Source organism: Pseudomonas sp. MWU16-30317 (assembly GCF_020515695.1).
Taxonomy (GTDB): domain Bacteria; phylum Pseudomonadota; class Gammaproteobacteria; order Pseudomonadales; family Pseudomonadaceae; genus Aquipseudomonas.
In genome coordinates this window covers 975000-1084245 of record NZ_JAIWJA010000001.1, presented here as the reverse complement: position 1 = coordinate 1084245, position 109246 = coordinate 975000, and the positions used below count along the sequence as shown (strand labels likewise).

Genomic DNA, 109246 nt, shown 5'->3' with positions numbered 1-109246 from the left:
CGAGAATAACGAAGAGGGGAAACAGGAATACGCCAAGTCAGGCAACGATGGTATGAATGGCTCGGCGGAAGTGATCGGCGCAAAATTTTTGATATCAGGCGCCATTGCTGCGGTCGCTGGTATGGCCACAGCAGGGATTGGTGCGCTTTGGGCGAAGAGCGGAGCGGGGAAAACCGTGACGATTTCGCCCGAGATGAAGGCAGACCCTTATCATCCGGGTTGGAAGGAGTATAATGGCTCCGATCGTGGGGTAGGGGCGGATGTTGTTGGTGCAAAAGAAATTGGAACGATTACTACCAGAACAACAAAGAACACCACTCGACTGGGTGGTGAGGCTGGTGAGCCGGGAGTAAAAATAACCTATAAAGATGGTACGGAATTCGATATGACCAGTACTCGAGTTAAAGAAACAGAAGCCAATCCTTATGTGCCTGGAGCAACACGTCCGATTAGATATGAAGACGCTCTAGATAATAAAGGCATCAAACGAGCTCCTACTCAGCAGGAGCTGGACTGGTTTAACAGCATTAAGTGGTAAGGTGGCTATGATTGATTCGAAAACCGGAGAGAGGGTGATGGTGTTTATTCACTCGGAGTATGGGCCCTTCATTAGAATTTCAACATATGATGATGCGGGCGCACTAGAGGATTTGTTGGACGAAAAATATTTCGTACTGTATTGGAAGTCGACACCTCCTGAACTAGTCGGTGATGGAGGGAATGAATATTATTTTGGGAATGCTGCGAACCCTGTGAAACTACAGTTTATTTTGGACTCAATTATTTTTTGATTGAACTGTTGGTGCAAAAGCCGCAGGTGAAGCTTCAATACCTGTGCCCGGTCGAGTGCAATCTCGTATAAATATTGCCAATGGGCGCACGGAAACTACCCCGCTCCGTGATACTGGAAAACCTGTATCTGCGGGCTTTGATCACGTTGTGAAAGGTCATTTCGACGTAGAAGTCTCCAATTCCCGCTCTGTGTTTACTATTAGCCCAAATGAATTGAAGGGGGTTCTTCAGAGTAGCCCAGTCGTAAAGTCACCTGTTACTGCGCTACCAGATGGTCAATTTGTAAGGACCGTTGATACGGGCAGAGTCATCGGAACTACTACGCTGAAAGATGGAGGTGTTCCTACCTCTGTGATAAAAGTATTTACCGATAAGGCGGGTAACTTGATAACGGCTTTCCCAGCTAAGGCAGTGAACTAATGCGAACTCTCCCTGTGTATGTGTGGCGTGAACTTCAATTGGCTATGACACTGCTGGATGAGAATTCATCTTTAAGGGAGGCTCTTGGGGTGATTCTTTTGTGGATTAGAGATAACTACAAATACTTCACGGTTGAGCCGTTTTCGACCTATGGGATTGATGAGTTTTCGCATATTGATGAGAATTTGATGCCGGTTGAATTTTCGTCATTTCTACCTGGCGATATAGCTCATTTAAAGAAAGTGATTTTTGGGTATCAAGCTAATGAAGCAGAGCTTATTGCCAGATTTTTACGTGACACAATGGAAGCGTTGGTGACTGTCGAGACCGATAGGCAATGCCCTAGGTGTCAATCCGACGGGATGCGTATTTTTGTCGGTAAATATAACGGGTTGCTTGCTTATCAGTGTAACGTCTGTGGTCACTCCACTTATTCAGATGGTTCTAAGGTGGGTGGTGGAGAGTTGGAGTTTGTGAGTGAGAAAAGATTGCGAGAGCTCAACATGATCTAATGGGGGAAAAGGCGCAGGTACTGCGCTGGAAAGGTAAACCATTGGATGGGAAGCAAGGGAGTGATGAGTGGATTTTGGGAAGCGGTAGACTTGAGAGATCCGTCGGACGTGATGCGGCAGGCGCGGTTGCGGAGTCAATACGTCTAAATCGTACAGAAACATGGGTTGTCGCAGTACGACCCGACGGTTCAACGGAGCTTCAAGTTCTTGACTCAAAGGGGAACACAAAGAATGTTGATACCTCCAAAATTCTTTCTGCGAAGGGGAACATATCAGGTGCACAGATATGACTAGGGATATGATCGGTGATTCGAGTTACTGGGACGGCAGAGTATTCGCGGAAATTAAATCGATAGCAAATAGCCTCGAACGACTTAAGGTCCCTGCTGAAAATTCTCAATATGAGCCCCAATACCTTTTTAATTTAACAGAAAAATATTTTCGTATAATGCTTTTGAAGTATTCAAGGGGTGACGAGGTCGATAGTTTGATGGAGTATTTTTCAGGATTGCTTGAGTCATGGGAACGCTCAAACGAAGAGTCTGTTAAATTCTGTAGGGAAAATGGTGTTGAGCGCTGCCGGGACTGGATTTTCGAGCTTTGCAATCTGAATCACTATAATTGGTGCTTTAGGTTGGTCGGTTTGGCGTTGGCCTTAAATATAAATGATAAGGATTGGAAGCGTTTGTTGAATCTGATATCTGGCGAAGGCGAAGATGTCTTGCTTGATAGGATCATCGCTAGCCGCGAACATCAAAGGCCGATTGGGATGAATTTGCTGCACGAAAAACCGTATTCTAGATTGCTTAAGTGTATTGATTCATCATCTGAACTTCAGCCACACTTGCTTAAAAATTTTGTAGAGAATTGGTATAGAGAGCTTAAGCGGCCGAGTCCTAATAATAGGAAGTCACCCCCAGATGAGCCGTACTGGTACGTTTTTGGCGATCCGGAAAAAAATCCTCTGTCAATGGGCAGTTATTTTGGACGTTGGTGCATTGAAGCGGTTGCCGCCGTCAAGGCCTTCGATCTAGACGATTACCTTTGTCTTGGACACGAGCATTATCCAGGAGATCTCCTCCGTCCGTTAGGGCCATCGACACATCCTAAGCGCGAGGATCCTAAAAAAAACTGGTTTGCTAAGTTTTTTTCGCAGAGGTAAAGGGAATCGTTTTCGATATTTTAGGGGGATGTTATGTGCTATAGAATGATTTTTAAATGCATAGTTTTTGCCGGTATGTTATCAGGATGTGCTACAAGTTTGGATAAGGCGACTATTTATTATGATCGCCCAGAGTTTGCTGATCAAATGGTCAAGCAAATGCCTGAAATTCTAGGCCCTATCTCTCAGCATGGTCGCTGCAATGTGATTCTAGCTACGCCGGGATCGAATACCGGATCTATGCATTTTTGTATCTTTGCGGTAACACAGGATGCATTGCTAGTGCTCGACTGGAACGCTATGAGCTTAGAATACACACCTATCGCGAAGCTGAAATGGTCAAACATTAATGCGGTAAGTCTTAAAACGTTTGGTCTCACCAAACAATTGCAGTTTATCGAAAAACAACGTCAGATGGGGTTTAGCGCTATCATCGATGATGGTGGGTATGTCGATAGGGAGGCTACGGTGAAGGTGTTCAATTTTGCAGAAAGCAAAGGGGTAAAAGTTATAGAAAGCGATGGCTTGATCAAGGCTCCTCAGGGAGGGGCGGTGTTCGTTCCAATTATAATAAATAGATAATTTAGAGGTTTGCAGTTTTGCTCTTTAATAATCAGCTTTAGTCTTCAGTTTCTTGCGGAAATATTTCGGATGTACGTTTTTTTGGTAAGCACAGTACCGATAATCTGGGGTTCACGACATTAATTAAAGGGGAGGGCGTTCTTTCGCCCAGTTGATCGAAACCAACCCCGCGCTCACCGACCTCGAAGCAATTCGTGAGGTCGGACTACCTGCCCGCAGCCCTCGGCTATGACCCCGACACCAGCGCCAAACGCCTGGGCGATGGCCTCTACGAGCAACGCCTGATCCAACAAGCCGTCACCGCCCGCACCGGCCAGGCCTTTATCGACGGCCAGAACCTCGATAACGCTGGCACCCTGAAAGCCACCGGCAACCTCAGCGCCACCGCTGGCCAGGACCTGGTCAACAGCGGCCTGATCGACGCTGGCGACCGGCTGGATGCCCTGGCGATCAACAACGTCACCAACAAGTCCGGCGGCATCATCGCTGGGCGCGACGTGGCGGTCACCGCCGTCACCGGTGATGTGGTCAACGAACGCACCGTGGTCTCGCTGGACAGCACCGCCCGCGGCCAACTGCACAAGGACTATGTCGACAGCGCCTCGCGTATCGAGGCGGCCAATGATCTGAGCATTTCCGCTGGGCGAGACATCAACAACGTCGGCAGCGCCCTGCAAAGCGGCCGTGATCTGACCCTGACCGCCGGGCGCGATGTGAATATCGCCGCCACGCAGGTCACCAACAGCCAGGTGTTGAACAGCAAGCACACCAGCAGTGATATCACGCAGCTCGGCTCGACCGTAGACGCGGGCCGCGATGTGGCTGTGCAGGGTGGCCGGGATATCAATGTGGTCGCCAGTCAGGTGGCCGCGAAGGGTGCCGTGGCCATGACGGCCACCGAGAACCTGACGGTCAGTTCGGCGGCGGATGAGGCGCATAAATACGACAAGAACAAGCATACGAAGACGCAGAAGGATGATGTGACTCAGGTCATGAGTGGCATCACTGCGGGTGGGGCGATTGATCTGACGGCTGGCGAAGATATGACGCTGGTCTCCAGCCGCGTTACTGCTGGTCAGGATGCTTCTTTGGTGGCCGGTGGGACCCTAAATGTACTGGCCGCGCAGGATAGTCATTATTCGCTGTATGACTATAAGAAGAAGGGCTCTTTCGGCCAAAAGAAGACCAAGCATGACGAGTCAACACGGGTCACGAATATCGGCAGCGAAATAAGTGCCGATGGGGATGTATCGTTGCTCAGCGGAGGTGATCAGCGTTATCAGGTCGCGAAGCTTGATAGCGGCAAAGATCTGCTGATTACCAGCGGCGGTAGTTTGGCATTTGAAGGCGTGAAGGATCAGCGCCAGGAAACTCACACCAAGAGTAATTCCAGTCTTGCGTGGAATAGCTCTAAGGGTAAAGGCAGCACTGACGAAACATTGCGGCAAAGTGAGCTGACGGCTAAGGGCACCGTCGCGATCAATGCCGTCAACGGCCTCAAGATCGATATAACAAAGGTCAACAAGGCGACTGTCAGCCAAGCAATCGACTCGATGGTCGCAGCCGATCCGAAGCTGGCATGGCTCAAAGATGCTGAGAAACGGGGAGATATCGATTGGCGTCAGGTCGCCGAAATCCATCAACGATTTAAATACGAAAATTCCAGCCTAGGGGCTGCCGCACAGTTGGTGATCGCGATTGCCCTCGCTGCGGTCACTGGTGGCGCAGCTGCAGGTCTGGTGGGTGCAACCAGCGGCACATTCGCTGCTGGGTTTGCAAACGCAGTAGCGCTGGCCGTCGAAACCAAGGCTGCGACCAGCTTCATCGGCAACGAAGGAAGACGCTTAAGGACACAACCAGTAGCGCAAGCCTAAAAGGTTATTTGGTCTCTGGGCTTACAGGAGGTATCGGTAACACGCTCGGATTTGATCCAACCCAGCTTGGCTTTAACCTCGATAGCGCGGGTCAGGTGATGCTGAAGGTGGGAGCCGATAGTCTTGTTCAGACTGCGATTAATGGTGGCAGCCTTGGCCAGAACTTTGGCAATAACCTCCTGGGCGCGATCATCGACATCGCCGGAGCTGTGGCAGCGAAGAAACTTGGCGATACTCAACTGGTCGATGGCAGCCCTAGTAAGGTGGCAGCGCACGCGTTACTTGGTGGGCTGAAGTCCATGGCCATGGGCGGGGACTTTAAGACCGGAGCGTTGGCAGGTGGTGCCAACGAGGCGGTCGTGCAGTATTTGGCGAGCGTAGTGCTACCGCCCAACTACGACCCAAATATGCCTGGCGTGCAGCAAGCCCAAGCGAATTTGTTGGCGATGTCTCAGCTGGTCGGTGTGCTCTCCGCAGTAATTACAGGAGGAGACCCAACGATCGCGGCAAGCGTAGCTGCGAACGCCACGCAATATAATACCTTGAGCCATTCAGATCTCGATCGTGCGGGTCATGAATTGGTTTCTTGCGGTGCAGACATCGCGTGCTCGAAATCCATTTATACTGAATTTCATGAGCTAAGTGAAAAGCAGCTGAACGATAGCCTCGCCGCCTGCCAAGCGGATATAAAACAATGCGGACAAGTCGCTAACGTGGTAGCGCAAGCCGAGGCAGATAGAGCGTATTTCAGAAGCTTGACAGATGAGGCACCCACCGAAACTCGTGAGATGATGAACCAGCTGATCGCCGAGAACGACGGCTTTCAAAATCTCATGGCGGGAGTGACGGCGGGGCATACAGCTGACGCGATTGCGGATATTCTGGTTACTGAACTGGGGTTGAGCCCAGACCGGGCTGCTCTGGTGGCGGGATCGCTGAAAATCTTGGCGGCGGGGATTGGGCCGGGGAAGGTGATTGCGAAGGGTGGGGCCGGTGGTGCAAAAGCGGCAGGGGTTGCGGACGAAACTGCCGGTTCAATAAGGAACGTCAATCCAGGTTACCCAGACGCTGGGCGAACTCATAACTGCGTTAATTGTTCAATTGCTACTGATGCAACACTGGCAGGTAATCCAGAATCTGCATTGCCGATAAACTCAACCAAGGGTGTTCCGTTGACCGTGCTGGAGAAGCAATATGGAGCTAAGTTTAGCGGTGTGTCTTCACCCGAAACCATCACCCAGCACATGATTAGTGGTGGGGACGGCGCACGTGGGATTGTGTTTGGCTCCTATGGTCCAGGTCAGCCAGGCCATGTATTCAACGTAGTTAATCAGAATGGGGCTATTCGTTATCTCGATGGGCAGACTGGAAAGCCGGCAAATATGAGTAATTTTAAGACATTGCAGTTATTGAGAACTAACTAATGATTACCTACGAATACGCTTTGGAAAGAGCTAAGGAATATTTGAAAGACTCTGAGATTCCTTTGCAGCTAACGCATGAGGGCACGTTCTCTGAGGGATGGTTTTTTTGCTATCAATCTAAAGAGTATTTGGAGACAGGGAACCTGTCGGCTCAACTGGCTGGAAACGGACCATTCCTGATTGATAAGGAAACTGGAGAGATTCATGTTTTAGGGACCGCCAAGCCGCTGAAAGAATATCTTGATCACTATGTGATCAGTAAGTCAAAAAAATAAGATTGGTTTTTCGGTGCAAAAGGCATTCTTACACCTAGAGACTTTCCAGCGGTGGCTGGCAAAATCAGCCAGAAACAGCTTCGGCATATCGCTGGAAGGCCTGAGCTTGAAGCTCGAGGAGGCGGTGGGTTCTTGAACAGCGTTGATGATGCTCAAAAAGTACTAGATGCTTACCGCATAGGGCAGGTTAAGATTTTAGGTAAGAATGCTCAAGGGTTTCCGGTGGTCAAGTTTGAAGGCGTAACCGGCACCAACGTTAACGCTGGCGTTGGTATAACCGCTCAGCCAACTAATGTCTTTATCATCAAAGGTACAAAAAGCCCAAGTATTGTCCCTGCTAACCCTAATTGGACTCAGAAATGAATGCAGAAGCCGAATTGAAAACTTGGAATTTCCAAGTCTTAATGCTTGTTCAAGCGATGCTGGGGGCAGTTACTCCAAACTTCAGGATGGTGGTATTGTCTTGTGAAGATGATGTTTGGCTAATTAGATTTTATCTTGAAGAAAATATAGAGGATGATATTGATGAAGTCGAAGATATCATATGTCAATATACTGCTTATCAGGACTCAAATTTAAAATGCAAGTCGGAAATTTTGGTCGGCAACGAAGACCTACCTAGCTTGTCGGAAGCTGAGAGGGTCGTTTATCGTCGAAAAGAGTAATTTTTACTTGGTGCAAAAGAGGCGGGCTTCATCAGTGCTGGCCCAAAAATCCCTCCAAAATTGCAACCTCTATCGAATCCTCCTCAGGGGCCAGTTATTCCTCCGGGCTGGGTAAGTCGTCCAGGTAAAACGCAAGGTAGTACAATCTACTATCCATCCGGTTCCGACCCAAGTGCTCCAGGTAGCACATATATTCGGTTGATGCCTTCAGGTTCTACGCCTGTTCCCGGTTTGGAAAATGGATACTGGATATCCGTGAAAAATGGGCAACCTATAAATCCGGCCACGGGTGGAACTGGTGCAAGGGGAGATACGCATGTGCCACTGCCACCCAACACCGTGCCGCCTAAGCGTTAAGAGGAAGATATGATTGATGAATCAGATTTGGCGGAGTTGAGGTCAGCAGTGCTGACAGGTGTCACTATTGGTATAGGTTCGCAGGTTCTGATTTTCGAAAATGGAGTAACCGTGTTAATTCAGTGTCCTTTTAAAAGCATTAATAACGACTGCGAGCGATGGGGGCACGGCGAGGAGGTTGCTACTAGCTTGCTAGTTATTGATTTTTTGAACCACAAAGTTGAGAGTGCGCGCCTTGAGGCAGAGGGGATATTGGCGCTTGATTTTGGAAGTGCAGGGTCTTTGATGATTGTCCCAGATTCAAATGGTTTGGAGTCTTATGTTCTTACGACAAGGTTTGGTGTGTCTCCAGTGTTAGTAATTTGATGGTGCAAAAGCGACAGGAAGCGGAGCGAAGTTTGCCGACCAAGCCAAGCTTGATGACCATTTTGCACGTCATGGCAGTGACTTTGGCGCGAAAAATAAGCTTGAGTACCAAGCACAAGCTGATAAGTTCTTAACAGCCCCGAAGCTTGCGGGCGTGCTTGAAAAAGCAAGACCTAATGGAGATATCGTACGCTACAACCCTGGCACCGATGAATTTGGGGTCGTATCAAGTGGGGGAAGTATTCGCACGTACTACAAACCTGACCCAGCAGTGCATGGTAAGGGTTCAAACTTGGACTATTTTAATGCTCAATAGTAATCAAAAATATGTATGTCCGGTATGCCAATATCCTGATCTCAATGAGCCGGCGTATGACAGTTTTGGCTGTGCCTCGTACAATATTTGCCCATGCTGCGGGACAGAATTTGGGTATGATGACTCGACAGCCGCTCATTCCGATTTACGTGGAAAGTGGGTTTCTGAGGGGATGCAGTGGTGGAGCAAGCATCAACTCAAACCTAATGATTGGGATCCGATCAGGCAGCTAAAAAATAATTAACTGCTTTATTTGTTGGTGCAAAAGGAATTTCAATTACGATTGAACCAAAGATTGCCGACCAATGGGTAAACGGGGTGGACGGAAAGCTCTATACAGCCTGTAATCGATAAACCAGTCAAAACGGTTGTGACGAAAGATACTCGCTTTGATACTGTGTCGGGGAGCCGCCTTAACGATCCAGCTACTGGGTATATCGCTAAGGATGGTTCTTATGTGGTAAGGAATGATCGCACGGGAGCGATTGTCCAAGTCTCCAATAAAAAAGATCCTGAGTGGGTGCACCATGGGACTGATTACAGTTGAAGTGTCCGTTGAGGATTTAACTATTACACCTACATTGATGTGGAGTGGCATTCCTTTGTTTGATGTTGGCGATGGAATTAGGCTAGTCGAGTACTGCAAAAATAACAATATTGCAATTCTTGGTATTGAGGGTTTTAAAGTCAAGGGAAACAAGAGGATTCCAGACATGGATTGTGTTGTTGACTTTTCCTCGTCATTAAATGAAATGAATTTCGCTTTGAAGTCGATAGGCGCGAGTCGAGCAATCATTGAAAGTATGAGTGGTAGTGATATTTTGATGGAGTTTGTGCTCGTTAGAGTTTAGATGTTGCAAAGGGCGCAATCGATCTAAATGCACAAGTCTCTCTATCCGTAAGTAAGATTGCTGCTGGCAATGGTGATGCTGCGAAAGCATATAGAGAACAACAAAAAGCGTTGCTTCAACAAAGAAAGTTGCAAGAGGCAGTTGATATGGATGCTAATTATATAAGAAGGAAATTTGGGACTAAGTACGACGAGGCTATAGAACAAGTGCAGGATTATGTAAAAACTCTCAATCCCAACGACTTCATGCCAAAATAGGAGCTATTATGGATTTCGTTTTCAAAATTGGTTACGGCTTAGAGATATTCCAAAAAAAATACGATAGAGACTACGTAAGGAAAGCTATAGGAGGTCAATGGAAAACCTATCCCAAAAGTGAGTTTACGGAAAACTCAACAGATACCTTTGGTGAGATCGTCGCGAGAGCTTTTTATGATGCAGGTGATATTCTGATCGGTATAGAATTTAGTGCTTTAAAGGCAAAGTTCTGGATTGACAATTATCAGTTTCTAGGGAAAACAATTGGGCAAGTAAAGTCTAGATTGTCCATTATGAAAATAGATTTTGAAGAGGAGGAGGACGAAACAGGAATTAACATATTAAACAATTCGGTCAGATTTTATGCCCCAGAAATGGATGATTTGGTGGATTTAGCTAAAATAGTTTCCATCTATGTATGCATTGAGACTATCAACGGAGAATAGAGTATGCACGGGCCTCACGTAAAATTAGTGCAACATCTCGATCTCCGGTAAGGTGCCGCGATGCCTTATACAGGACTCAGCATTACAACCTAAGGAAGATCCTGATGATCACGCTGTTCTGCAAATCCGCTGCATTCGTTCTTAATCGCCCTCATTTACGGCGGTGCATCACCGCCCACAGACAAGATGCAGACCGAGCTCGCGAACTACCCCCTTCCTAAGCCAGCTGTCGCTGACAAAGGACTGGTCTATGTCATACGACCCAGCAACGTCGGGATGGCGGTGCGCTTCAACGTGTTCCTCGATAACAAGGAACCGGCTTCGCAAATGGGCTACAACCGTCGCAACCAATACATCTATCTTTACGTCGCCCCGGGCCAGCACGTTATCAGTTCTAAAGCCGAGAACTGGTCGGACCTGACTGTTTCGGTCAAGGCGGGGCAAATCGTTTATCTCAAGCAGGAAGTCGACATGGGCTCCGTGATGTCTCGCAATACCCTGAAGATGTCGAGGGCCGGTATTTGATCAAGGATGCGGCGCTGGCGACAATTGCCAAAGAAGACAACTAAACCGCTTTATTGATGAACGCCTTTTAGCAGCGAGTCAGGAGCCTGTACCCCCAGCCACGCTCCTTGCCACCTACAGATGGCCGGCAAACCCCCAGTCTGCATGGCCGCACTTGGATCGCCAATACGATCTTTGTGCTCGGCAGCCAATGTGTTGGGATGGGCCGGCAGAACGCTCCTGATTTACGCCTAAAAAAGCCGGCATCGATGTCGGTTTATCAATCTAGGGAGCTGTTGAATCTGTCCCTTGATCCCTCGGAGCAGCGACCACATTACGTGCGTTAGCAAACCACCCCAACGCCGCCGCTCCAATCATTGTCATCACCACCGCCAGCAGCAAAATCACCCACTGGACCCCCAACGGTGCAGCAAGCACCGCCACCAGCAACCCGGCCAGCGGTTGCGACAGATTATTCAGCAACGTGATCACTCCCACCGTCTTGCCGAAATCCCGGGTTGGAATCACTTGCTGTCGAATGGTGCGTATATACACGTTGAACATCTTGTCGAACCCGACGATCAGCACAAACCCCACCACATAGCCCCCCAAGCTCGGGCTCAGTGCGGTGATGAATGCGCCTGCGGCAATCATCGAATAGGCGACCGCACCCATTACTCGCTGGGGCAACGCGACTCGGGCGAGGAGGAACAGAATCACGATGGTCGTCACCGCACCTGCCGCTTGCAGCACCGCGTAATCACCTTGCGCGGCGTCGTAGTGCCCGACCACCATCGCCGCTGAAGTGGCCAGGGTGACGCCGACGATCAAGTTGACCCCTACGGCCAGGGTGATGATCTTCTGCAGTTCAGCCAACGAGCGAATATGCCCGAAGGCAATACGCAGGGGCTGCACCCAGATGTCCCGATGCTGCTCGAATACCTCCAGGCGGATGCGGCTGAGGCGTTGCCATAACCACATGCTCGCGTCGGCCAGCAGAAACAGCCCCGCCACCCACAGCACCACCCAGTGCCAGGCCCATACCTCGAGCAGCAGCGCTGCCAAGAGCGGTCCGAGCACCAGGCCTGTCTGGTCGGCGATCTGCGAGTAGGAGAGTGTTTTGGTATAGCTGTAGTGCTGGAAAATATGCGGCATCAGCACTTCACGGGCCATGATGCCTTGGGTGGTCAGTACCCCGCATAGTGCCGACAGCGCGACCAGCCAGGCGATGCCGCCCAAGCATGCAAAAAGGATCAGCGTGAGCACGCAGAGCAACGCGCGGTAGACCTGGCTGATGTGGAGGAGCCTGATCGGTGAGAACTTGTCGCACAGCGCTCCGCACAAGGGAAACGCGAGGAAGCGTGGCAGCGATTCGGCGAAAAACGCCAGCCCTGCCCAGGCCGCGCTTTGGGTGCTCTGGAACACTACGAGCGGCACGATGAACAGCAGGATCTGATCGGCCAGCCGCGAGAGAAACAGCGAGGTGAAAAAAGCGAGGTAATCCTTGCGCATGGCTGCTTCCTGTCAGCGTGGAGAGCATTTGTTCATCGTAAGCAAACGCTGCCTGGCTGTGCAGCTTAGCCATGATTGGGCCGACAGGGGCACAGTGCGAGCCTTCAGGCTCGAGCGTACGGTGTGGCAAGGGCCGGTTTCATCTTCCCGGCCGGGGGTTATACCCGGTTTTCCATCGCTGCGAGCAAGTCGCAGGCTTCTTCGAGCAGCAGGTCGAACACTTCGCAGGTGCGGGAGAGGTCGGCGGGGTCGGCGCTGGTGAACGTGCCGGTGGTCAGCAGGCGCGCGAGGTGGTGAGCAGCCTGGACGCGGCGGGTGGCGTCTTCGTACAGTTCGACGACGGGAAGGGCGGTGTTGGAAGCGATGTGCGGGTTGTATGCGGCCATGGTCACTCCATACGGGTAAAACATGCCACACCTGGGAAGGGTGGCCGATGTGCATGAAACGTGTTCGGACCGCGACGTCCGTTCGCTGATTTGGCAGCGAGCGGCGACTATAGAGGCCCAAGTCACATCGGCAAAGAACGCAATCGCTACAAAATATTAGCAATATTTACCACTCGGTCCAGAATCCCGCGCCTTACTCGGCCACCATCAAATCCGGCCGACTGGTCTCCAGCGCCGCCTCGCTGATCTTGCCCTGCATCGAACACGTCAACATGCCCTGGCGGGCAGCCTGCATCTCATTGAGCGCCGGCTCTACAGCAACACTCGCTCGGAGGTATCCAGCACCCGCTTGCCGGCGGCCGCATCGCTGCTTTCCGGCTGCCAGACAGCGTGTTGCGCGTTCCAATAGCTGCGGCCGGACGTAGATGCCGTTGGCGTGCTCCAGTTTGATCGCAGGGTCCCGCTGCAACGTCTGCGCCAGTTGCTGCGGTGTCTGATGCAGGCTCTATGGCGCTAATGCGCCGTAGGGAGCTCGGCGGCCTGGGCAATAACTTCACGCCGATAGTGACTGAAAATAATCCATGCAAAGGTGGCTGTTTAGTGGCACTTGGGCGACAATTGCCGTCCGCTTCAACCCCCCGACACTCACGTTACTGGTCGGATCGCCATCAAGCCCCGCCTGCCTTGGCCGATACATCTTTTTGAGTGGAACCTGCGATTCCGCGTCGGCGCGTGTCCGCCGTTTTACCCGAGACTGCCTTCATGACTAGCCTTTCCGACGACGACCGCGCCCAGGTGCTTTATGAGGCCACGGTGCAGTATTGGCAGCACATCCTCACGATTGTCCGGTTCGCCTTCTCGATCCATGTGGTGCTGTTGGTGCTGTTCCTGTTCATACAGGTGCCCGTGATGTTCCTGGGCAATGCCGTGAGTGTGCTGGTGTACGTGTGGTGTTTTCGGGAGATCAAGCGCAAGCGTTTTCAGCTGGCGGGCTTGTTGATGGGCATCGAGATCGTTGGCCACGCCATGCTGGCGACCTGGGTGCTGGGCTGGGAGAGCAATTTTTTTCTGTTCGTGTTCTGTGTGGTGCCGGTGGTCGCCTTCAGCTTCCAGCGGGCCAGGGCGCGGCGGGTGTGTTTGAACCTGGCGATCATGCTGGTGGTGGTCGGCGGCTTTGCCGGGCGTCGGCATATGGGCGGCGGCGCGCAGATCAGCCCGCAGCTCATGGACACCTTCGGGGTGCTCAATGCCTTGGCGGCCACGGCGTTGTTACTGCGCTCGGCGGCGCTGTCGGTGAGTTTCAGTTTGCAGATGCAGATGAGCCTGTTCCAGACCGCGCACTGCGACAGCCTGACCAACCTCTATACCCGTCGGCGGATCATGCAGCGCGTGCGGCAGTTGGGCGCGCAGCGGCATCAGCAGGAGGTGTCGGTGCTGATGCTCGATATCGACCACTTCAAGCTGATCAACGATGCTCATGGCCACGACGTCGGCGACGTGGTGCTGCAGCGCGTGGCACAGGCGATCACCGCCAGTGTGCGCACCACTGACATGGCGGCGCGCTGGGGCGGCGAGGAGTTTCTGGTGTTGATGCCGGGCACTTCGACTGCGGACGCGCAAGGGGTGGCCGAACGCGTGCTGGCCTGCATCCGAGCCGACGCCGGCGAGGTCACGGAGATGGGCGAGGGGCTGGCGCAGCCGTTGCAGGTGACGGCCACCTTGGCGGTGGCGACCATGCAGCCCGGCGAGACGTTTCGCGAGGCGTTGAGTCGGGTCGATCACTTGTTGTATGAAGGCAAGCGGGCGGGCAGGGACCGGGTGATGGTGGCGGCGTGAGCAAGGAATGTGCAGACAATAAGGAGATTGCCCCCGCAGGGTGTTCAGCCCCATCCGCATCAGGCTAAATACCGGTTTGCCCGGCATCGCTCGGGCCCACCTGTCAGAGGCGTGTGTGTCGCTCCCAGAAAACCCTGCTGTCGTTTCCTCTGCCATCTCCTCCCCGGCGCCCAGTCGTCTGTGGCTGATGCTGTCGTTGATGGTGGCGATGGTGCTCGCCGCATTGGACCAGAGCATCGTGGCCACTGCGCTGCCGCGTATCGCGCGGGAGATGGACGGCCTCGAGGCGATGAGCTGGGTGGTGACGATCTTCCTGCTCACCTCGACCATCAGTACGCCGTTGTACGGAAAGCTGTCGGACCTCTATGGCCAGCGCCGGTTGTTCTTGATCAGCATCGGTGTGTTCATCGGCGCCTCGGCCCTGTGCGGGCTGGCCAGCAGCATGGGCCAGTTGATTGCGTTTCGCGGTTTGCAGGGGCTGGGCGCCGGCGGGTTGATGACGTTGTCACAGATCGTCCTCGGGCGGGCTGTGGAGCCGTCTCAGCGCGGACGCTATCAGGGGCTGTTTTCGGCGGCGTTCGCCATCAGCAGTGCGGCGGGGCCGTTGCTGGGCGGGTTTATCACTGCGCATTTCACTTGGCGCTGGGTGTTCTATATCAATGTGCCGCTGGGCGCGCTGGCCATGCTCGGGTTGATGCTCAATGTGCCGGCGTTGGCGCGCCAGCCCCGCGCGGCCATCGACTACAAGGGTGCCGTGGTGCTGTGCGTGGCGACTTCGGCGCTGTTGCTGCTGACCCACGCCTCGTCGCTGGCCCAGCAATTGGGCAACGCGGTGATGGTGTTGCTGGGGGTGATCGCCTTTGTCGGCTTCGGCCTGCTGTATCGCATCGAGCGCCGCGCTGAAGAACCGATCATCGACCCCGCGCTGTTCGCCAATCGCCGTTACAGCGTGGCGGTGGCGGCCATGGCGGGGATGTCGTTCGCGATGATGGGCTCGCTGGTGTTCATGCCGCTGTACTTCCAGGCGGTGCTGCACCAAACGCCGATCGAATCCGGTTTCATGACCTTGCCCCAAGTGGCGATGCTGCTGATCAGTTCGTTGATCGGCGGCTGGCTGTCGTCCAAACGGCAGAATTTCGTGCAGTTGCTGGTGGCGGGCGTTGCCCTCGAGTGCCTGGGCCTGACCTTGCTGCTGGTGTGGGCGCATCTGCAGATGGGCGCGGCGTATTTTTTCGTGACCATGGGGGTGCTCGGCATCGGCATGGGCATCGGCATGCCCAACGCCACGGTAATCGTGCAGAACTCGGTGCCCACGGCGGTGATGGGCGCGGCAACGGCGGGCATGTCGTTTTGCCGGTCGCTGGGCGGCGCGTTGGGCGTGGCGGCTGCCGGCGGCATCATGAGCTTTACCCTCAATCGCGAACTGGCGTTGCTGCCGGAGCAGTTTCAGCACATCAACCTGCTGGAAGGGCTGGGCGAAGTCAGTGGCTCGCCGACGCAGATGGCGCAGTTGACCGAGCTCTACCGGGGCGCGATCGAGGCGAGTCTGGGGACGGGTGGTGTGGTGATGTTCGTGGCACTGTTGTTGACGATCGGTTTGCTGCGAGCCAAACCGGCGAGTACAACTGCTCACCGGTAGCGCAGCCCGCACGCTATAGAAGATGTGTACGCTTGAAATAGGCGCCTTGATCGGTAATGGTAGCGGGCACTGATCGCCTAGGGCCGCGCTGCCATGCTTATCGAACCTGTCACTCTGGATTTCCCCCAAGCCGATCTGGATGACCTGCGCGAGCGTCTGGCGCGCACGCGTTTGCCGGGGACCTTGCCGGGGCAGGGCTGGAGCGAGGGCATGGACCTCGATGTGCTGAGCGACCTGCTCGGCTATTGGGCGACCACATTCGATTGGCCGGCGCAACAGGCGCGGCTCAATGAGTTGCCGCACTATCAGGCGACTATCGGCGAGCAGCGCATTCATTTTATCCATCAGCCAGGTACCGGACCGGCACCCTTGCCGCTGGTGCTCAGCCATGGCTGGCCGGGTTCGTTCCTGGAGATGCAGCGCATCATCCCATTGCTGGCCGACCCCGGCAGCCATGGCGGCGACCCGGCCGATGCCTTCCATGTGGTAGTGCCGTCGTTGCCGGGGTACACCCTGTCGCCAGCCCCCGCGAGCAAGGGCACCGGCCCCTATGAAATCGCCGGGCTGTGGCGCGAGTTGATGGCAGGGCTCGGCTATCAGCGTTTCGGCGCCCAGGGCGGAGATATCGGCGCGGCCGTATCGACCTGGCTGGGGGTGCGCTTTGCCGAGGCGTTGGCGGGTATTCATCTCAACTATGTGCCGGGGGCCTATCGCCCGCCGCTGGGAGAAGGCGAGCTACCGCTGACGGTCGACGAGCAGGCGTTTCTCGAGCGCGGCGCGGCGTTCGCGGCCAGTGAAGGCGCTTATGCGCAGTTGCATCGCACCAAGCCACAGACGCTGGCGGTCGGACTTAGCGATTCACCGGCCGGGCTGGCAGCGTGGGTGGCCGAGAAGTTCTATGCCTGGAGCGACAGTGCTGGCCTGCTGGAGCCGGTGATCAGTCGCGACACCCTGCTCAGCAATATCACCCTGTACTGGCTGACCGGCTGCATCGGCTCGTCGTTGCGCCAGTACGTGGAGGGCAGTCAGCGGCCATTGCAGTTCGCATTGGGGCAGCGGGTCGAGGTACCGCTGGGCGTGGCGCTGTTCCCCGGTGAGCTGCCGATGCCGCCGCGCAGCTGGTTGCAGCGCTGTTTCGATGTGCGCCACTGGAGCCCGCAGACCAAGGGCGGGCACTTCGCCGCGTTGGAGCAGCCGCAGTTGCTGGCGGAGGATATCCGCGCATTTTTCCGCCCGCTGCGCTAAGCGCGGAATTTGTTCTGCTGATCGTTGAAGTGGTGGCGTATTGCCTGCAAGCGTGCGATGGTTCAGGCCCCTAAATTTGCCATCAAGAGCAGGTTCAACCATGGGCTACCCCGCCAGCGTGCTGTGTTTCGTCGTTTTATCGATCGCTTCATCCTTCGCCGTTGCTACCGACCCCACCGCCGATCCGGGCAAGGCCTTGCAGAAGGCCGAGACCCTGGAGCAAAACGCTGCTTCACCCGAGCCCGCAGCGCCAGTGCCGAAGGCGCAAAGCCTGACCAAGGCCGAGGTGCAGGCGGTGGACCCCAAGGGCAAGGAATCGGTGGACGATGCCATTACCTGCCTGTCGCGCACCCTTTATTGGGAGGCCAAGGGCGGTAGCCCAGCGGATATGGAAGCCGTGGCCGAGGTGGTGCTCAATCGCCTGGGCCATGAAGGGTTCGCCGACACCGTGTGCGGTGTGGTCAAGCAGGATGCGCACAAGAAGAACTGCCAGTTCTCGTGGTGGTGCGATGGCCGCCCTGATCAGGTCGTGGAGGAGGATCAGTACGTGGATGCCAAGGAGGTGGCGCGCAGGGCGTTGAATCAGCAGTTGAAGGACCGCACCAACGGCGCGCTGTATTTTCACGACAAGCGCCTGTCGCCCGAGAGCTTCAAGCGCTATGTGCGCACGGCACAGACCGACAAGTTCGTGTTTTACAAGCCGCGCAAGGACGATGGGAAGTAAGTGACGCGACAATGAGCGCTTGCGGTGGTAGTGCCAGGTGCCGCGGGTGCTCCTAGGGTTTTGGGCCGGTGCAGCCAACCCAACAGGCAGCGGCTGATCACAACCCAGCGAGCGCATCCTTGAGATTGATCTCAGGCGCGAGGGTGTCTTGCAGGGTGAGTTGCGCTTCGAGTTCATCGAGATGTTCGAGCATTACCCCGATGGCCTGGGCCTGATCGCCGGCTTCCAGCGCCGTGATGATGTGCTGATGCTCGTCCGAGGCACAGGACGGCACGTCGTTGCGCTGATACAAGGCGACGATCAGCGAGCTGCGGACCATCAGGTTGGCGAGGATTTCACTGAGCACGCTGTTGCCGCAGATGTCCCCGAGCAGCAGGTGGAATTCGCTGAGCACGCGCACGATCGCCCGACGATCGGTGGCGCTGGTGGCCTTGCGCTCATCTCTCATGTGCCGTGCGACGCGCTCGCGCTGCGCATGCATGATCGCCGGGGTGATGCACTCGACGATCGCCCGCTCGATGGCCCGACGCGCCGCGAAGACTTCTCGCGCCTCTCGGGCGCTGGGCTGCGACACCATCGCGCCGCGGTTGGGCTCGATGGTGACGATGCGTTGCATGGCCAGGCGCTGCAAGGCGACCTGAACGTGATTGCGGTTGGCGTGCAGCGTTTCGACGATCTGCGCCTCCACCAGTCGGGTGCCTGGGCGCAGTCGGTGCTGGGCGATGGCCTTGGACAGGACATCGACGATGCGCTGGACTTCGAGCTGCTTGGCGGTAACGATCGGGGAACTCATGTTTTCCTCTGGGACGGCCTTCACAACGAGCCGGCGGCGTGCAATCGCGCATTATCCGTCAGGCGTAGCTGGAGGCTCAAGTTCCACGCCCATGGCGCTGGCCACAAGCATGGGATCAATGGCGGTACCAGCGTCTTCGCCCCCATTCAGTGCGCCACTGCTCAGCCAAGGCTTTGCATCTGCACCGGATGAGGGCACAATCGCGGCCCTTATTTTCTTGCCGGGATCTATTTCCCTGCCCAGGCACACTTGCCGTCTCGCGATTGGAGTTGTACCGGATGCATGAACAGGCCCCCAGCGTTGAGCAACGCTACGAATCGACCCCGACCACACTGAGTCGCTGGGACCGTCAGGACACGACCTGGATGCTCGGCCTGTTCGGCACTGCCATCGGCGCGGGGACCTTGTTCCTGCCGATCAACGCCGGCCTGGGGGGCTTCTGGCCGTTGCTGATCCTGACGGTGCTGGCATTGCCGATGACCTTCTACGCGCACCGCGGGTTGACGCGCTTCGTGTTGTCCGGGCGCGAAGGCGGGGATATCACCGCAGTGGTCGAAGAGCACTTCGGGCTCAAGGCCGGCGCCTTGATCACGCTGCTGTATTTTTGCGCGATCTTCCCGATCCTGCTGATCTATAGCGTGGCCCTGACCAATACCGTAGGCAGCTTTCTGGAGCACCAGTTGCATATCGCGCCGCCGCCACGCGCGGTGCTGGCGTTGGTGCTGATCCTCGGTCTGCTGGCCATCGTGCGGTGCGGCGAGCAGGCCACGGTCAAGGTCATGAGCCTGTTGGTTTACCCATTTATCGTGGCCTTGGCGCTGCTGGCGCTGTTTTTGGTGCCGCACTGGACCGGCGGCATTCTCGCCACTGCCGGCGAACTGCCCTCAGGCTCCGCCTTTTTGCACACCTTGTGGCTGGCGATTCCGGTGATGGTGTTCTCGTTCAACCATTCACCGATCATCTCCTCGTTTGCCGTCGACCAGAAGCGCCGTCACGGCCAGCATGCCGATGAGCGCAGCGGCCAGATCCTCGGCCGCGCGCACGTATTGATGGTGGCGATGGTGATGTTCTTCGTGTTCAGCTGCGTGCTGACCCTGAACCCGGCGCAGCTGGCCGAAGCCAAGGCGCAGAACCTGTCGATCCTGTCGTACCTGGCCAATCACTTCAACAACCCGACCATTGAGTTCGCGGCGCCGCTGATTGCCTTCGTGGCCATCGCCAAGTCGTTCCTGGGGCACTACATTGGCGCCAGTGAAGGCTTCAAGGGCTTGATCCACAAGAGCGGCCGCCGCCCAGGCGCCAAGGCGCTGGACCGCATGACGGCGGCGTTCATGCTGGTGGTGTGCTGGATCGTGGCCACGCTGAACCCGAGCATCCTCGGCATGATCGAGACCTTGGGCGGCCCGGTGATTGCGGCGATCCTGTTCCTGATGCCGATGTACGCGATCCGCAAGGTGCCGGCGATGCGGCAGTACAGCGGGGCGATGTCCAATGTGTTTGTAGTCGCGGTCGGGTTGGTGGCGATTTCGGCTTTGGTGTATTCGTTGTTGTCTTGATAGCGCCTGGCTCGAGATCGCTTTCGCGGGCAAGCCTTGCTCCCATAGGTGCAGGCCTCCGATCTACTGTGGGAGACTCGCTGGCCTCTTCGCGGGCGAGTTCACCTCAATCCTGAGGATGCGGCGCATGCAGATGCATCGCCGCCGCCTTGAGCAACTCCTTGGTATACGGATGCTGCGGCGCGTCGAACAGGTCATGGCTGGCGCCTTGCTCCACCACCTTGCCGTCCTTGATCACGATCACGTCGTGGGCCAGGGCGCGGACCACCGCCAGGTCGTGGCTGATGAACAGATAGGTCAGGCCGTGGCGTTCCTGCAACTGGCGCAGCAGCGCGACCACTTGTTTCTGCACCGTGCGATCCAGCGCTGAAGTCGGCTCGTCGAGCAATATCAGCGCTGGCTTTAGCACCAGTGCCCGGGCGATCGCGATGCGCTGGCGTTGCCCACCGGAGAATTCATGGGGGTAGCGGTGGCGGGTTTCGGGATCGAGCCCGACCTCGCGCAGCACCTGCACCACTTGCGCGTCGCAGGCACCGGCCTTCATGTCACTGTGCACTTCGAGGCCCTCGCTGATGATCTGCGCCACCGACATGCGTGGGCTGAGGCTGCCGAACGGGTCTTGAAACACCACCTGCATCTTTTTGCGCCAGGGCCGCATCTGCTTCTGATCAAGGCTGTGCAGGGCCTGGCCCTGGAAGTAGATCTCGCCCTCGGCATCCAGCAGTCGCAGGATCGCCTGACCCAGGGTCGATTTGCCCGAACCGGACTCGCCGACGATGCCCAGCGTCTTGCCGCGCTGCACGCTGAGGCTGATGCCGTCGACCGCCTTGACGTGTTGCCAGGGCTTGCGAAACAGCCCGCCGCCGAGCGCGTACCAGACCTTTAGATGATTGACCTGCAGCACCACCTCGCGCTCATCGCGCGGTAGCGCTTCGCCAGCAGGCTCGGCATCGATGAGCATGCGGCTGTAAGGGTGCTGGGGATGCTCGAACAAGGTGTGGCACTCGGCCTGCTCGACGATCTCGCCGGCCTTCATCACGCACACCCGCTGGGCGATGCTGCGCACCAGATTGAGATCGTGGCTGATCAGCAGCAGGGACATGCCCAGGCGCCGCTGCAGGGCCTTGAGCAGGTGCAGGATCTTGCGCTGCACGGTCACGTCGAGGGCGGTGGTGGGCTCGTCGGCGATCAGCAGGTCCGGCTCGCAGGCCAGTGCCATGGCGATCATGACCCGTTGCCGCTGGCCTCCGGACAGTTCGTGGGGATAGGCCTTGAGGCGCTGCTCGGGGTTGTGAATGCCTACCAGTTCCAATAGCTCGAGGATCCGTGCGCGAGCGGCTTTGCCGGCCAGGCCGCGGTGCACCAGCAGCGTTTCGCCGATCTGCTTTTGCACGCTGTGCAAGGGGTTGAGCGAGGTCATGGGCTCCTGAAAGATCATCGCCACGCGGTTGCCGCGGATCTCCTGCAGAGTACGGGCGCTGGCGCCGAGCAGCTCCTGCCCGCGGTAACGGATGCTGCCGGTGCTGTGCTGGCCATTTTCGGCCAACAGCTGGAGGATCGAGTTAGCCGTTACCGACTTGCCCGAACCCGATTCGCCCACCAGCGCCAGGCACTCGCCGGCGTGGATATCCAGGCACAGATTGCGCACCACAGTGTGGCCATTGAAGGCCACGCACAGGTCGCGGATCTCGATGAGATTGGCGCTCGGGTCGGTGTTGGCGTGCTGTTTCACGAGGGCGATATCCTGATCTAGGCGCGGGGGTCGAAGGCGTCGCGCAACGCCTCGCCGATAAATACCAATAGCGACAACAGCACCGCCAGGGTAAAGAACGCAGTGAAGCCCAGCCACGGCGCCTGCAGGTTGTTCTTGCCTTGGGCGATCAACTCGCCGAGCGAAGCGCTGCCGGCGGGCATGCCGAAGCCGAGAAAATCCAGCGCGGTGAGGGTCGAGATCGCACCGGTCAGAATGAACGGCAGGTAGCTCAGCGTGGCGTTCATGGCGTTGGGCAAGATATGCCGCACGATGATCTTGCGATTGCTCAGCCCCAGCGCGCGCGCCGCCTTGACGTACTCCAGGTTGCGCCCGCGCAGGAACTCGGCGCGCACCACGTCCACCAGGGTCAACCAGCTGAACAGTGCCATGATCCCCAGCAACCACCAGAAGTCCGGCTCCACGAAACCGGACAGGATGATGAGCAGATACAGCACCGGCAGCCCCGACCAGACTTCCAGCACGCGCTGGCCGAACAGGTCGACCCAACCGCCATAGAAGCCTTGCAGAGCACCGGCGGCAATGCCGATCAGCGAGCTGATCACGGTCAGGGCGATGGCGAACAGAATCGACACCCGCGCGCCATAGATCACCCGGGCCAGCACATCACGGGCCTGATCGTCGGTGCCCAGCCAGTTCACCGCAGTGGGCGGGCTCGGGGAGGGGCGGCTCAGCTCGTAGTTGGGCGTGTCGGCACTGAACGGAATCGGCGGGAATACCATCCAGCCGCCGCCCTGGGTGACCAGTTGGCGCACGTAGTCGCTGCGGTAATCGGGTTGAAACGGCAACAGGCCACCGATCTCCTGCTCGGTGTAGCGTTTGAAGACAGGAAAGTAATAGGTGTCGTGGAGCTTCACCACCAGCGGCTTGTCGTTGGCGACGAGCTCGCCGCCCAGGCTCACGCCGAACAGGAGGACGAACAGCCACAGCGACCACCAACCACGACGGTTGTGCTTGAAACGCTCGAGGCGCCGGCGCGCCAGCGGGGAGAGCTGGAACAAAGAGGGGCGCGACATCAGGCGTTCCTCGCGGCGAAGTCGATACGCGGATCGACCAGGGTGTAGCAGATGTCGCCCACCAGTTTGATCAGCAGCCCGAACAGGGTAAAGATGAACAACGTGCCGAACACCACGGGGTAATCCCGGGCGACGGCCGCCTCGTAGCTCAGGCGCCCGAGGCCGTCGAGGGAAAAGATCACCTCGATCAGCAAGGAGCCGGCGAAGAACACGCTGATGAACGCCTGGGGCAGGCCGGCGACCACCAGCAGCATGGCGTTGCGCAAGACGTGGCCATACAGCACGCGCTGTTCGCTCACGCCCTTGGCGCGGGCAGTGACCACGTACTGGCGGGTGATCTCGTTGAGGAAGGAGTTCTTGGTCAGAATGGTCAAGGCCGCGAAGCCGCCGATCACCAGCGAGGTCACCGGCAACACCAGGTGCCAGAAATAATCGGCGATTTTGCCCAGCAGGGTCAGTTGCTCGAAGTTGTCCGAGACCAGCCCACGCACCGGGAACCAATCGACTCCGGTGCCACCGCAGAACACCACGATCAACAGCATGGCGAACAGAAACGCCGGCATGGCGTAGCCGATGATGATCGCCGAACTGGTCCACACGTCGAAGTGGCTGCCGTGGCGCACCGCCTTGCGAATCCCCAGGGGGATCGACACCAGATAGGTGATCAGCGTGGCCCAGAACCCCAGCGACAGGGTCACCGGCATCTTGTCGAGGATCAATTGGGTGACCGTGGCGCCGCGGAAGAAACTCTTGCCGAAATCCAGCACCGCGTAGTGCTTGAGCATCAGCCACAGGCGCTCGGGTGCGGGCTTGTCGAAGCCGTATTGACGTTCGATATCGGCGATCAGTTTCGGGTCGAGGCCGCGACTGGCCCGTGACGTTTGCGCGCTATCACCGCCGCTGCTGCCGACGCTCGTGCCGCCCAGGCCCTGCAAGCGGGCGATGGCCTGTTCGACGGGGCCGCCGGGTGCCGCCTGAATGATGACGAAATTGACCAGCAGGATGATCAGCAACGTCGGGATGATGAGCAGCAGCCGACGCAAGATGTAGTTCAGCATCAGCGTGCTCCTTTGGTGCGTTCGGCCATCTGTGCATTGCTCAGCGGCGTGGGGCTGACCTCCCACCAGGTTTCTGGCGCGGCATCGTTACTGGCCGGGATTTTTGGAATACCGAAGCGGTTCCACCACACCGTCGAGGTGCCTGGCGGGTAATAGTTGGGGATCCAGTAGTAATTCCATTGCAGCACCCGATCGAGCGCGTGGGCGTAGGTGGCCATGACCGGTTGAGTGGTGGCGCTGACCAGGCCCTTGAGCAATTGATCGACCGCTGGGTCCTGCAGTGCCATGTAGTTGCTCGAACCGGGATCGTTGGCGCCCTGCGAGCCGTAGTAGTTGAGCAGCTCCATGCCCGGCGAGGACGACACCGGATAGCCGGTGACGATCATGTCGTAGTCGCGCGCCATCAGGCGGTTGAGGTATTGCGACGGGTCGATCCGGCGGATCTCGAACGTGATGCCGATCTGCGCGAGGATGCGCTTGTACGGCAGCAGCAGGCGCTCCATGCCGCCTTGGGCATTGAGAAAGGTAAAGCTCAATGGTTCGCCCTGGGCGTTGACCAGCTTGTCGCCCTTGGGCTGCCAGCCGGCGTCTTCGAGCAGCTTGAGGGCTTGTAGCTGCTTGTCGCGGATAAATCCGGTGCCATCGGTTTTTGGCGCCTGGAACACCTGGCTGAAGACCTCATCGGGGACCTTGCCGCGCAGCGGTTCGAGAATTTTCAACTCGTCGGCGCTCGGCGGCGCGCTGGCGGCCAGCGCGCTGTTGGAGAAGAAACTCTGCTGGCGCAGGTACATGTTGCGCATCATCTGGCGGTTGCTCCACTCGAAATCCCAGAGCATGGCCAGCGCCTGGCGCACCCGGCGGTCCTTGAACAGCGGGCGGTTGAGGTTGAACACGTAGCCTTGGGCCGATTGCAGGCCCTTGGTTGCCAGATGCGCGCGTTGCAGGCGACCGTCGTCGAGCGCGTCGCTGTTGTAGCCGATGGTGTAGCCGGTGGCGGAAAACTCGCGGTTGTAGTCATAGCCGCCGCCACGCAGTACTTGGCGAGCGACGTCGATATCGCCGAAGAACTCCACGCTGAAATGGTCGAAGTTGTACAGGCCGCGACTCACGGGCAGGTCCTTGCCCCACCAGTCCGGGTTGCGCTCGAACGTGATGCTGCGGCCGTTGTCGACCTTGCCGACCCGATACGGGCCGCTGCCCAGCGGCGCCTCGAAGCCGCCGCCACCGGCGAAGTCGCGGTCTTTCCACCAATGCTCGGGGAGCACCGGCAGGGTCGCGAGGTCCAGGGGCAGGGTGCGGCTGTCGTTGTTCTTGAGGTCGAAACGCACTTGCCGATCGCTCTCGACCACCACGGCTTTGACGTCGGCGAACTGCGTGCGGTAGCGCAGGCTGCCTTGGGTGATCAACAGATTGAAGGTGTAGCGCACGTCTTCGGCGGTGATCGGCGTGCCGTCGGCAAATGTTGCCCGTGGGTCGAGGATGAAGCGCAGCCACAGGCCGTCCTTGTCACGTTCTATGCCCTGGGCCACCAGGCCATAGACGGTATAGGGCTCGTCGAGGGAGCGCACCGCGAGGGGGGAATAGACCAGGCCGTCGATTTCGCTGACGCCGATGCCTTTGTCCAGATAGGGCAGCAGATGGTCGAACTGGCCGATCTCCATGGCCGAACGGCGCAGGCTGCCGCCCTTGGGCGCATTGGGATTGGTGTAGTCGAAATGATCGAAGCCTGCGGGGTATTTGGCCGGCTCGCCGTAGACGGTCAAGGCGTGCAGGGGAGCGGCGATGGCAGGCGTCAGGGCCAGCAGGAGGACGGTGAACAGTGTGTGGGTAAAAACCGATCGCATTGTCTGCCTTGATTGGACGTTGACGGTGGCTGCCGGACACATCCGGACACAGAAGCTGCGACACCCATCATGCACGTCTAAGGCGACAAACGAAACGGCCCGCATCGAGGCGGGCCGTTTTTATTGCCAGTGCAGGATCAGTCCTGACGGCTGGTCACTTCCAGCAGGTGGTAACCGAACTGGGTCTTGACCGGGCCTTGCACGACGTTGATCGGCGCGCTGAAGACCACGGTGTCGAATTCCTTGACCATCTGGCCTGGGCCGAACGAACCCAGGTCACCGCCTTGGCGGCTGGATGGGCAGGAGGAATTGGCTTTGGCGATTTCGGCGAAATCGGCACCGCCTTCGATCTGGCTTTTCAGCTCGTTGCATTTGTCTTCGGTGGAAACCAGGATGTGGCGGGCAGTGGCTTTGGCCATGGGGAGTTACTCCTTTCAGTTAAGGGGACAAGCCTACCGGATCGGGCGGCTGAATTACAGCCGCGAGAGAGCATGGTGTCTGTGCGAGATGGGTTGCTGCGCATGGCGCAATTGCGGACAAGCCTTGCTCCCACCGTGCACATAGCGCCACCGCCGTACATTTGTGGGAGCGAGCCTTGCCCGTGAAGAGGCCGGCCCGTCCAGCAAAGATCCCGCAGGCATCACGCCATCCGGATCACTGCCTGATCAACCAGCGATAGCCGTTCAGCGGCCTGGCGCAAAAGCACTTCAGTCGCCTCCCAGCCCAGGCAGCCGTCGGTGATCGAGACGCCGTAGCGCAGATTTGCACTGAGCGGCTGGCATCCTTCAAACAGATTGCTTTCGAGCATCGTGCCGACCAGCGAACGATCGCCTTGCAGGCGTTGCGCCAGTACTTCGTTGAACACCTGCGGTTGGCGCAGCGGGTCTTTACCACTGTTGGCGTGGCTGCAGTCGACCACCATGCGGACCGGCAGTTTGGCCTTGATCAGCGCTTCGCGCACTGTGCCTACGCTGTGGGCATCGTAGTTGGGGCCGCGATGGCCGCCGCGCAATACCACGTGGCCATCGCCATTGCCGTGGGTTTCGATGATCGCCGGATGGCCGCTGGCATCGACGCCAAAATGGCGGTGCGCATGAGCGGCGCTGCGAATCGCATCACAGGCAACCGCAATGCCGCCGTCGGTGCCGTTCTTGAAGCCTACCGGCATGCTCAGGCCGCTGGCCATTTCCCGGTGGATTTGCGATTCGGTGGTGCGGGCGCCGATGGCGACCCAGCTCAGCAGATCTTCGAAATAGGCCGCCGCCATGGGTTGCAGCAGCTCGGTGGCGATCGGCAGACCGAGGCGCAGCATGTCGAGCATCAGTTCGCGCGACAGGCTGAGGCCGCCGACCATGTCGTCACTGCCGTCCAGGCGCGGGTCGTAGGCCAGGCCTTTCCAGCCGACAGTGGTGCGCGGCTTTTCGACGTAGGCGCGCATCACCAGCAACAGTTGATCGTCGACCTCGCGGGCCAGCTTCGCCAGATGGCGGGCGTATTCGCGGGTGGCTTCAGGGTCGTGCAGGGAGCAGGGGCCGACGATCACCAGCAGGCGCGAGTCGCGGCCTTCAAGTATCGCGCGTACCGCGTCGCGATGGCGGGTGACCTGGCTGGACAGGTGCGAGTCCAGTGGTAGTTGCTGCTTGAGGCTCTGCGCAGTGGGCAGACGCTGGCTCAGGCTGGTGTTGGCGGCCACGGCAGGGGCCTGGGGGTGCAGCTGGGTAGTGAGGGTATGCATGTTCGGTCCTTCGGCTGGCGGCAGGCGGGTGGGCCTGCGGGCAGCGCTTATCGGGTTGTTCGACACATCTGTGCCATATGTTCCGGGTTGCCGCCCGATGAGGTGCGTTCGCTGGCGGCGAGTTGGGCCGAACGCAGGGTGCTAAATCGCCAGGCGGTCGAGGTGCAGTAACGGTGGCAGGTGGTGTAGTTCATGGTGAATCTCCGTAATCCATAGGTATGAAAGGCTGTAAAAAACAAAACCCCCAGTCGGGTGGCCGACTGGGGGTTGAGGGGGTCTCAATGTCCGGCGGCCCTGGGGAGGTGCGCGCCGATGGGTATCAGTCGCGCAAGTGGCTAAACCAATACCCATAATAATAAGAAGCGCAGCCGACTTGAGCGCCCACAGCCACGCCCGTCACCACGCCTGCGGCGTTGCGTACGGTGTGCATGGAATGTGCGTGGGGAGTCGTCATTGGGGCTGCATCTCGTTGATTGCAGCCGAGCTTACTGCAGTGCGGGGCGTAGAAGCAATAGTGGCTTGCAACGGCCCGCGCGGCGACAAACAATGATTGCCAAGCGGGCTCGGCCTGCTGCCTTGAATAAAACTGCCATCATGGGCTAAAGAGGTGCCATGAGCCTGCAATTGATCCCGGCCACATCGCTGGCCGACCTGGCATTCGCGCGAGCGCTGGCGCGGCGCAACATGCTGCCGTATTACGGCGAGTTCGGCCTGTTGTGGGTCGACGATGCCTTCGATGAATGTTGGCAATGGCGGGACAATCGCCTGATCGAGGACGACACCGGGCTGCTGGGTTTCATCAGCCTCAGCGTCGATCAGCGTGCGCTGTTCATCCGCGAATTGCAGATGGTCGAGTCGGCGCGCGGGCGCGGGGTGGGCGGGCTGGTGCTCGAATGGGTGCATGCATTGGCCGTGCAGCGAGGTTTGCCATTGGTGCGCTTGACGGTGTTCAAGAGCAATCCGGCGCAACGGCTCTATCGTCGGCATGGTTTCGAGCAGGTCGGCGAAGATGAGTGTTTCCTGCGCATGGAGCGCCAGGTCGCCGCCAAGGCCGGTGCGCGTCGACCGTGACGGCTGTCCCGTGGCGCGGTGCGGCGCGTCACGGGACAGCCGTTGCCTTCACCCCTCAGGGCGGTAGGGCGATTCAGGGGGGATGACGCCATGCTTCATCCCCAGCAGCACGGCGACCTTGTGCGCTTCACCACGCCTGCCTTTCTTGCGTCCGGCCAATACCTGATAGGTCGTAGCCGGGTCGACCCCGTGTTCCCTGGCAAATGCCTGTACCGATTTACCCTGGTACTCCAGCCAAGCCTTTGCTTGTGCAGCAGTCCGTATACCGTGCATAGTTCAAATCCGTTTATATCGATTTATTTGTGTTTAGATTTTCACCCTTTTGGGGTGGTCGATAAGGGATTATACATTCAAATGATTGGAATTGGTTCCCGTCTCAGGGAAGAACGCGAGAGGCTCAAGTTGACCCAGCGTGCGTTCGGCGACATCGGTGGCGTGGAGCCGAACGCTCAGGGCAAGTATGAAAGTGGCGAGCGAGCCCCCAAGGCCGACTATTTGGCGGCCGTTGCGGCTCAGGGGGTCGATGTGCTGTACGTCCTCACAGGCCGCCGCGAGCCGCTCGCCGCCGACCGCCACGACCCCAGCGAAAGCCAGTTACTGACAGCCTATCGACTGATGCCCAACCAGGCCCGCAGCGGTCTGGTGCTGTTGGCGGGCAGCGTGATGGAACTCGCGACAGCGGACAGGCACAAAGCCTGAATGCATGTCCGACATGCATTTTTCTGGCTGGGCAGCAGGGCGCCATTAGCGACTTTCGTGACGCTTTCAGCTAGGTCTAACGACAGATGTTTGTTAATGTAGCGGTCTGATTGCGAAAGCGTAACGAGGAGTGTCTGCTTGATTAGGGTCTTGGTGGTCGACGATCACGATCTGGTTCGCACAGGCATCACTCGGATGCTGGCGGACATAGACGGATTGCAGGTAGTGGGGCAGGCCGAATCCGGTGAGGAAGCCCTGCGCCATGCGCGCGAGCTCAAGCCCGACGTGGTGCTGATGGACGTCAAGATGCCTGGCATCGGCGGCCTCGAAGCCACCCGCAAGCTGCAGCGTAGCTACCCTGACATCAAAGTGGTTGCGGTGACCGTCTGCGAGGAAGATCCATTCCCCACGCGGCTGCTGCAAGCGGGTGCTGCCGGCTATCTGACCAAAGGCGCCGGGCTCGACGAGATGATCCAGGCCATTCGTCTGGTGTTCGCCGGCCAGCGCTATATCAGCCCACAGATCGCCCAGCAATTGGCGCTCAAGTCATTCCAGCCGCAGACCACGGCGTCGCCCTTCGACCTGCTGTCGGAGCGCGAGATCCAGATCGCGCTGATGATCGTCGGCTGCCAGAAGGTGCAGATCATCTCGGACAAGCTCAACCTGTCGCCCAAGACCGTGAATACCTACCGTTATCGGATTTTCGAAAAGCTCTCGGTGACCAGTGACGTGGAGCTGACCCTGCTGGCCGTGCGACACGGCATGGTCGACGCCAGCGCCTGACTCTATGACAACGCCATTCGATCCCAGCGCCTTTCTGGCCACTTGCAGCGGGCGCCCGGGCGTCTACCAGATGTTCGATGCCGACGCGCGTCTGCTCTACGTCGGCAAGGCCAAGAACCTCAAGAAGCGCCTCTCCAGCTATTTTCGCAAGGCTGGCCTGGCGCCCAAGACGGCAGCCCTGGTCGGGCATATCGCTCAGGTCGACACGACCATCGTCGCCAACGAGACCGAGGCGCTGCTGCTCGAACAGACACTCATCAAGGAGTGGCGACCGCCCTATAACATCCTGCTGCGTGACGATAAGTCCTATCCCTATGTGTTTCTCTCGGATGGGGCCTTCCCGCGGCTGAGCATCCATCGTGGCGCGAAGAAGGCCAAGGGTCGCTATTTCGGGCCTTACCCTAGCGCGGGCGCGATCCGTGAAAGCCTCAGCCTGTTGCAAAAGACCTTTTTCGTCCGGCAGTGCGAAGACAGCTACTACAAGAACCGCACGCGGCCTTGTCTGCAATACCAGATCAAACGCTGCAAGGCGCCTTGCGTAGGCCTGGCCGAACCTGCCGATTACGCCGAAGATGTGCGTCACTCGGTGATGTTCCTCGAAGGTCGCAGCCATCAGTTGACCAATGAACTGGTGGTCGACATGGAAAAGGCTTCCATGGCTCTGGATTTCGAGAAGGCCGCCGAGTTGCGCGATCAGGTCGCCCAGTTGCGGCGCATCCAGGATCAGCAGACCATGGAGGGCGGCACCGGCGATATCGACGTGGTCGCCGCCTTCGTCAACCCGGGCGGCGCTTGTGTGCATTTGATCAGCGTGCGCGGCGGGCGCGTATTGGGCAGCAAGAACTTCTTCCCTCAGGTGGGCATCGAGGAGGAGGTGGCCGAGGTCATGTCCGCCTTTTTGGCCCAGTATTATCTGGGCAATGCCGAGCGCGAGCTGCCCAGCGAATTGATCGTCAACGTGGTGCACGAAGACTTCGAGGCGCTGGTGACAGCCATCGACACCCTGCGCGGACGCGAGCTGAGCATCAGTCATCGGGTGCGCGGCACTCGGGCGCGCTGGCAGCAACTGGCAGTGACCAACGCCGAACAGGCGCTGGGCGCACGCCTTGCCAACCGGCAGCACGTTGCCGCGCGCTTCGAGGCCTTGGCTGAAGTGCTCGATCTGGATGAGCCGCCACAGCGGCTTGAATGCTATGACATCAGTCATTCCAGTGGGGAGGCGACAGTGGCGTCTTGCGTGGTATTTGGTCCCGAAGGGCCGATCAAGGCCGATTATCGCCGCTACAATATCGAAGGTGTCACGCCCGGCGATGACTACGCAGCGATGCACCAGGCGCTCACGCGCCGCTTCAAGCGCGCCAAGGAAGGCGAGGGCAAGCTGCCCGATGTACTGCTGGTTGACGGTGGCAAAGGCCAGCTCAACATGGCGCGTGATGTACTTCGAGAACTCGACGTGCCAGACCTGATCCTGCTGGGCGTGGCCAAGGGCACCACTCGCAAGGCCGGCTTCGAAACCCTGTACCTCAATGATGTGGCGCACGAATTCACCTTGAAGGGAGATTCGCCCGCCTTGCACCTGATCCAACAGATTCGCGATGAAGCACACCGATTTGCCATCACTGGCCACCGTGCCCGGCGCGGCAAGACCCGCCGTACCTCCACCCTGGAAGGAGTGGCTGGGGTAGGGCCAAAGCGCCGCCGCGATCTGCTCAAGCATTTCGGCGGATTGCAGGAGCTGAGCCGTGCCAGTATCGAGGAAATCGCTAAAGCGCCAGGAATCAGTAAAAAGCTCGCAGAGTCGATTTATGCAAACCTGCACAGCGAGTAGAATGCCCTCTCACCTTGTAGCCAATTGTGCCAATGAATATCCCCAACCTGATTACCGTGCTGCGCGTCGTCCTGATCCCGATCTTCATTCTGTTGTTCTACATGCCTTACCACTGGAGCTACGCTGCCGCGAGTTCGGTGTTCGCCTTCGCTGCCGCCACCGACTGGCTGGATGGCTATCTGGCCCGCCGGCTGGAGCAAAGCACGCCGTTCGGTGCCTTTCTCGACCCGGTGGCAGACAAGCTCATGGTTGCCGTGGCCCTGGTATTGCTGGTGCAGGCCCATGCCAACGTATGGCTGACGCTGCCAGCGGCGGTGATCATCGGTCGCGAGATCGTGGTCTCGGCATTGCGTGAGTGGATGGCAGAAATCGGGGCGCGGGCGCACGTCGCCGTGTCCAACCTGGGCAAGTGGAAGACTGCGGCGCAGATGGGCGCTCTAGTGATCCTGCTGGCCAATCCGCCCGCGTTCAGCTTCTGGGTGGTGGCCGGTTATGCGCTGTTGCTCGTCGCGGCAGGGCTGACGATCTGGTCCATGCTCAAGTACTTGCGAGCGGCCTGGCCGCATCTGCGCACCACCACGGAAAATAATTAAAACTATTTTGAATCAAGGGGTTGACGCGCTCCTCCGATTCGATAGAATGGCGCCCGTCAACACGACGCGGGAATAGCTCAGTTGGTAGAGCACGACCTTGCCAAGGTCGGGGTCGCGAGTTCGAGTCTCGTTTCCCGCTCCAAATTATGATCTGCAGAGCTCCATTGAAGTCTGTAAGTCATTGAAATCAGGACCTTCGGGTCCTTTTTTCGTTCCAGCGAAATCTGCTGAAAACCACCGCCAGCAAGTCTTTTCAAGTCCATTTTTGAGTCCAGCGTAAAAACGGCGGGGTTCGGATCGGTTTCTTGCCGGAGGAGCGCGCGCGGCGAGTGAAACATCAAGTCCTGACCTTTCGTTCAGGAGTTCGATCATGGCGCTCTCAGATCTCACCATCCGGCAAGCCAAAGCCAAAGCCAAAGCCAAAGCCAAAGCCACTGGCAGCCACTTCACCATCAACGATATCGACGGCCTGTCCCTCGCGGTTTCCGGTGTGGGCGGTAAGTCCTGGCACTTTCGCTACTACTCGGCCGACAAGCAAAAGCGGATGTCTCTCGGAAGCTATCCCGAGGTGAGCCTGCGGGTGGCTCGCGCGCTACACGACGGTGCACCATTGCGAGAAACTCAACCATCGCACTTGCCAATACCTCCTAGCGCCGGATGTGATTGGTGCGCTGAGGTCAAGGAGCGCTAAGGTCTACTGTCTTTCCAGAAAATACCTGGCATCGACCCGCCCTTATAAATACAAGAACGAGGAATGTGCGAATGAGTGAGTTCATAGGTGCAATGGAGAGCGGCGTCGCCATTATCGGCGCCGGCCCCGGTTGTATCGCGGTGCAAGCATCATGACTGTATCCATCGTGAGTGACCGCGGCCAATCGCCTGTCGCACCCACGCTCGCGGCTTTCCCGGTCAATCAATGGTATGTAGCTGCATTGGCCTGGGAACTGAAAGATAAACCACTGGCGCGAACATTACTGGGCAACCCCATCGTTCTGTTTCGCTGCGCTGACGGCTCGGTGGCGGCCTTGCAGGACCGTTGCTGTCACCGTGCGCTGCCGCTCTCCAATGGCACATTGGAGCAAGGCGGGCTACGGTGTGGTTACCACGGCCTGTTGTTCAATGCTCAGGGCAAGTGCATCGAGGTTCCAGGTCAGGAGCGGGTTCCGGGCAAGGCACTGGTACCGGCTTATGTGCTGCGAGAACAGGATCAGATCGTATGGATCTGGCACGGCAGTGAAGCCAATCCGCAACCCACCTGTGAACCGCCCTCTTATGCGGTGCACAACGATGAGCAGTACCTCTTTGAGGGTGATGTTTACCACTACGATGCCCCCTACCAACTGATCCACGACAATCTGCTGGACCTGAGCCATCTGGGTTACGTGCACCTGCGCACGATTGGTGGCAATGCGCGTATCCACATGCACGCCGAGATGAAAGTCGACAGTGATGAAACCAGCGTCACTGTAGTGCGGCATATGCTCGACTCTGTACCGCCTCCCACCTATACCGCAGCGTATCCCTTCACAGGCAACGTCGACCGATGGCAGGAAATCGAATTTCACATCAGTCATCTGCTCATCTGGACGGGCGCAGTGGACGCAGGCTCCGAGCCGATCGACGCACCCGAGCGAGGCGGTTTTCACATGCGCGGTTTTCACGGGGTGACACCGGAAACCGAGACGACCAGCCACTATTTCTGGACCATGGCTACCAATCCCCCGACCAACGCGCAGGACGTAAAGGCCAAGGTCATCGAACAGACTGTGCTGACGTTCGATGAAGACAAAGTCGTGATCGAGGCGCAGTACCGCAACATGCGCCAGTTTGGTCAGGCCCCGACTGTTGACATACATGTAGACGTTGGCGCGAACCGTGCGCGCCGAATCATCGAGCGGCTCCGGTCAGTCGACCAAGTGGTATCACCCGAATAAGCGAGGATTAAAACAACATGGCTTATCTGCGAAACACTTGGTACGTCGCCGCCTGGGACGAAGAGATCAAGGGGCAAGAGCTGTTCAGCCGGCGCTTGCTGGATGAACCGCTGGTGTTCTTCAGAGAACAGTCTGGCCAGGTAAAAGCACTGGCTGATCGCTGCCCTCATCGTTTCGCGCCTTTGTCCAAAGGCATTCTGTGCGATGACGCGGTGCGCTGCCCCTATCACGGGCTGGAGTTTGACGGGGACGGCCAATGCACTCGCAATCCCCACGGTAACGGCGCCATACCCAAGGCTGCCCAGGTCCGCGCGTATCCCGTCGTGGAAAAGTACAGCGTGATCTGGATCTGGATGGGCGAGGCGTCCAAGGCAGACGAATCGCTGATTCCTGATTTTTCTTGCATGGACCCACAGCGCTTCCATGTAGCCAAGCGTTACCTCCATGCCCGTGCTAACTACGTGCTTGAGTCTGACAACATCCTTGATCTGTCTCACATCCAGTACCTGCATCCCTCAACGCTGGGCAGCGCCGACGTCAGCAGTGCTATCACCAAGGTCGAGCAGGAGGGCGCTACGGTGTGGTCCTATCGCCAGACGGTGAACGAGATCATGCCGGCGTTTCTCTACGATGCGATGGGCATAGCACCCGACACACCCGTGGACCGCTGGACGGACGTGCGCTGGAACGCGCCCGCGAGCATGCTTCTCTTGGCCGGCGCGGTGCCCACGGGGCGACCTCGCAATGAAGGTCGGGAGACAGCCTTGCCCCATCTGTTTACCCCCGAAACTCAAACGACTACCCACTACTGGTTTTCGTTTCCAATGCCTGTAGAGATGGGCGAAATGGGCAAGCAGATTGCCGAAGGGCAAGCATCTGCATTGGCGGTGCCTTTTACCGAAGAGGACCTGCCAATGCTTGAAGCGCAGCAACTGGCCATGGGCGACAGCGATTTCTGGTCGCTCAAGCCTGTCCTGTTACCGGGCGACGCCGGTGCGGTTCGCGCACGGCGGGTACTCGATGGCTTGATTGCACAGGAACTCGAAGTGACACAGCAATAAAACCGCAATGCTGCAAACGAGAGGGCCGCTGTAATCACAGCGGTCCTCTGCGTTTTGGGGGTATTGGAGGTTATTCCGGCTTGCCCCCTGGCATCCACTTCTCCCGATGCTGGAACAGGAAGTACTGGGAGGTATCGGCACTTGAGGGTTCGACACGTGGCGCCCAACTGTCGTCGTGCAAGTCCATGTCGGCGTCGTACTCCACGTGGCAGCCCAGTGGGCTGTTGAAGTACCAGAACCAGTTCGAGCCGAGTTGGTGCCGCCCCGGGCCCCAGAACGACTCGTAGCCTTTTTCCACGAAGCGGGTGCCGGCCAACATCACTTCGGTCGGCCCGGCCATGTGGAAGGTGAAGTGCTCGATGCCCTTCATGAACGGCGGGGTCTGAATGAAAAACAAGGTGTGGTGGTCCAGCGTGCCCGCAGGGCGCAGGAACGGCCCGGTGCCGATGAAACGGTCGGTGCAGATGAAGCCCAGGCGCGCGTAGAAGGCCTCGGCCTTGTCGGCGTCGGGTACGAAGTACACCACGTGCGACAGGCTGCGGGGCAGGGCGGGCATGTCGTTGCTGGCGCCCAGGCTGTTGATCTCGCGCAGGGTGGCCGAGCCCGGGGCGTTGCTGATTTCGCCCGGCAAGGCCAGTTCGCGGCGCTGGGTCATGCGAAAGCCGAGAGCGAAGCCCATGTCGTCCACCGCGTGCAGCACACCGTCGTCGCTGCGACTGACTTCGCGGTCCTTGCGCAACTCCACTTCGATGGCCTGCAGCGTAGCTTCGTCGGCCACGCCGTACACGGTTTCACGCAGGCTGCTGGCGGTGCCCATGGCGGCGGGAAGGCTGGCGTGGTCGCGCGGGCGAATGATCACGCCCGTGCCATCCAGCGCCTCCAGGTAGCCGCCTTGGGCGTCGACGTCGAGCGGCTTGAGGCCATAGTCGATCAGGTATTGCACGCAGGCGGCGACGTCGTCGACGCCGAATACCAGGTATTCCGGTCCGATAATATTCATCAGCTCTCTCTCTTGTTATGGCTCATGCTGTGCGGCCGCCCAACGTTTCAGCGACCCAGTCAGCGATGTACTGGCCGGCGTTGATGCTGTTGTCGAAGCTGGAGTGCTGCACGCCACCTTCGCGTTCGGTGAAGATCTTCAACTCCCGTTGCGCGCTGTTGACCAGTTGCTCATAGGTGCGCTGCGCCCACTTCAGCGGGATCTGGCTGTCTTTCTCACCGTGGGTCACCAGGAACGGCACTTTGATGCGGTCCAGCACGCCGTCCAGGTGAACGTTTTCGGCGATGGTCATGAACTCGTCGGTGTCCTTGGCGCCCCACACCCAGCACACGTGTTTCCAGTAGTGCGGCACCGGCAGATTGCCTTCGTTGGCCAGGCGGCGCTTCTGCACGTCACGCCAATCATGGTTGGCGCCCCACACCACGCCGCAGGCGAAACGCGGTTCGAAAGCCACGGCGCGCGGGCAGTAGTAGCCGCCCAGGGACACGCCTTCCATACCGATGCGTTTTGGATCGATGTCCTCTCGGGTTTCCAGCCAGTCGACAATGCGGCTGGCCCAATGCTCGCTGTCGTAGCGGGCGGTCAGGCCTTGCAGGCGCAGGGCTTCGCCGGTGCCGGGCTGGTCGACCACCAGCGATGCGATGCCGCGCTTGGCCAGCCAGGCCGGCAGCCCCACGCGGTATTTCATCTCTTTGGTGGAGTCCAGGCCGTTGACTTGCACCAGTATCGGTGCGGGGCCATCGACACCTTCAGCGCGGGTATACAGGGCTGAGAGATGCGTGCCCTCATAGGGGATTTCGACCCGTTCGCAGTTCTCGGCCGACAGCGCCAGGCCGCGCGCGAAGGTATCGAGAAAACGCTGGTACAGGGCCTCGCGGGCGGGGGCGCCGTGGGCCTGGAGACGCTCGCAGGTGATGTAATAGGTGGCCGCCCGGTTGTATTTCTCGCCGGCCGAGAACAGCCGACCGCGGGCTTCGTCTTCCTCGGCCAGGCTGCAGAGTTTGTCGGCCATTTTCGACCAGGTTTCGCGAAAGGCCTGAGTGCCGGTGGCGTCAGGGTGCTTGGCGCTTTCTTGCAACGGCGCGCACATCTCCTCGATTTCGCCGATGCGGGCGCCCATCTCGATGGCCAGGTCTACGGATAGATTCCAGACGTAATTGGTAGGGAAATAGCGAAACATATTTTTATTGTCCTTTTGACTGTCCCAAGGCGCGGCCGCATCGCATGGTGCAAAACGGCACGCGCACAATTGTTGAGGCCGCTGGGCGAAACTCGCACGCCAGCAGGTAATCGACAAATTGCGAGTGCGGATGCTAGCCATCACAAATCGCGATGGGTGGCGGTTGGCCGCAAGGGGATGGCGTTATCAGGACTGCATCGGGGTCATTGCAGGGCAGGGGTTTCGAACGTACGGACCGTCTCCATGAGCTTGCCACGCAGCCACACCAGCATGGCGTCGCCCTCGAGGCTGCGATGCCATGCCATGTACTCGCGCATGACCGGGATCTTCACCGGTGGCGGCAACAGCCGCAACGGCAGCAACTGCGCATAGAGCGATGCCAGGCGACTGTGCATCGTGGCGATGCGCTGCGAGCCGATCAGCAGGTGCGGAATGGTGTTGAAGTCGTGCGTGATGACTTCGACTCGGCGCTTGCAAGCGTACTGGTGCATGAACCATTCCTCGATCGCTGGCGTGCGACTGCGCCCGAAGGCGGCGGCGACATGCCCGAGTTCCAGGTAGTTTTCGAGGGTGAAGGGCTCTCTGATGCTGGTATTGCCCTCCCAGACCACGCACACGTGTTGCTCCTCGAACAGTAGCTGCGAAGGATGCTCGGCATTGATGTGCTGCTCGGGCGCGATCATCAGATCGATTTCCCCGCGCATCAGCATTTCGACGGCGGTTTCTCCGGGGCTCATGAGTTCGAACGTCACAGAGGGGGCTTCAGCGTTGATGCGGTGGATCACTTCGGCGAAGAGCACGTTGATGAGGTAGTCGGAGGCCATGATGCGAAAGTGTCGCTTGCTTTGGCCAACGTCAAACACGGGCTTGGCGGCGATGGAGGTCTGGATCTTCAACAAGACCTCGCGCACCGGGATCTGCAGGTCCTTGCCCAGCAATGTGGGGGTCATGGTCCGTCCGACTTGCACCAGCAACTCATCCTCGAAATACGCCCGCAGCCTGCGCAGAATGCCGCTCAACGCCGATTGCGTCATGTGCAGGCGCCCTGCTGCACGGGTGATGTTCTGCTCTTCGAGCAAGACATCGAGCGCCACGAGCAAGTTGAGGTCCAGATGGTTGAATCGCATGGTATCAGGCTCATTGTTGTATTTATTTTTAAAATACTTTCCATGCCAACTCCCGATTAGTCAACGCTTCTTTTCCTGCTTATTGTCTGCCTCGTAGCCAGCGAGGTTCGCTCGCCAGTGTCAGTTTTGCAATTGGCTCAGTGCGTCGATTTCTTGTTGCTGAATGCCGAATAAAACAAAAACAAAAGGAACGCCTAATGAGCGAAATCAATAAGGTTCTGGTCGTGGGAGGGGGTATCGGCGGCCTGTGTGCCGCCATCGCTCTGCGCCGCGAAGGGGTACTCGTGGATCTGGTCGAGATCAAATCGGACTGGACGGTCTATGGGGTCGGCATCATCCAGCAAAGCAACGTGGTGCGGGAAATGGCGCGCCTGGGCGTGCTGGACCGCTATCTCGAAGCGGCCTACAGCTTCGAAGACGTCGGCATCTACGACCTGGAGGGCAAGCCGCTGGCGCGCATTCCCGGGCAGCGTCTGGCAGGTCCTCAATACCCTGCCAATGTCGGCATTTCTCGTCTTGCCCTGCATAAGGTGCTGAGCAGCACAGCGATAGAGCTGGGGGCCAACGTTCGCTTAGGCATGAGTGTCGAGTCCATCGAGCAGGACGCTGCAGGTGTAGACGTTACCCTCACCGACGGTACCCGCGAGCGTTACGCCCTGGTGGTCGGCGCCGATGGCGTGTACTCGAAAATCCGCGGGATGCTGTTCGGTGACAAATACAAACCGCGCTTCACAGGCCAGGCCGTATGGCGCTACAACTTTCCCCGCGACCCCTCGATCGACCATCTGGCGAGTTATATGGGGCCGGGCGGCAATGCCGGGCTGGTGCCGCTTTCAAATGACCTGATGTACATGTTCTCCACCTCCCATGAGCCTGAGAATCCCTGGTTTGCGCCTGAGCAGCTGGCGCAGCTCATGCGCGACCGTATTGCCAACATTGGCGGGCTGGTCGGCAGCTTGCGCGAGCAGATCACCGATAGTAGCCAGGTGGTGTACAAGCCGATGGAAGTGGTGTTCGTCGATGAACCCTGGTTCAAGGGCCGGGTACTGCTGATCGGTGATGCCGCGCATGCCACCACGCCGCACCTGGGGCAGGGCGCTGGCATGGCCATCGAGGATGCGCTGGTGCTGAGCATGGAACTGGCCGGGGGCGGCAGCATGGCAGACAAGCTGCAACGCTTCATGGCGCGGCGGTTCGAACGCTGCAAGTTCATCAGCGAAAAATCGGTGCTGGCGGGGGATCGGGAAATGGCCCGGGATCAGACCTTCGACCGCATCGGCCTGACCAAGCAAATGCTCAAGCTCACCGCCGAGCCCATCTGAGCGCGGCGGGCCGGCGTCTCTGTTGCCGGACTGAGCGACCCCCTGAGCAAAACAGCAAGGTAGCGGCAATGATCGACGTTATTGTGACCCGTAAAATCCGTGAAGCCGAAGGTATCGTCAGCTTCGAACTCGCTCGCGCCGACGGCTCGGCACTGGTGCCTTTCAGCGCCGGCTCGCACATTGACGTGCATCTGGGTTCAGGCCTGATCCGCCAGTACTCGTTGTGCAACCACCCTGACGAGCAGCATCGGTATCAGATCGGTGTATTGCTGGACCCCGCCACACGTGGCGGCTCCGAGGCCATGCATGCGCTTGAAGAGGGCAGCGCGCTACAGATCAGTGAACCTCGCAACCTGTTCGCCCTGGCTCACGGAGCGAGCCGGTCGCTGCTGTTCGCCGGCGGCATCGGTGTTACACCGATTCTGTGCATGGCTGAGCGCCTGGCCCAAATAAACGCGTCCTTCGAGCTGCACTATTGCGGTCGTTCAGCGTCAAGTGTCGCCTTCGCCGAGCGAATCCGCACTTCGAGCTTTGCCGGGCAGGCTCAGCTGCACTTCGATGATCAACCGGCGACCCGTCTGGATGCAGCCGCCGCCTTGGCGGGCTACAACACTGGCGACCATTTGTACGTGTGTGGGCCGGGCGGTTTCATGGCGTTCGTGCTCGAGCAAGCCCGGCACGCGGGATGGCCCGAAGAGAGCCTGCACCGTGAGTATTTCGCCGCGCAGCCACCCAGCGCGAACCAAATGGAGGCCGGCAGTTTCGAGGTGGTGCTGGCCAGCAGCGGTCGGTCGCTGTGGGTGCCTGCCGACCGCACGGTGGCCGAGGTACTGCTCGAAGGTGGCGTCGATCTACCGCTGTCGTGCGAGGCGGGCATCTGCGGTACTTGCCTGACCCGTGTGCTGGAAGGCGAACCGGATCACCGCGACATGTTCATGACCGCCGCCGAGCAGGCGTTGAACGACCAGTTCACGCCTTGCTGTTCGCGATCCAAAAGCCTGCGTCTGGTGTTGGACCTTTAGCTCATGAAGGCGTCGATGCTTTCGCCGAATCAGGCTGCTGACAAGGTCTACCTGTGCCCGCAGGATTCGATTGTGGAAGGCGGTGCGCGCGGGTTCGATCCGCACCTCAAAGGGCGCGACACCCTGTTGGTGGTCCGCTGGAAGGGTGCGCTCAGCGCGTGGCGCAATCTTTGTCCGCACCTGGACGTCGCCATGCAATACCGCAAGGACCGTTTCATGTCCGCAGACGGTCAGCACATCGTCTGCTATGCCCACGGCGCATTGTTTCGGCCAGACAGTGGGGTGTGCGTGCTGGGGCCGTGCCTGGGCCAATCCCTGCAACGCCAGACAATCACCGTGGATGAGCAGGGCGATGTCTGGCTATGCACTCCCTCTTCCCGCGACCTCATGCCCTAACAACAAGAGAACCCCGCCATGCCCCGTATCCACGTTAACTGCAAGACCCTGTTCACCGGCCTCGAGGACACCGCGCGGCAACAGCAGCGCCTGGTGATCGAGAACGGCGTGTTTACCTACGTCGGTGCGCAGACCTCGGCGCCCGCTCCCGTGCCCGGTGAGGAGATCATCGATGCCGGCGAGCACTTCGTCATGCCGGGCTTGGTCGACGTTCACACCCATCTGGTCTTCGGCAACGCCAAGAGCGAGGAAGACGTCGACCTGCATGTCTCGCCCGAATTTCGGGCGTTGCGCGGGTTGTTCTTCACCCAGCATGTGCTGGCTGCCGGCTACACCTCGGTGGTGGTCCCAGGTGATGCCGGCCAGTGCAGCATCTCGGTGCGCAACGCGATCAACGCCGGGATGTTTACCGGGCCACGCATCGCCGCCAGCAGCAATGTGATCTCCAACCGCCAGAGCCTTAACGACTGGTTCCCCAGTTGGGTCGGCACCCCCGACTATTTCAGCGGCCGGCTGTGCGAAACCCGCGACCAGCAGTTGGCCGAGATCCGGCGGCAAGCCAAGGATGGCGTCGACTTGATGAAGATCGCCATGGATGGCCCGCATTTTCGTCCCAATGGTGAGCACATCGCGGCGTTCACCGAAGACGAGACGCGCTTCATGGTCGACGAGATCCACCGCCTCGGCAAAAAGGTCGCGGTGCACGCCTATGGCCGCGAGGCGGTGCTCTATGCCGCGAAGGCGGGCGTCGATGTGATTTTCCATGGGTTTTTCATGGACGACGCCTGCATCGAGGCGATCCTGCAATCGGGCAGCCACGTGGCGCCCACCCTGACCATGCTGGCCAACAACACCGAGTTCGCCGAACCGTACGAGGCGTCGACCAAGTCGGGTTATGCCGCCATGCAGCGGCGGGTGATCGAGGCGGGCTGCCGCAACCTTCGTCGCGCCTTTGAAGCGGGCGTGCCGTTCATGACCGGCAGCGACAGCGGCTTCGCCATCACGCCCTACGGCGAATGGCATGCCCGGGAAATCGAGATTCTGGTCGACTGGATAGGCCTCACTCCGGCGCAGGCACTCCGGGCAGCGACCTCGGTGTCGGCCAGGATGATGCCGGCCACCCAGCAGGTCGGTGCGCTGGAGGTGGGCCGTCGCGCGGATTTCATTCGGGTCGATGGCTCGCCGCTCGATGACGTCGGCATCCTCCAGGACCGTCAGCATATCTGTGGCGTCTATTTGGGCGGCAAACGCATCGAAGCCCAGGTACCAGGATACGACCCCAATCGGGTGACTGACTTCAATACCGTGAAGTGGTCGGAGCTGCATACCCGTCAACGCGCCGTCGACATGGGCAAACGCTCGCTCTCCAAGCTCAACCAGCAATGAGGTCGCACACATGACTCGACTGACCCTGGCCATTGCCGATCGCATGGCCGACGAAGCGTTGCGCGAAGGCGGCCGCCAAGGCTTTGCGCCACTGTGCGTGGCGGTGCTGGACGCCGGCGGGCACCTGCTGGTGCTCAAGCGCAATGAGCGCGCCAGCCTCCTGCGCCCGCAAATTGCCAACGGCAAGGCCAGTTCCGTGCTGAACCTGGGCTTTGGCGGTCGCGAACTGGCCCGCCGCGCCGAGCGCATGCCGGCTTTCTTCGGGGCACTGAGCGATCTGGCGGGTGGCAACATGGTGCCGGTGCCGGGCGGCGTGCTCATCCGTGACGAAAGTGGAGAGATCCTCGGCGCGATCGGTATTACCGGCGACACCTCTGACAACGACGAATGTTGCGCCCTGGCCGCCATCGCGGCGGTTGGGCTGAGCGCCGATACCGGCGACTGCTGATTCACCCTGATCGAACGCGTAACTGCTCCACTTTTGAGGTATGTAGCTTTGTGATACATCGCATCTCAAGAGTCGATTAGTCAAACGTCCCGATAAGCCTGAAGCTGTAGCCATCACCCTGCGCCCCCCGTCGGCATCGGGTTACAAAAATAAGAAAATATTGAGGTACACCATGATCTCGAACACACCGTCTCCCGTCGTTGCACCCCGTTGCAGGACCCCTCATCGGCAGTCAGTCGCCGGTATTTCCATGATTACGCGGCTCGCGTTCGGCGGGCATCCAGGCACCCTGTCGCGATAATACGCGTGCCACCAAAAGTGCTGTTCGTTACTACCAGACAGAACTTCGGTCCTACGGATAAAAACAAAAAAGAGGGATAGTCGATGGCCACTTCCGATTGGGCAGCGGTAAACCTGCGCCCGCAGTTTGTTCGTCACCCGCTGGTCTTTGCACTGGCGGCAATGTGCTCAGGCGTCTCGACCGTGCAGGCGTTCGATTTCGATACCGGCAACCCGGACATCCGCACGCGCTGGGACAACACCCTCAAGTACAGCTCGGCGTGGCGCACCAAAAGCCCGTCCAGCCAGCTCACCACTACCGGTGGCGGCGCGCTGAACGGTGATGACGGCGACCGCAATTTTGGCAAGGGCCTGATTTCGAGCCGACTGGACTTGCTCTCCGAGTTCGACATCAGCTACCAGAACTTCGGCGCGCGGCTCAGCGGCGCCGCCTGGTACGACGACGTCTACAACAAGAAGAACGACAACACCTCGCCGGGCACGGTCAACAGCACCTCCGTGGACTATGACCACTTCACCGACGCCACCCGCAAGCTGCACGGGCGCCAGGGCGAACTGCTCGATGCCTTCGTGTACGGCAAGGGCGAGCTGGGCGACATGCCGGTGTCCGGGCGCCTGGGCCAGTATGCGATGCAATGGGGCGAAAGCCTGTTCTACGGCATGAACGGTATCGCTGGTGGCATGGCGCCGATCGATGTAGTCAAAGGTATTTCGGTACCCAACACCCAGTTCAAGGAGTTGATCCGACCCGTCAATCAGATGTCGGGACAGCTGCAGCTCACCCCGGATGTGTCCGTAGGCGCCTATTACCAGTTCGAATGGGAAGCTAATCGCCTGCCAGGCTCCGGCAGCTACTTTTCTTCCTTCGATCCGATCGGCGCGGGCAATGAACGCTTGTTGGTAGGCGCGCCCTTGTTCCCCGGTGCCGGGCCGCTGGCGTTCTATCACGGTGCTGACAAGCAAGCCAAGGATTCGGGGCAGGGTGGCGTACAGATCAAATGGCGCACCGAGAATTACGACTTCGGTGTCTACGCGATTCGCTTTCACGACAAGAGCCCGCAGCTGGTCGTGACGCCCAACTTCGCCAACCTCAACCCGTTGACCGGTGAAGCCGGCTCCTACAGCTGGGCTTACCCAGAGGGCATCAAGGCACTGGGGGCCAGTTTCTCGACCACGGTGGATTCGTTCAACATCGCCGGCGAACTCTCGACTCGCTGGGACCAGCCTTTGGCGTCCACCAACGGGCGCACCTTGCTGCCCGGTGAGGCCGTGTCCAACAACGCCAGTGATGCCATCTATGCAACGGGGCGCACGTTGCACGCCAACCTGTCGTGGCTCGCCACCTTGAGCCCGAATTTCTTGGCGCAGGAAACCAGCTTTCTCGGTGAGTTCGCCTGGAACCGCACCCTGAGCGTCACCAACAATCCCGATGCCGTGGACCACAACGCTGACCGCGACGCCTGGAGCGTTCGCACGGTGTACGAACCGATGTACCGCCAGGCGTTCTCCGGCATGGATATCAGCGTGCCGTTTGGCGTGAGCTACACCCACGGCGCCTCGGAATCGCTGGGCACGGCGTTCGGCAGCAATCGCGGTGGCGACATCAACATCGGTCTCAAGGGCAACTACCTCAACACCTGGAACCTGGGCCTCACCTACACCCACTACTACGGCCCGGCCAACACCTTCCTCGACGCCAGCAGCAACTACACCTTCGAACAAACGATGAAGGACCGCGATTTCGTCGCCTTCAGCGTAAGCCGAACCTTTTGAGCCTGGGATCAACTGCCATGAACGAGCGTAAAACCATGACCTTTCGCAAGCACATGACCGTCCTGCTGACCTCACTGGGGGCTGCACTGCTGGTTGCACACGGTGCGATGGCCGCCGATGCCGCGGATCTGAAAACAACGCTGACGCCGCTGGGGGCCGAGCGTGCCGGGAACGCCGATGGCAGCATCCCCGCCTGGACCGGTGGCTTGACCAAGGTCGATCCCGGCTACAAGGACGGCGGCAAGCGCACCGACCCCTTCGCCAGCGAGAAACCGCTGTTCAGCATTACCGCCAAAAACATTGGCCAATACGCCGACAAGGTCACGCCGGGTATCCAGGCGATGCTGAAAAAGTACCCTGATACTTACCGGTTGGACGTCTACCCCACCCACCGGACCGCGGCTGCGCCGCAAGCGGTGTACGACGCCACCTATGCCAACGCGGGCGGCAAGGCCAAGCTGGTCGACAGCTCGGCCGGCCTGATCCCGCAGGACGGCGAGGGCGGTATTCCGTTTCCGCTGGCCAAGGACGGCGTGCAGGCCATCTGGAACCACCTGATGCGCTGGCGCGGGGCGTCGTGGCATACCGACTTTACCCAGTACCTGACCACCAGCGATGGCAAGCATGTGCTGACCAACAACTCCCGCGCCGACTACCAGATGCCCTGGTATGAGCCGGATGCCGGCAAGAAGGACGGTACCTTCTGGAGCATCCGCATGATCAACGACGGCCCGCCACTGCGTGCCGGCGAAGCCATCACCGGGCGTGAAAACGTCAACGCCGACAACACCGGTGCCTGGACCTACCTGCCGGGCCAACGGCGTGTGCGTCGCCTGCCCAATGCCTGCTGCGATACGCCGACGCCGGCGACCGCAGGGGTCATGAGCTTTGACGAGCTCTACGTATTCAACGGGCGGGTCGATCGCTTCGACTGGAAGCTGGTCGGCAAGAAGGAAATGTACATTCCCTATAACTCCAACAAAGTGTTCACGGCCGCCAGCCCGACCGATCTGCTGGCCGACCACCACCTCAATCCCGACGTCCTGCGCTGGGAGTTACACCGCGTGTGGGTGGTCGAGGCGACACTCAAAGCCGGCAAGCGCCATGTCATGCCACGCAGCACCTACTACCTGGACGAGGACACTTGGGCCGCTGTACTGGGCGAGCGCTATGACGCGCAAAACCAATTGGCCAAGGTGCTTTGGACCACCCCGGTAGTGCTGCCAGACCTGCCGGGCGTTGTCACCGTGACCAACGGCTTCTATGACTTGCTCTCCAGTACGTGGTTTACCGGTGACATGTTTGCCGGCAAAACCGAGCAGTACCGCCTGGTGCCTGCCTACAAGGATTCGGTGTTCACCCCGGACGCCTTGGCTGGCGAAGGTGTGCGCTGACATGAACCGGACAACCTGGTTAGCGCTGGGCCTCGCCGCCCTGGCGCCCTCACTGATGGCTGCCCCAGCGGTCGACGTGCTCAATACGCCGGCCGTGCTGGCGCCACAGGCTTTGCACGGCGTGATGCAGGCGATCACAGGCTCCGGCGACCGCCTGGTCGCAGTGGGCGAGCGGGGCACCGTGGTGCTCTCCGATGACAATGGCGCCCATTGGCGCCAGGCCGCGACGCCCGTCAGCACCACCTTGACGGCAGTGCAATTCATCGATCGGCAAGGGTGGGCAGTGGGGCATGGCGGGGTGGTACTGCACAGCACTGACGGCGGTGAACATTGGCAGCGCCAGCTCGACGGTCGCCAGTTGGCCGCCATGGAACTCAGCGCCGCCCAGGCCGCTGGCGATGAGCACCGCCTCGCGGCGGCCCGCCAAGGAGTCACCGATGGCGCCGACAAACCCTTGCTGGCGCTGAGTTTCAGCGACGCCAACAACGGCGTCGTGGTGGGGGCCTACGGCTTGGCGATCATCACCCGCGACGGTGGCCAGACCTGGTCATCACTGATGGGGCGGATACCCAACCCGCAAGGCCTGCATCTTTACGCCGTGGCACAGGCAGGCGCCCACCTTTACATCGCGGGCGAGCAGGGGCTGTTCCTGCGCTCGCTCGACCATGGCGAGCACTTCGAAGCCATCAGCACGCCCTACGAGGGCAGCTATTTCAGCGTGGTCGCGCAGGCAGACGGGACGGTGCTGATCGCTGGCTTGAGAGGCAAGGTGTTGCGTTCCAGCGATGAGGGGCAAACCTTCGCTGCGGTCGACAACCCCATGCCCGTCTCGATCAACGACATGCGCATCGTCGGCCGGCAACTGCTGCTGGTCAATCAGGCCGGCGGTTTGCTGCAAGCGTCGGCGGATCGCTCCCGCCTGGTCCCCATCGAGATCCCGCCTGGCGCCCCGCTGACGGCGGTCACTCAGGCGGCCGACGGCGCCTTGGTGGGCGTCGGTTTTGCCGGGCCGGTGCGCCTCACTACGTCCTTGAACGCTGCGGAGTAAGCCCATGCATGTCGTGAACGAACCCGGGGCAGCGCCCCTCAGTGGCAAGCTCGAGGATTTTGACCAGCGTTCGGGCTCACTGCTCGAGCGCGCGCTGTTCAACCATCGGCGTATCGTCTTGCTGCTGTGCCTGTTGATGACGGCCCTGCTGGGCTGGCAAGCCACGCGCGTGCAACTCAACGCCAGTTTCGAAAAGATGATCCCCACGGATCATCCCTTCATTGCCAATTACCTCTTGCACCGCCAGGAGTTGTCCGGCCTTGGCAACGCCGTGCGTATCGCGGTGATCAACAAGCGCGGCAGTCTCTACGACCCGCATTACCTGGACACCCTGCAAAAGCTCAACGATGCGGTGTATCTGCTGCCGGGAGTTGATCGGGCATACATGAAGTCGCTATGGACGCCGGCCACGCGCTGGGTCGGGGTAACCGAGGAGGGCCTGGAAGGCGGCCCGGTCATTCCCGATGGTTATGACGGTTCGCCCGCGAGCCTGGAGGCGCTCAAGCGCAATATCGAGCGCTCCAACGAGATCGGCCAGTTGGTCGCCTTCGACCAGCAATCGAGCATCCTCTATGTGCCTCTGCTCGCCACCACGCCCGATGGCAAGCCGTTGGATTACAGCGCGCTGTCCACGCAACTTGAAGTGCTGCGGGCCCAGTATCAAGACCCTGCCATCGAGATTCGCATCACGGGCTTCGCCAAGGTGGTGGGCGACCTGATCCAGGGCCTGAGGCAGATCCTGCTGTTCTTCGGCGCCGCCATCGCCATCACGGCGGCGGTGCTGTATTGGTATACCCGCTGTGTACGCAGCACGGTGCTGGTGATGAGCTGTTCGCTGGTCGCGGTGGTCTGGCAGCTAGGGCTGTTGCCAGTGCTGGGCTTCGAGCTGGACCCCTATTCGGTGCTGGTGCCGTTCCTCATCTTCGCCATCGGCATGAGCCACGGCGCGCAAAAGATGAACGGCATCATGCAGGACATCGGCCGCGGCATGCACCGGCTGGTGGCGGCGCGCTTTACCTTCCGCCGGCTGTTCCTGGCCGGCCTCACGGCGCTGCTCTGCGATGCGGTGGGCTTTGCGGTGCTGATGATCATCAAGATCCAGGTCATTCAGGACCTGGCCGTGATCGCCAGTATCGGCGTGGCCGTGCTGATCTTCACTAACCTGATTCTGCTGCCGGTACTGCTGTCTTATCTGGGCGTCAGCGCCAGGGCGGCCAAGCGTAGCCTGCGTAGTGAAGAAGCAGAGGCGGCAGGGGAGATCAGGCATCCGGCCTGGCGTTTGCTCGATCTGTTCACCCAGCGCCGCTGGGCCACGGCGTGCGTCGTGATCGCCGGGCTGTTGGCGGTTGGCGGCTATCTGGTGAGCCTGCATTTGAAGGTCGGCGACCTGGACGCCGGCGCCCCTGAGCTGCGCGCCGATTCACGCTACAACCAGGACAACGCCTACCTGACCCGGCACTATGGCGCCAGCAGCGACGTATTCGCCGTCATGGTCAAGACCCCGCCGGGCGGCTGCTCCAGCTACGACACGCTGCAGCGCGTCGACAACCTCGATTGGCAACTGCGCGGCCTGCCCGGCGTGGATTCGACCAACTCCCTGGCGCTGCTCAACCGCCGCGTACTGGTGGGCTTGTCTGAAGGCAACCCCAAGTGGTACGAGCTGCTGAACAATCAGGCGACGCTCAACATGGTCACCGCAGGGGCTCCACGGGGCCTGTACAACGAAGATTGCAGCCTGCTGACCTTGTACGCCTTCCTGACCGACCACAAGGCCGACACCCTCGATCAGGTGGTCGCCAGCGTGCAGGCCTTCTCCCGTGACAACGACAGCGATCAGGCACAGTTCCTGTTGGCGGCCGGCAGTGCGGGCATCGAGGCCGCCACCAACATCGTGGTCAAGCAGGCCAGCCACGAGATGCTCTGGTGGGTCTATGCAGCGGTGTGCCTGCTGTGCCTGGTGACCTTCCGCAGCTGGCGTGCGGTGCTGTGTGCGGTGCTGCCGCTGATGCTGACGTCGATTCTGTGTGAAGCCTTGATGGTCTGGCTGGGGATTGGCGTGAAGGTCGCGACCTTGCCCGTGATCGCCCTGGGCGTGGGGATCGGCGTTGACTACGCGCTGTATGTGATGAGCATCGTGTTGGCCGAAATGCGCCGCGGCGCGACGCTGTCTCACGCCTATTACCGAGCGCTGCAGTTCACCGGCAAGGTGGTGATGCTCACCGGTGTGACCCTGGCCATTGGTGTCGGCACCTGGATGTTCTCGCCTATCAAGTTCCAGGCCGATATGGGCGTGCTGCTGGCCTTCATGTTTGTCTGGAACATGGTGGGGGCCCTGGTGTTGCTGCCAGCGCTGGCGTACTTCCTGTTGCCGCAACGCCGCTTGATGACGGACAGACCGCCGGTTCCGGCGCTCGAGCCGCAATCGCGCGCGCGGCAAAAAAAGATGGCACGCCACCTGGAGGTGCGCCATGAGGGTTGAACAACGTACGGCCGGGGCACCGCAGGCCCTGCTGTTGCTGCTCGGCAGTTGCCTGCCGGTGCTGGGTGCGGTGCTGCTGGCGCCCGTGCTGCCGCGCATGCAGCAGCATTTCGCCGAGACCCCGGGCGCCGCCGTACTGGTGCCCGTGGCGTTGACCTTGCCCGCTTTGGTCGTCGCGATCCTGGCGCCGTTCGCGGGCATCATTGCTGATCGCGTCGGGCGCAAGCCGCTGCTGTTGCTGACGATGTTGTTGTACACGGTGTGCGGAACGCTGCCGCTGTGGCTCGAGTCCCTGCAAGCCATCGTATTGAGCCGAGCAGGCATCGGGCTGGCCGAAGCCGGGATCATGACCTGCTGCACCACCCTGATGGGCGATTACTACAGCGGTGGCCGGCGAGAGCGGCTGTTTGCCCTGCAAATGGTCGTGACTTCGTTGTCGGCGGCGGTGTTCATGGGCGTTGGCGGCTACCTCGGCCAGGACAGCTGGCGTACGCCGTTCACCCTGTACGCGGTGGGCTTGCTGTTCTTGCCGCTGATGGCCGGCCTGCTCTGGGAGCCCGCCGCGCCGCCGGCAAAGGCTGCAACGCGCAGTTCCATGCCGTGGCGGGGGTTGTCACCCTTGCTGGGCCTGGCGCTGCTGGCTGGCTTGGGCCTGTTCATCGTGCCGGTACAGGCCGGCTACCTGCTCAACCTGCTGGGCGTCGACGGCCCCCAGCAAATCGGCATGACCATGGGGGGCAACCAGCTGGGTGTGGTCCTCGGCGCGCTGAGTTTCCGCCTGATCGGCCGCGCCCGGCCGGCCTGGCTGTTGCTGCTGGCGTTCGCCATGGCCGGCAGCGGCGGGCTGTTGATGGCCGTGGCTAAATCCCATGGCGCAGTATCGCTGGCGGTGTTCATCAACGGCCTGGGCATAGGCCTGATGCTGCCCACGCTGATCACCCGCATCATGGCTTTGGTCGATTTCAGCCAACGCGGTCGGGCCAGCGGCCTGTTCACCGCGGCCATTTTTGCAGGCGAGTTCGTGAGCCCGCTGGTGGTGCTCATGCTCACCAAGGGCGCCAGCTCGGCGCTGCCCACCGCGCTGGCGGTGATCGGTGGCCTGCAATGGTTGGTAGCGCTGGGTTGCCTGCGTCTACCTCGGCCGGCCGCAGCGGGAGAGCGAGCATGAGCGCTGCACTGTTCGATCTGGCCGGCAAGACGGCGCTCGTGACCGGTGCGACCCGCGGCATTGGCCTGGCGGTGGCGCGGGCCTATGGCCAGGCCGGCGCGCGCCTGGCGATCAGCAGCGAAAGCCTTGAGGATTGCCGCAGGGTTGCGGCGGCCTTGGCGGACGAGGGCCTGGAGGCATGGCCGATACCGGCAGACCTGAGTCAGCGGGCCGAGGTCGACGCAATGGCCGCCGCCGTGTTGGACCATTTCGGCGGTCTCGATGCGCTGGTCTGCAACGCGGGTGTGGCGCCGCACATGGGCCCCCTGGCAAGTGCAAGCGATGCCGACTGGCAAACCACTCTGGATATCAACCTGCGCAGTGCGCTGTGGCTGACCAACGCCGTGCTGGCTTCCATGGCTGCGCGCGGTGGCGGCAGCGTGGTGCTGATGGCGAGCATTGCCGGCGTGCGCGGCAACAAGGCGCTGGGCCTGTACGGGCTGTCAAAGGCCGCGCTGGCCCAGCTGGCGCGCAACCTTGCCGTGGAATGGGGGCCGGCCAACATCAGGGTCAACGCCATCAGCCCGGGTGTGATTCAGACCGAATTCGCGCGGCCGCTCACCGATTCCCCCGCTCTGATGGAAAAGCGCCTGGCGCTCACGCCATTGCGCCGCGTCGGTACACCGGCAGAGATCGCCGGGCTGGCGCTGCTGTTGGCGGCACCTGCCGGGGGCTTCATCACCGGGCAAAACCTTATCGTCGACGGCGGTACCACCATTGGCGACGGCAACTGATTAAGGAGTGCAGCATGAATGACTTACCCGGCTTCAAACGCGTCGTCACCGGGCATGGCGCTAACGGCCTGGCCACCGTTGCCCTCTGCGGCCCCACCCCCAACAGCTTCGCCCTGCAGGCGGTGCCCGGCACGGTGTTCCATGAAATCTGGAACACCAGCGCCAGCCCGGTGCCCATCGACAATGGCGACGATCCCAGCGCCCGCGCCTTGTGCCTGAGCCCGGCGGCAATGGGCAGCCTGATTCGCGTGGTCGACATCCCCCCGGACAGCGTACAGAACAACGTCAGCGCCGAGGACGCGGCGGCCGCGTTCGCCGAAATCGGCCAGGCCCATGCCGGCACAGGCCAGCCTGGCTCGCGCCATAAGCTGATGCACCGCACCGAGACCCTCGACTACGGCATCGTCACCGAGGGCGAAGTGTGGCTGGTACTGGACGACGAAGAAGTGCACCTGACCCGCGGTGACGTGGTGGTCCAGCGCGGTACCAACCATGCCTGGAGCAACCGCACCGAATCGATGGCGCGCATGGTCTTCATCCTTCTCGACGGTCGCTTTGCCCAGGAGCTGCAAGCATGAAATTGGCAACCTTGAATAACGGTACTCGCGACGGCCAGCTGGTGGTGGTCTCGCGCGACTTGCAACGCGCCGCGCTGGCACCGATCGCGACCCTGCGCGAGGCCATCGAAACCTGGGCGAGCAGCGAGCCGCGGCTGCAGTTGCTGTTCCAGGCGCTCGAGGGCGGTACCGCAGCGGGCGCGTTCGCCTTCGATCCGGCGCTGGCCATGGCGCCGTTGCCGCGGGCCTACCAATGGTGCGACGGCTCGGCGTTTCTCAACCACGGCACCTTGATGCAGAAGGCTTTCCACCTTGAGCCTATCGACGGCGTGGAGCAGACCCCGCTGATGTACCAGGGCGCCGGCGACGATTTCCTCGGTGCCCGTCAGGACATCGCCCTGCCCAGCATCGCTCAGGGCATCGACTTCGAGGGCGAATTCGGCGTGCTGGTGGATGACGTGCCGCTGGGCTGCTCGGCAGAGCAAGGGCTGGGCCATATCAAGCTGGTACTGCAGATAAACGACGTCAGCCTGCGCGCCCTGGCCCCGCGGGAGATGAAAACCGGTTTTGGCTTCCTCCAGGCCAAGCCGTCATCGGCCTTCGCCCCGGTAGCAGTCACCCCCGACGAGTTGGGTGAGGCCTGGCAAGACGGGCGGGTGCAGTTACCCCTGAACATTCACTGGAACGAGCAGTGGTTCGGCCACCCCCATGGCGGCGAAATGAATTTCAGTTTCGGCCAGTTGATCGCTCATGCGGCCTTCACCCGCAGGCTGCGGGCAGGGACCATCGTCGGCTCGGGTACGGTGTCCAATCGTCAACGCAGCGCGGGCTCGGCCTGCATCGCCGAGCGCCGTGCGATCGAGATGATCGAGCAGGGCGCCGCCCAGACCGCTTTCATGCAATTTGGTGATCGGGTGCGGATGGAGGTGTTCGACGCCGCCGGTCGGTCAGTGTTCGGTGCGATCGATCAACGTGTGGTTCAGGCCAACGGCTAAGGGGTTTCCATGCGCGTATTGATCACTGGGGCGAATGGTTTCGTGGGGCGGCAATTGGTCCTGCGCCTGCTTGAAAAAGGTGCCATTGCCAGCCGACTTATCAGCCACCTGTTATTGCTCGACGCTCAACTGGACGGCTTCGCCGAGGACCCACGATTACGCCTGCACAAGGGCAGCATCACCGATGCCGCGCTCATTCGCCGAGTGCTGGCCGATGGTATCGATGTGGTCTTCCATCTGGTCAGCGTGCCAGGCGGCGCCGCGGAGCAGGACTACGGCCTGGGCTACCAGGTCAACCTGCTGGCCAGCCTGGAGCTGTTCGATCAACTGCGCCAGCAAGCCCGGCCGCCGGTATTGGTGTATGCCAGCAGCATCGCGGTCTATGGCGCGGGGTTGCCCGCACGCATGGATGAATCTGCCCCCACGTGCCCTCAGCTGTCCTATGGCGCGCACAAGCTGATGGTCGAGACGGCGTTGTGCGACCTGGCCCGGCGTGGCGAGGTTGATGGCCGGGCGCTCAGGCTGCCGGGTATCGTGGCGCGTCAGCCTCAGGCCAATGGGCTGCGCAGTGCCTTCATGAGCGATCTGTTGCATGCCTATGCGGCGGGGCAATCCTATGTCTGCCCCGTGGCCCCTGAGGCAACCGCCTGGTGGATGTCGGCGCTGTGTTGCGTCAACAACCTTATCCATGCCGCAGAGCTGCCCGCGCTGCAGGCCAGCACCGAACGCGTGTGGCAACTGCCCGTGCTGCGCTTGTCGATGGCGCAGGTCCTTGACGCCTTGGCCAATCGTTTTGGCGACGCCGGGCGAGCCGCGATCAGCTTCGAGCCCGACGCGCATCTTCAGTCCCTGTTCGGCGCGATGCCACTGCTCAAGGCTTCACGGGCTCAAGCCGCTGGTTTTTGTCACGACGGCAACGCCAATACGCTGATCCGCAACGCCCTTAAATTGCCTGCCGGGAGAAAAGCCCTGTGAACAGCTCGAAACGTCGTCTCGTGGATTTGTCGGTCACGCTCGAAAACAACCCGTATACCGATCCACCGCCATTGCTCCCCAAGATCGAGTACATGGACCACCAGCAGGGTTGGCCCGAGATGGCTGCAATGTTCCCTGGCCTGCGCATGGACCAGATGCCTGGCAACGAGTCGTGGGCGGCGGAGCGCCTGCAGATAACGACGCACAGCGGGACCCATATGGACGCCCCCTGGCATTACGCATCGACCACTGACGGCGGGCAGCCTGCCTGGGGAATTGACGAGCTGCCGTTGGAGTGGTGCCTGCAACCCGGAGTGAAGCTCGATTTCAGGCATTTGCCCGACGGGCATGTGGTCACCGCCCATGAGGTGGAACAGGAGCTGGCCCGCATCGGCCATAGGCTACAGCCTTTGGATATTGTGCTGGTCAACACCCGCGCAGGGGCATTGTTCGGGCAGCCAGGTTACCTCGATGCCGGGGTTGGCATGGGCCGCGAGGCCACCCTTTATCTGCTCGATCGTGGCGTCAGGGTAGTCGGGACCGACGCGTGGAGCTGGGATGCCCCCTTCAAATATACGCGCGAGCGATTCGCCCAGAGTGGCGACGCGGCAATCATCTGGGAAGGGCACAAGGCGGGCCGGGACATTGGTTACGGGCAGATGGAAAAACTCGCCAACCTTGAGCAATTGCCTGCCCATGGTTTTGAAGTGTCGTGCTTCCCCTACAAGATCAAACACGCATCTGCCGGCTTCGTTCGCGCCGTGGCGATTTTCACAGAGACGGTGGATTCGCTATGAATCTTCGTTTGTTTGTGGCTGCTGGTCTCGCGCTCTGTACCGCTCTGGCACATGCCGATGATGGGGCACAAGATGTCCGGGCCAGTGCACTGGTCAAACGTGCCGTCGACTACTATCAGTTGCAAGGTGACGCGGCCCTGCCGGCATTTAGCCGACAAGGTGAATTCATTGATGGTGATCGCTTTGTCTTCGTTGTCGACAACCGCGGTACGCTGCTGGCCAGCGGCGGCCCTACGGCCGTGCTCATAGGCCGTGAAGTGTCCAAGGTGCTGGCTGCGGAACTGAACAGCGCATTCGCCAAGGCCTTCAGCGCCAACGATAACCTGGGCGTGCAAAGCGTGGAATATCGCTGGAACAACAGCGTTCAGCATCGCGTGGAGCTCAAACGCGTGTACTTTCAAAGAGTCGGGGACCGAGTGATCGCCGCGACTCAGTCGGTCCCACACGCCAGCGCCACCCAGGCGCAGCAGCTGCTCGGCCGGGCTGTAGCGGCACTGGCCAAGGACCCTGATGGAGCAATCAAGGCGATCAACGATTTGTCAGCGGACTTTCGCGAAGACGACCTGTATGTCTTCGTGGTGGATTCGCGCACGGGGCGCTACGCCGCGCATGGTTATAACCTGCGCCTGGTCGGCGTTGATTTCGCCAGTATCCATGACCCTGCCGGCAAACCTGTGGGCGAGCCGATCATGGCATTGATGCGCAAAAGCGACGCCGCCAAATACGACTATCGCTGGAAAAACCCGGTGACGGGCAGGGTGGAGGATAAATATGCCCTGATTCAAAAGGTAAGGGATTACGTGGCCGTGGTTGGCTATTACCGTGGTTCTACCGGGGAAGATCATTAGCCCTGACCCGGCTGTACGTGGGAGTGCTGGCCAGGCGAACACCGCCGCGCTCTCAGACGTGGGCGGTGGTGCAATTGAATTGGAGTATGTGCATGCTCGCAGAAGATGCCAGGAATCTCGCTTCGACCCGCGAGGACAGCCAATGCATAAAACCTCTATACGGGCGTGTGCTGGCTCCGAGTGGTAATCTACAGGCGTGCCTGGAAGTTTTTCGCGCGGTGTGTTGACAACCCTTCGAAACCAGTCCAGAATTGCGTCCATTCCTGAGGCAGGAATGAGAAAAACCCTAAGTTAATCAAATGGTTAGCGATCAGATGTTGGTCTCGTTTCCCGCTCCAGTTTAAAGTGTGCAGCAAGCCGGTTTGGGTGCTTCACATCTGAGGCCGAGTAGCAAAATGGTTATGCAGCGGATTGCAAATCCGTCTATGCCGGTTCGATTCCGACCTCGGCCTCCACCTTTGAAAGCCCCGCAGATTAACGTCTGCGGGGTTTTTTTTGATCGCCGAAAAATGGCGGGTATTCTCGGGGCGAGCGACGCCCGGATCAGGGCATTGCGCCTGCGATGATGGCGATTTAATATACCTCTCCAACCTCTCACGGCGTACCTCGCCGACGTTATTGCCCGACAAGGACGTTTGCAATGATTCGATCTCTCACGCTCCTGACGCTCCTCCTGGGCAGCGTTGCCGGCGCGCAAGCCGATGTGTTCAAGTGCACGCACCTGAATGGCTCGGTGAGCTTTGCGGCGGTGCCATGCAAGCCCGAGGTCGGCGCGACCCAATGGGAGAGCACCACCGTGCGCACCAAACTCAAAAGCGTATCGCCCGAAGACGCCAAGCCCCAGGTCATCAACGAGCGCGCCACCGAGATCCTGCGCAAGGGCTATAACACGCGGATCAAGTACACGGTCACGGTCGTCCCGGACCCGAACGGCGAGAAGCTCAAGTACGACGGCAAGCAAGGCTTCAACTACAACACCTGCAACCGCGGCGGCCAGGTGGTAGCGTGCAGCGGCAACGGCCCTTGATTGCGCATCCAAGCTCTTTCAGTACATTCACAAGCTTTGCTAGCGCACTGATTCAAAAGCAGTTTGTATTGGCAGGGCGGCAGAGAAAACCGGCGTCCAATCGCGGATTTCCGCTTGCCTAGGGCGGCTGGGGTGTATATATTCGTCTCCCTGTTCGGGGTATCCAGGCAGCGCCTCTCGGTTATTAGCCGCAGGTGACTCGCCAAATCCTCAAACTGATCCGCAACACCGCGCTGCCGCCCGAATGGCGAAACTGGTAGACGCATGGGACTTAAAATCCCCCGCTCGTAAGGGCGTGCCGGTTCGATTCCGGCTTCGGGCACCATCTAAAATCAAGCGCTTAGCTTGCCTATCTTCAAATATCTCTGATGCACTCCTCTGTGTAGTTGATCCGACTGGGCGCTCTCGTGCTCGGATTGCGTGCGCCTTCTCGACCTATCTTCAGTCGCTTATTGATCCGCGCTTCGCGTTGCGGCTCGATGTCCGCATGATTATTCAATAAATCCTTTAAAAACAGATATTTGAGTTATCTTTATAATTCCATTTCTACGGTACTGATCAGGGAGTATTTTGAATGGATTATTCTACAAAAACCTTTTAAAAACAGATAGCTATAGAGTTTTATTAAGGTTTTTTAGAGATTTCGCTGTGATGGGCGAAATTCCCATGTCGCCACACCTTCAGTTCCCGATCACACCCTTGATCCGACTCGTCAGATCATCCATTGAAAACGGCTTGGTCAGCAGGTGCATCCCCGGCGCGAGTTGCTCTTCCCACGTCGCGGCGTTATGCGCATAGCCGGTAATGAACAGCACTTTGAGGTCCGGGCGCAGGGTGCGGCCGGCGTCGGCCACCTGGCGGCCGTTGATGCCACCGGGCAGGCCAACGTCGGTGACCAGCAGGTCGATCTGTGGATTGCGCTGCAGTACTTCCAGGCCGGTGGCTCCGTCTGCGGCTTCGAGCGCGGTGTAGCCGAGGTCTTCGAGTACTTCGGTGATCAGCATGCGCACCGTCGGCTCATCGTCGATCACCAATACCGTCTCGCCTTGTCCGAGTGCCGAGGGCAGCGCGGGCGCTGAGGGGGTGGCGCACTGAGTGGCTTCGGCACGGGACCTGGGCAGGTAAAGAGTCATTCGAGTGCCCACCTCCAGCTGAGAGTGGATCTGCACGCTGCCGCCGGACTGACGCACGAACCCGTAGATCATCGACAGCCCCAACCCCGTGCCTTCTCCTGTGGGCTTGGTAGTGAAGAAAGGATCGAACGCATGGGCGATCACGTCGCTGGTCATGCCGCTGCCGGTGTCGCTGACACTCAGGGTCAGGTATTCGCCGGGCGGCAGCTCGCGTTCCGCGGCGGCGCGAGCGTACAGGGTGCAGTTGGCGGTACTGATGGTCAGCGTCCCGCCTGCGGGCATGGCGTCACGCGCATTGATGCAGAGGTTGAGCAGGGCGTTTTCCAGTTGATTGGCGTCGACCTGGGTCAACCACAGGTTGGATTCGCTCTGGGTGTCGATGTGCACGCTCGGCCCGACCGTGCTGCGGATCAGTTCGAGCATCCCCTTTACCAGTCTGGCGATATCGGTCGGGCTGGCTTCGAGCGTCTGGCGGCGGGAGAACGCCAGCAGGCGATGAGTCAGTGCTGCCGCCCGGTTCGATGCGCCCTGGGCGGCATTCAGGTAGCGCTCGACGTCGGCCACACGGCCCTGGGCGATACGCAGGCGGACCATCTCCAAGCTGCCCATGACGCCCGTCAGCAGGTTGTTGAAATCGTGCGCCAGGCCACCGGTCAGTTGCCCGACCGCTTCCATTTTCTGGCTTTGGCGCAATTGCTGTTCCAACAGGCGTTGGGCGGTCATTTCGACACCGACGCCAGTGCGGCGCACCGGCTCGCCTGCGGTATTGAAATATGTATGCCCGCGCGACAGTACCCAGCGTACCGAGCCATCGGGGTGAACGATACGGTACTCGAGCTCCAGGTCGCCACTCGTCACCAGGCCGCCGGCCATGGTCTTGCGCAACGCGAACAGATCATCAGGGTGAACGTTGGCCAGAAACTCCGCGCGCTTGATCCCGGCGGCGGCCTGCTCGGCATCGATGCCATAGAGCTCGCTGACACCTTCGTCGCAATAGAAGCAATCGTTGGACACTTCATAGGTCCACACGCCAACACCGCTGACGGCCGAGAGCGCAAGGCGGGCGAAGTCCATGGAGTCGTAGAGTGCGGTATCGCTGGCTTGTTCGGCTGTGACGTCGCGGCCGCCGACTTCGTGCCTCTGCAGGATCGATGCGGCGGCACGACGGGCATCTGCGATGCTGGCGTAACGCCCTTCGCGCACTTGGGTATCGAGCAAGGCGCCGAGGGCCAGGTCGAGGGCGATGTCCTGGGGGGCACGATAGGACATGCGCAATTCTCTGGGCTGGGTAGTCGGACGAGGGGCGATTATCACCGCCGGGAGGAAAAGTTTCCAGCGCCCGGGCTATCGCTGCAAGCCTGGCGCTCGGTCGATGTTCAGGCCTAGGCGATGTCGGTCGAGCGTCGCCCGCGGCCCAGGCCGCGCTCGCGCAATCGGTCGGCGTGAGAGTGGAGCAGGTCGGCATCGTCCTGGAAGGCCAGGATCAGTTTCGCCAGTTCCATGCGCTGGGATTGATCATCGATCCTGGCCAGGCGCAGGGAGATGGCCAGCAAGGTATCGATTGAACCCTCCAGGTGGCTGGCAACGGCACGCAGATCCTGATCGATAGTGGGCGGCGCTCGTAGTTTGCGCATCAACTGTCCGTACGTGTTTCCGATTGATTGATCCATGTGAAGGGCACTACTCGTGAGGATGAGTGAGTTGGCAGCTCCTGCGCGCATAACCCTGTGATAGCAAAATGCTCCCAAGGTTCCCAACCGGGTAGCAATTGCCATCATCCCGGCATCCGTCGCCAGGTTACGCCCGTCACCCCACACTGCTGAGCGTGCAGCTGTATTTCACGCGAGCAGCCTTTGGTCATGGTCACACCGTAGACCCGCCCGGCGCCACTGTGCAGGGCCGAGTAATACCAGGCATCGGCATCCGACATCCGCGAATCCTTTTGCGAGAACTGCTTGTGTTCGCCCTTGAACAGATAGCTGATCAGGTAATGCTTCTGGATGCTCATGTGCACCACATCTCCCTTGTGAGCGCAATATGACCCTGTGGCCATAGGCCAGTTCCGTAACGCCGGAAAAAACCCTTAAACAGTAATCAAACACCTTGTAACCTGTGCAAAAGGGCAGCCTCTGTACAGTTTTTACGATATCTTTGTCACCTGTGCCCGGCGCCGCCTGCCATGAGGTCGCTAGCAGGGCAACAAGGAGATCTTCTTTGACATCTAGTTTTACAGGCTTGGATTACGCGCTCGCTGCGCAGAATTGCGCCAAAGAGCCTATTCATATCCCTGGAAGTATTCAGCCCCACGGCTTTTTGCTGGTACTCGATGAACACAGCCTCGAGATCTTGCAGGCCAGCGCCAATGTGTCGAGCTGGCTAGGGCTGGACCCCGATCGGGTGGTCGGCAGCAGCCTGCACGCGCTGTTGATCGACAGCGCCTCGCTGGCCGCTCGGCTAAAGGCCCTGCCAGTGGACGAGCAGCATCCGTTCCACGTGGGAGACGTGCGCTTCAATCAGGGCAGCCGTGTCGACAAGCCCATTGCCATGATGGTGCACCGCAACGATGGCGTGCTGATCGCCGAATTCGAGCCCACCAACGATTCGGTAAGCGGCTATGGCACTATTTATCCCCTGGTCCGGGCGTTTATCGGCCAACTTCAGGAAGCCCAAGGCATCGACGAGCTGTGCTATCGCTCGGTGCAGGAAGTCAAGCGCATGACTGGCTTCGGTCGGGTCAAGGCCTACCGCTTCGATGGCGAAGGCAATGGCCTGGTCAATGCCGAGATCGCCGACGAGGGATATCCGAGCTACATGGGCCTGTGTTTTCCGGCCAGCGATATTCCGCAGCAGGCGCGTCGCCTGTACTGCGCCAACCGCATCCGGGTGATCGAAGATGCGCGTTACCAGCCGTCGCCGCTGCTGCCGGTCAACAACCCCCGCACCGGGCAACCGCTGGACTTGGGTTTTGCGGCGCTGCGCAGCGTCTCGCCGGTGCACGTGCAGTACATGCTCAATATGGGCACCCTGGCCTCGATGTCGATCTCCATCGTGGTGCGCGGCGAGTTATGGGGGCTGATTTCCTGCCATCACGACAGCCCGCGCTCGGTGGGTTTCCAGACCCGCACCGCCTGCGAATTGCTCGGCAGCGTGCTGTCGTTGCAGATCGAGACCCGTGAGGCACAGGCCGCTGCCGAGCGTATGCTCAACCTGCGCCATCAGATCGTGCAAATGCTCTCTGCCATGGCCGATCGCGACAGCGTGCGTGACGGGCTGTTGGCCGTGCCGCAGGTGTTCACCGGCTTTACCGGTGCCAATGGCGCAGCGATCATCTCCGACGCGCGTTGCGAGCTGGTGGGCGATACCCCCCCGCAACCACAGGTCGATGCCCTGATCGATTGGCTGGCAAATTACCAGCCGGGCGCCGAGGTGTTCCAAAGCGACAACGTCAGCCGCGATATCCCGCAATTGCCCGAGCTGGCCGCCCACATCGGTGGCGTCCTGGCCGTGGCTATTTCGGAGATCCACTCGCATTATCTGATCTGGTTCAAGCCCGAACAGACCCGTACCGTGCAGTGGGCCGGCCGCCCCGAGAAGAGCCTGAGCGACAGCGGCGCCCTGAATCCGCGTAACAGTTTCGAGCAGTGGCAGGAGAGCGTCGGTGGCTATTCCACGCCCTGGCATCCACTGGAGGTCGAAGGCGTGGCCGAACTGCGTACCGCTACCCTGGGCATCGTGCTGCGCAAGGCTGAAGAAATGGCGCAACTGGCCGGCGAGCTGAAAAAATCCAACAAGGAGCTAGAAGCCTTTTCCTACAGCGTTTCCCACGATTTGCGCGCGCCCCTGCGGCACATCGCCGGGTACGCCGAACTGCTGCGTGACCTCGAGGCTGCCAAGCTGTCCGAGCGCGGTGTACGCTTCCTTGAACACATCGGCGAGTCTGCCCGGTTCGCCGGCACTCTGGTCGACAATCTGCTGAGTTTCTCGCAGATGGGCCGGGCGGCGCTGCGGTTTTCCGACGTCAACCTCGGCGTTCTGGTCGACGCCATCCGCACCGAAATGCTCCCGGACTATCAAAACCGTTCGGTCACCTGGAAGATCGCGCCCTTGCCGATCGTCTTCGCCGATGCGGCATTCATCCACCTGGCGTTGCGCAACCTGTTGTCCAACGCCATCAAGTACAGTCGCAAGCGCGAGCAGGCGGTGATCGAGGTCGGCTCCTTCGAGCAAGACCGCGAGGTAGTGGTGTTCGTGCGTGACAACGGCGTGGGCTTCGATATGGACTACGCCGGCAAGCTGTTCGGCGTCTTTCAGCGTCTGCACCGCATGGAAGAGTTCGAAGGCACCGGTATCGGCCTGGCCAGCGTGCGACGTATCATCGATCGCCACGACGGCCGCGTATGGGCCGAAAGCGCTCTGGATCAAGGCGCGACATTCTATTTCGCACTCCCTAAACACGACTGATCGCTTGCAGCGCCCGTGACGCCCGCAAGTTGAAACAAATGAGGCCCCTATGCTCAAACCCATCGTTCTGGTCGAAGACAACCCCCATGACCTGGAACTGACCCTGGTCGCGCTCGAGCGCAGCCAGTTGGCCAACGAAGTCATCGTCCTGCGTGACGGTGCCGAGGCGCTCGACTATCTGCTGCGCCGCGGTGAACACAGTGATCGGCTCGAAGGCAACCCGGCAGTGATGCTGCTGGACCTCAAATTGCCCAAGGTCGACGGCCTTGAGGTGCTGAAATCGGTCCGCGAGTCTACCGAATTGCGCAGTATCCCCGTGGTGATGCTCACGTCCTCTCGTGAAGAGCCGGATCTGCAGCGCGCGTATGAATTAGGAGTGAACGCTTACGTAGTCAAACCGGTCGAATTCAAAGCATTCGTGGCAGCCATCTCGGACCTCGGCATTTTCTGGGCTGTACTCAACGAGCCACCCCCCGGTTCGCTGCGCCTGACTCGCCGTTCCGACTCCTGATCCACGCACCGCGAATCACAGCCTGGGCTCACGTTCCGGCTGACTGCCCCTGACTTGAAAGACGATCCTCGATGCCCGCAAAGCCACTGAAACTGCTGTTCGTCGAAGACAGCCCCCGTGACGCCGAGCTGACGCTCCTGACCCTCGAACGCAGCGGACTCGACGTCGATACGGTGGTGGTGCATAACCACATCGGCGCCGAACAGGCCTTGCTGGCACAACCTTTTGATTTGATTCTCAGCGACTACATGCTGCCGGGTTCCTCGGGGGGGCAGGTGCTGGAGTGCGCGCGGCGCTGCGCCCCGGCTACGCCGTTCATCTTCCTGTCCGGCATCTTCGGAGAGGAGCACGCGGTATCGATGATGCGACAGGGCGCCGTCGACTACGTCCTCAAACAGAACCTGGCGCTGCTGCCCAAGGCCGTCAATCGTGCTATGGCCGAGGTCCACGAGCGCCAGCAGCGTCAAGTGGCCGAGCAGACCCTGCACGACGTTGAAGCGCGCGCACGCCTGGCAATCGATGCGGCGCAAATGGGCACCTGGGATTACGATCCGCGCAGCGGCAATTTGATCTGGGATGAGCGCTGCAAGGCGCTCTACGCCCTGGAGGAAGGAGGCGAGGTCACCTTCGAGTATTTTCTTGACCGCACCCACCCTGACGATTTGCAGCTCATCGAGGACAAGATCGCTGAAGCCTTGGGCGGTCCCGAAGGTCGTGGCTACCAGGTGGAATATCGCATCGTGCTGCCCGACGGCAGTGAACGCTGGCTGTCGACCAGCGGCCGTTCGACCTTCGTCGATGGCCAGTGCGTGCGTTTTACCGGGGTGATCCAGGACATCAGCGAGCGCAAGCAAAGCACCGAAGCCTTGGAGCGCCTCAACGAGCTACTGGGCGATCGCGTGCAAAAGCGCACCCGCGAGCGCGATCGTACCTGGGAGCTGTCCCGCGAGTTGCTCGCGGTGATGACCTTCGACATGCAGCCCATCGCGCTTAACCCAGCCTGGGAAGTGACGCTGGGCTGGACTCGCCAGCAACTGCTCGACGGCTGCCTGCTGGATCTGATTCATGCGGACGACGTCAGTGCCACCGTGCAGGAAATCGACAACATCGCCAAGGGCAATGTGTCGAGTCGCTTCGTCAATCGCATGCGCCATGCGGCCGGGGATTTTCGTTGGCTGTCCTGGACCATGGTGCCTGATGCAGGCCTGATGTATGCCGCTGTGCGCGACATAACCGGTGAGCGCGCCATCGTCGATGAACTGGCGGCGACCAACCAGCGCCTGCGTGATCAGATCAGCCAGCGCGAGCGTGTCGAGGCGGCGCTGCACCAGATGCAGCGCCTGGAGGCGGTCGGCCAATTGACCGCCGGCGTGGCGCATGACTTCAACAACTTGCTGACGGTGATCCTCGCGAGCTCGAGCTTCCTCAGCCGGGACCTCGAGAAAGGCCAGTTCGATAAATTCCGCAGCCGCCTGCAGAGCATTCAGGAAGCCGGTGAGCGGGGTGCCAAGCTGACCGGGCAGTTGCTGTCGTTCTCCCGGCGCCAGCGCCTCGAGCCGCTGCCGGTCAACCTTAACGACACCCTTTTGGGCATGTTCGAACTGCTGCAACGCTCGCTGGGTGGCAGCATCTGGGTCGAGACCGACACCGCGCCCGACCTGTGGAACGCCCTGGTCGACCCCACTCAGACCGAGATGATCATTCTCAACCTGGCGATCAACGCCCGGGATGCCATGCCCAACGGCGGCGTATTGAAATTGCAGACGCGCAACGAAACCGTCACTCTGGCACCGCAACGCCCCGAAGAGCCCGAACCCGGCCGATATGTGATGCTGTCGATCGGCGACTCCGGCAGCGGCATGAGCGCGGCGGTGGTAGCCAAGGCCTTCGAGCCGTTTTTCACCACCAAGGAAGTTGGCAAGGGCTCGGGCCTGGGGCTTGCGCAGGTGTTCGGTTTTGCCAAGCAGTCGGGTGGCGGGGTGAGCATCGACACCGAGGTGGGCCAAGGCACCACGGTCAGGGTCTACTTGCCGGCCATTCGTGACACCGCGCCGCAGGATGCTCCCGCCGAGGTTGAATCGTTCGTCGCGTCCGGCGAGCAGCCGCAGCGCACCATCTTGCTGGTCGACGACGACGACACGGTACGCAACGTCACTTGCGCGGTGGTCGAGGGTCTGGGTTACCGAGTGGTCCAGGCCAGCAGCGGCGCCGCGGCCATGGGCCTGCTGGAAGAGGGGATAGACCTGGTATTGACCGACTACGCCATGCCTGGCATGACCGGTGCCGAGCTGGCGCTGCAGGTCCATTCACGGTGCCCGGGTATGCCGATCGTGTTCATCACCGGTTTCGCCGAACCTGGCGGCCTTGATCCGCTGGAGCACATCATCGTGCAGAAACCGTTTCGCGGTGATGAGCTGGCGCTGAAGCTGCAACGCGCGTTGCAGCTGTAATCAGCGCCAACAGTCGCGGCCTTTTCACGGCCAAGCCTCGCTCCCACAGTTCATTCGCCTGTGGGAGCAAGGTTGCGCGTTCGGCGGCGAACGCATCACCGTAGATCTCAATGGCTCCCTGCCCGCGCATGCCCCACAAGCGACGCCTGTGGGGCCACTTTTTGCGTATCGCGGGTCTTCAGAGCGATGGTCAGCACCGCTGAAATCAACAGCGCGCCGCTCATCAACAGGTACGATGCTCCCGGATCGCCGGTCGTGGCATTCAAGTACCCGACCAGATAGGACCCACCAAACGACCCCAGTGCGCCCATGCTGTTGATCAATGCCATGGCGCCACCGGCGACGTTGCCAGGCAGGATTTCCGGAATGATCGCGAAGAACGGCCCGTAAGGCGCGTACATGCATGCCGCCGCCAGCACCAACAAGCCGTAGGACCACCAGAAGTGCTGACTGCCCAGCGCATACGAGGCATAGAATGCCACGGCGGCAAGCAGCAGCGGTGGCCAGACGAACCGCTTGCGCTTCTGCAGCTTGTCCGAACCCCACGACACCAGCACCATGGCGATCACCGCCGCCAGATAAGGCAGCGCCGACAACCAGCCGGCCTCGATCATGTCCATTTCCTGACCGGCCTTGAGGATCGACGGCAGCCACAGCACAAAGCCATAGACGCCAATGCTCCAGCAGAAGTACTGCACCGACAGCAGTATGACCTTGGGCGAACGGAAGGCCTCGGCGTAGTTCTTGACCGGTTTGATGCCCTGTTGCTCGGCTTCCAGTGCGGTCTGCAAGGCTTGTTTGTCGGCATCGCTCAGCCACTTGGCCTGTTGCGGGCGATCATCGGCCAGGCGCCACCAGACAAACGCCCAGATCACCGCCGGCAGGCCTTCGATGATAAACATCCAGCGCCAGCTGAAGTGCTGCACCAGATAGCCGGAGACCACCGACATCCACAGCATGGTCACCGGGTTGCCGAGGATCAGAAACGTGTTGGCCCGCGAACGTTCGGCACGCGTGAACCAGTGGCACAGGTACACCAGCATCGCCGGCATGACCACGGCCTCGACCACACCCAGCAGAAAGCGGATGACCACCAGCCAATAGGCACTGTCGACTACGCCCGTCAGCGAGGCCAGACCGCCCCACAGGATCAGGCTGACGAATATCAGCTTCTTGACGCTGTGTTTTTCGGCATAGATGGCTCCCGGCACCTGGAAGAAGAAATAGCCGAGGAAGAACAGCGCCCCCAGCATCGACGACAGGCCCGGGGTGATCTGCAGATCGTGGGCCATGCCCGATGCCGCGGCAAAGCCATAATTGGCGCGGTCCAGATAGGCCAGGCTATAGGTGATGAAGACGATTGGCATGAGATACCACCAGCGGCGGCTTGCCAGTTTGAGCTTTTCCATGGTTCGACTCCTGAGCTTTTTGTTGTTGTCGCGAGCGCTCTGCGGCAATTGAAATGGACCATCCAGTGTTGCAGCACCTGGGTTCAGGCGCTTTGTTGCCAGTGGCTGTCGGCTTCGAGTTCGGCTCGCAGCGGCAGGCCTTCCATGTCGCCCTGGGTTTGCACCGCGCGGCTGCCGATCCAGTTGCCGCGGTTGACGGCAGCCGCCACGCCAAGGGTTTCAAGCAGGCCGCTGATCACGCCGACCGCAAAGCCGTCACCCGCGCCCACGGTGTCGACGACCTTGGCCACCGGGAAGCCGGCCACGTAGCCTTGCTCCTGGGCCGTACGGTAGTAAGCGCCCTCGGGGCCCAGCTTGATCGCGACCATTTCACTGCCCTGGTCGAGATAAAACGCGGCGATGTCTTCGGGGGTCTGGTAGCCGGTCAGCAATTGCCCTTCGGCCAGTCCGGGCAGCACCCAGTCCGCCTGCGCGGCCAACGCATTGATGCTGGTGATCATCTGCGCCTGCGACGGCCACAGTGACGGTCGCAGGTTGGGATCGAACGAGACGCTGCGGCCGCGGCTGCGCATCTCGCTCATCACATGACGTGAGAGCGCGTGGGTATCGGCGGACAAGGCGGGGGGAATACCGGTGGCGTGAACGTGGCTGGCAGCCAGCAAACGTTGGCTGAGGTCGGCGACACTCAGATGGCTGGCCGCCGAGCCCTTGCGGAAATATTCGACGGCTGGGTCGGCGCCGTCATCTTGCCGGGACTTGAACTGAATGCCCGTGGGGTGTCGTGCGTCCACCGTCACATGGCTGCAATCCAGGCCTTCGCGCTCAAGGGTGGCCACCACGAATCGCCCCAGCGCGTCATCGCCGACCCGGCTCAGCCAGGCGACATCGAACCCCAGGCGCGCCAGACCGATCGCCACATTGTTGTCGGCACCGGCGATGCGCTTGCGAAATACCTCCACGCCAGCCAGGTCGCCGGTCTGCTCGGCGACGAACATGGCCATGGTTTCGCCGAAACACAGCACGTCGAATTCAGACATGAGCGCTCACCTCGTGCAGCGGGCTTTGATGGGGCTGGCCGAGGCGGGCGAGGGCGGCGATTTGCGTGCGGGTGACGAGGGCCAGGTCGTCGTCCTGCAGGGGGAATTCGATAGCTCGCAGCACCCCTGGGGCGACACGCTGCAGCACTTGCTCCCACAGGTGCAGATCACGCAGGGTCGGTGGCGTGGCGACCAACTTGCCGGCAGCGTTCAACTGCACGCCCTTGCAGTGCACGTATTCCACGTACTGGCCGAGCCGTGCGAGGGCGTCGAACAGCGACTGCGCTTGCCATTGCCAATTGCCGATGTCGAAGGTCATGCCGACGCCGACGCCCGCAACGCGAGCGGCGCTGAAGAACTGCGCCAGGCGCTCGATCTGGCCGCCTTGTGGTGTCTGGTCGTTTTCGACCAGCAGGCGCACCGGGTGGTCGCTCAGCAACGTGTGAAGGGTGGCCAGATCCTGATTGGCCGGGAAAAACCCCAGAGAAACCTTGAGGTATTGCGCGCCGCAGGCATGTGCATGGGCCTGGGCAGCGGCCAGTGCGGACGCTTGCAATGTACCGTCGGCGGCCCACAGCTCGAGCGGTGACGAATACACGCAGTTCAGCCCGCGGGCCTTGATGGCGAGCGCCAAAGCGGTTTTGTCGTCGGGCAGGCCGAGCTCCTCGCGCAGCTCTATGGTGCTGACGCCAGCATCGGCCAACAGGTCGATAAACGCTGCCTGACCACGTTCGCGCACGAGATCGGCACCGTAGCTGGACAAACTGATGGAGACGGGGTGGAGAGTCATTATTATTGTCCTCTGTAACCGGTTTCATTTATTGCGCTGCAAATCTTCTTTAGCGAAGGGGCTTTGCCCCCCGGTTCGGGGGCAAGCGCCTTCGCTAGAGACGTGATCTGGTCGAGCCGCGAACAATCAGCTGAACGCCGAAGTCCACCGTTCTTGTAGGACTGCGGCTGCCCTGCAGACGTTCCAGCAGGCACTCGAAAGCGCGCACGCCGATGTCGTGGGTTGGCTGCGCCAGCGATGTGATGCCACCCCCGACCAAGGGGTACCAATCGAGCTCATCGAGGGCCAGCAGGCCGAAGTCGTCGAACAGACTGTGTCCCAGCCGATGCAGGGCGAGGGTGGTGGCCAGCGTGGCAACCCCGTTGGCACAGAAAAACGCCTTGGGACCAGGGCCCGGGCGCTGCAGGAAAGCCTGCAACTGGCCCTCCAGATCGTCCGAGGTATAGATCACTGCGCCTTGCACATCGGCATGGGTCTGTACCTGCAACTTGAATGCCGCTGCCCGTTCGGTGCGCGAGCTGGTGCCGTCCTGGGGTTCGCTGACCAGCAACAGGTCGCGGTAGCCTTGTGCGTGCAAGTGCTCGATGGCCGTGGCAACCGCAGCTGGGTTGTCCAGCCCGACCAGATCGCTGTCGAGCTGATCGACCTTGCGATCCACCAGTACCATGGGCATCTCGCGGTGCAGCTCGCGCAGCTCGTCCAGTTGATGGCCGAGGGTGTTCACGATCAGGCCTTCGACGTTATAGGCGCGCACCGCCGCCAGCTGTTCGCCTTCCTGCACCTGATCGCGGTCGGTATTGCACATCACCAGGCTGTAGCCATGGCGACGGCAGGCGCTTTCGACACCGTGCATCACGGCAATGGAATAGGGGTTGCGGATATCGGCGATGAGCATGCCGATCAGGCGTGTACGGCCGCGCTTGAGTCCACGGGCCATTTGATTGGGGCGGTAGCCGAGGTCGGCAATGGCGCGTTCGATGCGTTCGGCGGTGAGTTCGGAAAGCAGCGCGCGGTCGTCGCCGATAAAGCGCGAAACGCTGGCCTTCGAGACCCCGGCACGTTCAGCCACGTCAAGCATGGTGACGCGGTTACGCTGGGCGATGGAAATACTGCTCATGCCTGATTCCTTTTATGGGTGTTATTGCCAGGCGAAAGGCATTTGAAACCGGTTTCAGGAGACACCTGTTCGGCCACCACGTCAAGTGGCCGTTGGTCGGTCAATGCATCAGCCCTGCGGCAACGTTGATGGAAAACCCCAGTATCACGGTGTTGAAGACAAAGCCGATCAGCGAGTGAGCCAGCACGGTCTTGCGCAGCGGGCGCGAGGCGACGCCGACGTCGGAGGTCTGCACGGCCACGCTGAGGGTGTAGGAAAAATACAGAAAGTCCCAGTAGTCGGGATTGGTTTCACCGTCGGCAAAACGCAGGGTCGGTTCCTTGCCGGTGCGGGTATAGAACAGCCGCGCGTAGTGCAGGGCGAAGATCACCCCGATCAGCAACCACGAGCCGACGACGGTGAGGCCGGTATACAGGTAGTCCAGGGCGTGAGCGCTGTTCGCCGGGCCCTGGCTGGCGGCGAGCTCCAGGCCGATAGCGAACAGGCTGGCGATCGCCGCGACGCACACCGTGACCAGCACCAGCCCGGCATTCTCGTCCTCGACTTCGGCAATTTGTTTGACCCGTGCGAAGGGTGAGCGGGCCGCGAGCCACAGCATCAGCGCCAGGTAACTCCAGGTGCCGGCGTTCCAGCCGATGAGGATCTTGGCGATCACCGAGGACGCCGGTATCAAAGCGCCAACAACGATGCCGAGCAGCACGCAAGCGGTGAGGCGCGGATGGGTATGAGCGAGGCGAGGCAGGGCCATGGAAGCCTTTCAGTGCGCAGGAAATCGGCGATTATTACCCAGTCGGGTCAAAAACGATACGAGGACCCTGCAGCGCGGGGGGGCTTCAGCCACGCTCACGCATGAAGAATCCCGCCACGTACTTGCTGAAGGTCTCCAGGCTCTTGAAATCGGCATAGCGCTTGAAGGTGTCTGAACTGGGTTCGGGCCCCAGAGGCTGCTTGATCAGTGACACCGACAGCACCCGGTCGCCCTCGGCGCTGAGCACCAGTTCATCCATCACTGCGGCACCGATCACCGGCCGACGCATGGTCACCGCCACGCCTTTGCTGGCCATCCAGTCGATCAGCTTGACCAGGGCTTTGAGCGGTTCGCGCTCTTCGTCACGGAACACCGGGAACAACTGGCCGCGGGACAGCACCGGTACGTGGCGACGTTGATCATCTGGTAGAACTGGCTGCCGGGCGTGGCGGTCGAGTAGATCGCCAGCGCCAGCAGTGGGCCGGTGGTCCGGGCGCCGCCCCACAACAGATGATGCCCCTGGAAATCGAAGCCGTCCTGGCTGCGCTCGTTGAACACCTTGCGCCCGCGCACCTCGCTGACGCAGTCGAGCAGCAAGCCGTAACGTCGATGACCGGCGAATGCCGTGGAATCCTTGAGGCGCGCTTTGAGCATCATCATGTGTTTCATGTCGATGCGGGTTTCCAGATAGTGGCTGGCCGGCACTCGCTCGATCAGGGGATAACGCGCGGCCACGCTGCGCAGCTGGGCGAACTGGTCGGTCAGGGTCTGCTTGGCATGGCTGGCGTAGACGTTAAGCCCCGAGGCCTCGATCAGGGTCAAGGCCAGCGACAGCAGGCGATGGTGCTCCTTGCGCGCCTGTGCACTGGGGCTGGTCGCCAGGCCGTTGGCGTCGCTGCCGGGCGCACGAAAGTCGCCAATCAGCCGCAGTGCTGTGTCCGGTGGCAGCCAGGAGGCCGGTGTAATCGGCTCGTCAGCTTCCGCGCTGCCTGGCTCGCGCTCATCCTTGGTGAACGGGCAGCCGCTGGCGTGCTCGGCAGTGCCGGGGTTGTTCTTGAGGAACAAGGTGCCGGTGTTGCTGTTGAGGGTAACGTTCATCACCGGCAACACGTTGGGCTGGCAGTCACAAGCCAGCCACTGCCCGGCGGCGCGGATGCGCATCAGCCATTGATTGGCTTGCAATTGGGCGACGCCTTCGAGGCGCGCAGTGACGAAGCCTTCGAGCAATTGCTGTTCAGCGGGGGTGAGGGTGCGGACCAGGCTGCCGCTTTTTTCGATGATGCGCATCAATCGACGTTTCCTTCTTCACGGCGCTCACGATACGCCATGATCCGCGGCATGCTGGCTTCGATCCAGTCCACCATCACTTCCAGGTGCCGCGCCGCTTCTATGCCCAAAGGCGTGAGGCTGTATTCGACATGGGGCGGCACCACCGGCAGGGACTTGCGATCGAGCAAACCGTCGGCCTCCAGGCCCTGTAGCGTCTGCGCGAGCATCTTTTCGCTGACACCGCCGATCTTGCGCCGCAGATCGCTGAACCGATGCATGCCACCCAACAGGATCACCAGTACCAGCACGCCCCAACGGCTAGTCATGTGCTTGAGCACATCGCGCGATGGGCATTGAGCATTCAGCAACTCGCCACGTCGGGCGGCGACTGAAAATGGCACGGTGAACGTCTCGGGAATACTCATGACACTTACCTTTTTGTACGTACTTACGAAAAGTTAGCTAGAGCGGTAGGGTGACGACTCTTCTCATTTCTCGCAAGGTTTATCCCATGATCGCAATTACTGGCGCTACTGGCCAACTCGGCCGCCTGGTCATCACCGCACTGCTTGAGCGCGTACCCGCCGCGCAGGTAGTCGCCTTGGTGCGTGATCCGCAAAAGGCTGAAGACATCGCTGAACTGGGTGTGGACGTCCGCCACGCCGATTACAACCAGCCGGGTACTTTGGGCGCGGCGTTGGCTGGAGTCGAAAAGCTGCTGTTGATCTCCTCCAACGAGCTGGGCCAACGTGCCAATCAGCATCGGGCGGTGATCGATGCGGCCAGGGCTGCGGGGGTCAAGTTGGTGGCGTATACCAGCGTGCTGCATGCCGATTCCTCCGCCCTGGGCCTGGCCGAAGAACACCGGCAGACCGAGCAGGCGTTGCAGGCCAGCGGTGTGCCCTACGTACTGCTGCGTAACGGCTGGTACAGCGAGAATTATCTGGCGGGGGTCGCTAGCGCGCTGGCCCATAACACCTTGCTGGGCAGCGCTGGGGAGGGTCGGATTTCTTCCGCCAGCCGCGCCGATTATGCCGCGGCCGCTGCGGTGGTGCTGACGGGCAGTGAGCATGTCGGAAAGGTGTACGAGCTGGCAGGGGACGACAGCTACACCCTCAGCCAGCTGGCCGCGCTGATTGCCCAGCAGTCGGGTACCGAGGTGGCTTACCGGAATCTGCCGCAGGCCGAGTACGAGAGAGTCCTGGTCGACGCCGGCCTGCCCGAGCCCGTGGCCGAGCTGCTGGCCGATTCGGATGCCGCCGCTGCAAAGGGCGCGCTGTTCGATGACGAAAAGCAGCTCAGTGCACTGATCGGGCGTCCGACCACGCCGGTTGCCGTGTCGCTGCAGCAAGCACTGGCAAAGTAGACGACAACATCACTGTAGCGAGGGGCAAGCCCCCTCGATACAGGTGTGACTTGCCGTTAATAAGGACCGTTCGTCAATTTTTCGACTAAATTCGCGGAACTTTGCCCAATGGTGGCCCAAGTGCATTATTTCAAACGGGATACTTTACGGCCTCTGCCCGTATGACGGGTTACCTCACGTCATTGTGAATCGCCGGAGCCTATCCACCCCATGATCGATCTCTCCACTTGGAATCTCACCATTCCCCAAGGGTCACCCGCACTGACCGTCGCCACCGCCCGCTTGCAGACCTGGACCGACACCTACTTCAAACGCTCCGGCAGCACCCTGATATTCTGGGCCCCGGTTACCGGCGCGCACTTTGGCAGCAGCCACTTCCCCCGCAGCGAATTACGTGAAACCGACCAAGCCGGCAGCCCGCTGAGCTGGCGCTACAACAGTGGCAGCAACACTCTCAAAGGCAAGGTCGCGGTCAACCAGGTGCCGTCCGAAGGCAAGGTGGTGGTGGCGCAGATTCATGCGATCAACTCGCCATCCCCGCTGGTCAAGATCCAGTACCGTTGGGAAAACGGCAGCGGCAACGTCGACATCACCTACCGCACCAAGCCCGGCGACGCCAAGAGCCCGATCGTCTACACCCGGACCAACATGCCGTTGGGCCAGGCCTTCAACTATTCGATGCGGGTCAACAAGGAAGGCGAGGTGATCATGATGATCAACGGCCAAGGCGTGAAGACCAAACTCAACGGCAACTGGAAGCCGTATCAGTTCTACTTCAAGGCGGGCAACTACACGCTGGATAACACCGGCTATGCCAGCGAAGGCGGCAAGGTCACCTATTACGCCCTCAAGGCCACGCACCCTAACAGCGGTTGAGCCTGCAGCGCCGCCCCGGCGATCGGGCCTGGCCCGGCGGATTACCCGCAGGGCTCAGCCGACACGCAGAACCACTGCCCTGAATCTCAGGTCCTGAACCGCGCGACCATCTGGTTGAGGTTGACCGCCAGTTGCGTCAGTTCATTGCTGGCCAGCAGGGTCTGGCGGGTGCCTTCACTGCTTTGCACAGCCAGGTCGCGGATGCTCACCAAGGCGCGATCGACATCACGTGCGACATAGGCCTGTTCCTGAGCGGCCGTGGCGATCTGCTGGTTGCGCTCGTCGATCAGTTGCACGGCATCGGTGATCAATCGCAGCGATTGCCCGGCATCATCCGCCGCGATCTGGGTTTTTTGTACTTCGTGGGTGCTCCCGAGCATCGAGTCGACGACTTGCGAGCTGCCGGTCTGGATGGCCGAAATCATCTGCTCGATTTCCTGGGTCGAGGTCTGCGTGCGGTGGGCCAGGGCCCGCACTTCATCGGCCACCACCGCGAAGCCGCGGCCCTGGTCGCCGGCGCGGGCGGCTTCAATGGCGGCGTTGAGCGCCAGCAGGTTGGTCTGCTCGGCGATCGCGCGGATCACGCCGAGTACATGGCTGATGTCCTGAGCCTGGCCGGCCAGCCCCTGAACCTGTTCGGAGGTCAGCGCCACCCGCTCGGTCAGGCTGCGCATCGCCTTGAGAGTCTCGCCGACCTTCTGATTGCCCGACGCCGCGGCGCTGTTGGAGTCCTTGGTGGCCTGGGAGGTGTGTGTCGCGTTGCGCGCGACTTCCTCGACGGCGGTACTCATCTGGTTCACGGCCGTGGCGGCCTGCTCGATTTCGCTGTTCTGTTGCTGCAGCGTACGGCTGGCGCTCTCGGTAATCGAGCTCATCTCCACGGCTGCCGAACTGAGCTGGGCCGAAGCGTCGGAGATTCCGCCGATGGTGTTGCGCAGTGTTTCCTGCATGGTGTTCAAGGCAGTCATCAGGCGCGCGGCTTCATCGCTGCCAGTCACCTCAAGGATCATGCGCAGGTCGCCGGTGGCGATTTCTTCGGCCATCTTCAGGGACGAATTCATCGGTCGCACGATGCTGCGCGTCAGCACAATGGCCAGCAGAACCGTGAGTGCCAGGGCGATCGCTACGACGATACCGACGATGGTCGTGCTGTGCCCGTAGACGTCAGCGGCAGTCACGCCGGAGGCGGCGGCGCCCTGGGTGTTGTGCGTGCGCAACTCGCTCAACTTGGCCTGGTAGGCGGCGGCGCGATCGCGTTGCTCGCTGTTGGCGAAGGCGATCGCCTGGTCATGCTGGTCGACATCCAGATCGACGATCTGTTGGACGCCATCCAGAAACCGGCTCATCAATTGCGCAGAAGACTCAAAGAGCGCGCGTTCCTGTTCGTCGGAGATGAGGTTCTTGCGGTAAAACTCAGTGCGTTCGAGCAGCGCCTGGCGGGCCTGCTCGATTTGATGAACTGCCTTGGCACGCCCTTCGGCGTCGTTGGACGCCAGCAGCCGCAAGCTTTCGAGACGCGCGTTGAGCATGGCGATCTGGATGTCGTCGGTGGTCTGGACGCTGGCCATCCAGTTGGTTTCGATATCCTGCTCAGTCGCGCGCAGCTTCCCTAGCTGCACATATGAGAATCCCCCCAAGGCGATCACCAGTAAGGTGATCAAGCCGAAACAGAGTGCGGCTCTGGGGGCGATATTCAAGTTTCGTAGATTCATCGGGAAGCTCCGGTACGTGTCCTCCGGACTGCTGACCGGTGGCACGCCGAGCTTAGGCCGCGCAAGAAGTGCTCGGCTAATTGAATAAATGCATTGATGTCATAGTGCCATTAGCATTGCTGAATTCTCAACTGCAGGCGTCGGCGTTCCCTCGAGCGCCGCGGCTATCAGGGTTTCCAGATCTGCACGTCATGGGCGTCAACCGCCTTGGGCAGCAGTTTGGCAGCAAGGAACGCATCGGCTATTTTCTGCTGTTCGCCCAATTGGTCAGCCTGGACCGGCTCGACCTGATAGCTGCGATGGGCGTTGGCCGCCTCTACGGTGGGCGCGTCGAGGTTGCCCCACAGCGGGCCCAGCACCTTGGCGGCGTCTTGCGGATGGGCCTTGATCCATTGGCCGGCCTGTTGCAATTGCTCGTAGACCAGCTTGAGCACTTGCGGGTTGGCCTGTGCGTACGGCGTGCTGGTCAGGTAATAGCGCTTATAGTTGGCAAGGCCAGTGCCGTCGGCCAGTACACGGGTCGGCAGCTGGCGCTGGACGCTGGTAAGGAAGGGTTCCCAGGTCACCCAAGCGTCGACCTTGTTGTTTTCGAATGCCGCGCGGCCATCGGCCGGAGACAGGTAGGCGGGGTCGATATCGGCGAATTTCAGGCCGGCCTTGGCCAGCGCGGCGATCAACAAGTAATGAGTGCCGGCGGCCTTGGTCACGGCAATCTTCTTGCCCTTCAGGTCGGCCAATTGGTGAATCGGCGAGTCATTGCGCACGACGATGGCCTGGGCGGCGGGCGAGGGCGCTTCTTCGGCGAAGTAAGTGAGCTTGGCCTGGGCGGCCTGGGCAAAGATCGGGACCGTATCGGCGACGTCCGCGCTGATGTCGACGTTACCGATGTTCAGCGCCTCCAGCAGCGGCAGACCGCTGGGGAATTCATGCCAGCTGACGTCGATACCCTTGTCCTTGAGCGCCTGCTCCAGGGTGCCCTGGCTTTTCAGCAGGGTGATCAGCGTCGATGACTTCTGATAACCGATGCGAATGGTTTCGGCGGCCTGGGCAGGTGTGGCGAGTGCCCAGGCGACTGCCATGAACAGCCCCGCCAGGGTGGTGGAGCGGGGTGTCATAGCGCGTCTGATCAGTGAAGGCATGAGGTTTCTCGACGTCGGAGTTTAGATGCAAAGCTAAGATTCAAAGATCATATGGTTGTAAGAACGATTCGTTAAATATCATTTTGCTATTACGTTATTCAGGATATTGGCTGAGTTTGCCGCCTTCAACAGCTTGGTATCGAACTGCGTACCGCTGATGGGCGATTGCTCACCGAGGACGGGCCCTACACCGATGCACCCTATATCCTGCAGGCACTGGCACCCCTGCCGAAATTCGGCGACAGCTACACCTTGATCGGATCCTGGGTGGTGGGGGATGTGGCATCAGGGATCGGCATTCGCGAGGACGACAGCCTGATTACCAAAGACAGCAGCCGCTTCGTGCCGCACGTGGTGCTCGGCTAGACACCTGCACCACCCTCACCGTGGGAGCGAGCTTGCGCGTCAGGCGGCGAAGCTTTGGCACCAACAGCTTCGCGGCAATAGCCCGATCCCACAGCGCGGCACAGGCGATCAGTGCGCGGCGCGAGGAATGGTCTTGAGCAGGTCTTCAGGGCTGATATGCCCGACGATCTGCTTGACGCCACCACTGCCCGGCAGTGGCAAGTCCAGAATGTGCCCCTTCATCTTGCCGATCACATGCATCTCGCACGGCTTGCAGTCGAACTTCAAGGTCAGCACTTCGTCGCCGTGGATCAACTGCATCGGCGCGACCTTGGTGCGCACCCCGGTCACGCCCTTGGCCTGTTTGGGGCACAAGTTGAACGAGAACCGCAGGCAGTGCTTGGTGATCATCACCGGCACCTCGCCGGTCTCCTCATGCGCCTCGTAGGCAGCATCGATCAGCTTGACCCCGTGGCGATGATAGAAGTCTCGCGCCTTCTGGTTGTAAACGTTGGCCAGGAACGACAAGTGCGATTCCGGATACACCGGTGGCGGTGTGGTCTCGGCCTTGCGCCCACCCCGCGGGTGAATGGCGACGCGTGCCGCAGTCAGCGCCTCGATGACTTCGCGGCGCAGGGCCTTGAGCTGCGAGTTGGGGATGAAATAGGCCTGTGGTGCATCGAGCTTGATGTCGGTGGCGTGATACTGGGTGGTGCCCAACTGGCCGAGCAGATCGTGCAGTTGCTCGAGTGCCTGTTCCGGCTTGTTGGCCAGCCCGAAAGGGCCGTCCAGGGCGACACTGGCGCTGGCGCCTTCTTCGCTGGTGGCGGTCAGTTCCAGACGGGTTTCGGTCAAGCGCGCGACCCAGGCGATGCCGATACGGCGCTCGGCCGAAGTCTTGAGCAAGGCGTGTTGCCAGTTATGGTCGAGGTTGCGGCTCAGGGGATGGTTGGGCTTGAGGTTCAGGCCCTTGGGCATCTCGTTGGGCTCGACGCGGTAGCGATAGCGTTTTTGCCCGTCCTCTTCGAACTCGCCCTTGGGCTCGGCGATATTGGCGCGAAAACCCACCACGTCACGCTTGACCATCACGTTGAGGCCATCGCCGTTGGACAGCGGCTCGAAGGTGTTGACGATCAGGTCGCGCTTGCCGACTTTCTCGACCACGCCCACCGGCACGCCGGTGAAGGTCGGGGTGTCGAAGGCGCCGATGTCGATCTTGCGATCGCTGACGAAATAGTCGGTGCTGCCGCGGTGGAAGGTCTTCTCCGGATCGGGCACGAAAAAGTGCACGGTACGGCCGCTGGAAGCACGGGCCAGATCAGGGCGGTCTTCGAGGATGTCGTCCAGGCGCTGACGGTAATAGGCCGTGATGTTTTTCACGTAGCCCATGTCCTTGTAGCGGCCTTCGATCTTGAACGAGCGCACGCCGGCCTCGACCAAAGCGCGCAGGTTGGCGCTCTGGTTGTTGTCTTTCATCGACAACAGGTGTTTCTCGAAGGCCACCACGCGGCCCTGATCATCCTTGAGCGTGTAGGGCAGGCGGCAGGCCTGGGAGCAATCGCCGCGGTTGGCGCTGCGGCCGTTGTGGGCGTGGGAGATGTTGCACTGCCCGGAAAACGCCACGCACAGCGCGCCGTGGATGAAAAACTCGATGGCGGCATCGGTTTCTTCGCTGATGGCACGGATTTCCTGCAGGTTCAGCTCGCGGGCCAATACCAGTTGGGAAAACCCGGCCTGGTCGAGAAACTTCGCGCGCGCCAGGGTGCGGATGTCGGTCTGGGTGCTCGCGTGCAACTCGATGGGTGGGATGTCCAGCTCCATCACCCCCAGATCCTGCACGATCAGCGCATCGACGCCGGCGTCGTGGAGCTGGTGGATCAGCTTGCGTGCCGGTTCCAGCTCGTTGTCATGGAGGATGGTGTTGAGAGTGGTGAATACGCGCGCGTGGTAGAGATGGGCGAATTCAACCAGCTCGGCGATATCGCTCAGCTCGTTGCAGGCGTTGTGGCGCGCGCCGAAGCTCGGGCCGCCGATGTAAATGGCATCGGCGCCATGCAGGATGGCCTCCCGCGCAATGGCGACGTCGCGCGCCGGGCTGAGGAGTTCCAGGTGGTGTTTGGGTAGGGACATGTTTTTTTAGTCTGGTCTGTCACGGTCAAGGCGGGCATTGTAGCGGTGAAATGCTTGACCGGCATCCTTATGCGGGCAGGCGGCGCCGAGCGGGCCCGCGCGCGAGCGCCCGGACCCGCGCCGATCAAGCGCGCCGCGCCGTGGCGGTACGCCCCTGGCATCAAAAATCGTAAGCCAACTTGGTGTACCAATACCCACCACCCGGATAAAACGGCGGGTTGCCATACGCCGCCAGCCCAAGGCTGCTGTACACGGCGTTTTTGTCCGGCCGCACGTTGAACAGGTTAGTGCCACCGATGCTGGCGGTCAGCTTGTCGAAGAAGGTGTAGCTGATGTCCAGATCGGTGATCCACTTGGCGCCGAAACTACGGTCGCCGCTGGGGTTGACGGCCAGGGTCTTGACCGCGCCATAGCGGGTGGTCTGCAGGTTGACGGCCAAGTCGTCGAGCTTCCAGTTGGCACCCAGGATGATTTTGGTCTTGGGCGAGGCTTCGGTCAGGTCGCCCTCGCGGTCGCGGCCCACCAACGTGACTCCGGAACCGGCCAGCGAAGCCGGTGTGCCGCGCACGCCCTGAATGGTGGTGCGGTTCCAGTTCAGCGCCGAGGTCCAGCGCACTTCACCCCAAGGGCCGAACAAAGTGGTGTGGTCAGCGACCAGATCCAGCCCGGCGGTACGGGTGTCGTAGGCGTTGGTGTAATAGTTGACCCAGGTACCGCTGGCGATACCCTGGGATTGCAGGATGCTGTTGATGGCACCATTGCCCCGGTCGTAGATGTTGCTGGTCAGGGTGATGCGGTTGTCGATGTCGATCAGGTACGAGTCGGCAGTGATGCTGGTGCGTGGCGCCGGTTGCCAGGTGAGGCCCAGCCCCAGGTTGCGCGACTTCTCGGGCTTGAGGTCATCACCGCCCAGAGCCTTGGCCAGATTGCTGCCCGAGGGTGTCAGGCGAGTCACGGCCGGGACCACGTTGCCGTTGACGTCGGTGTTCACGCGGTTGTCGGCTACGGTGTAGCCGATCTGAGTCAGGGACGGCGCGCGAAACCCGGTGCCGACGGTGCCCCTCACGGCCACGGTGTCGGTCAGTTCATAGCGCGAATTGACCTTGAGGCCAAAGGTATTGCCCGAATTGTCGTCGTAGTGCTCTACGCGGCCGGCGACGTCGACGAACCAGCGATCGGTCAGGTCGAACCCCAGGTCCAGGTAGCCTGCATAGTTGTTGCGGATCAAGCTGACTTCGTCCTCCGGGCGAATGGTCACGGCGGCCTGGGCACCGGTGGCCGCAGGGTAGGTGCCGGTGATGTAGGCGTCGGGTTCGCCGGCAAAGGTACTGAACCGTTCCCAGCGATGCTCCAGGCCAGCGGACACCTGGACCGGCGGCGTCAGGCTGAACAGGCTGTCGTAATGGCGGGTGAAGTCGAGGTTGTTGACCCACTGCTCGAAACGAAACGTTGCCAGGTTGTCGAACTTGGTAGGCGACGCCGTACCCAGCGACGGGTTGATGTTGAGGTCGCTGGAGTGGTGGACGTTATTGCGACCATAGGTGGTGCTCAGGTCCCAGTTCCAGTCGGCCAGTTGCCCCTTGCCGCCGAAGAGGAATTGATAGTCGCGATCCATGATGTTGTTGAGCGGATAGTAACCATCCGGGAATACCTCCGGTACCGACGCGGTTCCTGTGGGCAGGCGGAAATAGTTGGCCGCCTCGGCTTTGCGCTCGCCGTAGGTGGAGTAGGAATAGAGAGTCAGGTCGTCCAGCGGCAGCTCGGCGTTGTAGGCCAGGTTGAAGGCCTTGAGGTCGGGGTCGCCGTTCTTGATCGCTACGCGGTCCCAGGCAGCTTGCTTGACGGGGTCGTTGAAGGCCTTGACGCTGCTGTCGGCCTTGTCGTTCCAGGACGCATCGCCGCGATGGCGGGCATCGGCAGACAGATGCAAAAAGCCGCTCTCACCCAGTTTGAAGCCCTCGTCGCCGGCGTACTTGGTGGTTTGGCCCTGGCCTGAGTACAGCTTGCCGTAGCTGGTTTCCACATGACCACCGGCATCGCTGGACTTGAGGATGACGTTGATCACTCCGGCCACCGCGTCGGAGCCGTATTGGGCCGCGGCGCTGTCCTTGAGCACTTCGATGTGGTCCACCGCGCTCACCGGGATCAGGTCGATATCCACGGCATTGGCGCCACTGTTATCGATACTGCCGCGCTGGCCCACGGCGCCGTTGTGGCGGCGTTTGCCGTTGACCAGCACTAGCGTGTAGGCCGGGCCCAGGCTGCGGTTGCTGAGGGGCCGGGTCACGGAGTTGTACCCCGCGATATTGGTACCGAAGTTGAACGAGGGCAGCAGCTTGGAAATCGCCTCGGACAACTCGGCGCGGCCGGTCTTGAGCAACTGGTCGCTGTTGATGATATCGATGGGGGCAGGGCTGTCGGCGACGGTCCTTTGCTGCCCGCGCACGCCAGTGGAAATCACCGTGACAGTGCCGAGTTGGGCATCGTCGGTGGCGGCGTCGGCCAGTGGCGTAAAGGCGCTCAGCAGCAAGGACGCGGTGAGCGCGGACAGCGGAACATTCGGAGCAGGTCGAGGGGTAGAGCTGAAGCGCATGGCAGGCGTTTCCATTCAAACGGGCACTGGCCCGTTGTCCGGGTGCAGGTTCGATAGCCTTGATTAGTGGGGTTGTGAGCGGTAACGGTGTCGTCTGGGGAGGGATAGTACTGGCATAAAAAACGGAAGGTAAATTCTATTTTAGAATATGTTTATCATAGAATAAATGCATCTACTAAAGTATTGATATGTGAAACAAGCATGTTTAAGAACATTCCAAGTGAGCGGCAATAGCAAAGAATTCTGCGCGAAAGCGGGGGTAGAGAAGGGACGCACATCGACGCTCAGGAAATCCTGATCGCATTGATGATGCCCCGCTGCAGCGGGGCATCAGGCGTCAGGTGTCAGTCAGAGATCAAGCCGGTTGCGCGACCTCGGGAAGCTCGACCACCCCGGCGCTATGCCGGTTACGCGGCACATCAATGCCCAGGTGGCCGCGCAGTGTGCTGGCGCTGTACTCGCTACGGAACAGCCCGCGCTCACGCAAAATCGGCACGACTTCGTCAGTAAAGCGCGCAAACTCACTCGGCGCGCCCACGCGAATGTTGAAACCGTCGACAGCTCCTTGCACGAACCAGCGCTCGATTTCGTTGGCCACCGTCAACGCCGAGCCAACGAAGCCTGCAAACGGCTGAGCGAAGCGCAGTGCGGCTTGGCGCACCGTGAGATTGCGTTCGCGAGCGACCCGCTTGATGCGTTCGGCGTGGCCGCGATAGCCGTTTTCACCCAGTTCTCCGAGTTCAGGGAAGGGCCCGTCGAGGGGGTACTGAGTAAAGTCGTGGTAGTTGAACGGCCGGCCCAGTTGCACCAGGGCCTTGGCCAGATCGATCTCGCCAAACAACTCTTGCGCAATGGCCAGGGCCTGCTCGTCGGTGTCGGCGATGATCGGCCGAATACCAGGGAACAGCAGCACCTGATCCGGGTCGCGCCCGGCTTGCGCGGCGCGGCGCTTGATATCGCCGTAGTACTCCTGGGCATCTTCGAAATTGTCGACACCGGCAAAAATACCTTCGGCAATATCCGCCGCCAGGCGTCGTCCGGATTCCGAGATGCCCGCCTGGAAGATGACCGGTTGACCCTGTACCGAACGCGCCAGGTTCAAGGGCCCGGCGACCGAGAAAAACTCGCCGCGGTGGTCCAGGCGGTGTTGCTTGCGGGCGTCGAGAAAGTGCTTGCGCGCCTTGTCGCGGGGGAAGGCGTCGTCCTCATAGCTGTCCCACAGCCCTTGCACTACGGCCACATGCTCGCGCGCCTTGCGATAACGCTCGCCATGGTCGATGTGCTGTTCGAGGCCGAAGTTGCCTGCCGCGCCTTCCAGCCCGGTGGTGACTACGTTCCAGCCGGCACGGCCGTGGCTGATCTGGTCCAGGGAGGCGAACTGGCGAGCGACATTGAAGGGTTCGGTGTAGGACGTGGTGAGGGTGGCCACCAGGCCGATCTTGTCGGTAGCGCCGGCCAGCGCCGACAGCAGGGTCAGTGGCTCCAGACGGTTGAGGTAGTGGGGGGCGGAGTCCGGGGTGATGTAGGGGCTGTCGACGATGAACACGAAGTCGAACTTGGCCGCCTCCGCCGCGCGTGCCTGTTGTTTGTACCAGTCGATATTGACGCTGGCATCACCGGGGATCTCGGGGTGCAGCCAATCCTGCTGGTCGGTGCCGACTCCGGTCAGGATGGCACCCAGGTGCAATTGACGTTGACTCATGACTTCAATTCCTTTTGCGTGTAGAGGTTGATGCCGCGCCTGGCTGGCGCGGCGCCAAGGGGGCGATTGATCAGGCTCGACGCGCCTGCTGGCCGGTCGAGGCGAGCAACGCATCCACTGCATCGATGATCGGTTGAGCTTCGGTGCGCACCAGCCAGTCCGGGCTGACTTCGGCGAAATGCACGCGGCGGTCGGTGCCGATCACCACCACGGCCGGTTGCGGCAGTTCCCAGGTCCCGGTGCCGGTGACCTCGCCGATGCCCGAGCCCTTGGCCAGCGATGCTTGTCGCGAGGCCTCGTCGAAGCTATAGAGGATGCCCAAGCGCCGGCCCAGGGTGTTGTCCTTGTCGCTGGCGACTTGCAGGGTCAGCGCATGTTTGTCGCGAATTTCCACCAGCCGCTCAGGCACCTGCGGGCTGACCGCGACCAGCGGCACTCCGCGTTCGCGCAACGCCGGTTGCAGGGTGCGCTCGTAGGACGGGATGGCGATGTTACAGGCCGGGCACCCGGCAAACCGGAAGAACACCAGCACCGCAGGGCCATTGGCGAGTAATTGCTGCAGGGTCAGCGTGCCGCCCTCGACCGGGAGCAGTTCAAAAGGCTCGACGCTGTCGCCAGCCTTGACGAAATCCAGTGTGCGCGCCTGATCGACCAGGTGCTGGCGCTGATCGACGTTGATCTTCAGTGCCTCCGGTGCCCAGGTCCGTACGCGTTCGGCATGCAGTTCGGCCAGCTGTTGGTTGAGGGATTCGCTCATGGCATGTCTCCTGGTAACGCAATGTGGATGTGGGCCTGGTAGAGAAGTCGAGTCATGCAGCGCCTGCTCCTGGTGAAGGGGGAGGGCCTGCGCCAGGATTGGGGTCGGTCTGAGGGGACGATATGCCAACAGAAATCGGCTGTGAAAGGCTTTTTGGGTCTAAGGTAATTATGTTTTCTGGGTATTTAAGGGTGCGGACTAAATCAGATATTTCTATCTTTCATGAGTCCGCTAGTCACTCGCCTCCGCCAGCGGGCCCTGCAATCAATACCCGCGGCTACGATCGGCGAGGTTCACCAGCGGCTGCTGATCCACAAACCGCTGCAAATTGTCGAGGAAGATCGCCCTGATCGCTTCGCCGGTCTGGGTGGAGATGGCTGAGGTGTGGGGTGACAGCCGTACTTTCGCGTGGCTGTACAGGCGGTGCCCTGCAGGCAGGGGTTCCGGTTCGGTGACATCCAGTGTGGCGAACCCCAGCGTGCCGTGGTCCAGCGCGTCGAGCAGCGCATCCTGGTCCAGCAGGCCGCCACGGGCGATGTTGATCAAGTGCTGCCCTGGCTTGGCGCTGGCCAACACCTTGGCGTCGATCAGGTGCCGGGTCTGTGGGGTGAGCGGCGCGGCCACCACCAGATGATCGGCTGCGCTGAACAGGTGGTGAATGTCGCGGGCCGTCTGCACACCCTTCACATCAGGTGGCGTAGCGCTTTGGCGCAGGGTGATGACCTTCAGGCCCAGCGCTTGCGCCTTGCGTGCCAGGCTGCTGCCAATGGAGCCGAAGCCGAGGATGCCCAGCGTCTGGCCTTGCACCGGCGTCAGTGCGGTGAATTGCCAATCGGCATCCTGCACCCAGATGTCCGGCAGATGCTTGTTGTAGGCGAAGATCGCCGCCAGCACGTACTCGGCTATGGGGTCGCTGGCGCTGCCGCGCGCAGTGCTGACTGGCGGCCCGGCGAAGAACCAGTCCGGATAGGCATCCAGGCCTGAAGACACCACCTGAATCCAGCGCAGGTTGTAAGGCCAGCCAGGTGGGGGTGTATCCCCAGCCTGATAGCCGCGCACATTGATCGGCCGCCCAAGCAGCACGCTGGCTGCTGGGGGCAGGTCGCTGGGTACGCCGTTGGGCACATCGATCAGTCGTGCGCCAGGGTGACGCTGTGCCAGCTGCTCGCGCAGTGTCTGGTTGAAAGATGCGTCCATCTGGCTGGCAATCACCAGTTCGCTCATGGGGTGTTCTCCTCGGATAACGCCTGCAGACGCGGCACTGCGCACGCGCTGAACAGGGGCAGGGGAGCCGAGAATATGGACATGGGCAAGGGCTGTGAAATTATCTTTCGATCTATGCTAATTATAAAAATCTGTAATGATGTTTGATAAGCGACATTAAATTATAGATTGGGTCGGATTCGGCTTGGGGTTTTCTTGACGCCGCCTCGGGCGGTAGCCGGAATCGTCTAGCAATCGTGGGGGTAAATTCACATTTGTAATTAAAAACAGCAAAAACAATAAAATTAAATCATACATTCCTATACCCAAATCGAATTATGCCGGCTTTGGTTATTCTCCTATCTTGATGCCCAGACCACCTACCCCACCCCCGGATGGTAACCATCAGATCAGGCCTGCAGCCTATCAGCGCCCCGGACGGGCGCCTGCTCGCAGGTGTTGGACGGGAGTCACCCTTCGATATGGAATTCGTCAACCAGCGCACAGGACGCATCGCACGCGCTTTTGAACGCAAGCCTTTTATCCCCGCATCGACCCTGAGCCCCTTGGCGCTCGCCATGACCGGCGTGCTGTTCGCCAGCGGCGCGCGCGCCGATGAATCAGCCCTGGGCACCGTCGTCGTCACCGGCAACCGCGGCGGCGAACAGCGCACCGTGACCAGCAGCCCGGTCCCGATCGACGTGGTCAGTGCCAAACAGCTGCAAGCCACCGGCAAGCCTGGGCTCATGGAGGCCCTGAGTGCTGTCATCCCCTCGTTGAGCTTGCCGGAAAAGACCGGCTGGGACGCCAGCGGCATGGCCCGCGCACCGAACCTGCGCGGGCTGAATGCCGCCGAGGTACTGGTGCTGGTCAATGGCAAGCGCCGCCATACTGCCGCCACCTTGAACATCAATGGCATCAACACCGGCGCCGCACCGGTGGACCTGGACATGATCCCCATCGGTGCCATCGACCATGTCGAGGTCCTGCGTGACGGCGCCGCCGCCCAGTACGGCTCGGACGCCATCGCCGGAGTCATCAACGTGATCCTCAAGGCCGACGCCAGTGGCACCTCGGTGAGCAACGCCGGTCAGGGCTACGACGGCAAGAAACAGACCGTGCAGCAGAGCCTGGACAAGGGCTTCGAAATCGGCGAAGGCGGCATCGTGCATTTGTCCCTCGACGCACGCACCCAAAATGACGACAACAAGGCCAGCGCCAACGGCTACTCCTATGCCCAGGCCTACGACAGGGCCGGCAAGTCGACCTACGGCGGCTACGGTACGCCGAAGATCGACCTGCTCAACCTGGCCTACAACGCCGAACTGCCGCTCAACGACACGCTGAGCCTGTACTCCTTCAGCACCGTGTCGCATCGCGAGGCCGAGCAGGGGCAGAATTTCCGCCTGCCGACCATCACCAACACCATCACTACCGGCCCCAATGGCTACCCCGCCGGATACGTGCCGGTCTGGACCATCAAGGAAGACGACTACCAGGTCGCCGGCGGCGCCAAAGGCCTGGTCGGCGCCTGGGACTGGGACCTGTCGACCACCTACGGGCGCAACGAGGCCGAGCAGGGCAGTTACCACAACCAGAACCCGTCGCTGGGCGAAGCCACACCCAACCATTTCACCAACGGCACCTGGGTCTCGGATGAACTGACCACCAACCTCGACCTCAAGCGCAACTACGATATCGGCTTGAGCAAGCCACTGGACGTGTCCTGGGGCCTGGAGCACCGGCGCGACAGCTACGAGGTGAAGAAGGGCGACTACGCCTCCTATACCGACGGCGGCTACTGCGTGGCACCGGGCAATTGCGCCTCGTCCGGCGCTCAGGTCACCAACGGTATTTCTCCCGACGAAGAAGCCAGCGCCAGCCGCAACAGCGTCGCCAGCTATGTGGACTTCGGCGTCAACCCGCTGCCGCAGTGGTACCTGGGGACTGCGCTGCGCTATGAGCACTACAACGAAGGCGTGGGCGCGACCCGCAGCGGCAAGATCACCACCCGCTACGAGTTCACCCCGCAACTCGCGGTGCGCGGCACCGTCAGCAACGGCTTTCGTGCGCCGTCGCTGGCCAACAGCCTGTTCAGCGCCCGCTCGACTACATATGGGGTGGTCGACGGTGTCTACCAGTCGATCAACTACGGTGTCCTGCCGGTGGACTCCGCTGCGGCCAAGGCGCTGGGTGCCAAATCGCTCAAGCCCGAGCGCTCGACCAACTTCAGCCTGGGCCTGACCTACACGCCCACCGATCGCCTGACCCTCACCGCCGACGCCTACGTGGTCAATATCCGCGACCGCATCACGCTCACCGGCACGCTGCTGGGCAATGAGGTGACACAGGTGCTGCAAGCCAACGGCATTACCTCCACCTCGGGCGGCCAGTACTTCCTCAACGGCGCCGACACCCGCACCAAAGGCCTCGATCTGGTCAGCAACTACAACCAGGACCTGGGCGCCTGGGGCTCGCTGAAATACACGGCGGCCTTCAACTGGAACCAGACCGACATCCTCAACAGCTCAGGCAGCACCGACATCGGCGGCACCGCCTACGAGCTGATGGACCGCAAGGCACGCAACGTGCTGACCACCGTGCAGCCCAAGACCAAGTTGATCCTGGGCGGCAACTGGAGCATCGACAAATTCAACGTCAACCTCGGCCTGACTCGCTATGGCTCGTGGAAGGAGGTCAACGATGCCGATGACCGCTCCCTGGACCGGACCTGGAACGCGCAGTGGATCACCGACCTGGATGTCGGCTACAGCCTGACCAAGAGCCTCAATGTGGCCATCGGCGCCAAGAACCTGTTCGACGTGTATCCCAAGAAACAAGGCGTGCCGTCATCGACCATGGTCAGTGGCTACGGGACCTACTCGCCTTACGGGTTCACCGGTGGCTACTACTACACCCGCTTGACGTATGCTTTCTAAGGAGCTTGCCATGCCCATCGTTACCCAAGCCGTCGGCTTTCGCGACAGCCCCGAAGAGACCGCGCCGCCAGCGATCGACACGACGCTCACGGTCATCCCCGCGCGTCACCCCTGGCGCTGGGTCGGCTCGGCCTTTGCCGCGCTGGTACTGCTGGGCATCGTCCACTCGCTGGCGAGCAATCCGCGCTGGGAGTGGGGCGTGTTCGCCCATTGGTTCCTCGCGCCTGCGGTGCTCAAGGGGCTGGCCAAGACGTTACTGCTGACCCTGGCGGCGACCGTGCTCAGCACCGTGCTCGGGACCGCCCTGGCGCTGGCGCGGCTATCCGGCTCGCCGTTGCTGGCGGGGCTGGCCTGGGGTTATATCTGGTTCTTCCGTTCGATCCCGGCGCTGCTGGTGTTGATCATCCTCTACAACTTTGCCTACCTGTATGACCACATCAGCCTTGGCCTGCCGTTTACCGACACGGTCTGGTACCAGTGGTCGACGGTGGACGTGCTCAGCCAGTTCGCGGTCGCAGCGTTGGGGCTGGGCATGATGCAGGCGGCCTATACCGCCGAGATCATTCGCGGCGGCATCCTTGGCGTCGACCCTGGTCAGCATGAGGCAGCCGCGGCCCTGGGGTTGCCCGCCAGCCGGCGGATCTTTCGCATCATCCTGCCCCAGGCGCTGCGCTCCATCGCGCCCACCGCGTTCAATGAAGTGATCGGCCTGGTCAAGGGCACCTCGATCGCCTACGTGCTGGCCATGCCGGAACTCTTCTATACCGTGCAAGTGATCTACAACCGAACCCAGGCGGTGATCCCGCTGTTGATCGTTGCCACCGTGTGGTACCTGCTGATTACTACGGTGCTGACCAGCCTGCAGTATTACGTGGAGCGCCATTTCGCCCGCGGTGCCCTGCGCCAGCTGCCAGCCACGCCGCTGCAGCGCCTGCGCGGCTGGCTGAAGGAGAAGGCCCGTGGCTGAAGGTCGAATCCAGATCCAGAACGTCAGCAAGCGCTTCGGCAACCAGTGGGTGCTCAACGACATCGACCTGACGGTAGAGCCCGGCAAGGTCACGGTGATTCTCGGCCCGTCCGGCTCGGGCAAGTCGACCCTGCTGCGCACCATCAATCACCTGGAAAAGGTCGACGCCGGCCACATCACCATCGACGGCGAATACGTCGGCTATCGGCGCAAGGGCGACCACCTGCACGAGCTCAAAGAGCGCGAAGTGCTCAAGCGCCGCTTGCACGTGGGCTTCGTGTTCCAGAACTTCAACCTGTTCGGCCACCTGACCGTGCTCGAAAACATCACCGAGGCACCGCTGGCGCACAAATTGTGGCGCAAGGCCGAGGCCCGTGATCAGGCCCTGGCGCTGCTGGCAACGGTCGGCCTGCAAGACAAGGCCGATGCCTACCCCAGGCAGCTGTCCGGCGGCCAGCAGCAGCGGGTCGCCATCGCCCGGGCTCTGGCACTGCGCCCCAAGGTGCTGTTGTTCGATGAGCCCACCTCGGCGCTGGACCCGGAACTGGTTGGCGAGGTGCTCGATGTGATTCGCCGGCTGGCGGCGTCCGGCACCACCCTGGTGGTGGTCACCCACGAGATCGGCTTTGCCCGCGAGGTGGCCGACCATGTGGTGTTCCTGTGCGACGGCAAGCTGGTCGAGCAAGGCCCGCCCGAAGTCATTTTTCAACACCCGCGTCACCCGCGCACCGCTGCCTTTCTGGGCAAGGTGCTGACTGCCAACCTGTTAAAGGAATAACCCCATGAAACGTCCCATTGCCTTGCTGGCCATGGCTATCGGTGCCGTGATCGCCCTGCCGACTCTGGCCGCCGAGCAGCCGCCGGTATTCGACCTCAGCCCGCAGCGGGCGCATATCGATGCGCCGCGCAATCCGGCGGCCATCGCCCAGATCCCCCAGGGCTTCAAGTTCGTCGAACCCGGCACGTTCACCGTGGCCATCGCCGGTGCCTCGGGGCCGCCCCTGGCGCTGTTGGCCAGCGACGACAAGACCACCATCGGCAGCGAGGCCGACACCGCTCGGCTGATCGCCGACAGCCTGGGCCTGCAGCTCAAGGTGGTACAGACCAGCTGGGAAGACTGGCCGCTGGGCGTCAGTTCGGGCAAGTACGACGCCGTGCTGAGTAACGTCACGGTGACCGAATCACGCAAAAAACGCTTTGATTTCGCTACCTATCGCCAGGACGTGCTGGGCTTCTACGTCAAGGACAGCAACCCTGTGACGTCCATCAAAGAGGCCAAGGACATTGCCGGGCTGAAGGTGATTGTGGGCTCCGGCACCAACCAGGAAAAAGTCCTGCTGGCCTGGAACGAGGCCAACGAAAAAGCCGGGGTCGAGCCCGCCACCTTGGTGTACTACGACGATCAGGCAGCCGCGACCCTGGCGCTGCAGTCCGGGCGCGCGGATGTGTTCTTTGCGCCCAACTCGCTGCTGGCCTATATCGCCGCCACCCGTGGCGGCATCAAACGGGTCGGGCAGTTGAACGGTGGCTGGCCGCTGCAAGCCGACATCGCGGTGACCCTGCGCAAAGGCAACGGCCTGGTCACGCCGATCCATACTGCCCTGGAAGGCGCAATCGCCGGTGGCCAGTACGCCGCCGTGCTGGAGCGCTGGGGCCTGGATGCCGAGCGCATCGATCATTCGCAGATCAACCCGCCGGGTTTGCCGGACTGAGAAGGAGCTCGATCATGACTATCAACCTGACCCGCCGCGAAGCCCTCGCCAGCGTCAACGCGGTGGGCGGCGAACACGCCGCCAAAGCCGCACTTGCGGCCTTGGGCCTGGGGCCGTCGACCCATTTGCAGCACCTCAAGCTCGATCATCTCCAGCAGGCCGGGCAGGGCGCCCGCGTGCTGATCCTCGGTGCCGGTATCGCCGGGCTGGTCGCGGCGTTCGAGCTCAAACGTGCGGGCTTCGAAGTGCGCATCCTCGAAGCCCGCCAGCGTGTGGGTGGACGTAACTGGACGCTGCGCCACGGCGACCGGGTCGACTATCTGGACGGCCGCAGCCAGACCGCCCAGTTTGCCCCGGGCCTGTATTTCAATGCCGGGCCGGCGCGTTTGCCAGGCCTGCACCGGACCATCCTCGACTACTGCAGCGAGCTGGGCGTGCCCCTCGAAGTACTGGTCAATACCAGCCACAGCGCGCAGCTGCGCCCCGAGCTGGACCACCCGGCATTCAGCGTGCGCCGCGCGCTGAACGACACGCGCGGGCACCTGGCCGGCCTGCTGGCCAGTGCCATCAAGCGCGATGCACTGGACGAGGAGCTGTCGGCCGAGGAGCGCGTGCGCCTGCTGAATTTTCTCCAGGGCTACGGTGATTTGTCCGAAGAGCTGGTGTACGAGGGCAGCTTGCGTGCGGGCCACGGTGTCGCGGCGCCGCCCCCCGGTTCATTGCCCGGCTTCACGGCCCCATTGGCGTTGGATCGGCTGCTGCATCCGGAGCTGTGGGGCGCCCTGTTGCACACCGAGTACCCGGAGTTTTCCGCGACCATGTTGCAGCCGGTGGGCGGCATGGACCGTATCGCGACAGCGTTCGAGCAGCGGTTGCGCGATCAACTGCAATTCGGCGCAGTGGTGCGTCAAGTGCGCCAAAGTACCGAGGGCGTCACGGTGACGTATACCGACAGCGCCAGCGGTGCAGCGCATCAGGAGCAGGCCGACTATTTGATTTCGACCATTCCTCTGCCCTTGCTGGCGCGCCTGGACACGGACTTCAGCGAGCCCTTCAAGGCCGCGTTGCACAGCACCCGCAATGGTGCGGCGACCAAGGTGGCCTGGCAGGCGCCACGCTTCTGGGAGCAGGACTATCGCATCTATGGCGGGCTGTCCTGGGTCGAGCACCCGGCGCGCATTCTGTGGTACCCCAGCAACGAGCTGAACAGCCCCGAAGGGCTGCTGGTGGCGGGCTATGTGACCGGCGACGGCGCCGATACCTTCGGCCGGCGGCCGTTGAGCGAACAATATGCGACCTCGGCCGAGGCGGTAGAACTGCTGCATCCAGGCCACGCCGCCAGCCTGCGGCATCCGTTGGCGGTGTCCTGGGAGCAGGTGCCTTTCAGCGAAGGGCCGTGGTTGTTGCGCGAGCAATTCCCGGCCCACGCCCATGCCTTGCTGGAGCAACCCCAAGGCCGGGTTTACCTGGCCACCGATGGCCACGGCCAGAGCGGCGTCGGGATCTGGCAGGAATCAGCTGCCAACTCTGCGCGACGCGTGGTCGGGCAACTGGCCGAGCACGTCATTCGTCAGCGCCAGACGGCGTTGGCATCCTGAATATTTTCCAATAGAGAGAGACCGAACATGACCCAGACCCTCGTGCGCACCGGAGCCAGCACCGCGCCTATTTCCCAGACCGTCAGCGTGCCGGCCAGTGCGCAGCTGGTATTCCTCAGCGGCGCCTTGCCCGACGTCGCCGACCCACAGGCCCCGCAAGGCACGGCCGCCGCCTACGGCGACACACGCACGCAGACGGAGTCGGTGATTCGCAAGCTCCAGCAGGTGCTGCAAGCCCAAGGCCTTGATCTGGGCGATATCGTCCAGTTGCGGGTGTTTCTGGTGGGCGTGCCCGAGCTGGACGGCCGCCTGGACTTCGCCGGCCTGCAAGCCGGCTACACGCCGTTTTTCGGCACCGCCGAGCAACCCAACAAACCCGCCCGCACCGCCATCCAGGTCGCGGGCCTGCCGCTGCCTGGGGCGTTGGTCGAGATTGACGGGATCGCGGTGCGCCAGGGCTGACGCAGAGCGGATACTCATCTGGCCGATGACGCTTACTTGCGATGGGTCTTGAGCAGCCGCTGGGCCATCTGCAGGTGTTTTTTCATCATCGGCAGGTTGGCCTCGGCAAATGCCTTGAGCTCGGAGACGGTAGCGTTTTGTGCTTCGTCCTCGAACAGTTTGACCGCGCCCTCGTGGGCCTTGACCTGCGCCGTCGCATAGCTGGTGTCGAAGCTCTGGCCCTTGGCGGGTAGGGTCTGCAGCTTGGCGGCCTGGGCCTGCACGGTCGCGTCGTCCGGCAAGCTGATATTCAGCTGTGCGGTCAGCGCGGCCAGTTGCTGGGCGAGGGTCGTATGGTTGTCGATCAGGCGCCGCGCCAGATTGCGCGTGTCGTCGAAACTGGCTTTGCTCAACGCTACCTGACTCGCCTGTATTTCCGCGGCGTTGGCCACGGCAAGCTGGTCGACGAAGGTGTCGGCGCTGGCGATGCAGGCAGCCCCCAAGGTGCCCAGGCCGAGCAGGCAAGACAGGGCCAGACGGGGAATACCCAACCGAGTGATAGCCAGACGGGTAGTAGCCAGCCGGGTAATAACCAGCCGAGTCATAAAAAGTGCGGACATGAAATTCCCTCTGAAGAATCGCGCAGTGTAGGCAAAACGTCACGGGTCAGGGCCGGCTGAGGAAAATTTAATTCCCTGCCCGGACTGTGCGGCGTCCGCAAGCACAGCCGCCCGCAAGGCGCGGTGCATTAACAGCACAATCATACAATCCTCAGCGCCGCCTCTGCGGCCAGTATGCCCTGTCTCTTTCATCATCCCCGTTGCTGGGGATCATCATGAACTTGCTGGGTCATCCACCATGATCAACCTACCGCTCAAACGTCTGGCCGTTGCGCTGGCGTTCTCTTCCCTGTGCAGCATTGGCGCGTCGGCCGCTACCGCGCCCGTTGCCGTCGCCCCGCAGTACGACACCAGCCACGTCTATGTCGCCCCGGCGGACGTCGACGCCTTCGTGAAAAGTTTCCTGGCCACGTTTGGTGGCAAGAGCACCGCCCAGGTGGTGGTCAACGTGCTGCCAGTGCCGAGCAGTACCACCTCGCAGCTGCTGCAGACCCCGGTCGGCACCGTGTCGTTGTTCGGCTTCACTACGCCGGTTCCGTACCCCTTCGGCAGCGAGCGCAACGGCTACCTGGTGAAGGATCTGGACGTCGCCATCGCGGCGGCCAAGGCCAATGGCGCGGATGTGATCGTGCATGATTTCCCGGATCCGATCGGTCGTGATGCAGTGGTGCAATGGCCGGGCGGTATCAACCTGCAACTGTACTGGCACACCAAGGTGCCGAATTACGCAGCCTTCGAGCACATCCCGGAAAACCGTATCTATGTCTCCCCTGAGCGCGGCGATGCGTTTGTCAAAGCCTTCCTGGGCTTTTCCCATGGCAAGGTCGTGAGCGACGACCGCCACGCCGCCGGTGAGCAGATCGGCCAGCCAGGCAAGACGTTCCGTCGCGTTGCGCTGGCTTCCGAGTTCGGCAAGATGACCGTGCTGATCACCGACGGCCACCTGCCATTTCCCTACGGCCATGACACCACCGGTTATGAAGTGGCCGACCTGACCGCCACGCTGGCCAAGGCCCAGGCAAGTGGTGCCAAGGTGCTGGTCGGCGCTGCGCAACAGGCAGACCGCAGCGCAGCGATGGTCGAGTTCCCGGGCGGTTATGTGGCCGAGATCCACCAGCTTGCTGCCAAGAAATCCTGAGCGGGAGAACGCTTATGCACCGGCGCCTGACACGCAGCAACCCGACGTCCCGCCAGCAGGTGCGAGCCTGGGCGTGGGCCTTGGCTGCATTGGGGCCATTGGGCCTGTCTCACAGCTACGCGGCCGACTCGACGGCCACCGTCGAGCGGCCGACCCTGAAGACCAATCGCTGGCAAGAGGACTGGTCGGTCTTGCAGGACCCTTCGCTGCGCACCGCCCCGCTGGACAACCTCAAGTACATTGCGCTTTCCAGCGACGACGCCCAGCGCTATCTGTCGCTGGGCGCCACCGTGCGCGAGCGTTACGAAATCAACGACGCGCCGGCCATCGGCACCCGCGGCGCGCGCGACAGTTGGTTGATCCAGCGTTTGCAGATTCATGCCGATCTGCACTTCGATGAGCACTGGCGGTTGTTTACCCAGCTCGAGGATGCCCGGGCATTCGGCAAGGACAGCCTCGGCGGCGCCGACCAGAATCACTTGGACCTGCGCCTGGCGTTCGCCGAATACGTGACGTCGCTCGGGCAGAATACCTTCAAGGCGCGGGTCGGCCGGCAGGATTTCGCCTTCGACCTGCAACGCTTCATCTCCAGCCGCGACGGGCCGAACGTGCGCCAGTCGTTCGATGCCTTGTGGGCCGACTGGGAAACCGCGCAATGGCGCTTGATCGGTATTGCCAGCCATCCGGTGCAGTATCAGGACCTGCGCCATTTCGATGACAAGTCCAACGCGGACGTGGCCTTTCACATGCTTCGCGTGGAGCGCCTGGTGGGCGGCAAGAACGAGTTGTCGGCCTACTACGGCCTCTATGAAGAAAAAGACGCCAGCTACGTCGACGCCCAGGGCGACGAGCACCGCAATATCTTCGACACGCGCCTGGGCGGCAGTGCCCTGGGCTACGACTGGGACGTGGAAGGCATGCTGCAACGCGGCGCCGTCGGGGCCAAGGACATTCGTGCCTGGGCTGCCGGCAGCCGCCTCGGTTATACCTGGGCCGACACCGCCTGGAGCCCGCGCATCGGCCTGCAACTGGACGCCGCTTCCGGGGACCGTCGCCGCGGCGATGGCACCCTGGGCACCTTCAATCCGCTGTTCCCCAATGGCTACTACTTTTCGCTGTCGGGCTACACCGGCTACAGCAACCTCTATCACGTCAAACCGACCCTCACCGTCAAGCCACTCACCGGCCTGTCGGTGATGGCCGGTGTGGGCCTGCTATGGCGCCAGACCACCGAAGATGCCGTCTACACCCAGCCCAATTTGCCGGTGGCCGGGACTGCTGGGCAGGGTGGTCGGTGGACGGGTTACTACGACCAACTGCGGGTCGACTATGCCTTTACCCGCAACCTTTCCGGGGCCGTCGAAGCGGTGCATTACAACGCCGGCGAGGCACTGCGCGATGCCGGCGCCCATAACAGCAACTACCTGGGGGTGGAAACCAAGTTCATGTGGTGATGGTGCCCACCGCCATTGATGGAGTTTTATTAATAAATTCCCCGGAACACCGTCAGTCGACTAGCACTCAGAGTGCTGAACTTATTCATTCAAGGATGCCGCAATGCCTACCGCTGCCGATTTCATGGTCAATACGCTCAAACAAGCCGGGGTAAAACGGGTGTACGGGGTGGTTGGCGACTCGCTTAACGGCTTTACCGACAGCATGCGGCGCCTCGGTGGGCTGGACTGGGTGCACATGCGCAACGAGGAGGCGGGTGCCTTCGCGGCGGGTGGCGAAGCCCACCTCACCGGGGAGCTGGCGGTGTGCGCCGGCAGTTGCGGGCCGGGCAATCTGCACTTGATCAATGGCCTGTTCGATTGCCACCGCAGTGGTGTGCCGGTCCTGGCCATCGCCGCACATATTCCCAGCACCGAGATCGGTATCGACTACTTCCAGGCGACCCACCCCGAGTCGCTGTTCAAGGACTGCAGCCACTACGTCGAGCTGGTGTCCAATGCCGAGCAATTGCCGCAGATCCTCGAGCGCGCGATGCGCGTGGCCATCAGTCGCCGCGGTGTAGCGGTGGTGGTGATCCCTGGCGATATCGCCCTGGCGCCCCTGGACGCAACCGTCAGCCAGTGGCTGGCGCCCAAACCGCCCGTGGTAGTGCCGGCGCCGGCGCAACTGGACGAACTGGCCGAGTTCCTCAACACCGGTAAACGCATCACCTTGTTCTGCGGCGCTGGTTGCGCGGGCGCCCATGCTGAAGTCGTCGCCTTGGCCAAGCACCTCAAGGCGCCGATCGTGCACGCGTTACGCGGCAAGGAACACCTGGAGTACGACAACCCGTTCGATGTCGGCATGACCGGCCTGATCGGTTTCGCCTCGGGCTTCAAGGCCATGAAGGCGTGCGACACGCTGCTGATTCTGGGCAGCAACTTTCCCTATCGCCAGTTCTTCCCGGAGCATGGCCGCATCGCCCAGATCGACTTGCAGCCTGAGGCCTTGGGCAACCGCTGCCCACTGACCTTGGGCCTGATCGGTGACATCAAGCACAGCCTCGAGCAATTGTTGCCTCGCCTGCACGAGCACACCGACAGCAGCCATCTCGACAAGGCGCTGGCCGACTATGCCAGCGCCCGCAGGGACCTCGACGCCCTGGCCGAAAGCGGCCCCGACAGTGCGATCATCCATCCCCAGTACCTCAGCCGCCTGGTCAGCGAACTGGCGGCCGAGGACGCCGTGTTTACCTGCGACGTCGGTACCCCCACGGCCTGGGCCGCGCGGTATCTGAAGATGAACGGCAAGCGCCGCCTGATCGGCTCGTTCAACCACGGCTCGATGGCCAATGCCATGCTCCAGGCCATTGGCGCCCAGGCCAGCTTTCCGGGGCGTCAGGTGGTATCGATGTCCGGCGACGGCGGCTTCAGCATGATGATGGGCGACTTCCTGACCCTCAGTCAGGCCAACCTGCCGGTCAAAGTGATCGTGCTCAACAACGGCACCCTGGGCTTCGTCGAGATGGAAATGAAAGCCAGTGGCTTTGTCGATGTGGGCTGCGACCTGAAGAACCCCAATTTCGCCCACATGGCCGAGGGTATGGGCATCAAGGGTATTCGGGTCGAGCGCCCGCAGGACCTGAAAGCGGCGCTTGCCGCTGCGTTCGCCCATGAGGGACCGGTGCTGGTCGACGTGGTCAGCGAGCGCCAGGAGCTGATCATGCCGCCCGAGATCACCGCGGCCAACGTCAAGGGTTTCGGCCTGTTCATGCTCCGTGCCGTGCTGGATGGTCGGGCCAAGGAGCTGGTGAGCCTGGCGAAGAACAACCTGTTTCGCTAGGGCCTGACATAAGGCGTTGCCTGTGCTGGCCCACACTCATGGAATCTCCCGCCAGGGGCAGTCAGCACAGGGCGCCATAAGCGGGCAGGCGCCCGTAACCCTCCCCATGGCGCATAACTCTTGTGCCATTGGGGGGCTTAATCGCATCGGGCAGGTCACCTACAGTAAAGGCACACCAAAAATAGCCCCGAGGTCATGACCGTGAACGCATCCCTGCAAGCCATTGCCATCGACAGCCCGCAGTATGAGGCCGAAGCCGAATACTTCGAGTACAGCAAGGCGGCTAATCCCATCGCCGCGAAAATCATCTCCAGAATCCCCTACAAGACTTTTCCGGCAGCGCTGTGCGCGACAGGCGAGTCCCGGGTGATTCCTTTGGATCTGAGCCAGGAGCTGGGCTGCGAAGGGCCCGCCACCGGCCCAGGCCTGACTGCCAATTTCATCCGCCTCAATGCTGGAGATCGCCTGGCACTGCAGCCGAACGCGACCTCGCAGGTGCTCTACGTAATTGAAGGTACCGGATCCCTGGCTTACGGAGACTCTTCGTTCGAGTGGAGCAAAGGCTGCTTTATCGCCTTGCCAGGGCTGCTGTCCACGCAACTGAGCGCCACCGCCGATGCGCGGTTCTACTATGTGCATGACGAGCCGCTGTTGCGCTATCTGGGCGTCGAGCGGACCCAGGACCGCTTTCAGCCGACGCTGTATCCCGCCGCAGTGGCCAATGCCAAGCTGCGTGAGGCGGCCGAGGACCCGCGCGCCAGTGACCGCAGCCGCGTCAGCATTCTGCTGGGCAACCGCAACTTCCCCCAGACCCGCACCGTGACCCATGTGCTATGGGCAATGTACGGGATCGTTCCCGCAGGCGCCGTGCAGAAGGCCCATCGGCACCAGTCGATTGCATTGGACTTCATCATCGATTGCCCGGTCGGCTGTTACACCTTGGTCGGCGCCCAGGTCGATGAACACGGCAAGATCCAGAATCCGACTCGGATCGACTGGGAGCCGGGCCTGGCCTTCGTGACGCCACCGGGCTACTGGCACGCACACTTCAACGAGTCGACAGAAGAAGCCTTCCTCATCCCGATCCAGGATGCCGGGCTGCAGACTTATCTGCGCTCGCTGGACATTCGGTTTACTTGAAGCGACTGCTATACCTGAGGCGTCAAAGTGTCCAGTACGGTGGCGAGCCGATGCGCGCCACCATGAAGTCGATGAAACTGCGTACCTTCGACGACACGATCCGCTTGGGCGGGTAGATGAACCACAGCGCGGCCGGCTCACTCGGCGGCGCGCACTGCCAATCGGCGAGCACGCGGACGAGGGCGCCAGCGCGTAACGCCGGGCCCGCCAGCCAGGTCGGTAACAGTGCGACGCCTGCGCCGATACTGGCGGCAACGAGCCTCGCTTCGATATCGTTGATTACCACACCCGGTGCGTAGTGCTCGGTGAGGGATACCTGCGGCCCCGTCCAGAGCAGTGACAAGGATTCAGCCTTGCCGGCGATGAATCGGTGGCTGCGCAGCTGTTCGGGGTGATCGACGCTGCCCGCGCCCAGGAGGTATTCGGGAGAGGCACATAACACCCACTGCACGTCGGCAATCTTGCGCGCCTTGAGGGTCGAGTCCGCCAGGCTGCCGATCCTGACGGCCAGGTCGACGCCGGCATCGATCAGGTTGACCTGATGTTCCTGGCAGCTGATCTGCAGTTGCACCTCGGGGCACTGGGCGCGGAAATCCTCCAGCGCCGGCACGATATGGTGGCGGGTAAAGGCCGGCGGCGCGTTGAGCTGCAGCACGCCACGAGGCTGGTGGTTGAGCGAGGCAGCAGCAAATCGGGCTTCATCGAGCGCTTCCAGCACCTTGGCCGCATGAAGCAGAAATGTCTCGCCGCCCTCGGTCAATTTCAGCGCGCGGGTAGAGCGGTTGAACAGTGCAATGCCCAGATCCGCTTCGAGGTCCTTGACGTAGCGCGAGACGGTAGAGGCTTTCATCCCCAGCCGGTCGGCCGCACGCGAAAAATTGTTCAATCGGGCCGCTTCGACGAAGGCCGTGAGTACCGCGAAGTAATCCATGCCGGTTTCCTTGCACCAGGCGGCGCCTCGCTCGGAGGCGGGAGTGCCACTATCGCATGGCTCGGGGTGGCGCTGAATTTTTTCAAACGCATCGCGCTGTCGGTGCGTCGCGCGGGTTTGGGGCAGGGGCAATAGGTGTGGCGGGGGGGGTGTGGCAAGGCCGTGTAGCCAAGCCACTGATCGGCCCGAGCAAAAGCAGGCAAAATGCTGGCCCCCAAGCCGTTCGCATAGGCACAAAATCCCCGTACTTTCAGGAGGTTGAGGCAGGGATCAAATGCGAAGTGTCATGATCACGTTAGCGGGTTTTGCACTGACGGGCGCCAGCCTGTGTGCGCAGGCACGGGATATTCGCCCTGATGATCGCTTCATGTGCAGTTGGGGCGCGGGCACCGCAGCCAAGGCTCAGGAGCTGAAACTGTCCGGGGTGTCGCGTTATGCCGCGGCGCAGAAAATCCAGACCCTTTCCTTCAGCAAGAGCTGGATGCGCAGCATGGCCCTGGGCATCACCGAGCAGACGTTCGACAGCACCTCGCGGGCCAAACCGGTGGTGGTGCACGACACCTTCTATGACGGCTGCATCCACTATCGAGTTGCCCGCAAGGAGCCGGTCAAGCCTGCGCCACGTCAATCCACTGGGCATTCACCAACTCGGCCATACGTTGCGGGGGCACACGTACCGCAGCGTTGACGGCGCCTCCAGCGGGAAGCACCTCGTCAAAAGCCTGCAGGGATACGTCACAGTACACCGCCACGGTTTCGGGCAAGCCGAACGGGCAGACGCCGCCGACCGGGTGGCTGGTGTGCGCCAGGACCTCGCTGGTGTCGAGCATCTTGGCCTTGACCCCGAAGTGCGCCTTGTACTTTTTGTTGTCCAGGCGCGCGTCGCCACGGGTGACGATGAGGATGATCTGATCGTTGACCCGCAACGACAGCGACTTGGCGATTTGCCCCGGCTCGACGTTGTGCGCGGCGGCGGCCAGGGCCACTGTCGCGGTGCTTTCCGGCAGTTCGATCACGCGAAGGTCCGGGGCATTTGCCGCGAGGAAGGATTTGACGGTTGCCAGGCTCATTGCATCTCCATGTGTAGGTAGCCAAAAACGCTGGATACCATAGCATGGCGATTTGCCTGCGGGTGCAGTTGGAGCCTGATGCGGGCGGCGTCAGGCGAAAGAAGCCACCTCATCCAGGTGGTTCAACAGGTCCAACGGATCGTCGTATACCCGCAACGCACCGGCGCGCTCAAGCTCGCTGACATCGTAGCCCCCCGACAGCAGGCCGATCCCCGTGGCCTTGGCGCGACGCGCCGCGAGCATGTCCCAGATCGCATCGCCCACCACCAGGCATTCCTCGATGCCTACATTCATCTTGTCGGCACCGGCCATGAACAGGCTGGGGTCGGGCTTACCTTGCTTGACGTCATCACGGGTGACCAAGGTGATGTCCTGGCTTTTCAAGCCGAGCGCCTTGAGGTTGATCTCGGCGGTCGCCATCTCGCCGCTGGTGGCGATGCACCACTTGAGGTTTTCCTGAGTGAGCGTGCGCAGCAGATCCGTCGCGCCGGGAAGGGCGATGATCTGACTCTGCAGGCGTTCATAGGCTTCACTGTGCCGTTCACTGAGCCGCTTCGCTTGATCGTCAGTCAGCGTCAGCCCCGTCTCGCGGGAGAGATTCTTGAGCATCAGGCCACCGCTCATGCCGATCTTGCGGTGGATGCGCCACATGGCCAGCGGGATGTTCTCGGCATCGAGGGCTTCTTTCCAGGCGGCGACGTTTTGGTAGACGCTGTCAGTCAGGGTGCCGTCGAGATCAAAGATGAAGGACGTTTTTTCACGCATAAGAGCAATCCATTTTCGGGAGCAGGTACTGATCTAGAGAGAGGGGCGGGAGGGTTGGTTCCGGCGGTAAGCTGGAAGGTAAAGCACTTGCCCGCATGCTTGATGGAGGGCGCACACCTGGACGCTATCAGGCCTGCGTTAGCCATGTTGGATATCCAACTCAAAGGTTGGCGCCGGCGCATCGCTCATACAAATATTTGACATGGCTTTCACCGAGGCCGCATCCCGTTGTTTCTATCTTCCAGCCGCCGTGGACGACTCCTCCGAGTCCTGATCACGGGCTCGGCATGGCCGGCTGCGCGCCATCGACTCCCTAGGCGGCAGCAGGGCTGCTTGAGCGAATATGTAAGTAAACGTTTATTTTTCAACTGTTTAGTTGCAGTTAACTTTGGCCAGATTAGTCTGTTGCCCGCAGGCACCGTTGCCTCCATCCACCCCCCATAAAAGCCAGGGATTGCCATGTTTGTTGACCGTTTCACGACCCACGATCCTGTCCATTCGCAACGCAGGGCCGCACGATGCCAAGCATGAAACAACGCTGGGTAGTGCCACTCCTGCTCCTCGCGTTCGCAGCGTTCTATCTGACCCCATTGGCATTCCATGGCCTGTGGATACCTGATGAAACCCGCTATGCGCAAATCAGTCAGGAAATGCTCTTGAGTGGGCACTGGGCGACGCCCCACTTCATGGGGTTGCGGTATTTCGAGAAACCTGCAGCTGGTTATTGGATGATTGCCGTCGGCCAAGCCATCTTTGGCCAGAACCTGTTCGGGGTGCGTATCGCCTCCGCACTGAGCATGGGGCTCAGCGTATGGCTCGCCTATGCGGTGGCAGGCCGCTTGTGGAACGATTGGCGCACCAGTTTTACCTGTGCAGTGGTGTTCATGAGCCTGGCGCTGATAGCGGCAGGCTCCGGTTACGCCAATCTCGATCCGCAGTTCACATTGTGGATGAACCTCGCCGGGGTAGCGCTGTGGTTCGCCTTCGACAGCCGCAGCTCTAGGGCGCGGCTTGCCGCCTGGTGCGTGCTGGGCGTCGCCTGCGCCATGGGGTTCATGACCAAGGGATTTCTGGCCTTGTTGTTGCCGGTGCTGATCGCGTTGCCGTACATGATCTGGCAGCGGCGCTTTCTGGAGCTGGTGCGTTTTGGTTGCGTTGCGGTGGTGATCGCGGTTTTGATTGCATTGCCCTGGGCCTTGACTGTCCATGCGCAGGAAGCGGATTTCTGGCGGTACTTCTTCTGGGACGAGCATATCCGCCGCTTTGCCGGTGACGATGCCCAACACGCCGAGGGCTGGTGGTACTACCTGCCTTTGCTGTTGGTCAGCAGCCTGCCGTGGATCGCGCTGCTGCCAGGTGTCTTCAGAGAGGGCTTCAAAGCCCACGGCGACCGGGCAACGTTATTCTTGTGGATGTGGTTCCTGCTGCCGCTGGTGTTCTTCAGTATCGCCAAGGGCAAGCTGCCGGCCTACATCATGCCGTGCATGCTGCCGTTGGGTTTGTTGCTAGGCCATCGATTGGCAGGTGCAGTCCGTGAGGGCTCGACGCCAGGGCTGCGCGCCAATGCCGTGCTTAACGTAGCGCTGGGCGCTATCGGCCTGGCAGTGATCACCTTCTTGCAGTTCACCAGGCCGATCTACATCGATGAGCCAGGCCACCTGGCGTTGCTGGTGATCGCTATTGTCGCCTGGGTCTTGTTGAATGGGCTGGCGGTGTGGCGGCCCCTGCGCTGCTGGGGCGCACCGGCGCTGGCGATGGGCGCGGTCTTGGCGTTAGTGCCTGCCGCATTGCCCGTCAGCGTGGTGGTCAACAAGACGCCTGATGTCTTCATCGCGCAGCACATGTCCGAGCTTCAAGGGGTCCATAGCCTGCTGAGCAACGAACTGGGCACCGCCTCGGCACTGGCATGGCACACACGTAATCCCGGTATCACGCTGTACAACACCGGTGGCGAGACCAAGTACGGCCTGCGTTATCCCGACGCGCAAGGGCGGGCGGTAACCGTTGAGGGTGTCGAGCAGTGGTTGATCAACGCCCGCCGGGCAGGGAGCGTAGGGGTAGCGATGCGCATCAAGGGCGTCGACGAGCAGAAGGAGCTGGATCTGCTGCCCACCGATGGCAGACGCTACCAGAAGGGTTCGGTGGTGATCGTCATCTACGACCAGCAGCCCTGAGCATTCAGCCTGCAAAGACACGAAAAAGCCCGGCCTCGTGGGCCGGGTGCTGATGCCACCGACAGATCAATAACGCTGGTAGCGCGAACCGAACTCCGCACGTGTTTCGGCCACATAGATCGGCGTCTGGCTGTTGGCATGTTGCTGGGCGATGACGCGTTCGCTACCGTCGTCCGCCACTCGTTGTTTGAGATCGCGTACCGTTTGGGTACCGTCCTGGACCACGGCGATCTGTGCGTGGCTAGTGACGTTCTGTGGTGTGGCGAAGGCATGGGTGGTCGCGAGTGCGGTAAGGGTCAGGCCAAGGGCGAGTATCGTTTTCATGATTGAGCTCCAGAGAGTGGGTAAGTGCATGGGGCTCACTTTACGGGCGTTGGCTGACTAGCAAAAACTACTCGGGGACATAGTGGATATTGATGCGGATGATCGGTTTGACAGGCGGCTAGTGACACTGATAAATGCATCGAATATAGTGCAAATATGCATTTCGATCAGATTATGCACTGTATAGGATTCATTCTGTCATGGGCGAGCTAGGTGTTCTTATCAAAAATCTGCGCAAACAGGCCGGCCTTTCACAGAGCGACCTGGCGCATCGGCATGGCATGAGCCGCGCGACTATTTCCGGTATAGAGAACGACACCATACCGGAGGTGGGAATTCGCAAGGTGGAGGCGATCCTCGCGGGCCTGGGCTACGAACTGACTGCTACGCCCACGCGGCGACGCAAGACACTCGATGAGCTGAAATCCGGAAACGTCCATGAATAGGCAAACCGACCGGCTCTATATTGGTGCTGCCGGCGTGGCTGCCGGCACGCTGGGGCGCAGCGGGGAAAACCACCACGATTCGGTTTTCTCATATCATTCTGCAGTTGCCGAAGAAAACGCCGTGTCACTGACGATGCCGGTACGCCTGGAGAGCTACAAATGGGAGTACGGTATTCATCCGCTGTTCGAAATGCACATTCCCGAAGGGCACCTCAAGAACGAACTCGTGCGGCGTTTCAGCAAGACGGTGCGCGGCTTTGACGACTTCGCGTTACTGGGCATCGTGGGTCCGCACCAACTGGGCCGCCTCAGCATCGCCCACGACCTCAGGGATGAGCCGCTGCCCGGCATCAAGCTTTCCGAGCTGCTGGTCTATGACGGTGCCAAAGATCTTTTCGACGACCTGATGCAAACCTACGCGGCATATTCCGGGGTGTCGGGTGTACAGCCCAAGGTGCTGGTACGCGATATCGACTCTGCCGGCCCCGACATCGAGCGGCTGACCCACCGGGGCGCCACGCACTTGTTGAAGACCTTCAACGACCTGGACTTCCCACAACTGGCAGCCAACGAATTCTTTTGCATGCGGGCGGCACTGCACAGCGGGCTGCAAGTGCCTGAATTCCGGTTGAGCCAGCAAGGCAAGTTCCTGGTGGTCAAGCGCTTCGATATCGGTCATAGCGACTATCTTGGCTTCGAAGACCTGTGCGTGCTGTCAGGATGGGGGACGGCAAAGAAATACGACGGCAGCTACCAGGGCTGCGCAAAACTGATCAAGTCCTTCGTTAGCCCCGCACGCGTGACCAAGGCGCTGGAAGACTTTTTCATGATGGTGGCGTTGAGTGCAGGCATCCAGAACGGCGATGGGCACCTGAAGAACTTCGGCCTGTTATATGAGAACTGCAGCGAGGATGCCGACGTCTGGCTCGCCCCGGTCTACGACCTGGTGACCACCACGGTGTACAAGAGCAACGATATCATGGGGCTGTTGCTGGGCGGATCGAAGGCTTGGCCCAAGCGCAAGATGCTGGTGCAGTTCGCACGCAGTGCATGCGGTTTGACAGAGGCACGCTGCGGTGAATTGCTGCGCAGAATCCAGTCAGGCATGAGCCGCGCCATGGCCGAGATGGAGGGTTATCGGCGCGACCATCCCGAGTTCGACGCCGTGGGGCAAAGGATGGCGGCGGCATGGGCTGCGGGGTTGAACCGCAGTATTGCAGTTGAGTGATCGTGCATCACCACCCAGCGGCCCATGGTAAACGAGACCGATCCGATCACTGATCACCCAGAAGATGCAGCACCGTGGCGCTGAACAACGCAGGGTCCTGCAAGAACGCGAGGTGACGGGTAGCCGGTAGTACCAGCAGATCGACCTTCGGGGCCCGATGCCGAGTGGACCCATCGACGGACGTGGCCCGAGGGACGGCGGCCGTGCAGTGCTGTTGCGCTGCCGACCGCGCTGCGACTTAGTGACCTTTGTTGAGCTTGATCACATCACCCGATACCGTGGTGGTGTAACCGTTCAGGACCCAGGCCCAGAACCATTTTTCCTGTACTTGCGTATTGATCAGCGCATCGCCGCCTTTGGCCGCGATCGCAGCATTCTGTGCGCGCACAAAGCGGGTGTTCTGGCGGATCGGGATCACGCCTAACAACATCAGGCCGGTGGCGCTGGCCTGGCTGTGACCCAGCACGGTGTACTGGCTGCTGTCATAGTGCGTGGAGGTCATCGGAGTGCCGGTGCACCCGGCCAGAGCCAGACCGAAAATGCCTGCGGCTACAACTTTGCTGAGGTACTTCAATTTACAACTCCATAGCGAAAATGCCGGGATCCAATTCCCGGGGCGCGACACTCTACCTGCCGAATCAAACGATTGAAAGCGCTGGCCGCTGCGTAAAGCCCAACCTGGCATGCGGGGTCATTGACCGCTAGAGTGTCCGGTCTGGCAACAGCCAGCCCTGCTCCGGGATTGATCGCTCACGCCGAAGAGACCTACTACATGCCGCACCGTTGACGTGCGACGCGGACGCTTCAACGGTCTTGGCGATATAGCCCTTAACGATGTGAAACAGGTTGTTTGAACAATGAATCGCGCGTTGTTTATTGCTCTGGATGGGCCCAAAGGGACCGGTAAAACCACGCTGCTCGAAGCCGTCACGAAACGCCTGAGAGCGGCCAACAGAAAGGTCATCCGGTTGTGCGAGAAAAAAAGCGATCCCTACCGGGGCGAAACGATGGCCCTGGTGAACCAGTTCGTCAGGCATCCACACGGCAGCTGGAATGGGCGGTGTGCGAGCGTTTTGCCGATAGCCGTGCCTGGATCTCCCGGCACGTGCTGCCACAACAGCCAGCGGACAGCATTATCCTGATCGATCGCTGGTATCCGTCTGATGCTGCGTTTCGCCGGTTAGTCCCGTTTGCAGAGATCCTGCGGTTGAACATCGAACGCAACGTGCAGGTGCCCGACCTGCATGTCGGGGTCGTTACCGCTCCTGATATTTCGTGGGCGAGGGCAGCGGCACGCTCGCGTGGGCTTGGCAGTACCGTTATCCAGCGGCTGGATGAGCAAACCGCTTGTACCCAGGCGTTCGAGCGAGCGGTTGCGGATAATGGCTGGGTGTCATGCCGCAATGAAGGAACGATCGAGGCGGCGACGGAGCAGGTGGTTTGCGAGATTTATAAGGTACAGGACGAGGTCCGCTGCGCGGTTGAGAAACCCGTATAGACCGACGGCTAGCGGTTTGCAGATCATCGTGGCCGTTCGCAAAAAAATCGCATCAAAGCATTGACGCCAAACTAATGGCTATTTAATATCTCACCCATGATGTCGCAGTGCCATGCAAGGACGCTCCGTGAACCTCTTCACCTACAGCCGGCCTCACCTCCAGCGGTAGCGCCCGTCCCCCGCACCACTCGTTGACCGACACGCCCAAGACCGTTCACACCCTAAAAGGATTTTCCCATGTCCCTCCGTTCTCTACGTCTCGGATTCGGCCTGCTGATGTTTGCTGCCGTCGCCACGCTCACAGGCTGCGCCGCACAAATCCAGAAACC

Annotated in this window: 96 protein-coding genes, 3 tRNA genes and 7 pseudogenes (1 of these 106 running past the window's edge); 69 read left to right on the top strand and 37 right to left on the bottom strand. The window is 60.8% G+C overall.

Translation table 11 applies throughout. The features are described 5' to 3' along the window. From LIX93_RS04705 to LIX93_RS04635, 14 genes and pseudogenes are all read left to right on the top strand, one after another. A pseudogene (locus LIX93_RS04705) lies at positions 1 to 538 on the top strand (hypothetical protein); the annotation flags it as partial. Between the two features lie 673 nt (positions 539 to 1211). Continuing rightward, entirely contained in the window at positions 1212 to 1724 is a 513-nt protein-coding gene (locus LIX93_RS04695; protein WP_226502812.1) for a hypothetical protein, read from the top strand. Between the two features lie 286 nt (positions 1725 to 2010). Beyond that, positions 2011 to 2886: a PoNe immunity protein domain-containing protein gene (locus tag LIX93_RS04690; protein ID WP_226502811.1), complete on the top strand. Its 876-nt coding sequence runs from the start codon at positions 2011 to 2013 to the stop codon at positions 2884 to 2886. A gap of 99 nt (positions 2887 to 2985) precedes the next feature. Next, a complete protein-coding gene (locus tag LIX93_RS04685; RefSeq protein WP_226502810.1) occupies positions 2986 to 3468 on the top strand; it encodes a hypothetical protein in 483 nt (160 codons plus the stop codon). Positions 3469 to 3662: 194 nt separating this feature from the next. Beyond that, positions 3663 to 5342, top strand: coding sequence for a hemagglutinin repeat-containing protein (locus LIX93_RS04680; protein WP_226502809.1), 1680 nt, complete (start codon positions 3663 to 3665; stop codon positions 5340 to 5342). A gap of 8 nt (positions 5343 to 5350) precedes the next feature. Beyond that, entirely contained in the window at positions 5351 to 6766 is a 1416-nt protein-coding gene (locus LIX93_RS04675; RefSeq protein WP_260524629.1) for a toxin glutamine deamidase domain-containing protein, read from the top strand. Further along, positions 6766 to 7041 (top strand): YrhB domain-containing protein, encoded by a 276-nt coding sequence (locus LIX93_RS04670; protein WP_069023864.1) that lies wholly within the window; start codon positions 6766 to 6768, stop codon positions 7039 to 7041. Before LIX93_RS04675 ends, LIX93_RS04670 begins: the two co-directional genes overlap by 1 nt. Before the next feature lie 132 nt (positions 7042 to 7173). Next, a complete protein-coding gene (locus LIX93_RS04665; RefSeq protein ID WP_164441252.1) occupies positions 7174 to 7404 on the top strand; it encodes a hypothetical protein in 231 nt (76 codons plus the stop codon). Next, entirely contained in the window at positions 7401 to 7706 is a 306-nt protein-coding gene (locus tag LIX93_RS04660) for a hypothetical protein (RefSeq protein WP_053255812.1), read from the top strand. The genes LIX93_RS04665 and LIX93_RS04660 overlap by 4 nt, the downstream gene beginning before the upstream one ends. Positions 7707 to 8072: 366 nt before the next feature. Further along, on the top strand, positions 8073 to 8429 hold the full coding sequence (locus LIX93_RS04655; protein WP_226502808.1) for a hypothetical protein: 357 nt from the start codon (positions 8073 to 8075) through the stop codon (positions 8427 to 8429). A gap of 686 nt (positions 8430 to 9115) precedes the next feature. Further along, positions 9116 to 9292 (top strand): colicin E5-related ribonuclease, encoded by a 177-nt coding sequence (locus LIX93_RS04650; RefSeq protein ID WP_346015214.1) that lies wholly within the window; start codon positions 9116 to 9118, stop codon positions 9290 to 9292. Continuing rightward, on the top strand, positions 9273 to 9596 hold the full coding sequence (locus LIX93_RS04645) for a hypothetical protein (RefSeq protein WP_226502807.1): 324 nt from the start codon (positions 9273 to 9275) through the stop codon (positions 9594 to 9596). Before LIX93_RS04650 ends, LIX93_RS04645 begins: the two co-directional genes overlap by 20 nt. Before the next feature lie 265 nt (positions 9597 to 9861). Beyond that, positions 9862 to 10299, top strand: a complete 438-nt coding sequence (locus LIX93_RS04640) for a hypothetical protein (RefSeq protein ID WP_226502806.1) — start codon at positions 9862 to 9864, stop codon at positions 10297 to 10299. 186 nt (positions 10300 to 10485) lie between these two features. Beyond that, a pseudogene (locus LIX93_RS04635) lies at positions 10486 to 10868 on the top strand (DUF2846 domain-containing protein). A gap of 220 nt (positions 10869 to 11088) precedes the next feature. Here the strand turns inward: LIX93_RS04635 and LIX93_RS04630 are convergent. After that, on the bottom strand, positions 11089 to 12315 hold the full coding sequence (locus LIX93_RS04630) for an MFS transporter (RefSeq protein ID WP_226502804.1): 1227 nt from the start codon (positions 12313 to 12315) through the stop codon (positions 11089 to 11091). Positions 12316 to 12473: 158 nt separating this feature from the next. Next, positions 12474 to 12701, bottom strand: a complete 228-nt coding sequence (locus tag LIX93_RS04625) for a hypothetical protein (RefSeq protein WP_226502803.1) — start codon at positions 12699 to 12701, stop codon at positions 12474 to 12476. A 762-nt stretch (positions 12702 to 13463) separates the two neighbouring features. Here LIX93_RS04625 and LIX93_RS04620 point away from each other — a divergent pair. The 4 genes from LIX93_RS04620 (at position 13464) to LIX93_RS04605 (ending at position 18145) form a co-directional block, all read left to right on the top strand. Beyond that, positions 13464 to 14537: a GGDEF domain-containing protein gene (locus LIX93_RS04620; RefSeq protein WP_226502802.1), complete on the top strand. Its 1074-nt coding sequence runs from the start codon at positions 13464 to 13466 to the stop codon at positions 14535 to 14537. Between the two features lie 115 nt (positions 14538 to 14652). Further along, complete coding sequence (locus LIX93_RS04615) at positions 14653 to 16176, top strand: DHA2 family efflux MFS transporter permease subunit (RefSeq protein WP_226502801.1); 1524 nt, start codon at positions 14653 to 14655, stop codon at positions 16174 to 16176. Positions 16177 to 16269: 93 nt separating this feature from the next. Then, the gene (locus LIX93_RS04610; RefSeq protein ID WP_226502800.1) at positions 16270 to 17421 is read left to right on the top strand and encodes an epoxide hydrolase family protein; all 1152 of its coding nucleotides are present in this window, start codon (positions 16270 to 16272) and stop codon (positions 17419 to 17421) included. 100 nt (positions 17422 to 17521) lie between these two features. Beyond that, positions 17522 to 18145 carry a cell wall hydrolase gene (locus LIX93_RS04605; RefSeq protein WP_226502799.1) on the top strand — a complete coding sequence of 208 codons (624 nt, stop codon included), beginning with the start codon at positions 17522 to 17524 and terminating at the stop codon, positions 18143 to 18145. A 97-nt stretch (positions 18146 to 18242) separates the two neighbouring features. Here the strand turns inward: LIX93_RS04605 and LIX93_RS04600 are convergent, their stop codons facing one another. Next, positions 18243 to 18938, bottom strand: coding sequence for a GntR family transcriptional regulator (locus LIX93_RS04600; RefSeq protein WP_226502798.1), 696 nt, complete (start codon positions 18936 to 18938; stop codon positions 18243 to 18245). 278 nt (positions 18939 to 19216) lie between these two features. On the opposite strand from LIX93_RS04600, the gene LIX93_RS04595 reads away from it, so the two are divergent. Then, entirely contained in the window at positions 19217 to 20494 is a 1278-nt protein-coding gene (locus LIX93_RS04595) for a serine/threonine transporter (RefSeq protein WP_226502797.1), read from the top strand. A 106-nt stretch (positions 20495 to 20600) separates the two neighbouring features. Here LIX93_RS04595 and LIX93_RS04590 read toward each other — a convergent pair whose 3' ends face one another. From LIX93_RS04590 to LIX93_RS04560, 7 genes are all read right to left on the bottom strand, one after another. Next, positions 20601 to 22226 carry an ABC transporter ATP-binding protein gene (locus LIX93_RS04590; RefSeq protein WP_226502796.1) on the bottom strand — a complete coding sequence of 542 codons (1626 nt, stop codon included), beginning with the start codon at positions 22224 to 22226 and terminating at the stop codon, positions 20601 to 20603. Positions 22227 to 22243: 17 nt separating this feature from the next. Then, complete coding sequence (locus LIX93_RS04585) at positions 22244 to 23266, bottom strand: ABC transporter permease (protein WP_226502863.1); 1023 nt, start codon at positions 23264 to 23266, stop codon at positions 22244 to 22246. Positions 23267 to 23280: 14 nt separating this feature from the next. Beyond that, positions 23281 to 24339 carry a microcin C ABC transporter permease YejB gene (gene yejB / locus LIX93_RS04580; RefSeq protein WP_226502795.1) on the bottom strand — a complete coding sequence of 353 codons (1059 nt, stop codon included), beginning with the start codon at positions 24337 to 24339 and terminating at the stop codon, positions 23281 to 23283. Beyond that, positions 24339 to 26183: an extracellular solute-binding protein gene (locus tag LIX93_RS04575; RefSeq protein WP_226502794.1), complete on the bottom strand. Its 1845-nt coding sequence runs from the start codon at positions 26181 to 26183 to the stop codon at positions 24339 to 24341. Before LIX93_RS04575 ends, yejB begins: the two co-directional genes overlap by 1 nt. 137 nt (positions 26184 to 26320) lie before the next feature. After that, a complete protein-coding gene (locus tag LIX93_RS04570) occupies positions 26321 to 26602 on the bottom strand; it encodes a peptidylprolyl isomerase (RefSeq protein ID WP_226502793.1) in 282 nt (93 codons plus the stop codon). 221 nt (positions 26603 to 26823) lie between these two features. Then, positions 26824 to 27918 carry a 3-deoxy-7-phosphoheptulonate synthase gene (locus tag LIX93_RS04565; RefSeq protein WP_226502792.1) on the bottom strand — a complete coding sequence of 365 codons (1095 nt, stop codon included), beginning with the start codon at positions 27916 to 27918 and terminating at the stop codon, positions 26824 to 26826. A 47-nt stretch (positions 27919 to 27965) separates the two neighbouring features. Next, a complete protein-coding gene (locus LIX93_RS04560) occupies positions 27966 to 28112 on the bottom strand; it encodes a hypothetical protein (RefSeq protein WP_226502791.1) in 147 nt (48 codons plus the stop codon). A gap of 418 nt (positions 28113 to 28530) precedes the next feature. Here LIX93_RS04560 and LIX93_RS04555 point away from each other — a divergent pair, with 418 nt between their 5' ends. Continuing rightward, complete coding sequence (locus LIX93_RS04555; RefSeq protein WP_226502790.1) at positions 28531 to 28989, top strand: GNAT family N-acetyltransferase; 459 nt, start codon at positions 28531 to 28533, stop codon at positions 28987 to 28989. A 48-nt stretch (positions 28990 to 29037) separates the two neighbouring features. Here LIX93_RS04555 and LIX93_RS04550 read toward each other — a convergent pair whose 3' ends face one another. Then, positions 29038 to 29262 carry a DNA-binding protein gene (locus LIX93_RS04550; RefSeq protein WP_226502789.1) on the bottom strand — a complete coding sequence of 75 codons (225 nt, stop codon included), beginning with the start codon at positions 29260 to 29262 and terminating at the stop codon, positions 29038 to 29040. A gap of 81 nt (positions 29263 to 29343) precedes the next feature. On the opposite strand from LIX93_RS04550, the gene LIX93_RS04545 reads away from it, so the two are divergent. The 8 genes and pseudogenes from LIX93_RS04545 (at position 29344) to LIX93_RS04510 (ending at position 35887) form a co-directional block, all read left to right on the top strand. Continuing rightward, entirely contained in the window at positions 29344 to 29688 is a 345-nt protein-coding gene (locus tag LIX93_RS04545; protein ID WP_226502788.1) for a helix-turn-helix transcriptional regulator, read from the top strand. A gap of 138 nt (positions 29689 to 29826) precedes the next feature. Beyond that, positions 29827 to 30471: a UvrY/SirA/GacA family response regulator transcription factor gene (gene uvrY / locus LIX93_RS04540; protein WP_226502787.1), complete on the top strand. Its 645-nt coding sequence runs from the start codon at positions 29827 to 29829 to the stop codon at positions 30469 to 30471. A gap of 4 nt (positions 30472 to 30475) precedes the next feature. Beyond that, a complete protein-coding gene (uvrC, locus tag LIX93_RS04535) occupies positions 30476 to 32299 on the top strand; it encodes an excinuclease ABC subunit UvrC (RefSeq protein ID WP_226502786.1) in 1824 nt (607 codons plus the stop codon). Between the two features lie 32 nt (positions 32300 to 32331). Next, a complete protein-coding gene (pgsA, locus tag LIX93_RS04530) occupies positions 32332 to 32892 on the top strand; it encodes a CDP-diacylglycerol--glycerol-3-phosphate 3-phosphatidyltransferase (RefSeq protein WP_226502785.1) in 561 nt (186 codons plus the stop codon). Positions 32893 to 32958: 66 nt separating this feature from the next. Further along, positions 32959 to 33034, top strand: a tRNA-Gly gene (locus LIX93_RS04525). Between the two features lie 228 nt (positions 33035 to 33262). Next, positions 33263 to 33499: pseudogene (locus tag LIX93_RS04520) on the top strand (Arm DNA-binding domain-containing protein); the annotation flags it as partial. A 235-nt stretch (positions 33500 to 33734) separates the two neighbouring features. Beyond that, positions 33735 to 34826, top strand: coding sequence for an aromatic ring-hydroxylating dioxygenase subunit alpha (locus LIX93_RS04515; protein WP_226502784.1), 1092 nt, complete (start codon positions 33735 to 33737; stop codon positions 34824 to 34826). A gap of 17 nt (positions 34827 to 34843) precedes the next feature. Then, complete coding sequence (locus LIX93_RS04510; RefSeq protein ID WP_226502783.1) at positions 34844 to 35887, top strand: aromatic ring-hydroxylating dioxygenase subunit alpha; 1044 nt, start codon at positions 34844 to 34846, stop codon at positions 35885 to 35887. Positions 35888 to 35957: 70 nt separating this feature from the next. On the opposite strand, the gene LIX93_RS04505 is transcribed toward LIX93_RS04510, so the two are convergent. From LIX93_RS04505 to LIX93_RS04495, 3 genes are all read right to left on the bottom strand, one after another. Then, positions 35958 to 36887 carry a VOC family protein gene (locus tag LIX93_RS04505; RefSeq protein ID WP_226502782.1) on the bottom strand — a complete coding sequence of 310 codons (930 nt, stop codon included), beginning with the start codon at positions 36885 to 36887 and terminating at the stop codon, positions 35958 to 35960. A 22-nt stretch (positions 36888 to 36909) separates the two neighbouring features. Beyond that, entirely contained in the window at positions 36910 to 38067 is a 1158-nt protein-coding gene (locus LIX93_RS04500; protein ID WP_226502781.1) for a prolyl oligopeptidase family serine peptidase, read from the bottom strand. Between the two features lie 203 nt (positions 38068 to 38270). Then, entirely contained in the window at positions 38271 to 39194 is a 924-nt protein-coding gene (locus LIX93_RS04495; protein WP_226502780.1) for a LysR family transcriptional regulator, read from the bottom strand. 197 nt (positions 39195 to 39391) lie between these two features. Between LIX93_RS04495 and LIX93_RS04490 the strand changes: the two genes are divergently transcribed. From LIX93_RS04490 to LIX93_RS04400, 19 genes are all read left to right on the top strand, one after another. Continuing rightward, positions 39392 to 40516, top strand: a complete 1125-nt coding sequence (locus LIX93_RS04490) for an FAD-dependent oxidoreductase (protein ID WP_226502779.1) — start codon at positions 39392 to 39394, stop codon at positions 40514 to 40516. A 68-nt stretch (positions 40517 to 40584) separates the two neighbouring features. Then, entirely contained in the window at positions 40585 to 41538 is a 954-nt protein-coding gene (locus LIX93_RS04485) for a PDR/VanB family oxidoreductase (protein ID WP_226502778.1), read from the top strand. A gap of 15 nt (positions 41539 to 41553) precedes the next feature. Further along, on the top strand, positions 41554 to 41934 hold the full coding sequence (locus tag LIX93_RS04480; protein WP_226502777.1) for a Rieske 2Fe-2S domain-containing protein: 381 nt from the start codon (positions 41554 to 41556) through the stop codon (positions 41932 to 41934). 18 nt (positions 41935 to 41952) lie between these two features. Next, positions 41953 to 43320, top strand: a complete 1368-nt coding sequence (locus tag LIX93_RS04475; protein WP_226502776.1) for an amidohydrolase family protein — start codon at positions 41953 to 41955, stop codon at positions 43318 to 43320. Positions 43321 to 43330: 10 nt separating this feature from the next. Next, a complete protein-coding gene (locus LIX93_RS04470; protein WP_226502775.1) occupies positions 43331 to 43768 on the top strand; it encodes a heme-binding protein in 438 nt (145 codons plus the stop codon). A gap of 384 nt (positions 43769 to 44152) precedes the next feature. Next, positions 44153 to 45841 carry a DUF1302 domain-containing protein gene (locus LIX93_RS04465; RefSeq protein ID WP_226502774.1) on the top strand — a complete coding sequence of 563 codons (1689 nt, stop codon included), beginning with the start codon at positions 44153 to 44155 and terminating at the stop codon, positions 45839 to 45841. A 35-nt stretch (positions 45842 to 45876) separates the two neighbouring features. After that, entirely contained in the window at positions 45877 to 47235 is a 1359-nt protein-coding gene (locus LIX93_RS04460) for a DUF1329 domain-containing protein (RefSeq protein WP_226502862.1), read from the top strand. Position 47236: 1 nt separating this feature from the next. After that, a complete protein-coding gene (locus LIX93_RS04455) occupies positions 47237 to 48283 on the top strand; it encodes a YCF48-related protein (protein WP_226502773.1) in 1047 nt (348 codons plus the stop codon). A gap of 4 nt (positions 48284 to 48287) precedes the next feature. Next, positions 48288 to 50762, top strand: a complete 2475-nt coding sequence (locus LIX93_RS04450) for an MMPL family transporter (protein WP_226502772.1) — start codon at positions 48288 to 48290, stop codon at positions 50760 to 50762. Beyond that, positions 50752 to 51930 (top strand): MFS transporter, encoded by a 1179-nt coding sequence (locus tag LIX93_RS04445; RefSeq protein WP_226502771.1) that lies wholly within the window; start codon positions 50752 to 50754, stop codon positions 51928 to 51930. Before LIX93_RS04450 ends, LIX93_RS04445 begins: the two co-directional genes overlap by 11 nt. Further along, on the top strand, positions 51927 to 52703 hold the full coding sequence (locus LIX93_RS04440; RefSeq protein WP_226502770.1) for a glucose 1-dehydrogenase: 777 nt from the start codon (positions 51927 to 51929) through the stop codon (positions 52701 to 52703). The genes LIX93_RS04445 and LIX93_RS04440 overlap by 4 nt, the downstream gene beginning before the upstream one ends. Positions 52704 to 52717: 14 nt before the next feature. Then, complete coding sequence (locus LIX93_RS04435) at positions 52718 to 53281, top strand: cupin domain-containing protein (protein WP_226502769.1); 564 nt, start codon at positions 52718 to 52720, stop codon at positions 53279 to 53281. Next, a complete protein-coding gene (locus tag LIX93_RS04430; protein WP_226502768.1) occupies positions 53278 to 54255 on the top strand; it encodes a fumarylacetoacetate hydrolase family protein in 978 nt (325 codons plus the stop codon). Before LIX93_RS04435 ends, LIX93_RS04430 begins: the two co-directional genes overlap by 4 nt. 9 nt (positions 54256 to 54264) lie before the next feature. After that, positions 54265 to 55230, top strand: coding sequence for an NAD-dependent epimerase/dehydratase family protein (locus LIX93_RS04425; RefSeq protein ID WP_226502767.1), 966 nt, complete (start codon positions 54265 to 54267; stop codon positions 55228 to 55230). Then, the gene (locus tag LIX93_RS04420; protein ID WP_226502766.1) at positions 55227 to 56027 is read left to right on the top strand and encodes a cyclase family protein; all 801 of its coding nucleotides are present in this window, start codon (positions 55227 to 55229) and stop codon (positions 56025 to 56027) included. Before LIX93_RS04425 ends, LIX93_RS04420 begins: the two co-directional genes overlap by 4 nt. Further along, positions 56024 to 56875 carry a cache domain-containing protein gene (locus LIX93_RS04415; RefSeq protein ID WP_226502765.1) on the top strand — a complete coding sequence of 284 codons (852 nt, stop codon included), beginning with the start codon at positions 56024 to 56026 and terminating at the stop codon, positions 56873 to 56875. The genes LIX93_RS04420 and LIX93_RS04415 overlap by 4 nt, the downstream gene beginning before the upstream one ends. A 381-nt stretch (positions 56876 to 57256) precedes the next feature. Further along, positions 57257 to 57330, top strand: a tRNA-Cys gene (locus LIX93_RS04410). Positions 57331 to 57515: 185 nt separating this feature from the next. Next, on the top strand, positions 57516 to 57902 hold the full coding sequence (locus LIX93_RS04405; protein WP_226502764.1) for a DUF4124 domain-containing protein: 387 nt from the start codon (positions 57516 to 57518) through the stop codon (positions 57900 to 57902). A gap of 238 nt (positions 57903 to 58140) precedes the next feature. Beyond that, positions 58141 to 58227, top strand: a tRNA-Leu gene (locus LIX93_RS04400). A gap of 355 nt (positions 58228 to 58582) precedes the next feature. On the opposite strand, the gene LIX93_RS04395 is transcribed toward LIX93_RS04400, so the two are convergent. The 3 genes from LIX93_RS04395 to LIX93_RS04385 all read right to left on the bottom strand — a co-directional run bounded on the left by LIX93_RS04395 (position 58583) and on the right by LIX93_RS04385 (position 61043). After that, the gene (locus tag LIX93_RS04395) at positions 58583 to 60304 is read right to left on the bottom strand and encodes a PAS domain-containing hybrid sensor histidine kinase/response regulator (RefSeq protein ID WP_226502763.1); all 1722 of its coding nucleotides are present in this window, start codon (positions 60302 to 60304) and stop codon (positions 58583 to 58585) included. A 113-nt stretch (positions 60305 to 60417) separates the two neighbouring features. After that, positions 60418 to 60669: a hypothetical protein gene (locus tag LIX93_RS04390; RefSeq protein ID WP_226502762.1), complete on the bottom strand. Its 252-nt coding sequence runs from the start codon at positions 60667 to 60669 to the stop codon at positions 60418 to 60420. Between the two features lie 140 nt (positions 60670 to 60809). Continuing rightward, positions 60810 to 61043 (bottom strand): DUF6555 family protein, encoded by a 234-nt coding sequence (locus LIX93_RS04385; protein ID WP_226502761.1) that lies wholly within the window; start codon positions 61041 to 61043, stop codon positions 60810 to 60812. A 206-nt stretch (positions 61044 to 61249) separates the two neighbouring features. On the opposite strand from LIX93_RS04385, the gene LIX93_RS04380 reads away from it, so the two are divergent. The 3 genes from LIX93_RS04380 (at position 61250) to LIX93_RS04370 (ending at position 66457) form a co-directional block, all read left to right on the top strand. Next, positions 61250 to 63496 (top strand): ATP-binding protein, encoded by a 2247-nt coding sequence (locus LIX93_RS04380; protein WP_226502760.1) that lies wholly within the window; start codon positions 61250 to 61252, stop codon positions 63494 to 63496. Positions 63497 to 63545: 49 nt separating this feature from the next. Beyond that, positions 63546 to 64007 carry a response regulator gene (locus LIX93_RS04375; RefSeq protein ID WP_226502759.1) on the top strand — a complete coding sequence of 154 codons (462 nt, stop codon included), beginning with the start codon at positions 63546 to 63548 and terminating at the stop codon, positions 64005 to 64007. A gap of 71 nt (positions 64008 to 64078) precedes the next feature. Then, positions 64079 to 66457: a hybrid sensor histidine kinase/response regulator gene (locus LIX93_RS04370; RefSeq protein ID WP_226502758.1), complete on the top strand. Its 2379-nt coding sequence runs from the start codon at positions 64079 to 64081 to the stop codon at positions 66455 to 66457. A 107-nt stretch (positions 66458 to 66564) separates the two neighbouring features. Here the strand turns inward: LIX93_RS04370 and LIX93_RS04365 are convergent, their stop codons facing one another. The 7 genes and pseudogenes from LIX93_RS04365 to LIX93_RS04335 form a co-directional block, all read right to left on the bottom strand. After that, positions 66565 to 67866, bottom strand: coding sequence for an MFS transporter (locus LIX93_RS04365; RefSeq protein ID WP_226502757.1), 1302 nt, complete (start codon positions 67864 to 67866; stop codon positions 66565 to 66567). A gap of 83 nt (positions 67867 to 67949) precedes the next feature. Further along, a complete protein-coding gene (locus LIX93_RS04360; RefSeq protein WP_226502756.1) occupies positions 67950 to 68903 on the bottom strand; it encodes a sugar kinase in 954 nt (317 codons plus the stop codon). Then, positions 68896 to 69693 (bottom strand): AP endonuclease, encoded by a 798-nt coding sequence (locus tag LIX93_RS04355; protein WP_226502755.1) that lies wholly within the window; start codon positions 69691 to 69693, stop codon positions 68896 to 68898. Before LIX93_RS04355 ends, LIX93_RS04360 begins: the two co-directional genes overlap by 8 nt. A 94-nt stretch (positions 69694 to 69787) precedes the next feature. Then, positions 69788 to 70810, bottom strand: coding sequence for a LacI family DNA-binding transcriptional regulator (locus LIX93_RS04350; RefSeq protein ID WP_226502754.1), 1023 nt, complete (start codon positions 70808 to 70810; stop codon positions 69788 to 69790). Between the two features lie 100 nt (positions 70811 to 70910). Then, positions 70911 to 71552 (bottom strand): DUF1345 domain-containing protein, encoded by a 642-nt coding sequence (locus tag LIX93_RS04345; RefSeq protein ID WP_226502861.1) that lies wholly within the window; start codon positions 71550 to 71552, stop codon positions 70911 to 70913. Positions 71553 to 71643: 91 nt separating this feature from the next. Beyond that, positions 71644 to 72845: pseudogene (locus tag LIX93_RS04340) on the bottom strand (hypothetical protein). Beyond that, positions 72845 to 73252, bottom strand: coding sequence for a helix-turn-helix domain-containing protein (locus LIX93_RS04335; protein WP_226502753.1), 408 nt, complete (start codon positions 73250 to 73252; stop codon positions 72845 to 72847). Before LIX93_RS04335 ends, LIX93_RS04340 begins: the two are co-directional and overlap by 1 nt. Before the next feature lie 86 nt (positions 73253 to 73338). On the opposite strand from LIX93_RS04335, the gene LIX93_RS04330 reads away from it, so the two are divergent. Beyond that, positions 73339 to 74193, top strand: a complete 855-nt coding sequence (locus LIX93_RS04330) for an SDR family oxidoreductase (protein ID WP_226502752.1) — start codon at positions 73339 to 73341, stop codon at positions 74191 to 74193. A gap of 210 nt (positions 74194 to 74403) precedes the next feature. Then, on the top strand, positions 74404 to 75069 hold the full coding sequence (locus LIX93_RS04325) for a polysaccharide lyase family 7 protein (protein WP_226502751.1): 666 nt from the start codon (positions 74404 to 74406) through the stop codon (positions 75067 to 75069). 86 nt (positions 75070 to 75155) lie between these two features. On the opposite strand, the gene LIX93_RS04320 is transcribed toward LIX93_RS04325, so the two are convergent. Both LIX93_RS04320 and LIX93_RS04315 read right to left on the bottom strand, forming a co-directional pair. Further along, positions 75156 to 76781, bottom strand: a complete 1626-nt coding sequence (locus tag LIX93_RS04320) for a methyl-accepting chemotaxis protein (protein ID WP_226502750.1) — start codon at positions 76779 to 76781, stop codon at positions 75156 to 75158. A 167-nt stretch (positions 76782 to 76948) separates the two neighbouring features. After that, positions 76949 to 77896 (bottom strand): aliphatic sulfonate ABC transporter substrate-binding protein, encoded by a 948-nt coding sequence (locus LIX93_RS04315; protein ID WP_226502749.1) that lies wholly within the window; start codon positions 77894 to 77896, stop codon positions 76949 to 76951. A gap of 162 nt (positions 77897 to 78058) precedes the next feature. Here LIX93_RS04315 and LIX93_RS04310 point away from each other — a divergent pair. After that, positions 78059 to 78286, top strand: a pseudogene (locus LIX93_RS04310) (glutathionylspermidine synthase family protein); the annotation flags it as partial. Positions 78287 to 78394: 108 nt separating this feature from the next. Here the strand turns inward: LIX93_RS04310 and LIX93_RS04305 are convergent. The 5 genes from LIX93_RS04305 to LIX93_RS04285 form a co-directional block, all read right to left on the bottom strand. Continuing rightward, positions 78395 to 80395 carry a U32 family peptidase gene (locus tag LIX93_RS04305; protein WP_226502748.1) on the bottom strand — a complete coding sequence of 667 codons (2001 nt, stop codon included), beginning with the start codon at positions 80393 to 80395 and terminating at the stop codon, positions 78395 to 78397. A 160-nt stretch (positions 80396 to 80555) separates the two neighbouring features. Beyond that, on the bottom strand, positions 80556 to 82988 hold the full coding sequence (locus tag LIX93_RS04300; RefSeq protein ID WP_226502747.1) for a TonB-dependent receptor: 2433 nt from the start codon (positions 82986 to 82988) through the stop codon (positions 80556 to 80558). Between the two features lie 355 nt (positions 82989 to 83343). Then, entirely contained in the window at positions 83344 to 84690 is a 1347-nt protein-coding gene (locus LIX93_RS04295; protein ID WP_226502746.1) for an LLM class flavin-dependent oxidoreductase, read from the bottom strand. Between the two features lie 70 nt (positions 84691 to 84760). Then, positions 84761 to 85447 carry a peroxiredoxin-like family protein gene (locus LIX93_RS04290; RefSeq protein WP_226502745.1) on the bottom strand — a complete coding sequence of 229 codons (687 nt, stop codon included), beginning with the start codon at positions 85445 to 85447 and terminating at the stop codon, positions 84761 to 84763. 264 nt (positions 85448 to 85711) lie between these two features. Continuing rightward, positions 85712 to 86671, bottom strand: coding sequence for a D-isomer specific 2-hydroxyacid dehydrogenase family protein (locus LIX93_RS04285; protein ID WP_226502744.1), 960 nt, complete (start codon positions 86669 to 86671; stop codon positions 85712 to 85714). Positions 86672 to 87228: 557 nt separating this feature from the next. Here LIX93_RS04285 and LIX93_RS04280 point away from each other — a divergent pair. From LIX93_RS04280 to LIX93_RS04255, 6 genes are read left to right on the top strand one after another with little or no spacing between them, the layout of a single operon-like run. After that, positions 87229 to 89589 carry a TonB-dependent receptor gene (locus LIX93_RS04280; RefSeq protein ID WP_226502860.1) on the top strand — a complete coding sequence of 787 codons (2361 nt, stop codon included), beginning with the start codon at positions 87229 to 87231 and terminating at the stop codon, positions 89587 to 89589. Positions 89590 to 89599: 10 nt separating this feature from the next. Beyond that, the gene (locus LIX93_RS04275; protein ID WP_226502743.1) at positions 89600 to 90556 is read left to right on the top strand and encodes an amino acid ABC transporter permease; all 957 of its coding nucleotides are present in this window, start codon (positions 89600 to 89602) and stop codon (positions 90554 to 90556) included. Further along, complete coding sequence (locus LIX93_RS04270; protein WP_226502742.1) at positions 90549 to 91334, top strand: amino acid ABC transporter ATP-binding protein; 786 nt, start codon at positions 90549 to 90551, stop codon at positions 91332 to 91334. Before LIX93_RS04275 ends, LIX93_RS04270 begins: the two co-directional genes overlap by 8 nt. 31 nt (positions 91335 to 91365) lie before the next feature. Then, positions 91366 to 92268: an ABC transporter substrate-binding protein gene (locus LIX93_RS04265; protein WP_226502859.1), complete on the top strand. Its 903-nt coding sequence runs from the start codon at positions 91366 to 91368 to the stop codon at positions 92266 to 92268. Positions 92269 to 92288: 20 nt separating this feature from the next. Then, positions 92289 to 93866, top strand: coding sequence for an FAD-dependent oxidoreductase (locus LIX93_RS04260; RefSeq protein WP_226502858.1), 1578 nt, complete (start codon positions 92289 to 92291; stop codon positions 93864 to 93866). A 27-nt stretch (positions 93867 to 93893) separates the two neighbouring features. Further along, positions 93894 to 94328 (top strand): RidA family protein, encoded by a 435-nt coding sequence (locus tag LIX93_RS04255; RefSeq protein WP_226502741.1) that lies wholly within the window; start codon positions 93894 to 93896, stop codon positions 94326 to 94328. 32 nt (positions 94329 to 94360) lie between these two features. Here LIX93_RS04255 and LIX93_RS04250 read toward each other — a convergent pair whose 3' ends face one another. Next, the gene (locus tag LIX93_RS04250; RefSeq protein WP_226502740.1) at positions 94361 to 94927 is read right to left on the bottom strand and encodes a DUF4142 domain-containing protein; all 567 of its coding nucleotides are present in this window, start codon (positions 94925 to 94927) and stop codon (positions 94361 to 94363) included. A gap of 238 nt (positions 94928 to 95165) precedes the next feature. Between LIX93_RS04250 and LIX93_RS04245 the strand changes: the two genes are divergently transcribed. From LIX93_RS04245 to LIX93_RS04230, 4 genes are all read left to right on the top strand, one after another. After that, the gene (locus tag LIX93_RS04245; protein WP_226502739.1) at positions 95166 to 96065 is read left to right on the top strand and encodes a glyoxalase; all 900 of its coding nucleotides are present in this window, start codon (positions 95166 to 95168) and stop codon (positions 96063 to 96065) included. 14 nt (positions 96066 to 96079) lie between these two features. Further along, positions 96080 to 97519, top strand: coding sequence for an alginate export family protein (locus LIX93_RS04240; RefSeq protein WP_226502738.1), 1440 nt, complete (start codon positions 96080 to 96082; stop codon positions 97517 to 97519). A gap of 103 nt (positions 97520 to 97622) precedes the next feature. Next, the gene (gene poxB / locus LIX93_RS04235) at positions 97623 to 99341 is read left to right on the top strand and encodes a ubiquinone-dependent pyruvate dehydrogenase (RefSeq protein ID WP_226502737.1); all 1719 of its coding nucleotides are present in this window, start codon (positions 97623 to 97625) and stop codon (positions 99339 to 99341) included. Between the two features lie 201 nt (positions 99342 to 99542). Next, positions 99543 to 100481: a cupin gene (locus tag LIX93_RS04230; protein WP_226502736.1), complete on the top strand. Its 939-nt coding sequence runs from the start codon at positions 99543 to 99545 to the stop codon at positions 100479 to 100481. A gap of 22 nt (positions 100482 to 100503) precedes the next feature. On the opposite strand, the gene LIX93_RS04225 is transcribed toward LIX93_RS04230, so the two are convergent. Beyond that, positions 100504 to 101412 (bottom strand): LysR family transcriptional regulator, encoded by a 909-nt coding sequence (locus LIX93_RS04225; RefSeq protein WP_226502735.1) that lies wholly within the window; start codon positions 101410 to 101412, stop codon positions 100504 to 100506. A gap of 274 nt (positions 101413 to 101686) precedes the next feature. Here LIX93_RS04225 and LIX93_RS04220 point away from each other — a divergent pair. Then, a pseudogene (locus LIX93_RS04220) lies at positions 101687 to 102013 on the top strand (hypothetical protein); the annotation flags it as partial. Positions 102014 to 102020: 7 nt separating this feature from the next. Here LIX93_RS04220 and LIX93_RS04215 read toward each other — a convergent pair. Together LIX93_RS04215 and LIX93_RS04210 are read right to left on the bottom strand one after the other, a co-directional pair. Further along, positions 102021 to 102482, bottom strand: a complete 462-nt coding sequence (locus tag LIX93_RS04215; protein ID WP_226502734.1) for a YbaK/EbsC family protein — start codon at positions 102480 to 102482, stop codon at positions 102021 to 102023. A 90-nt stretch (positions 102483 to 102572) separates the two neighbouring features. Further along, positions 102573 to 103247: an HAD family hydrolase gene (locus tag LIX93_RS04210; RefSeq protein WP_226502733.1), complete on the bottom strand. Its 675-nt coding sequence runs from the start codon at positions 103245 to 103247 to the stop codon at positions 102573 to 102575. Positions 103248 to 103774: 527 nt separating this feature from the next. Between LIX93_RS04210 and arnT the strand changes: the two genes are divergently transcribed. Continuing rightward, entirely contained in the window at positions 103775 to 105421 is a 1647-nt protein-coding gene (gene arnT / locus LIX93_RS04205) for a lipid IV(A) 4-amino-4-deoxy-L-arabinosyltransferase (RefSeq protein WP_226502732.1), read from the top strand. Between the two features lie 66 nt (positions 105422 to 105487). Here arnT and LIX93_RS04200 read toward each other — a convergent pair whose 3' ends face one another. Next, positions 105488 to 105745, bottom strand: a complete 258-nt coding sequence (locus LIX93_RS04200) for a hypothetical protein (RefSeq protein WP_226502731.1) — start codon at positions 105743 to 105745, stop codon at positions 105488 to 105490. Positions 105746 to 105945: 200 nt separating this feature from the next. Here LIX93_RS04200 and LIX93_RS04195 point away from each other — a divergent pair, with 200 nt between their 5' ends. Further along, positions 105946 to 106191 carry a helix-turn-helix transcriptional regulator gene (locus LIX93_RS04195; protein WP_226502730.1) on the top strand — a complete coding sequence of 82 codons (246 nt, stop codon included), beginning with the start codon at positions 105946 to 105948 and terminating at the stop codon, positions 106189 to 106191. Next, positions 106184 to 107419: a type II toxin-antitoxin system HipA family toxin gene (locus LIX93_RS04190; RefSeq protein WP_226502729.1), complete on the top strand. Its 1236-nt coding sequence runs from the start codon at positions 106184 to 106186 to the stop codon at positions 107417 to 107419. Before LIX93_RS04195 ends, LIX93_RS04190 begins: the two co-directional genes overlap by 8 nt. Positions 107420 to 107657: 238 nt before the next feature. On the opposite strand, the gene LIX93_RS04185 is transcribed toward LIX93_RS04190, so the two are convergent. Beyond that, a complete protein-coding gene (locus LIX93_RS04185; RefSeq protein ID WP_226502728.1) occupies positions 107658 to 107993 on the bottom strand; it encodes a hypothetical protein in 336 nt (111 codons plus the stop codon). 283 nt (positions 107994 to 108276) lie between these two features. Between LIX93_RS04185 and LIX93_RS04180 the strand changes: the two are divergent. Together LIX93_RS04180 and LIX93_RS04175 are read left to right on the top strand one after the other, a co-directional pair. Beyond that, a pseudogene (locus tag LIX93_RS04180) lies at positions 108277 to 108917 on the top strand (dTMP kinase). 237 nt (positions 108918 to 109154) lie between these two features. Continuing rightward, positions 109155 to 109246: the start of a hypothetical protein gene (locus tag LIX93_RS04175; protein ID WP_226502727.1), read on the top strand. The gene runs 610 nt beyond the window's last position; the window shows 92 of its 702 coding nt (coding positions 1-92); its start codon is at positions 109155 to 109157; its stop codon lies beyond the right edge, outside the window.

What these genes read in the sequence shown, in the direction of transcription:
- LIX93_RS04695 (WP_226502812.1), top strand. Translation starts at nt 1,212, where the DNA reads ATGCGAACTCTCCCTGTGTATGTGTGGCGTGAACTTCAATTGGCTATG.
- LIX93_RS04690 (WP_226502811.1), top strand. Translation starts at nt 2,011, where the DNA reads ATGACTAGGGATATGATCGGTGATTCGAGTTACTGGGACGGCAGAGTA.
- LIX93_RS04670 (WP_069023864.1), top strand. Translation starts at nt 6,766, where the DNA reads ATGATTACCTACGAATACGCTTTGGAAAGAGCTAAGGAATATTTGAAA.
- LIX93_RS04660 (WP_053255812.1), top strand. Translation starts at nt 7,401, where the DNA reads ATGAATGCAGAAGCCGAATTGAAAACTTGGAATTTCCAAGTCTTAATG.
- LIX93_RS04655 (WP_226502808.1), top strand. Translation starts at nt 8,073, where the DNA reads ATGATTGATGAATCAGATTTGGCGGAGTTGAGGTCAGCAGTGCTGACA.
- LIX93_RS04645 (WP_226502807.1), top strand. Translation starts at nt 9,273, where the DNA reads ATGGGACTGATTACAGTTGAAGTGTCCGTTGAGGATTTAACTATTACA.
- LIX93_RS04640 (WP_226502806.1), top strand. Translation starts at nt 9,862, where the DNA reads ATGGATTTCGTTTTCAAAATTGGTTACGGCTTAGAGATATTCCAAAAA.
- LIX93_RS04630 (WP_226502804.1), bottom strand. Translation starts at nt 12,315, where the DNA reads ATGCGCAAGGATTACCTCGCTTTTTTCACCTCGCTGTTTCTCTCGCGG.
- LIX93_RS04625 (WP_226502803.1), bottom strand. Translation starts at nt 12,701, where the DNA reads ATGGCCGCATACAACCCGCACATCGCTTCCAACACCGCCCTTCCCGTC.
- LIX93_RS04620 (WP_226502802.1), top strand. Translation starts at nt 13,464, where the DNA reads ATGACTAGCCTTTCCGACGACGACCGCGCCCAGGTGCTTTATGAGGCC.
- LIX93_RS04610 (WP_226502800.1), top strand. Translation starts at nt 16,270, where the DNA reads ATGCTTATCGAACCTGTCACTCTGGATTTCCCCCAAGCCGATCTGGAT.
- LIX93_RS04605 (WP_226502799.1), top strand. Translation starts at nt 17,522, where the DNA reads ATGGGCTACCCCGCCAGCGTGCTGTGTTTCGTCGTTTTATCGATCGCT.
- LIX93_RS04600 (WP_226502798.1), bottom strand. Translation starts at nt 18,938, where the DNA reads ATGAGTTCCCCGATCGTTACCGCCAAGCAGCTCGAAGTCCAGCGCATC.
- LIX93_RS04595 (WP_226502797.1), top strand. Translation starts at nt 19,217, where the DNA reads ATGCATGAACAGGCCCCCAGCGTTGAGCAACGCTACGAATCGACCCCG.
- yejB (WP_226502795.1), bottom strand. Translation starts at nt 24,339, where the DNA reads ATGCTGAACTACATCTTGCGTCGGCTGCTGCTCATCATCCCGACGTTG.
- LIX93_RS04575 (WP_226502794.1), bottom strand. Translation starts at nt 26,183, where the DNA reads ATGCGATCGGTTTTTACCCACACACTGTTCACCGTCCTCCTGCTGGCC.
- LIX93_RS04570 (WP_226502793.1), bottom strand. Translation starts at nt 26,602, where the DNA reads ATGGCCAAAGCCACTGCCCGCCACATCCTGGTTTCCACCGAAGACAAA.
- LIX93_RS04565 (WP_226502792.1), bottom strand. Translation starts at nt 27,918, where the DNA reads ATGCATACCCTCACTACCCAGCTGCACCCCCAGGCCCCTGCCGTGGCC.
- LIX93_RS04560 (WP_226502791.1), bottom strand. Translation starts at nt 28,112, where the DNA reads ATGAACTACACCACCTGCCACCGTTACTGCACCTCGACCGCCTGGCGA.
- LIX93_RS04555 (WP_226502790.1), top strand. Translation starts at nt 28,531, where the DNA reads ATGAGCCTGCAATTGATCCCGGCCACATCGCTGGCCGACCTGGCATTC.
- LIX93_RS04550 (WP_226502789.1), bottom strand. Translation starts at nt 29,262, where the DNA reads ATGCACGGTATACGGACTGCTGCACAAGCAAAGGCTTGGCTGGAGTAC.
- LIX93_RS04545 (WP_226502788.1), top strand. Translation starts at nt 29,344, where the DNA reads ATGATTGGAATTGGTTCCCGTCTCAGGGAAGAACGCGAGAGGCTCAAG.
- uvrC (WP_226502786.1), top strand. Translation starts at nt 30,476, where the DNA reads ATGACAACGCCATTCGATCCCAGCGCCTTTCTGGCCACTTGCAGCGGG.
- pgsA (WP_226502785.1), top strand. Translation starts at nt 32,332, where the DNA reads ATGAATATCCCCAACCTGATTACCGTGCTGCGCGTCGTCCTGATCCCG.
- LIX93_RS04515 (WP_226502784.1), top strand. Translation starts at nt 33,735, where the DNA reads ATGACTGTATCCATCGTGAGTGACCGCGGCCAATCGCCTGTCGCACCC.
- LIX93_RS04510 (WP_226502783.1), top strand. Translation starts at nt 34,844, where the DNA reads ATGGCTTATCTGCGAAACACTTGGTACGTCGCCGCCTGGGACGAAGAG.
- LIX93_RS04505 (WP_226502782.1), bottom strand. Translation starts at nt 36,887, where the DNA reads ATGAATATTATCGGACCGGAATACCTGGTATTCGGCGTCGACGACGTC.
- LIX93_RS04500 (WP_226502781.1), bottom strand. Translation starts at nt 38,067, where the DNA reads ATGTTTCGCTATTTCCCTACCAATTACGTCTGGAATCTATCCGTAGAC.
- LIX93_RS04495 (WP_226502780.1), bottom strand. Translation starts at nt 39,194, where the DNA reads ATGCGATTCAACCATCTGGACCTCAACTTGCTCGTGGCGCTCGATGTC.
- LIX93_RS04490 (WP_226502779.1), top strand. Translation starts at nt 39,392, where the DNA reads ATGAGCGAAATCAATAAGGTTCTGGTCGTGGGAGGGGGTATCGGCGGC.
- LIX93_RS04485 (WP_226502778.1), top strand. Translation starts at nt 40,585, where the DNA reads ATGATCGACGTTATTGTGACCCGTAAAATCCGTGAAGCCGAAGGTATC.
- LIX93_RS04480 (WP_226502777.1), top strand. Translation starts at nt 41,554, where the DNA reads ATGCTTTCGCCGAATCAGGCTGCTGACAAGGTCTACCTGTGCCCGCAG.
- LIX93_RS04475 (WP_226502776.1), top strand. Translation starts at nt 41,953, where the DNA reads ATGCCCCGTATCCACGTTAACTGCAAGACCCTGTTCACCGGCCTCGAG.
- LIX93_RS04470 (WP_226502775.1), top strand. Translation starts at nt 43,331, where the DNA reads ATGACTCGACTGACCCTGGCCATTGCCGATCGCATGGCCGACGAAGCG.
- LIX93_RS04465 (WP_226502774.1), top strand. Translation starts at nt 44,153, where the DNA reads ATGGCCACTTCCGATTGGGCAGCGGTAAACCTGCGCCCGCAGTTTGTT.
- LIX93_RS04460 (WP_226502862.1), top strand. Translation starts at nt 45,877, where the DNA reads ATGACCTTTCGCAAGCACATGACCGTCCTGCTGACCTCACTGGGGGCT.
- LIX93_RS04455 (WP_226502773.1), top strand. Translation starts at nt 47,237, where the DNA reads ATGAACCGGACAACCTGGTTAGCGCTGGGCCTCGCCGCCCTGGCGCCC.
- LIX93_RS04450 (WP_226502772.1), top strand. Translation starts at nt 48,288, where the DNA reads ATGCATGTCGTGAACGAACCCGGGGCAGCGCCCCTCAGTGGCAAGCTC.
- LIX93_RS04445 (WP_226502771.1), top strand. Translation starts at nt 50,752, where the DNA reads ATGAGGGTTGAACAACGTACGGCCGGGGCACCGCAGGCCCTGCTGTTG.
- LIX93_RS04440 (WP_226502770.1), top strand. Translation starts at nt 51,927, where the DNA reads ATGAGCGCTGCACTGTTCGATCTGGCCGGCAAGACGGCGCTCGTGACC.
- LIX93_RS04435 (WP_226502769.1), top strand. Translation starts at nt 52,718, where the DNA reads ATGAATGACTTACCCGGCTTCAAACGCGTCGTCACCGGGCATGGCGCT.
- LIX93_RS04430 (WP_226502768.1), top strand. Translation starts at nt 53,278, where the DNA reads ATGAAATTGGCAACCTTGAATAACGGTACTCGCGACGGCCAGCTGGTG.
- LIX93_RS04425 (WP_226502767.1), top strand. Translation starts at nt 54,265, where the DNA reads ATGCGCGTATTGATCACTGGGGCGAATGGTTTCGTGGGGCGGCAATTG.
- LIX93_RS04415 (WP_226502765.1), top strand. Translation starts at nt 56,024, where the DNA reads ATGAATCTTCGTTTGTTTGTGGCTGCTGGTCTCGCGCTCTGTACCGCT.
- LIX93_RS04405 (WP_226502764.1), top strand. Translation starts at nt 57,516, where the DNA reads ATGATTCGATCTCTCACGCTCCTGACGCTCCTCCTGGGCAGCGTTGCC.
- LIX93_RS04395 (WP_226502763.1), bottom strand. Translation starts at nt 60,304, where the DNA reads ATGTCCTATCGTGCCCCCCAGGACATCGCCCTCGACCTGGCCCTCGGC.
- LIX93_RS04390 (WP_226502762.1), bottom strand. Translation starts at nt 60,669, where the DNA reads ATGCGCAAACTACGAGCGCCGCCCACTATCGATCAGGATCTGCGTGCC.
- LIX93_RS04385 (WP_226502761.1), bottom strand. Translation starts at nt 61,043, where the DNA reads ATGAGCATCCAGAAGCATTACCTGATCAGCTATCTGTTCAAGGGCGAA.
- LIX93_RS04375 (WP_226502759.1), top strand. Translation starts at nt 63,546, where the DNA reads ATGCTCAAACCCATCGTTCTGGTCGAAGACAACCCCCATGACCTGGAA.
- LIX93_RS04370 (WP_226502758.1), top strand. Translation starts at nt 64,079, where the DNA reads ATGCCCGCAAAGCCACTGAAACTGCTGTTCGTCGAAGACAGCCCCCGT.
- LIX93_RS04365 (WP_226502757.1), bottom strand. Translation starts at nt 67,866, where the DNA reads ATGGAAAAGCTCAAACTGGCAAGCCGCCGCTGGTGGTATCTCATGCCA.
- LIX93_RS04360 (WP_226502756.1), bottom strand. Translation starts at nt 68,903, where the DNA reads ATGTCTGAATTCGACGTGCTGTGTTTCGGCGAAACCATGGCCATGTTC.
- LIX93_RS04355 (WP_226502755.1), bottom strand. Translation starts at nt 69,693, where the DNA reads ATGACTCTCCACCCCGTCTCCATCAGTTTGTCCAGCTACGGTGCCGAT.
- LIX93_RS04350 (WP_226502754.1), bottom strand. Translation starts at nt 70,810, where the DNA reads ATGAGCAGTATTTCCATCGCCCAGCGTAACCGCGTCACCATGCTTGAC.
- LIX93_RS04335 (WP_226502753.1), bottom strand. Translation starts at nt 73,252, where the DNA reads ATGAGTATTCCCGAGACGTTCACCGTGCCATTTTCAGTCGCCGCCCGA.
- LIX93_RS04330 (WP_226502752.1), top strand. Translation starts at nt 73,339, where the DNA reads ATGATCGCAATTACTGGCGCTACTGGCCAACTCGGCCGCCTGGTCATC.
- LIX93_RS04325 (WP_226502751.1), top strand. Translation starts at nt 74,404, where the DNA reads ATGATCGATCTCTCCACTTGGAATCTCACCATTCCCCAAGGGTCACCC.
- LIX93_RS04320 (WP_226502750.1), bottom strand. Translation starts at nt 76,781, where the DNA reads ATGAATCTACGAAACTTGAATATCGCCCCCAGAGCCGCACTCTGTTTC.
- LIX93_RS04315 (WP_226502749.1), bottom strand. Translation starts at nt 77,896, where the DNA reads ATGACACCCCGCTCCACCACCCTGGCGGGGCTGTTCATGGCAGTCGCC.
- LIX93_RS04305 (WP_226502748.1), bottom strand. Translation starts at nt 80,395, where the DNA reads ATGTCCCTACCCAAACACCACCTGGAACTCCTCAGCCCGGCGCGCGAC.
- LIX93_RS04300 (WP_226502747.1), bottom strand. Translation starts at nt 82,988, where the DNA reads ATGCGCTTCAGCTCTACCCCTCGACCTGCTCCGAATGTTCCGCTGTCC.
- LIX93_RS04295 (WP_226502746.1), bottom strand. Translation starts at nt 84,690, where the DNA reads ATGAGTCAACGTCAATTGCACCTGGGTGCCATCCTGACCGGAGTCGGC.
- LIX93_RS04290 (WP_226502745.1), bottom strand. Translation starts at nt 85,447, where the DNA reads ATGAGCGAATCCCTCAACCAACAGCTGGCCGAACTGCATGCCGAACGC.
- LIX93_RS04285 (WP_226502744.1), bottom strand. Translation starts at nt 86,671, where the DNA reads ATGAGCGAACTGGTGATTGCCAGCCAGATGGACGCATCTTTCAACCAG.
- LIX93_RS04280 (WP_226502860.1), top strand. Translation starts at nt 87,229, where the DNA reads ATGACCGGCGTGCTGTTCGCCAGCGGCGCGCGCGCCGATGAATCAGCC.
- LIX93_RS04275 (WP_226502743.1), top strand. Translation starts at nt 89,600, where the DNA reads ATGCCCATCGTTACCCAAGCCGTCGGCTTTCGCGACAGCCCCGAAGAG.
- LIX93_RS04265 (WP_226502859.1), top strand. Translation starts at nt 91,366, where the DNA reads ATGGCTATCGGTGCCGTGATCGCCCTGCCGACTCTGGCCGCCGAGCAG.
- LIX93_RS04255 (WP_226502741.1), top strand. Translation starts at nt 93,894, where the DNA reads ATGACCCAGACCCTCGTGCGCACCGGAGCCAGCACCGCGCCTATTTCC.
- LIX93_RS04250 (WP_226502740.1), bottom strand. Translation starts at nt 94,927, where the DNA reads ATGTCCGCACTTTTTATGACTCGGCTGGTTATTACCCGGCTGGCTACT.
- LIX93_RS04245 (WP_226502739.1), top strand. Translation starts at nt 95,166, where the DNA reads ATGATCAACCTACCGCTCAAACGTCTGGCCGTTGCGCTGGCGTTCTCT.
- LIX93_RS04240 (WP_226502738.1), top strand. Translation starts at nt 96,080, where the DNA reads ATGCACCGGCGCCTGACACGCAGCAACCCGACGTCCCGCCAGCAGGTG.
- poxB (WP_226502737.1), top strand. Translation starts at nt 97,623, where the DNA reads ATGCCTACCGCTGCCGATTTCATGGTCAATACGCTCAAACAAGCCGGG.
- LIX93_RS04225 (WP_226502735.1), bottom strand. Translation starts at nt 101,412, where the DNA reads ATGGATTACTTCGCGGTACTCACGGCCTTCGTCGAAGCGGCCCGATTG.
- LIX93_RS04215 (WP_226502734.1), bottom strand. Translation starts at nt 102,482, where the DNA reads ATGAGCCTGGCAACCGTCAAATCCTTCCTCGCGGCAAATGCCCCGGAC.
- LIX93_RS04210 (WP_226502733.1), bottom strand. Translation starts at nt 103,247, where the DNA reads ATGCGTGAAAAAACGTCCTTCATCTTTGATCTCGACGGCACCCTGACT.
- arnT (WP_226502732.1), top strand. Translation starts at nt 103,775, where the DNA reads ATGAAACAACGCTGGGTAGTGCCACTCCTGCTCCTCGCGTTCGCAGCG.
- LIX93_RS04200 (WP_226502731.1), bottom strand. Translation starts at nt 105,745, where the DNA reads ATGAAAACGATACTCGCCCTTGGCCTGACCCTTACCGCACTCGCGACC.
- LIX93_RS04195 (WP_226502730.1), top strand. Translation starts at nt 105,946, where the DNA reads ATGGGCGAGCTAGGTGTTCTTATCAAAAATCTGCGCAAACAGGCCGGC.
- LIX93_RS04190 (WP_226502729.1), top strand. Translation starts at nt 106,184, where the DNA reads ATGAATAGGCAAACCGACCGGCTCTATATTGGTGCTGCCGGCGTGGCT.